The organism is Pseudochrobactrum sp. Wa41.01b-1 (genome assembly GCF_019464455.1).
Lineage (GTDB): Bacteria > Pseudomonadota > Alphaproteobacteria > Rhizobiales > Rhizobiaceae > Pseudochrobactrum > Pseudochrobactrum saccharolyticum.
Genome location: NZ_CP080493.1, coordinates 1,654,663 through 1,770,005, shown reverse-complemented (window position 1 = coordinate 1,770,005; position 115,343 = coordinate 1,654,663). Strand labels below are relative to the sequence as shown.

At 52.0% G+C, this 115,343-nt stretch carries 106 protein-coding genes, 1 other RNA gene, 2 pseudogenes and 1 riboswitch (2 of these 110 only partly in view); of the genes and pseudogenes, 70 read left to right on the top strand and 39 right to left on the bottom strand.

Translation table 11 applies throughout. From position 1 onward, the window contains the following. From K1X45_RS08290 to K1X45_RS08280, 3 genes are all read left to right on the top strand, one after another. Window positions 1–868, top strand: partial view of a F0F1 ATP synthase subunit gamma gene (locus tag K1X45_RS08290; RefSeq protein WP_022709895.1) — the 3' portion only. Its footprint begins 23 nt before the window's first position; only the last 868 of its 891 coding nucleotides appear in the window; its start codon lies off the left edge, out of view; it ends in the stop codon at window positions 866–868. 17 nt (window positions 869–885) lie between these two features. Beyond that, entirely contained in the window at window positions 886–2,367 is a 1,482-nt protein-coding gene (gene atpD / locus K1X45_RS08285; RefSeq protein ID WP_022709896.1) for a F0F1 ATP synthase subunit beta, read from the top strand. A gap of 176 nt (window positions 2,368–2,543) precedes the next feature. Further along, window positions 2,544–2,951: a F0F1 ATP synthase subunit epsilon gene (locus K1X45_RS08280; protein WP_022709897.1), complete on the top strand. Its 408-nt coding sequence runs from the start codon at window positions 2,544–2,546 to the stop codon at window positions 2,949–2,951. An 84-nt stretch (window positions 2,952–3,035) separates the two neighbouring features. On the opposite strand, the gene K1X45_RS08275 is transcribed toward K1X45_RS08280, so the two are convergent. The 4 genes from K1X45_RS08275 to K1X45_RS08260 all read right to left on the bottom strand — a co-directional run bounded on the left by K1X45_RS08275 (window position 3,036) and on the right by K1X45_RS08260 (window position 4,819). Next, window positions 3,036–3,182, bottom strand: a complete 147-nt coding sequence (locus tag K1X45_RS08275) for a hypothetical protein (RefSeq protein ID WP_170265303.1) — start codon at window positions 3,180–3,182, stop codon at window positions 3,036–3,038. A 77-nt stretch (window positions 3,183–3,259) separates the two neighbouring features. Then, the gene (locus K1X45_RS08270; RefSeq protein ID WP_116089090.1) at window positions 3,260–3,559 is read right to left on the bottom strand and encodes a YqjD family protein; all 300 of its coding nucleotides are present in this window, start codon (window positions 3,557–3,559) and stop codon (window positions 3,260–3,262) included. A 140-nt stretch (window positions 3,560–3,699) separates the two neighbouring features. Further along, a complete protein-coding gene (locus tag K1X45_RS08265) occupies window positions 3,700–4,074 on the bottom strand; it encodes a hypothetical protein (protein ID WP_220158542.1) in 375 nt (124 codons plus the stop codon). Window positions 4,075–4,156: 82 nt separating this feature from the next. Next, window positions 4,157–4,819 carry a GntR family transcriptional regulator gene (locus K1X45_RS08260; protein ID WP_220158541.1) on the bottom strand — a complete coding sequence of 221 codons (663 nt, stop codon included), beginning with the start codon at window positions 4,817–4,819 and terminating at the stop codon, window positions 4,157–4,159. Between the two features lie 293 nt (window positions 4,820–5,112). Between K1X45_RS08260 and K1X45_RS08255 the strand changes: the two genes are divergently transcribed. From K1X45_RS08255 to pyc, 11 genes are all read left to right on the top strand, one after another. Beyond that, entirely contained in the window at window positions 5,113–6,006 is an 894-nt protein-coding gene (locus K1X45_RS08255) for a dihydrodipicolinate synthase family protein (protein ID WP_220158540.1), read from the top strand. A gap of 118 nt (window positions 6,007–6,124) precedes the next feature. Further along, window positions 6,125–7,402, top strand: a complete 1,278-nt coding sequence (locus tag K1X45_RS08250; protein ID WP_220158539.1) for an FAD-binding oxidoreductase — start codon at window positions 6,125–6,127, stop codon at window positions 7,400–7,402. An 8-nt stretch (window positions 7,403–7,410) separates the two neighbouring features. Beyond that, on the top strand, window positions 7,411–8,412 hold the full coding sequence (locus tag K1X45_RS08245) for a 4-hydroxyproline epimerase (RefSeq protein ID WP_075657259.1): 1,002 nt from the start codon (window positions 7,411–7,413) through the stop codon (window positions 8,410–8,412). Between the two features lie 422 nt (window positions 8,413–8,834). After that, a complete protein-coding gene (locus K1X45_RS08240; RefSeq protein ID WP_022709905.1) occupies window positions 8,835–9,743 on the top strand; it encodes a branched-chain amino acid ABC transporter permease in 909 nt (302 codons plus the stop codon). A gap of 1 nt (window position 9,744) precedes the next feature. Continuing rightward, window positions 9,745–11,139, top strand: a complete 1,395-nt coding sequence (gene livM / locus K1X45_RS08235; RefSeq protein WP_022709906.1) for a high-affinity branched-chain amino acid ABC transporter permease LivM — start codon at window positions 9,745–9,747, stop codon at window positions 11,137–11,139. A 17-nt stretch (window positions 11,140–11,156) separates the two neighbouring features. Beyond that, window positions 11,157–12,434 (top strand): ATP-binding cassette domain-containing protein, encoded by a 1,278-nt coding sequence (locus K1X45_RS08230; protein WP_220158538.1) that lies wholly within the window; start codon window positions 11,157–11,159, stop codon window positions 12,432–12,434. Continuing rightward, window positions 12,434–13,165 (top strand): ABC transporter ATP-binding protein, encoded by a 732-nt coding sequence (locus K1X45_RS08225; protein WP_220160430.1) that lies wholly within the window; start codon window positions 12,434–12,436, stop codon window positions 13,163–13,165. The genes K1X45_RS08230 and K1X45_RS08225 overlap by 1 nt, the downstream gene beginning before the upstream one ends. A 167-nt stretch (window positions 13,166–13,332) precedes the next feature. Next, window positions 13,333–13,677 (top strand): DUF6867 family protein, encoded by a 345-nt coding sequence (locus K1X45_RS08220; protein WP_022709909.1) that lies wholly within the window; start codon window positions 13,333–13,335, stop codon window positions 13,675–13,677. 295 nt (window positions 13,678–13,972) lie between these two features. Then, a complete protein-coding gene (locus tag K1X45_RS08215) occupies window positions 13,973–15,085 on the top strand; it encodes a branched-chain amino acid ABC transporter substrate-binding protein (protein ID WP_121994222.1) in 1,113 nt (370 codons plus the stop codon). A 241-nt stretch (window positions 15,086–15,326) separates the two neighbouring features. Further along, a complete protein-coding gene (locus K1X45_RS08210) occupies window positions 15,327–16,445 on the top strand; it encodes a branched-chain amino acid ABC transporter substrate-binding protein (protein ID WP_028233389.1) in 1,119 nt (372 codons plus the stop codon). Window positions 16,446–16,786: 341 nt separating this feature from the next. Continuing rightward, window positions 16,787–20,245: a pyruvate carboxylase gene (pyc, locus tag K1X45_RS08205; RefSeq protein ID WP_220158537.1), complete on the top strand. Its 3,459-nt coding sequence runs from the start codon at window positions 16,787–16,789 to the stop codon at window positions 20,243–20,245. Between the two features lie 34 nt (window positions 20,246–20,279). On the opposite strand, the gene K1X45_RS08200 is transcribed toward pyc, so the two are convergent. Beyond that, window positions 20,280–20,879: a response regulator transcription factor gene (locus K1X45_RS08200; RefSeq protein ID WP_220158536.1), complete on the bottom strand. Its 600-nt coding sequence runs from the start codon at window positions 20,877–20,879 to the stop codon at window positions 20,280–20,282. Then, window positions 20,876–22,876: a PAS domain-containing sensor histidine kinase gene (locus K1X45_RS08195; protein WP_220158535.1), complete on the bottom strand. Its 2,001-nt coding sequence runs from the start codon at window positions 22,874–22,876 to the stop codon at window positions 20,876–20,878. Before K1X45_RS08195 ends, K1X45_RS08200 begins: the two co-directional genes overlap by 4 nt. A gap of 223 nt (window positions 22,877–23,099) precedes the next feature. Here K1X45_RS08195 and K1X45_RS08190 point away from each other — a divergent pair, with 223 nt between their 5' ends. The 5 genes from K1X45_RS08190 to ispG all read left to right on the top strand — a co-directional run bounded on the left by K1X45_RS08190 (window position 23,100) and on the right by ispG (window position 29,021). Further along, window positions 23,100–24,098: a TRAP transporter substrate-binding protein gene (locus tag K1X45_RS08190; protein WP_028233390.1), complete on the top strand. Its 999-nt coding sequence runs from the start codon at window positions 23,100–23,102 to the stop codon at window positions 24,096–24,098. Window positions 24,099–24,302: 204 nt separating this feature from the next. Then, on the top strand, window positions 24,303–24,917 hold the full coding sequence (locus K1X45_RS08185) for a TRAP transporter small permease (RefSeq protein ID WP_075657263.1): 615 nt from the start codon (window positions 24,303–24,305) through the stop codon (window positions 24,915–24,917). Continuing rightward, window positions 24,914–26,239 carry a TRAP transporter large permease gene (locus K1X45_RS08180; protein ID WP_022709917.1) on the top strand — a complete coding sequence of 442 codons (1,326 nt, stop codon included), beginning with the start codon at window positions 24,914–24,916 and terminating at the stop codon, window positions 26,237–26,239. Before K1X45_RS08185 ends, K1X45_RS08180 begins: the two co-directional genes overlap by 4 nt. 184 nt (window positions 26,240–26,423) lie before the next feature. Further along, entirely contained in the window at window positions 26,424–27,617 is a 1,194-nt protein-coding gene (locus tag K1X45_RS08175) for an MFS transporter (protein ID WP_370627004.1), read from the top strand. Between the two features lie 132 nt (window positions 27,618–27,749). Next, window positions 27,750–29,021 carry a flavodoxin-dependent (E)-4-hydroxy-3-methylbut-2-enyl-diphosphate synthase gene (gene ispG, locus K1X45_RS08170; RefSeq protein ID WP_220158534.1) on the top strand — a complete coding sequence of 424 codons (1,272 nt, stop codon included), beginning with the start codon at window positions 27,750–27,752 and terminating at the stop codon, window positions 29,019–29,021. A 59-nt stretch (window positions 29,022–29,080) separates the two neighbouring features. Here the strand turns inward: ispG and K1X45_RS08165 are convergent, their stop codons facing one another. Next, window positions 29,081–29,929, bottom strand: a complete 849-nt coding sequence (locus K1X45_RS08165) for a polyprenyl synthetase family protein (RefSeq protein WP_255560942.1) — start codon at window positions 29,927–29,929, stop codon at window positions 29,081–29,083. Between the two features lie 286 nt (window positions 29,930–30,215). On the opposite strand from K1X45_RS08165, the gene mtgA reads away from it, so the two are divergent. The 8 genes from mtgA to K1X45_RS08125 all read left to right on the top strand — a co-directional run bounded on the left by mtgA (window position 30,216) and on the right by K1X45_RS08125 (window position 40,301). Then, complete coding sequence (gene mtgA, locus K1X45_RS08160; protein ID WP_220158533.1) at window positions 30,216–30,983, top strand: monofunctional biosynthetic peptidoglycan transglycosylase; 768 nt, start codon at window positions 30,216–30,218, stop codon at window positions 30,981–30,983. A 259-nt stretch (window positions 30,984–31,242) separates the two neighbouring features. Continuing rightward, on the top strand, window positions 31,243–31,425 hold the full coding sequence (gene rpmF / locus K1X45_RS08155) for a 50S ribosomal protein L32 (protein WP_022709922.1): 183 nt from the start codon (window positions 31,243–31,245) through the stop codon (window positions 31,423–31,425). Window positions 31,426–31,727: 302 nt separating this feature from the next. Beyond that, window positions 31,728–32,912, top strand: coding sequence for an acetyl-CoA C-acetyltransferase (locus K1X45_RS08150; protein WP_220160330.1), 1,185 nt, complete (start codon window positions 31,728–31,730; stop codon window positions 32,910–32,912). A gap of 855 nt (window positions 32,913–33,767) precedes the next feature. Next, window positions 33,768–36,857, top strand: a complete 3,090-nt coding sequence (locus K1X45_RS08145) for a helicase-related protein (protein ID WP_220160329.1) — start codon at window positions 33,768–33,770, stop codon at window positions 36,855–36,857. A gap of 4 nt (window positions 36,858–36,861) precedes the next feature. Next, on the top strand, window positions 36,862–37,266 hold the full coding sequence (locus K1X45_RS08140; RefSeq protein ID WP_220160328.1) for an RNA-binding S4 domain-containing protein: 405 nt from the start codon (window positions 36,862–36,864) through the stop codon (window positions 37,264–37,266). Between the two features lie 476 nt (window positions 37,267–37,742). After that, on the top strand, window positions 37,743–38,081 hold the full coding sequence (fdxA, locus tag K1X45_RS08135) for a ferredoxin FdxA (RefSeq protein ID WP_022709929.1): 339 nt from the start codon (window positions 37,743–37,745) through the stop codon (window positions 38,079–38,081). 437 nt (window positions 38,082–38,518) lie between these two features. After that, complete coding sequence (locus K1X45_RS08130; RefSeq protein WP_028233395.1) at window positions 38,519–39,097, top strand: CarD family transcriptional regulator; 579 nt, start codon at window positions 38,519–38,521, stop codon at window positions 39,095–39,097. A 298-nt stretch (window positions 39,098–39,395) separates the two neighbouring features. Continuing rightward, window positions 39,396–40,301 (top strand): RNA polymerase factor sigma-32, encoded by a 906-nt coding sequence (locus K1X45_RS08125; RefSeq protein ID WP_151160273.1) that lies wholly within the window; start codon window positions 39,396–39,398, stop codon window positions 40,299–40,301. 69 nt (window positions 40,302–40,370) lie between these two features. Here K1X45_RS08125 and pyk read toward each other — a convergent pair whose 3' ends face one another. The 3 genes and pseudogenes from pyk to K1X45_RS08110 form a co-directional block, all read right to left on the bottom strand. Then, a complete protein-coding gene (pyk, locus tag K1X45_RS08120; RefSeq protein ID WP_213599152.1) occupies window positions 40,371–41,807 on the bottom strand; it encodes a pyruvate kinase in 1,437 nt (478 codons plus the stop codon). Then, window positions 41,804–42,196, bottom strand: a pseudogene (locus K1X45_RS08115) (DUF1036 domain-containing protein); the annotation flags it as partial. The pseudogene K1X45_RS08115 and the gene pyk, both read right to left, overlap by 4 nt. A 108-nt stretch (window positions 42,197–42,304) precedes the next feature. Continuing rightward, window positions 42,305–42,610 carry a hypothetical protein gene (locus K1X45_RS08110; protein WP_220160327.1) on the bottom strand — a complete coding sequence of 102 codons (306 nt, stop codon included), beginning with the start codon at window positions 42,608–42,610 and terminating at the stop codon, window positions 42,305–42,307. 292 nt (window positions 42,611–42,902) lie between these two features. Here K1X45_RS08110 and K1X45_RS08105 point away from each other — a divergent pair, with 292 nt between their 5' ends. The 3 genes from K1X45_RS08105 (at window position 42,903) to K1X45_RS08095 (ending at window position 44,596) form a co-directional block, all read left to right on the top strand. Further along, window positions 42,903–43,700: an N-formylglutamate amidohydrolase gene (locus tag K1X45_RS08105; RefSeq protein ID WP_220160326.1), complete on the top strand. Its 798-nt coding sequence runs from the start codon at window positions 42,903–42,905 to the stop codon at window positions 43,698–43,700. An 18-nt stretch (window positions 43,701–43,718) separates the two neighbouring features. Then, complete coding sequence (locus K1X45_RS08100) at window positions 43,719–44,024, top strand: DUF1244 domain-containing protein (protein ID WP_116089071.1); 306 nt, start codon at window positions 43,719–43,721, stop codon at window positions 44,022–44,024. 302 nt (window positions 44,025–44,326) lie between these two features. Continuing rightward, on the top strand, window positions 44,327–44,596 hold the full coding sequence (locus K1X45_RS08095; protein WP_033315879.1) for a DUF2312 domain-containing protein: 270 nt from the start codon (window positions 44,327–44,329) through the stop codon (window positions 44,594–44,596). Between the two features lie 62 nt (window positions 44,597–44,658). Here the strand turns inward: K1X45_RS08095 and K1X45_RS08090 are convergent, their stop codons facing one another. Continuing rightward, window positions 44,659–45,012 (bottom strand): DUF1428 domain-containing protein, encoded by a 354-nt coding sequence (locus K1X45_RS08090; RefSeq protein ID WP_075657275.1) that lies wholly within the window; start codon window positions 45,010–45,012, stop codon window positions 44,659–44,661. Window positions 45,013–45,084: 72 nt separating this feature from the next. Here K1X45_RS08090 and K1X45_RS08085 point away from each other — a divergent pair, with 72 nt between their 5' ends. Both K1X45_RS08085 and K1X45_RS08080 read left to right on the top strand, forming a co-directional pair. Beyond that, a complete protein-coding gene (locus K1X45_RS08085) occupies window positions 45,085–45,540 on the top strand; it encodes a MarR family winged helix-turn-helix transcriptional regulator (RefSeq protein ID WP_116089070.1) in 456 nt (151 codons plus the stop codon). 111 nt (window positions 45,541–45,651) lie between these two features. After that, window positions 45,652–46,599 carry an aldo/keto reductase gene (locus K1X45_RS08080; RefSeq protein ID WP_220160325.1) on the top strand — a complete coding sequence of 316 codons (948 nt, stop codon included), beginning with the start codon at window positions 45,652–45,654 and terminating at the stop codon, window positions 46,597–46,599. A 63-nt stretch (window positions 46,600–46,662) separates the two neighbouring features. On the opposite strand, the gene K1X45_RS08075 is transcribed toward K1X45_RS08080, so the two are convergent. The 3 genes from K1X45_RS08075 to K1X45_RS08065 all read right to left on the bottom strand — a co-directional run bounded on the left by K1X45_RS08075 (window position 46,663) and on the right by K1X45_RS08065 (window position 49,671). Beyond that, complete coding sequence (locus tag K1X45_RS08075; protein ID WP_220160324.1) at window positions 46,663–48,474, bottom strand: ABC-F family ATP-binding cassette domain-containing protein; 1,812 nt, start codon at window positions 48,472–48,474, stop codon at window positions 46,663–46,665. A gap of 160 nt (window positions 48,475–48,634) precedes the next feature. Continuing rightward, entirely contained in the window at window positions 48,635–48,919 is a 285-nt protein-coding gene (locus K1X45_RS08070) for a glycine zipper 2TM domain-containing protein (protein ID WP_075657278.1), read from the bottom strand. 110 nt (window positions 48,920–49,029) lie between these two features. Further along, entirely contained in the window at window positions 49,030–49,671 is a 642-nt protein-coding gene (locus K1X45_RS08065) for a thiamine diphosphokinase (RefSeq protein ID WP_220160323.1), read from the bottom strand. Between the two features lie 185 nt (window positions 49,672–49,856). Beyond that, window positions 49,857–49,966, top strand: a riboswitch (TPP riboswitch). A 67-nt stretch (window positions 49,967–50,033) separates the two neighbouring features. Between K1X45_RS08065 and thiB the strand changes: the two genes are divergently transcribed. The 4 genes from thiB to K1X45_RS08045 all read left to right on the top strand — a co-directional run bounded on the left by thiB (window position 50,034) and on the right by K1X45_RS08045 (window position 55,346). Beyond that, complete coding sequence (gene thiB, locus K1X45_RS08060; RefSeq protein ID WP_370627108.1) at window positions 50,034–51,035, top strand: thiamine ABC transporter substrate binding subunit; 1,002 nt, start codon at window positions 50,034–50,036, stop codon at window positions 51,033–51,035. A gap of 69 nt (window positions 51,036–51,104) precedes the next feature. Continuing rightward, the gene (gene thiP / locus K1X45_RS08055) at window positions 51,105–52,751 is read left to right on the top strand and encodes a thiamine/thiamine pyrophosphate ABC transporter permease (RefSeq protein WP_220160321.1); all 1,647 of its coding nucleotides are present in this window, start codon (window positions 51,105–51,107) and stop codon (window positions 52,749–52,751) included. Beyond that, window positions 52,748–53,482, top strand: a complete 735-nt coding sequence (locus K1X45_RS08050; protein WP_220160320.1) for an ATP-binding cassette domain-containing protein — start codon at window positions 52,748–52,750, stop codon at window positions 53,480–53,482. Before thiP ends, K1X45_RS08050 begins: the two co-directional genes overlap by 4 nt. Before the next feature lie 358 nt (window positions 53,483–53,840). Then, a complete protein-coding gene (locus tag K1X45_RS08045) occupies window positions 53,841–55,346 on the top strand; it encodes a M48 family metalloprotease (protein ID WP_051138948.1) in 1,506 nt (501 codons plus the stop codon). 97 nt (window positions 55,347–55,443) lie between these two features. Here the strand turns inward: K1X45_RS08045 and K1X45_RS08040 are convergent, their stop codons facing one another. The 5 genes from K1X45_RS08040 to K1X45_RS08020 all read right to left on the bottom strand — a co-directional run bounded on the left by K1X45_RS08040 (window position 55,444) and on the right by K1X45_RS08020 (window position 58,600). Continuing rightward, window positions 55,444–56,169 (bottom strand): hypothetical protein, encoded by a 726-nt coding sequence (locus K1X45_RS08040; protein ID WP_151160262.1) that lies wholly within the window; start codon window positions 56,167–56,169, stop codon window positions 55,444–55,446. Window positions 56,170–56,312: 143 nt separating this feature from the next. Continuing rightward, a complete protein-coding gene (gene ykgO / locus K1X45_RS08035; RefSeq protein WP_075657282.1) occupies window positions 56,313–56,438 on the bottom strand; it encodes a type B 50S ribosomal protein L36 in 126 nt (41 codons plus the stop codon). A gap of 242 nt (window positions 56,439–56,680) precedes the next feature. Then, complete coding sequence (locus tag K1X45_RS08030; RefSeq protein ID WP_151160261.1) at window positions 56,681–57,754, bottom strand: 5-(carboxyamino)imidazole ribonucleotide synthase; 1,074 nt, start codon at window positions 57,752–57,754, stop codon at window positions 56,681–56,683. 3 nt (window positions 57,755–57,757) lie between these two features. Beyond that, window positions 57,758–58,264, bottom strand: a complete 507-nt coding sequence (gene purE, locus K1X45_RS08025; RefSeq protein WP_075657284.1) for a 5-(carboxyamino)imidazole ribonucleotide mutase — start codon at window positions 58,262–58,264, stop codon at window positions 57,758–57,760. Window positions 58,265–58,396: 132 nt separating this feature from the next. Beyond that, on the bottom strand, window positions 58,397–58,600 hold the full coding sequence (locus K1X45_RS08020; RefSeq protein ID WP_033315775.1) for a YdcH family protein: 204 nt from the start codon (window positions 58,598–58,600) through the stop codon (window positions 58,397–58,399). A gap of 334 nt (window positions 58,601–58,934) precedes the next feature. On the opposite strand from K1X45_RS08020, the gene K1X45_RS08015 reads away from it, so the two are divergent. After that, window positions 58,935–59,117 carry a YdcH family protein gene (locus K1X45_RS08015; RefSeq protein WP_028233180.1) on the top strand — a complete coding sequence of 61 codons (183 nt, stop codon included), beginning with the start codon at window positions 58,935–58,937 and terminating at the stop codon, window positions 59,115–59,117. 96 nt (window positions 59,118–59,213) lie between these two features. Here K1X45_RS08015 and K1X45_RS08010 read toward each other — a convergent pair whose 3' ends face one another. After that, on the bottom strand, window positions 59,214–60,599 hold the full coding sequence (locus K1X45_RS08010) for an MFS transporter (RefSeq protein ID WP_255560916.1): 1,386 nt from the start codon (window positions 60,597–60,599) through the stop codon (window positions 59,214–59,216). Window positions 60,600–60,667: 68 nt separating this feature from the next. Between K1X45_RS08010 and K1X45_RS08005 the strand changes: the two genes are divergently transcribed. Beyond that, window positions 60,668–61,066 carry a helix-turn-helix domain-containing protein gene (locus K1X45_RS08005; protein WP_116089059.1) on the top strand — a complete coding sequence of 133 codons (399 nt, stop codon included), beginning with the start codon at window positions 60,668–60,670 and terminating at the stop codon, window positions 61,064–61,066. A 33-nt stretch (window positions 61,067–61,099) separates the two neighbouring features. On the opposite strand, the gene K1X45_RS08000 is transcribed toward K1X45_RS08005, so the two are convergent. Both K1X45_RS08000 and K1X45_RS07995 read right to left on the bottom strand, forming a co-directional pair. Next, window positions 61,100–62,386, bottom strand: a complete 1,287-nt coding sequence (locus tag K1X45_RS08000) for an MFS transporter (protein WP_220160319.1) — start codon at window positions 62,384–62,386, stop codon at window positions 61,100–61,102. A gap of 242 nt (window positions 62,387–62,628) precedes the next feature. Then, window positions 62,629–62,820 (bottom strand): DUF1192 domain-containing protein, encoded by a 192-nt coding sequence (locus K1X45_RS07995; RefSeq protein ID WP_028233183.1) that lies wholly within the window; start codon window positions 62,818–62,820, stop codon window positions 62,629–62,631. 394 nt (window positions 62,821–63,214) lie between these two features. Here K1X45_RS07995 and K1X45_RS07990 point away from each other — a divergent pair, with 394 nt between their 5' ends. Then, window positions 63,215–64,219, top strand: a complete 1,005-nt coding sequence (locus K1X45_RS07990; RefSeq protein ID WP_220160318.1) for an NAD(P)H-quinone oxidoreductase — start codon at window positions 63,215–63,217, stop codon at window positions 64,217–64,219. Between the two features lie 384 nt (window positions 64,220–64,603). Further along, a complete protein-coding gene (locus K1X45_RS07985) occupies window positions 64,604–65,290 on the top strand; it encodes a DUF1013 domain-containing protein (RefSeq protein ID WP_022709100.1) in 687 nt (228 codons plus the stop codon). Between the two features lie 71 nt (window positions 65,291–65,361). Here the strand turns inward: K1X45_RS07985 and K1X45_RS07980 are convergent, their stop codons facing one another. Further along, complete coding sequence (locus K1X45_RS07980; protein ID WP_220160317.1) at window positions 65,362–67,290, bottom strand: propionyl-CoA synthetase; 1,929 nt, start codon at window positions 67,288–67,290, stop codon at window positions 65,362–65,364. A 203-nt stretch (window positions 67,291–67,493) separates the two neighbouring features. On the opposite strand from K1X45_RS07980, the gene K1X45_RS07975 reads away from it, so the two are divergent. After that, the gene (locus K1X45_RS07975; RefSeq protein WP_022711757.1) at window positions 67,494–67,661 is read left to right on the top strand and encodes a hypothetical protein; all 168 of its coding nucleotides are present in this window, start codon (window positions 67,494–67,496) and stop codon (window positions 67,659–67,661) included. Between the two features lie 61 nt (window positions 67,662–67,722). Here the strand turns inward: K1X45_RS07975 and K1X45_RS07970 are convergent, their stop codons facing one another. After that, complete coding sequence (locus K1X45_RS07970; RefSeq protein ID WP_075657291.1) at window positions 67,723–68,748, bottom strand: class I fructose-bisphosphate aldolase; 1,026 nt, start codon at window positions 68,746–68,748, stop codon at window positions 67,723–67,725. 246 nt (window positions 68,749–68,994) lie between these two features. Here K1X45_RS07970 and K1X45_RS07965 point away from each other — a divergent pair, with 246 nt between their 5' ends. Beyond that, the gene (locus K1X45_RS07965) at window positions 68,995–70,197 is read left to right on the top strand and encodes a PQQ-dependent sugar dehydrogenase (RefSeq protein WP_370627096.1); all 1,203 of its coding nucleotides are present in this window, start codon (window positions 68,995–68,997) and stop codon (window positions 70,195–70,197) included. A 60-nt stretch (window positions 70,198–70,257) separates the two neighbouring features. Here the strand turns inward: K1X45_RS07965 and pgk are convergent, their stop codons facing one another. The 3 genes from pgk to tkt form a co-directional block, all read right to left on the bottom strand. Then, entirely contained in the window at window positions 70,258–71,451 is a 1,194-nt protein-coding gene (gene pgk, locus K1X45_RS07960) for a phosphoglycerate kinase (RefSeq protein WP_075657292.1), read from the bottom strand. 84 nt (window positions 71,452–71,535) lie between these two features. Further along, on the bottom strand, window positions 71,536–72,543 hold the full coding sequence (gap, locus tag K1X45_RS07955) for a type I glyceraldehyde-3-phosphate dehydrogenase (protein ID WP_075657293.1): 1,008 nt from the start codon (window positions 72,541–72,543) through the stop codon (window positions 71,536–71,538). 96 nt (window positions 72,544–72,639) lie between these two features. Further along, complete coding sequence (tkt, locus tag K1X45_RS07950) at window positions 72,640–74,625, bottom strand: transketolase (protein ID WP_220160316.1); 1,986 nt, start codon at window positions 74,623–74,625, stop codon at window positions 72,640–72,642. A gap of 416 nt (window positions 74,626–75,041) precedes the next feature. Between tkt and K1X45_RS07945 the strand changes: the two genes are divergently transcribed. The 6 genes from K1X45_RS07945 to K1X45_RS07920 all read left to right on the top strand — a co-directional run bounded on the left by K1X45_RS07945 (window position 75,042) and on the right by K1X45_RS07920 (window position 78,703). Next, window positions 75,042–75,314, top strand: coding sequence for a DUF4164 domain-containing protein (locus tag K1X45_RS07945; RefSeq protein WP_028233611.1), 273 nt, complete (start codon window positions 75,042–75,044; stop codon window positions 75,312–75,314). Window positions 75,315–75,399: 85 nt separating this feature from the next. Further along, window positions 75,400–75,765: a cell division protein ZapA gene (locus tag K1X45_RS07940; protein WP_116089052.1), complete on the top strand. Its 366-nt coding sequence runs from the start codon at window positions 75,400–75,402 to the stop codon at window positions 75,763–75,765. A gap of 100 nt (window positions 75,766–75,865) precedes the next feature. Further along, a non-coding RNA gene (gene ssrS / locus K1X45_RS07935) (6S RNA) lies at window positions 75,866–76,024 on the top strand. 90 nt (window positions 76,025–76,114) lie between these two features. Then, complete coding sequence (locus K1X45_RS07930; protein ID WP_075657295.1) at window positions 76,115–76,705, top strand: 5-formyltetrahydrofolate cyclo-ligase; 591 nt, start codon at window positions 76,115–76,117, stop codon at window positions 76,703–76,705. Between the two features lie 37 nt (window positions 76,706–76,742). Next, entirely contained in the window at window positions 76,743–77,567 is an 825-nt protein-coding gene (locus K1X45_RS07925; protein ID WP_075657296.1) for a TIGR00282 family metallophosphoesterase, read from the top strand. A gap of 389 nt (window positions 77,568–77,956) precedes the next feature. Continuing rightward, window positions 77,957–78,703, top strand: a complete 747-nt coding sequence (locus tag K1X45_RS07920; protein ID WP_075657297.1) for a TerC family protein — start codon at window positions 77,957–77,959, stop codon at window positions 78,701–78,703. 83 nt (window positions 78,704–78,786) lie between these two features. On the opposite strand, the gene K1X45_RS07915 is transcribed toward K1X45_RS07920, so the two are convergent. Beyond that, window positions 78,787–79,362: a biotin transporter BioY gene (locus K1X45_RS07915; protein ID WP_225685269.1), complete on the bottom strand. Its 576-nt coding sequence runs from the start codon at window positions 79,360–79,362 to the stop codon at window positions 78,787–78,789. Between the two features lie 342 nt (window positions 79,363–79,704). Beyond that, window positions 79,705–80,391: a GntR family transcriptional regulator gene (locus tag K1X45_RS07910; protein ID WP_075657299.1), complete on the bottom strand. Its 687-nt coding sequence runs from the start codon at window positions 80,389–80,391 to the stop codon at window positions 79,705–79,707. Between the two features lie 385 nt (window positions 80,392–80,776). Between K1X45_RS07910 and K1X45_RS07905 the strand changes: the two genes are divergently transcribed. Next, a complete protein-coding gene (locus tag K1X45_RS07905) occupies window positions 80,777–81,523 on the top strand; it encodes a YebC/PmpR family DNA-binding transcriptional regulator (protein WP_022710828.1) in 747 nt (248 codons plus the stop codon). 319 nt (window positions 81,524–81,842) lie between these two features. Continuing rightward, window positions 81,843–82,628 carry a glutamate racemase gene (locus K1X45_RS07900; RefSeq protein ID WP_075657300.1) on the top strand — a complete coding sequence of 262 codons (786 nt, stop codon included), beginning with the start codon at window positions 81,843–81,845 and terminating at the stop codon, window positions 82,626–82,628. Window positions 82,629–82,755: 127 nt separating this feature from the next. On the opposite strand, the gene rpmE is transcribed toward K1X45_RS07900, so the two are convergent. Beyond that, window positions 82,756–82,977, bottom strand: a complete 222-nt coding sequence (rpmE, locus tag K1X45_RS07895) for a 50S ribosomal protein L31 (protein WP_075657301.1) — start codon at window positions 82,975–82,977, stop codon at window positions 82,756–82,758. A 21-nt stretch (window positions 82,978–82,998) separates the two neighbouring features. Between rpmE and K1X45_RS07890 the strand changes: the two are divergent. Further along, window positions 82,999–84,966: pseudogene (locus tag K1X45_RS07890) on the top strand (ABC transporter transmembrane domain-containing protein). A gap of 95 nt (window positions 84,967–85,061) precedes the next feature. Here K1X45_RS07890 and K1X45_RS07885 read toward each other — a convergent pair. From K1X45_RS07885 to K1X45_RS07860, 6 genes are all read right to left on the bottom strand, one after another. After that, complete coding sequence (locus tag K1X45_RS07885) at window positions 85,062–86,093, bottom strand: peptidoglycan -binding protein (RefSeq protein ID WP_220160314.1); 1,032 nt, start codon at window positions 86,091–86,093, stop codon at window positions 85,062–85,064. A gap of 10 nt (window positions 86,094–86,103) precedes the next feature. Beyond that, window positions 86,104–87,114, bottom strand: a complete 1,011-nt coding sequence (locus K1X45_RS07880) for a MotA/TolQ/ExbB proton channel family protein (protein ID WP_370627095.1) — start codon at window positions 87,112–87,114, stop codon at window positions 86,104–86,106. 336 nt (window positions 87,115–87,450) lie between these two features. Continuing rightward, the gene (locus K1X45_RS07875; protein ID WP_220160313.1) at window positions 87,451–88,242 is read right to left on the bottom strand and encodes an inositol monophosphatase family protein; all 792 of its coding nucleotides are present in this window, start codon (window positions 88,240–88,242) and stop codon (window positions 87,451–87,453) included. A 445-nt stretch (window positions 88,243–88,687) separates the two neighbouring features. Beyond that, window positions 88,688–89,248 (bottom strand): elongation factor P, encoded by a 561-nt coding sequence (gene efp, locus K1X45_RS07870; RefSeq protein ID WP_022710520.1) that lies wholly within the window; start codon window positions 89,246–89,248, stop codon window positions 88,688–88,690. Window positions 89,249–89,583: 335 nt separating this feature from the next. Continuing rightward, entirely contained in the window at window positions 89,584–90,753 is a 1,170-nt protein-coding gene (locus tag K1X45_RS07865; RefSeq protein ID WP_255560909.1) for a tetratricopeptide repeat protein, read from the bottom strand. Between the two features lie 12 nt (window positions 90,754–90,765). Beyond that, window positions 90,766–91,431 (bottom strand): thiamine phosphate synthase, encoded by a 666-nt coding sequence (locus K1X45_RS07860; protein ID WP_220160312.1) that lies wholly within the window; start codon window positions 91,429–91,431, stop codon window positions 90,766–90,768. A gap of 394 nt (window positions 91,432–91,825) precedes the next feature. Here K1X45_RS07860 and K1X45_RS07855 point away from each other — a divergent pair, with 394 nt between their 5' ends. The 17 genes from K1X45_RS07855 (at window position 91,826) to K1X45_RS07775 (ending at window position 110,550) form a co-directional block, all read left to right on the top strand. Next, complete coding sequence (locus K1X45_RS07855; RefSeq protein ID WP_220160311.1) at window positions 91,826–93,046, top strand: OpgC family protein; 1,221 nt, start codon at window positions 91,826–91,828, stop codon at window positions 93,044–93,046. A 620-nt stretch (window positions 93,047–93,666) separates the two neighbouring features. Further along, complete coding sequence (locus K1X45_RS07850; RefSeq protein WP_028233530.1) at window positions 93,667–94,173, top strand: DUF1465 family protein; 507 nt, start codon at window positions 93,667–93,669, stop codon at window positions 94,171–94,173. A 252-nt stretch (window positions 94,174–94,425) separates the two neighbouring features. Continuing rightward, the gene (gene ruvC / locus K1X45_RS07845) at window positions 94,426–94,959 is read left to right on the top strand and encodes a crossover junction endodeoxyribonuclease RuvC (RefSeq protein ID WP_022710526.1); all 534 of its coding nucleotides are present in this window, start codon (window positions 94,426–94,428) and stop codon (window positions 94,957–94,959) included. Further along, window positions 94,956–95,573, top strand: a complete 618-nt coding sequence (gene ruvA, locus K1X45_RS07840; RefSeq protein ID WP_220160310.1) for a Holliday junction branch migration protein RuvA — start codon at window positions 94,956–94,958, stop codon at window positions 95,571–95,573. Before ruvC ends, ruvA begins: the two co-directional genes overlap by 4 nt. A gap of 37 nt (window positions 95,574–95,610) precedes the next feature. Then, entirely contained in the window at window positions 95,611–96,651 is a 1,041-nt protein-coding gene (gene ruvB / locus K1X45_RS07835) for a Holliday junction branch migration DNA helicase RuvB (protein ID WP_220160309.1), read from the top strand. Beyond that, a complete protein-coding gene (gene ybgC / locus K1X45_RS07830) occupies window positions 96,651–97,127 on the top strand; it encodes a tol-pal system-associated acyl-CoA thioesterase (protein ID WP_213599114.1) in 477 nt (158 codons plus the stop codon). Before ruvB ends, ybgC begins: the two co-directional genes overlap by 1 nt. 482 nt (window positions 97,128–97,609) lie before the next feature. Further along, complete coding sequence (tolQ, locus tag K1X45_RS07825) at window positions 97,610–98,320, top strand: protein TolQ (RefSeq protein ID WP_022710531.1); 711 nt, start codon at window positions 97,610–97,612, stop codon at window positions 98,318–98,320. Window positions 98,321–98,402: 82 nt separating this feature from the next. Further along, window positions 98,403–98,849: a protein TolR gene (gene tolR, locus K1X45_RS07820; protein WP_220160308.1), complete on the top strand. Its 447-nt coding sequence runs from the start codon at window positions 98,403–98,405 to the stop codon at window positions 98,847–98,849. Window positions 98,850–98,856: 7 nt separating this feature from the next. Next, window positions 98,857–99,936 carry a hypothetical protein gene (locus tag K1X45_RS07815; RefSeq protein WP_220160307.1) on the top strand — a complete coding sequence of 360 codons (1,080 nt, stop codon included), beginning with the start codon at window positions 98,857–98,859 and terminating at the stop codon, window positions 99,934–99,936. Window positions 99,937–100,062: 126 nt separating this feature from the next. After that, a complete protein-coding gene (gene tolB, locus K1X45_RS07810) occupies window positions 100,063–101,373 on the top strand; it encodes a Tol-Pal system beta propeller repeat protein TolB (RefSeq protein ID WP_022710534.1) in 1,311 nt (436 codons plus the stop codon). 336 nt (window positions 101,374–101,709) lie between these two features. Beyond that, a complete protein-coding gene (gene pal / locus K1X45_RS07805; RefSeq protein ID WP_022710535.1) occupies window positions 101,710–102,225 on the top strand; it encodes a peptidoglycan-associated lipoprotein Pal in 516 nt (171 codons plus the stop codon). Between the two features lie 231 nt (window positions 102,226–102,456). Next, window positions 102,457–103,431, top strand: coding sequence for a tol-pal system protein YbgF (ybgF, locus tag K1X45_RS07800; protein ID WP_220160306.1), 975 nt, complete (start codon window positions 102,457–102,459; stop codon window positions 103,429–103,431). 26 nt (window positions 103,432–103,457) lie between these two features. Next, on the top strand, window positions 103,458–104,912 hold the full coding sequence (gene tilS / locus K1X45_RS07795; protein WP_220160305.1) for a tRNA lysidine(34) synthetase TilS: 1,455 nt from the start codon (window positions 103,458–103,460) through the stop codon (window positions 104,910–104,912). A 152-nt stretch (window positions 104,913–105,064) separates the two neighbouring features. After that, entirely contained in the window at window positions 105,065–107,002 is a 1,938-nt protein-coding gene (gene ftsH / locus K1X45_RS07790) for an ATP-dependent zinc metalloprotease FtsH (protein ID WP_075657311.1), read from the top strand. Window positions 107,003–107,269: 267 nt separating this feature from the next. Next, window positions 107,270–108,616, top strand: a complete 1,347-nt coding sequence (gene glmM / locus K1X45_RS07785; protein WP_022710540.1) for a phosphoglucosamine mutase — start codon at window positions 107,270–107,272, stop codon at window positions 108,614–108,616. A gap of 251 nt (window positions 108,617–108,867) precedes the next feature. Then, entirely contained in the window at window positions 108,868–109,734 is an 867-nt protein-coding gene (locus K1X45_RS07780) for an outer membrane protein (RefSeq protein WP_370627107.1), read from the top strand. A 102-nt stretch (window positions 109,735–109,836) separates the two neighbouring features. Further along, on the top strand, window positions 109,837–110,550 hold the full coding sequence (locus K1X45_RS07775; RefSeq protein ID WP_220160304.1) for an outer membrane protein: 714 nt from the start codon (window positions 109,837–109,839) through the stop codon (window positions 110,548–110,550). Window positions 110,551–110,611: 61 nt separating this feature from the next. On the opposite strand, the gene K1X45_RS07770 is transcribed toward K1X45_RS07775, so the two are convergent. Genes K1X45_RS07770 through K1X45_RS07760 form a run of 3 tightly spaced genes read right to left on the bottom strand, consistent with a single transcriptional unit; the run spans window position 110,612 to window position 112,222 of the window. Then, the gene (locus K1X45_RS07770) at window positions 110,612–110,950 is read right to left on the bottom strand and encodes a DUF6616 family protein (RefSeq protein ID WP_220160303.1); all 339 of its coding nucleotides are present in this window, start codon (window positions 110,948–110,950) and stop codon (window positions 110,612–110,614) included. Window positions 110,951–110,973: 23 nt separating this feature from the next. Continuing rightward, complete coding sequence (locus K1X45_RS07765) at window positions 110,974–111,744, bottom strand: DNA alkylation repair protein (protein WP_220160302.1); 771 nt, start codon at window positions 111,742–111,744, stop codon at window positions 110,974–110,976. Further along, complete coding sequence (locus K1X45_RS07760) at window positions 111,725–112,222, bottom strand: MarR family winged helix-turn-helix transcriptional regulator (RefSeq protein WP_255560901.1); 498 nt, start codon at window positions 112,220–112,222, stop codon at window positions 111,725–111,727. Before K1X45_RS07760 ends, K1X45_RS07765 begins: the two co-directional genes overlap by 20 nt. Window positions 112,223–112,427: 205 nt before the next feature. Between K1X45_RS07760 and K1X45_RS07755 the strand changes: the two genes are divergently transcribed. Continuing rightward, window positions 112,428–113,594: a phosphoserine transaminase gene (locus tag K1X45_RS07755; protein ID WP_220160300.1), complete on the top strand. Its 1,167-nt coding sequence runs from the start codon at window positions 112,428–112,430 to the stop codon at window positions 113,592–113,594. A 214-nt stretch (window positions 113,595–113,808) separates the two neighbouring features. Further along, a protein-coding gene (serA, locus tag K1X45_RS07750; RefSeq protein ID WP_022710547.1) for a phosphoglycerate dehydrogenase crosses the window boundary here: on the top strand, window positions 113,809–115,343 show its 5' portion. It continues 67 nt past the right edge of the window; the window shows 1,535 of its 1,602 coding nt (coding positions 1–1,535); it begins with the start codon at window positions 113,809–113,811; its stop codon lies beyond the right edge, outside the window.

Below are 115,343 nucleotides of genomic sequence, written 5' to 3'. Positions count from 1 at the left end.
AAACCGTATCGCCTCGGTTAAGGCGACGCAGAAAATTACCAAGGCGATGCAAATGGTCGCCGCGGCTAAGCTGCGTCGTGCCCAGGAAGCAGCCGAAGCGGCACGGCCGTATTCTCAGCGGATGAGTGCAGTTCTGGCCAATATTGCCCAGAATGTAAGCGGTGATGATGCACCGAAACTGATGGCGGGTACCGGTAAAGACGATGTGCATCTGCTCATCGTCGCAACCGCGGAACGTGGTCTGTGCGGTGGTTTCAACTCGCAGATCGCACGTCTCGCCCGTGAACATGCCCGCCAGTTGCTGGCAAAGGGTAAGACAGTAAAAATCATTACTGTCGGCAAAAAAGGTGCGGACATTCTGCGTCGTGACTTTAGCGGTCAGATCATCGATCACGTTGATCTGCGCGAAGTTAAGCAGCTTGGTTTCGCCAATGCCGACCAGATCGGTCGCAAACTGATCGCGCTTTTCAACAAGGGCGAATTTGATGTTGCGACACTGTTCTACTCGCAGTTCAAGTCGGTGATTAATCAGGTTCCGACTGCTCAGCAGCTTATTCCGGCATCTGCCAATGGCGGAGCTGGTGATGCTGGGGAAGCGGTTTCTACTGGTGGTGCGATCTATGAATATGAGCCGGATGCGGCTGCTATTCTTGACGATCTTCTGCCGCGCAACATCTCTGTCCAGATTTTCAGCGCTCTGCTTGAAAATGTGGCCGGTGAAATGGGCGCAAAAATGAGCGCGATGGATAACGCAACGCGTAATGCGGGCGATATGATCAACAAGCTGTCGATCACATATAACCGTCAGCGTCAGGCTCAGATCACCACAGAACTGATTGAAATTATTGCGGGCGCGGAAGCGCTCTAATCGGAAGGTAAGGATCGATGGCTAAAGCAGCGACACCGAAAACTACCAAGACCACGGCAAAGGCTAAGTCCGGCGAGGCTGCATCTGGTGCAGTCGGCCGTATCAAGCAGGTCATCGGCGCTGTCGTCGACGTCCAGTTTGATGATCATCTGCCTCTGATCCTGAACGCGCTGGAAACCGACAATCTCGGTAACCGTCTCGTTCTGGAAGTTGCTCAGCATCTTGGCGAAAATACAGTACGTACCATTGCTATGGACTCGACCGAAGGTCTGGTTCGCGGTCAGGAAGTACGTGATACCGGCGATGCGATCCGCGTTCCGGTAGGGCCTGAAACACTCGGCCGTATCATGAACGTAATCGGTGAACCAGTTGATGAAGCTGGTCCGATTGTGACTGCTGCGACCCGCGGTATTCACCAGCCGGCTCCTGAATATATCGAACAGTCACCTGAATCCGAGATTCTGGTAACCGGTATTAAGGTTGTGGATCTTCTCGCCCCTTACGCTAAAGGTGGTAAGATTGGTCTGTTTGGCGGTGCGGGCGTTGGTAAAACCGTTCTCATCATGGAACTCATCAACAACGTGGCTAAAGCCCACGGTGGTTACTCGGTATTCGCCGGTGTTGGTGAGCGTACCCGTGAAGGTAACGACCTTTATCACGAAATGATCGAATCCGGCGTTAACAAGCTGGGTGGCGGCGAAGGCTCGAAAGCAGCTCTCGTTTACGGTCAGATGAACGAGCCGCCAGGTGCGCGTGCCCGTGTTGCTCTCTCCGGTCTGACGATCGCTGAAAGCTTCCGTGATGACGGTCAGGACGTGTTGTTCTTCGTGGATAACATTTTCCGCTTCACACAGGCTGGTTCGGAAGTGTCCGCGCTTCTCGGCCGTATTCCTTCCGCTGTGGGCTATCAGCCTACACTGGCAACGGATATGGGCGCGATGCAGGAACGCATCACCACCACAACCAAAGGCTCGATCACTTCGGTGCAGGCAATTTACGTTCCTGCCGATGACTTGACTGACCCTGCGCCTGCGACTTCCTTTGCGCACTTGGATGCGACAACGGTTCTTAACCGTTCGATCGCTGAAAAGGGTATTTATCCTGCTGTTGATCCGCTTGACTCAACATCCCGTATGCTTGACCCGATGATCGTTGGTGAAGAGCATTACGAGACTGCCCGTCAGGTTCAGTCAATTCTGCAGCGCTACAAGTCGCTTCAGGACATCATCGCCATCCTTGGTATGGACGAATTGTCTGAAGAAGATAAGCTGACAGTGACCCGTGCCCGTAAGATCGAGCGCTTCCTGTCCCAGCCGTTCTTCGTGGCTGAAATCTTCACCGGTTCGCCAGGTAAGCTGGTTGATCTTCAGGATACAATCAAAGGCTTTAAAGGCCTTTGCGCAGGCGATTACGATCACCTGCCTGAAGCAGCTTTCTACATGGTCGGTTCGATTGAAGAAGCGATTGAAAAAGCACAGAAGCTGGCACAGGCCGCTTAATGTGATTGGTCAGGCAGGCTTTGGTCTGCCTGACCGTTCTTACAACAGGTGTGTCTCTTCAGACCCTCTTGTAAAACAGTTAAAACTGACAGCGTTGTTTCAATACGCTGACCTATAGAATTCAACGCCGGAACACTGTTTCAGAGCAGCTTGTTCAGGAAATTTGAGTGAGAATCATGGCTGGAACCTTCAAATTCGAACTGGTATCACCGGAACGCCTGTTGCTCTCTGCTGAAGTGAGCGAAGTGGTCATTCCCGGTAGCGAAGGCTATCTGACAGTTCTGGCCGGTCATGCTCCTTTGATGACCACCATCATTCCCGGTAAAGTAACAGTCAAAACTGCTGACGGTAAGAGCGATGCTTATATCGTTTTCGGCGGCTTCACTGACATTACACCGGAAGGCTGCTCATTGCTGGCAGAATCCGCACTTCATATTGATGAAGTTAAGCGTGAAGATATTGCTGCCCGCATCGAACATGCACGTCAACTGATTGATGATGCTGCTTCACCGGAGCATCGCACTGCTGCAGAATTGTTCCTGCATCAACTGACAACTCTTGAAGGCGCTATTCTGCCTGCATAATGCAGGGCGTTTGCAGCCTTTTGATTATAAAAAAACCGCGATAAATTTATCGCGGTTTTTTTGTACCTAAATAGATTTAGAAAATCAGTTCTGTTCAATCGACACGCCTTGCTCACCGATTTTCAATTCGACACCTTTGGGTTTGGATTCCTGCTGATAGGTGTAAATCGAAAAACCGATAATGATTACGATGAGTGCTCCGAGCAGAATATATAATCCGTTTTTATTCATAAGACCTCAGATATGCAATGTTGTGCAGTGATCCCCGTATTACAGGGATCACTCCTGTCTTGCTGAAAATCATTCTCTTAACGGCGGGCTAACAGAGCCAGCACCAGACCGATCCCGGCGACAAGCGCTGCGGTTGCCAAAGGATTTTCTTTGGCTGTTTCGGTCACGACCTGTGCCTGATGTCTGACTTCTCTTGCTGCAACGCGGCCGCGTTTACGGAGAGTCTCATAGGTTTCAGATGCATTTTCGCGGGCATCATCGTAAAATGCAGAACCTTGCTCGGAGAGTTTCTTGGTAACCGAAGCCAGTTCGCTTTTCAGTTCCGCAATCTGGTCTTCAAATGTCTTTTCTGCATCATTACGCAATTTGGAAGCCATAGTGATCTCCTTGTTGATGGACACAAACCGGAGACGGGTATCTTCCGGTTCAGAAAGCTTTTCAAAGAGATAACGATGCAGCGCGAAATAAGTTCCTGAATTTAATAAATTGCCTGTCTTCCCAGCCGGATAGGAGGAACTTAGTCCTGCTGCAAGCGGGTGGAGCAGGGGTCAATCACCACCCCGCCCTCAAAGCTGTTGGTCAGCATCCCGCTGACTTCCACATGATCTCCGGCTTTCAATGCACTATTGTCATATTCAAGACAGATGACTTGTAGTCTCTGGTTCGGGCAAAGCTCTGTTACGGCAATCGGATTGGCTTCATGCACAGCTTTGACTTTTGCCTGCAGGGTAATTTCCGGCCATTGTTCGGATATTTTGTCCCATTTGGCTGCAAGGGTGCCAATGGTCTTGCAACTGGTCACAACCGGTCCCTGATAATCACTCTCAGCTGTTTGCGTAAAACCGGTACTGCTGAACAGGAATAGCAGGCAAGGTGCTGCTAATAATTTCAATGAAAAATGCGGATCAAAAACAAGCATATAGCCGATAAGCCTTTCGGAGATGAAACAGACTTATCGGCAGCAATTACGGCACTTATGGGGTGAGTGTACGCAGATAGGCGATGAGCTGTTTTGCGCTTTCAATGGCGGCTGTTTCATCGCGGGAGACAATTGCGTCAATCATCTGCGTATGGGCAGTTGAAGAATCCTGCAGGCTGTTGTCACGGCGCAGGCGGAACCAGAAGCGGCGGCTGTGGCTTTGCAGAGGCGCGGCCAGACGTGTGGCGTAGCTGTTGAGTGAGGCGCTGCCAAGAACTTCATCAAACGCTTTATCGGCGTCCAGAAATAACGGGATATCCTGTGTCGTGGCGGCTTGCTTCATCATGACCGCAGCTTCGCGCAGTTTCTCATGCTCATAAGCACCGGAATAACGCGCCGCATCGCGGCAAAGAATTTGCTCGACACCTTCGCGGGCATCCAGAACCTTGGTGAAATCCTTAGGGTCAAGGGCCGTAATCGCAATACCCGAGCGCGGCCGCACTTCCATCAGGCCTTCCCATGCCAACCGCTGAATAGCTTCGCGCACCGGTGTTCTGCCCATGCCGGTGAGCTCGATCAGGACACGTTCATTGGTAACACTTCCCGGTTGCAGCTGCAGTGTAACAATATGGCGTTCGAGCAGCCGGTAAGCCTGATCCGAGAGGCTGAGTGCGGTTACTGTCTGCTGGTCGTCGGAATAGTCTGACTGCCCTGACATAAAGGCTTTATCCTTGTTCTTGATAGCAGTTCTGCTGCCGGCAGAATTTGCGGCAAGCTGTGCTCTGCTTTTAGTTTTTGCGAAGCCGATATCGCTGAAGCGCAATATGCAGGATGTATAAATTTCAATGATATTTTTCTGAGAGATACTACAAGAAGCTGGTTTTCTCAATATGAGTGCCGGTCGTCCTGGCTGGGCGATTGTTTATAAGTCTGCATTATCCCGTGCAGAATTTAATTGACGCGCATTCTGAATTTAGATATATCAGAAATATATCAATTGGGAGAATGATTATGTGGTCAGGTATTTTTCCGGCAGTCACAACAAAATTTACTGAAAATGATGCTCTGGATCATAAAGAGATGGAGCGTTGCTTCGGTCTGCAGATTGATGCGGGCATTGACGGTTTTGTTGTCGGCGGCTCACTGGGTGAAGGCCCGATGCTGTTGGGAGAGGAAAAGCTGGAAGTTTTCAAAACCGCCCGTGCGGTTGCCGGAAAACGTCCGGTGCTGATGACCGTTTTCGAGGCCGGTACACGTGAAGGTGCTGCAGCTGCCAAAGCTGCTGCGAAAGCCGGTGCAGACGGACTGATGGTTGTGCCAAGCCCGATCTATTTCACCAATCCTCAGGAAACTGTCACCACGCTGAAAGCCATGGCTGCTGCCGGTGGTCTGCCGGTGATGATCTATTCCAACCGCATGGCCTATCGTGTGGATGTGACCGGTGAATGCCTTGAGGAACTGGCGAAGGACGATCTGTTCGTTGCGATCAAGGAATCCTCGGATGATATCCGTCGCACAATCGATATCGTCAATCAGTTCGGCGATCGTTTTGATCTTTTCACCGGTGTAGATAATCTGGCTTTTGAAGCACTGACAACCGGTGCAATCGGCTGGGTTGCCGGTGTTGTGACTTCGCTGCCGCGTGAAACGGTGGTTCTGTATCAGCTTATCAAACAGAAGCGTTATGATGAAGCGCTGCCGCTTTATCGCTGGATGCGTCCGCTGCTTGATCTCGATGTTTCAACCTATCTGGTGCAGAATCTCAAGCTGATTGAAGTTCATGCTATTCAGTCGAATGACCGTGTTCGTCTGCCGCGCCAGCCGCTGAGCGGAGAGCGCCGTGCACAGGTTGAAAAGATTGTAAAACAGGCTCTGGCGACACGGCCTGAACTGCCAAAAATCTGACAATCTGAACCCCGGTTAATTCAAAAATAATCGGGGTTTTTTCATAGCAAGAATGTATTTTACGGCGTAAGGTCTGCACCAGCTGAAATAACAATAAGTGTAGCAGGCAGGAGGGCACATGGCGTCGGTCAATAGCGTCAATGTGGATGGGAAGCAGAATAATTCTGAAATTATTATAATCGGGGCAGGTATTGTCGGTATCGCTGCAGCAGCTGTGCTGAGCGAGGCGGGGCATTCTGTGCTGGTTGTGGATCGCACCGGTATTTGTGAGGAGACAAGTTCCGGTAATGCGGCGGCACTGGCATTTTCTGAAGTCTTGCCACTCGCTTCCAAAGGTGTGATGAAAAAAGTGCCGGGCTGGCTGATGGATCCGCTGGGGCCCTTCGCTATTCGTCCGTCTTATTTGTTGAAATTGCTGCCATGGCTTTATCGCTTCTGGCGTGCCAGCAGCCCTTCGGCCTTGCGCAACAGTACCGTCGTGCAAGGGCAGATGATGCAGCTTGCCGAGCGCGAAATGCTGGCATTGGCGGAACGTGCCGGTGTGACGGACATGATCCATCATGAAGGCAATCTTGAGCTTTATGAAAGTGAAGCTGAACTGCAGGCGGCTATGCCGGGCTGGGAAGCCAAAAAACAGGCGGGCATTGATTATAGTGTGGTGCGCGGCGCTGAACTGGCAGCCTTGCAACCGGGATTATCACCGCGTTTTGTGGTTGGCTGTTTTGTTCCGAAATGGAAGAATGTCTCCGATCCGAAACTTTATGGTAAAGCTCTGTGGGCTTATGCAGAGAAACTCGGCAGTCGCTATCAGCAGGGTATTGTTACCAAAATCGCGCATATGCAGGGCGGAGCTGAAGTCACGCTGGCTGACGGCAGTAAGCTGCAGTGCAAAAAACTCATTGTTGCCGCAGGGGCTTGGTCACATCATCTGAGTGCCCAGCTGGGCGATGCGGTGCCGCTGGAAACAGAACGCGGATATAATACGACGCTGCCGGTCGGAGCTTATGACATCCGCCGTCAGCTGACATTCCCCGGTCATGCTTTTGTGATTACGCCGCTGACAACGGGCGTGCGCGTGGGCGGTGCGGTCGAACTCGGCGGGCTGACATTGCCGCCGAATTATGCGCGTTCAGAAGCTATGCTGAAAAAAGCAAAACAGTTCCTGCCGCAGATGAATATTGAGGGCGGACGGCAATGGATGGGCTATCGTCCTTCAACGCCGGATACGCTGCCGGTCATCGGTTATTCATCGGCTTCCAAAGATATTGTCTATGCTTTTGGCCATGGACATCTGGGGCTGACACAATCGGCGGCAACAGCACGGCTGGTAACGCAGCTGCTTAATCACGAAACAACCGCACTGCCTGTCAGTGCTTTCAGTCCGAAACGTTTTTGAGAAACATCATGGCAAAACATTCCTTCTTCTGTGTTGATGGTCATACCTGCGGCAATCCCGTCCGGCTTGTTGCCGGCGGGGGACCGAACCTGCATGGCTCAACCATGATGGAAAAGCGGGCGCATTTTCTGGCCGAATATGACTGGATCCGTACAGGGTTGATGTTTGAGCCGCGCGGTCATGACATGATGTCTGGCTCGATCCTGTATCCGCCGACACGGGAAGACTGCGATGTGGCAGTGTTGTTTATTGAAACATCGGGCTGCCTGCCGATGTGCGGACATGGCACGATCGGTACTGTAACCATGGCGATTGAGCAGGGGCTGATCACGCCGAAAGTACCGGGCAAAATCAATCTGGATACACCGGCCGGTAAAGTCGCGATCGAATATGAGCAGAACGGCCAGTATGTGGAGAGTGTGCGGCTGACAAATGTGCCGGCATTTCTCTATGCGGAAGGTCTGGAAGTGGAATGTCCTGATCTCGGCATGCTGAAAGTTGATGTCAGCTATGGCGGAAATTTCTATGCAATTGTTGAGGCGCAACAAAATTACACGGATCTTGCCGATTATTCGGTATTGGATCTGATCGGCTGGAGCCCGGTTTTACGTCAGCGACTCAATGAGTTGTATAAATTTCAGCATCCGGAACTGGCTGATATCAACCGTCTCAGCCATATTTTGTGGACAGGAAAACCGACGAAACCGGAAGCTCATGCACGAAATGCCGTGTTTTACGGGGAAAAAGCGATTGATCGTTCACCATGCGGCACCGGTACTTCGGCGCGTATGGCGCAATTGGCGGCACGCGGAGAGCTGAAGGCAGGCGATGATTTTGTTCACGAATCCGTGATTGGATCACTGTTCCACGGACGTGTGGAGGCAGAGGTGCAAGTTGCTGATAAGAAAGCGATAATTCCGTCAGTTGCCGGCTGGGCGCGCATGACCGGATATAACACGATTTTTATTGATGACCGCGACCCGTTCGCGCACGGATTTGTAGTTCGTTAAAGACGTCGCAAACGGAACATTGTTCAATCTTTGAAACAATGCAGAAGGGCGATTGACCGGCAATAAATTATGAGTAATCTTAAATTTCAGGAGCAGGGCAGGGGGAATATAATACTATATTACTAGTCGTTATTTCTATAGTTTCTGTGTATGCGAGCTATCCGGTTTGGTGCATGTTCAGCCAAAGGCAGGGGGAAACTTGTCTGACTACGCAGAAACTATCGGGGGAGAATTTTGCCTGAAATGCTGAAATGAATAATGCCGGTCTGTCCCTCGGGGCATGCGGCGGATCTATAAATGCTGGGCGGTACCAAGGCAGATTTTGCCTGCCGGATTGTGCAGTAGGAGTAAACGATCTGAAATATAAGGGAAGAGCCTGTTAAAGGTGACAATAATTCAGATCATAAAAGGGTGACTTTGCAATGGAATATTTTATCCAGCAAGTGATCAACGGGCTCACGCTCGGATCGATCTATGGATTGATCGCCATCGGCTATACCATGGTTTATGGTATTATCGGCATGATCAATTTTTCTCACGGTGATGTTTTTATGCTCGGCGCCTTTATGGCGCTTATTGTTTTTTTATTGCTGACAACATTTGTTGGTGCAGTACCTGTCGTACTTGCAATCCTGCTGATGATGATTGTCGCTATGATCCTGACCAGTATGTGGAGTTGGACCATTGAGCGGGTCGCCTACCGGCCATTGCGCGGGTCTTTCCGGCTTGCACCGCTGATTACAGCAATTGGTATGTCCATTGCGCTGTCCAACTTCGTGCAGGTCACACAGGGTCCGCGTAACAAGCCGATCCCTTCGCTGATTAATGACTCTTATTCATTATTCGGTACCAGTGTTATCATCTCGCTGAAACAGATCGTTATCATTGCAGTTACCATCGTTCTGCTCACAATCTTCTGGTATATTGTTAACCGTACATCCTTGGGGCGCGCCCAGCGTGCCTGCGAACAGGATCGTAAAATGGCATCACTGCTCGGTATCAATGTTGACCGCACGATTTCTCTGACCTTCGTTATGGGCGCCGCACTGGCCGCCGTGGCCGGTACGCTTTATCTCACATTCTACGGGGTTATCTCGTTTACAGACGGCTTTATTCCGGGTGTGAAAGCGTTCACCGCAGCGGTTCTCGGTGGCATCGGCTCGCTTCCGGGCGCTGTGATCGGTGGCTTGCTGATCGGTCTGATCGAGGCGCTCTGGTCTGCCTATTTCTCGATTGATTATAAAGATGTTGCTGCGTTCTCGATCCTTGCGATTGTGCTGATCTTTATGCCTTCCGGCATTCTCGGCCGTCCAGAAGTTGAAAAGGTGTAACATGACCAATGCTTTTCAAACTTCTCCGGCGGGTGCACCGAAGGCTGAACCGTCAGATTTTGCAGCCGGTATCCGCGAAGGTATCATTGCAGCCATTCTGGCATTCGGCCTGTTCGTACTGATCGTCGGTTTCAAAACCGAACAGAATATCAATAATGAGCTGGTGCTGGTTCAGCGCTGGGGGCTGTTGTTTACCCTTGTAGCTCTGGCAGGTATCGGCCGTTTTCTGCACCGTGCTTTTCTTGTGCCATATATGGCAAAGCGCGGGAAATCCGAAAAACAGGTTGTTGCCAGCGGTGATGTTTCGTTTTTCCGTAAGAATTTTTCGAAACTGGCAATTCTGTTCCTGTTTATCTATCCGGTGCTGATTGTTCTGACACTCGGTTTTCAGGGCTCCCTGAAATGGGTGGATAATTTCGGCGTACAGATCCTCATCTATATCATGCTGGCATGGGGGCTGAATATCGTTGTCGGTCTCGCCGGTCTGTTGGATCTGGGTTATGTGGCCTTCTATGCGGTTGGTGCTTATTCCTACGCATTGCTGTCCTCCTATTTCGGACTGTCTTTCTGGACGCTGCTGCCGGTTGCCGGTATTCTCGCAGCCTTCTGGGGCATTATTCTCGGCTTCCCTGTGCTACGTCTGCGGGGGGACTATCTTGCGATCGTGACGCTGGCTTTCGGTGAAATCATCAGACTTGTGCTAATAAACTGGACGGCGGTCACCAAAGGTACCTATGGTGTGTCGGGTATTGCCAAGGCCACTTTCTTCGGTATTCCGTTCAAAGCCGGTCCTGATGGTTTTGCTGCCACTTTCGGCCTGCAATTTTCCGCAGCCCATTATAAAATCTTCCTCTATTACGTCATTCTGCTGCTGGCGCTTTTGACCGCATGGGTCACAATCCGCCTGCGCCGTATGCCGATCGGCCGTGCATGGGAAGCACTGCGTGAGGACGAAATTGCCTGCCGTGCGCTGGGTATCAATACGACAACAACCAAGCTGACCGCCTTTGCAACCGGCGCGATGTTTGGCGGCTTTGCCGGTGCCTTCTTCGGCGCGCGTCAGGGCTTTGTCAGCCCGGAATCCTTCATCTTCCTCGAATCCGCGGTTATTCTTGCCATCGTGGTTCTTGGCGGTATGGGATCGCTGATTGGTATTGCGATTGCTGCAATCGTGATGATCGGCGGTACAGAAATCCTGCGCGAACTTTCATTCCTGAAAGCCGTTTTCGGCCAAAGCTTTACACCGGAACTCTATCGTATGCTGATTTTCGGTCTGGCTATGGTTGTGGTGATGGTCTGGAAACCGCGTGGTTTTGTCGGTCATCGTGAACCAAGCGCCTTCCTGAATGAGCGTAAGCTGGTGTCCGGTTCCTTTACCAAGGAAGGTCACGGTTGATGGCGGGGATAAATACTATGGCAAATTCTGAACTTGCTGAAAAAAGACAAAACGCCGATACCATTCTGAAAGTCGAGCATCTTTCCATGCGTTTCGGCGGTCTGGTGGCAATTAATGATCTGAGCTTTGAAGCCAAGCGCGGCGAGATCACTGCGGTGATCGGGCCGAATGGCGCGGGTAAAACCACTGTGTTTAACTGCCTCACCGGTTTCTACAAGCCGACCGGCGGAATGGTGACGATGCAGCATAAAAACGGCGATAAATTCCTGCTGGAACGGATGCCGGATTTTGTGATTACCAAAAAAGCTAAGGTTGCCCGTACTTTCCAGAATATCCGCCTGTTCACAGGTCTGACGGTTCTGGAAAATCTGCTGGTTGCCCAGCATAATCCGCTGATGGTGTCATCCGGCTTTACTTTTCTGGGGCTGCTCGGATTTCCCGGTTATAAAAAGGCAGCGAAAGACGCGGTCGAAAAAGCCCGTATTTGGCTTGAGAAGATCAATCTGATCCATCGTGCTGATGATCCGGCAGGTGATCTTCCTTATGGCGATCAACGCCGTCTGGAAATTGCCCGTGCTATGTGCACCGATCCGGAAATGCTGTGTCTTGATGAGCCGGCAGCCGGTCTGAACCCACGTGAATCTGCGGAGCTTAACAAGCTTTTGCTGGATATTCGTGCAGAGACAGGCACGTCCATTCTGCTGATCGAACATGATATGTCGGTGGTTATGGAAATTTCCGATCATGTGATCGTGCTTGAATATGGCACGAAAATCTCTGACGGCGCTCCGAGCTTTGTGCAGAATGACCCTAAAGTTATCGCCGCCTATCTTGGTGTTGATGATGATGAGGTAACTGATCTGATTGAAGGCTCCGGCGGTGAAGTCGGGGAAGTTGATCAGCTGGTCACGCAGCTTGCAGATGTTGATCCTGCGGATGAGGTTGCTGCACCGGAGCATCTGGCCGGTGGTCTGGATGCCCCGCGTGGCGGTATTGCCGATAATTTGACCCTGATTAAAGGGATCGGCAGTGTCAATGAGACCAAGCTCAATGCCCATGGCATCTATCATTTCGATCAGATTGCCGCGTGGACAGAAGCTGATATCAAACAGGCTGAGATGTATCTGAGCTTTGACGGCCGTATTGCCCGTGAAGACTGGGTAGGGCAGGCACGTCAGCTGGCCAGCGGCGGAAAAACGGAATTCTCATCCCGCGTGGAAGCCGGCAAAGTACCGTCCAGCCATGAGACATCCGAAGAGACAGATTCGACGAAGAAAACTGAGGGGGGTAAATGATGCAGGGTCAGAACCCGCTTCTGGTTATCGATAAGGTTGAAACCTATTACGGCAATATCTGCGCGCTGAAAGGTGTTGATGTCACGGTTAAATCCGGTGAAATCGTCACGCTGATCGGTGCAAACGGTGCCGGAAAATCAACTCTGATGATGACGATTTTCGGTACACCGCGTGCCCGCACCGGACGCATTCTTTTCGAGGGCAAAGATATTACTTCTATGCCGCCTCACGAGATTGCAAAACTGCGTATTGCGCAGTCTCCGGAAGGACGCCGTATTTTCCCGCGCATGAGCGTGATGGAAAATCTGCAAATGGGCGCCAGTCTCGATAATCAAAAATACTTTGATGAAGATGTGAAACTGATGTTTGATCTGTTTCCGCGTCTTAAAGAGCGTATCAATCAGCGCGGTGGTACTCTGTCGGGCGGTGAGCAGCAGATGCTGGCGATTGCCCGCGCATTGATGGCACGGCCAAAATTGCTGATGCTGGATGAGCCGTCACTTGGTCTGGCACCACTGATCGTCAAACAGATTTTTGAGGCGATTAAAGAGCTGAACCGCACCACCGGACTGACTGTGTTTCTGGTGGAGCAGAATGCTTTCGGTGCGCTGAAACTTGCCCATCGCGGTTATGTGATGGTCAATGGTGTGATTACTATGAGCGGCAGCGGGCAGGAGCTTCTGGCAAATCCGGAAGTCCGCGCAGCCTATCTGGAAGGCGGACGTCATTGATGGGAAAGCCGGACAAACAAATTGTCCGGCACTCTTCATAATGTTTAGCTTTAGGCGAATTAACGCAGTTTCTGACAAGCCGGGGCGCTAAAAATCAGCCTCACTTCCGGAAACTGCACCAGCCGGAAATTTCATTCAGAAATCCGGTGAATTGGGGAGAATTATTGATGCAAGGCATTCTCTATGAAGAGCCGTCATTCTGGCTGTTTTTGTTGATTACCTGCATTCTCGGCGGCTGGGCCGCATGGATGACAGGGCGGGCCTGCGCACAAACATGGCGCCCATATGCAATGTTTGTGCTCTATCTCCTGCCTTTGACAGCGATGGTTCGTTTTATTCATTTTGCAATGTTTGAAGGAACATTGCTGTCGCTGCATTACTATCTGGTCGATTTTGTTGTGTTGCTGGTGATTGGCACGCTTGGCTATCGTTTCACAAAGGTGAAGCAGATGGTGCGTCAATATAACTGGCTCTATGAACAGACTTCACCATTTTCCTATAAGTCGAAATAACAGGCGATTTAAAGGAACCAAGAAACAACATCCCTGAGCTGATTATTGAATTTGGGGGTGTTTGAAATTGCAATATTCCGCTTTGCGGGAACGAAGTGAGTATTGTGATACGCCGGTGTAACACTCCGGTATGAACTGCCCGGGAAACCGGTTTCTGCTTAATGATTGTAATAAAAATGACCGGCCGATCATCGGTATTGCACCGCAAAACTTTGATCTCCGTATTTAATAAAACAAGGAAACTGATCTGCGGCAGACGGTTTCCGGCATAATCATTGTAATGGGAGCAGTTAATATGAAAAAATCTTTATTCTACAGCGTAGCAGTGTCGGCTCTCGTGGCTTTCAGCGGCTCGGCTTTTGCGGATGTTCTGGTGGGTATCGGCGCACCGCTGACCGGACCGAACGCGGTTTACGGTCTCCAGATTCAAAAAGGAGCCGAGGCTGCAGCAGAGATCATCAATGCTGAAGGCGGTCTGAACGGAGAGAAAATCGTTTTCACCCTTGGTGATGACGTTTCCGATCCGAAACAGGGCATTTCGGTTGCCAACAAGTTTGCCGCTGACGGTGTTAAATTCGTTATCGGACACTTTAACTCCGGCGTAACAATTCCGGCTTCGGAAGTGTATCAGGAAAACGGCATTCTGGAGATTTCACCAGGTGCGACCAACCCTGTTTATACTGATCGCGGTATGTGGAACACATTCCGTACCTGCGGCCGTGATGACCAGCAGGGTATTGTTGCAGGTCAGTATATTGCTGAAAAGTTCAAAGACGCCAAAGTGGCTGTTGTTCACGACAAAACACCTTACGGACAGGGTCTGGCTGATGAAACCAAGAAAGCACTCAATGCAGCAGGTATGAAAGAAACCCTGTATGAAGGTGTGAATATTGGCGAGAAGGACTTCTCGGCACTGATCGCAAAAATGAAGCAGGAAGGCATTACCGTTATTTATTGGGGCGGTATGCACGCGGAAGCTGGTCTGATTATTCGTCAGCTCGGCGATCAGGGTCTGAAAGCGCAGTTCATTTCCGGTGACGGTATCGTCTCCAATGAGCTGGCTTCCATTGCCGGTAATGCGGTTGAAGGAACTCTGAATACTTTCGGTCCTGATCCGCGCAACAATCCGGCCAATGCTGATCTGGTGAAGAAGTTCCGCGATGCCGGTTTCGAGCCTGAAGCTTATACACTTTACTCCTATGCCGCGATGCAGTCGCTGGCCGGTGCAGCGAAAGCTGCAGGCAGCAATGATCCGGAAACAGTTGCGAAAGCACTGAAGTCCGGCACATTCAAGACTGTGCTCGGAGATATCTCTTTCGATGAGAAAGGCGATCCGAAGCTGCCGGGCTATGTCATGTATAAGTGGGAAAAAGGCGCTGACGGTAAGTTCACTTACATTCAGCAGTAAACCTGTCTTTGAAAATCAGCGGGGCCGGCTCAGTCCGGCCCCGTTCGATTGAAGGCTGTATTGCAGACAGCGGAGACAGTTTTTTGTTTCAGAACAGTTCCGTGTGAAACCGGTTTTCATAGAGGAGCTGTCGAAAGAAATTCTGCCGGATGTCTCATTCCGACAGAAAAATGCCGGTGTTCCGGCGACCTCAGAACCTGCTTTTTGTCAGTTTTTGAGCATATTCACGGGAGTAGGAAATATGAAGAAGTCTCTGTTCTGCGGTGTTGCACTATCTGCAATGCTGGCCTTTAGCGGTTCATCATGGGCCGATATTCTGGTCGGTGTTGGTGCACCTCTGACGGGCGGTGGTGCCGCATATGGCGCACAGATTAAAAACGGTGTGGAAGCAGCTGTTGAAGTTGTGAATGCAGAAGGCGGTCTGAACGGCGAAAAGATCGTTCTTGTTTATGGCGATGATGTTTCTGATCCCAAGCAGGGCATGTCCGTTGCCAATAAATTTGCTGCCGATGGTGTGCAATTTGTCATCGGTCACTTTAATTCGGGTGTAAGCATTCCGGCTTCGGAAGTTTATGCCGAAAACGGTATTCTTGCGATTGCACCGGGCACCACCAATCCGGTTTATACCGATCGTGGTCTCTGGAATACATTCCGTACCTGCCGCCGCGATGACAATCAGGGTATCGCTGCCGCCAAATATATCGTCGATAATTTCAAAGACGGTAAAATCGCAATTGTTCATGACAAAACCCCTTATGGTCAGGGACTTGCGGACGCCACCAAGAACGCGATGAATGAACTGGGTCTGAAAGAGACAGTTTATGAAGGCGTGAATGTCGGTGAAAAAGATTATTCCGCGCTGATCGCCAAGCTGAAGCGTGACGGCGTTACGGTTATTTACTGGGGTGGTCTGCATCCGGAAGCCGGTCTGATTATCCGTCAGATGGGCGATCAGGATCTGAAGGCGCAGTTCATTTCCGGTGACGGTATTGTTTCCAACGAACTGGCTTCGATTGCCGGTGATGCGGTTGCCGGTGTGCTGAATACTTTCGGCCCTGATCCGCGTGAAGATCCGGCCAATGCCGAGCTGATTAAAAAATTCCGCGATGCCGGATTTGAGCCGGAAGCCTATACTTTCTATTCCTATGCGGCAGTGCAGTCTCTGGCTGCGGCGGCAAAGGCTGCCGGTACCAATGATCCTATGACTGTTGCGACAGCCATGAAGGAAAAAGGTCCGTTCAAGACAGTTCTCGGCGAAATTTCCTATGATGAAAAGGGCGATCCGAATCTTTCGCCTTATGTCATGTTTGAATGGCGCAAAGGCGACGACGGAAAATATAATTACTTCCAGAAAAAATAATTCCTGAAATCAGGGAATTATTGCAGAATTAGAATAGTATTCTCTTTCTCGAAAAGAGGTCTAATACTTTGGAATAATTGGCTCAGCAATGCCCGGCACTTGTGTCGGGCATTGTTATTTTAAGACGTATTTTCGCTGTTCTTTCACAAAAAAAACGATCAGTATGCAGACGGAATTTTGCCGGTCACGGGAACGACCGGCATGTGTCAGAATAGAGCATAATTCCTTAAACTTGGATCAGTTTAAGGTGAAATTATGCTCTAATTTTAAAGTGTTAGAGCGACCTTTGTGTGCCAAGTCTGGCACACGGCGCTCTAGTTTTGCAGTGAGGGAGACCTGCTTTGCCTATCCATAAAATTCTTGTCGCAAACCGCTCTGAAATTGCTATCCGCGTATTCCGCGCTGCAAATGAGCTTGGCATGAAAACCGTGGCGATCTGGGCAGAGGAAGATAAACTTGCGTTGCATCGCTTCAAAGCGGATGAGAGTTATCAGGTCGGGCGCGGTCCGCATCTGCAGCGTGATCTGGGGCCGATTGAAAGTTATCTCTCAATCGAGGAAGTAATCCGCGTTGCCAAGCTCTCCGGTGCTGATGCCATTCATCCGGGCTATGGTTTGCTGTCGGAAAGTCCTGAATTTGCCGATGCCTGCGCTGAGAACGGCATTATTTTCATTGGTCCGAAAGGCGATACGATGCGCCGTCTCGGCAATAAAGTGGCGGCACGCAATCTGGCTGTTGAGGTCGGTGTGCCGGTGGTTCCTGCCAGCGATCCACTGCCGGAGGATATGGATGAGGTGCGCAAGATTGCCGACAGCATCGGCTATCCGCTGATGCTCAAAGCCTCATGGGGTGGTGGCGGGCGCGGTATGCGTGCCATTCGTGAGGTCAAAGATCTGGCGCGTGAGGTCACGGAAGCCAAGCGCGAGGCCAAAGCCGCTTTTGGTAAGGATGAAGTCTATCTCGAAAAACTCATTGAACATGCGCGCCATGTGGAAGTGCAAATCCTCGGCGATACCCATGGCAATGCTGTGCATCTGTTTGAACGTGATTGTTCCGTGCAGCGGCGTAATCAGAAAGTGGTGGAACGTGCACCGGCGCCTTACCTCAATGATGGGCAGCGTCAGGAACTGGCCGATTATGCGCTGAAAATTGCCCGTGCCACCAATTATATCGGGGCGGGTACGGTTGAGTTCCTGATGGATGTGACTTCCGGTAAGTTCTATTTCATCGAGGTCAATCCGCGCATTCAGGTGGAGCACACGGTGACGGAAGAAGTCACCGGCATTGATATTGTTAAGGCGCAAATCCGTATTCTGGAAGGCGCGACTATCGGCTCGCCGGAATCCGGTGTGCCGGAGCAGAGCAAGATTGTTCTGCGCGGTCATGCATTGCAATGCCGCATCACGACGGAAGATCCGGAGCAGAATTTTATTCCGGATTACGGGCGGATTACTGCATATCGCGGAGCGACCGGTTTCGGCATTCGTCTGGACGGCGGTACCGCCTATTCCGGCGCTTTCATCACCCGTTATTATGATCCGTTGCTGGAGAAAGTGACGGCATGGGCATCGACACCGGAAGAAGTGATCCTGCGTATGCATCGCGCGCTGCGGGAGTTTCGTATCCGTGGCGTATCGACCAATCTGACCTTTCTCGAAGCGATTATTACGCATCCGAAATTCCGCAGTAATGAATATACCACGCGGTTTATTGATACGACGCCGGAACTGTTCGAGCATGTGAAGCGGCAGGATCGTGCGACCAAACTTCTGACCTATATTGCCGATGTGACGGTCAATGGTCATCCGGAAACCAAAGGCCGTGCCTTGCCGGATATGAATGCGGCCGCTCCGAAAGTGCCTTATGTGCCGGATGGAGAAATTCAGAGCGGTACCCGCCAGAAACTGGCAGAGTTGGGTCCGCAGAAATTTGCGCAGTGGATGCGTGAGCAAAAGCGGGTGCTGGTAACCGATACGACCATGCGGGACGGGCATCAGTCGCTGCTGGCCACACGTATGCGTACCTATGATATTGCGCAGATTGCGGAAACCTATGCGCGTTTGTTGCCGAACCTGTTCTCACTGGAATGCTGGGGCGGCGCGACTTTCGATGTGGCAATGCGCTTTCTGACGGAAGATCCGTGGGAGCGGCTGAGCAAAGTGCGTGATGGCGCACCGAACCTGCTGCTGCAAATGCTGCTGCGCGGTGCCAATGGCGTGGGCTATAAGAGCTATCCCGATAATGTGGTGACGCAATTTGTACGTGAAGCGGCACGCGGCGGCATTGATCTGTTTCGCGTGTTTGACAGTCTCAACTGGGTTGAGAATATGCGCGTGTCGATGGATGCTGTGCTGGAAGAGGGCAAGCTCTGCGAGGCGGCGATCTGTTATACCAGCGATCTGATGAATGCGGCACGCCCGCAATATGATCTCAATTATTATCTGAAACTGGCGCGTGAGGTTGAGAAGGCCGGAGCGCATATCATAGCCATTAAAGACATGGCGGGGCTGCTGAAGCCACAATCGGCACGCAAACTCTTCACTGCCTTGCGGCAGGAAACTGATCTGCCGATCCATTTCCATACCCATGATACGTCCGGCATTGCAGCAGCAACGGTACTGGCGGCTGTGGAGAGCGGTGTGGATGTTGTAGATGCGGCGATGGATGCATTGTCGGGTAATACTTCGCAGCCATGCCTCGGCTCGATTGTCGAAGCACTCGCAGGCAGTGAGCGTGATCCGCAGCTTGATCCGGCTTCGATCCGCCGGATTTCCTTCTATTGGGAGGCGGCTCGCAATCAATATGCAGCGTTTGAGAGCGATCTGAAAGGCCCTGCCTCGGAAGTTTACCTGCATGAAATGCCGGGCGGGCAATTCACCAATCTGAAGGAGCAGGCGCGTTCATTGGGACTGGAGAGCCGCTGGCATGAGGTGGCGCAGGCCTATGCCGATGTGAACCTGATGTTCGGCGATATTGTTAAAGTTACGCCGTCTTCCAAAGTGGTCGGCGATATGGCGCTGATGATGGTCAGTCAGGAATTGACAACGACTGATGTGACCAATCCGGCCAAGGATATTGCCTTCCCGGATTCCGTGGTGTCGATGATGCGCGGCGATCTTGGCCAACCGCCAGCAGGATGGCCGAAGGATTTGCAGGCCAAAGTGCTGAAGGGTGAGAAGCCGTTTACAGAGCGGCCGGGTGCGTTGCTGCAACCGGCTGATCTGGAAGCAGAGCGCAAAGAGATTGAAACCAAGCTGGAGCGCAAAATCAGCGATCAGGAATTTGCGTCCTATCTGATGTATCCGAAAGTCTTCACCGATTTTGCCGGTGCGCAGACCCTTTACGGGCCGACAAGTGTACTGCCGACGCCGGTCTATTTTTACGGGCTGGCGCAGGAACAGGAAGTCTTTGTTGAGATCGAGCGCGGCAAGACACTGGTTATCCGCAATCAGGCTGTGGGAGATGTTGACGATCAGGGCATGGTCACTGTGTTCTTTGAGCTGAACGGTCAGCCGCGCCGTATCAAAGTGCCGGATCGCACACGCGGTGCTGCCAAAGGTGCCCGCCGTAAAGCCGAGCTGAACAATGAGACCCATATCGGTGCGCCGATGCCCGGTATTGTTTCGACAGTGGCGGTGGCCAGCGGACAGAGTGTGAAGGCCGGAGATGTCTTGCTGTCGATTGAGGCGATGAAGATGGAAACCGCCCTTCATGCCGAGCGGGACGGTGTGCTGGCAGAAGTGCTGGTACGCGCCGGTGATCAGATTGATGCCAAGGATCTGCTGATTATTTACGCATAAAATTCAGACCGGCAGAGTGTAGTTGCTCTGCCGGTTAATCCTGTTCGCTGAAACTAATCAGACGCGCCAGTTCCACGGCATTACGCGCGCCCATTTTCTCCATAATATGGGCGCGATGCACTTCAACAGTGCGGATGGTGATATCCAGCCTGTCGGCAATCTGCTTATTGAGCAGCCCCTCCAATATCATCGACAGGACTTCATTCTCGCGCGGGGAAAGCTGGGTGCGTTTGCGCCGCAATTCATCGCGCTGACGGTCGGAGGCGGCACGCTCTTTTGCTTTGTGCAGGGCAGCCAGAACCCTGTCGACCAGATTATTATCATTGAAGGGCTTTTCGAGAAAATCCGCAGCCCCCTGTTTCAGACATTCCACTGCGAGCGGAATATCACCATGTCCTGTCAGAAAAATCACTGGCTGACGGGCATGAAGCTTGATGAGCTTGTCGAAAACCTCAAGACCGGACATGCCGTCCATTCGCATATCCAGCAGAATACAGCCCTGAAGATCCGGCGACCAGTTTTGCAGAAAAGCCTCGCCGGACGGCCATGTGACAACGCCCACACCACGGGAGCGAAACAGCCATGACAGGCTGTCGCGAATGGCTTCATCATCATCAACAATATGAACGGTCATTGCGTGATTTCCTGCGTGCTTAGCGGTAAAGAAAGACAGAAGCTGGCACCTTGCCTGTCAGGTGTTGCCTGCAACCATAAGCGGCCTTTGTGCGATTCCAGAATGGAACGGCAGATCGGCAGCCCCATACCCATGCCTTCCGATTTTGAGGAGATAAAAGGCGTGAAAATCTCGTTTTCCATGCCTTCCGGAATACCGTGCCCGTGATCGGTGATGGTGATAATGGCTTCATTTTCATCACTCTCAAGGCTGATATGTAATTTCTGCCGGTTACGCGGCAGGCCTACGGCTGCCTCGCGGGCATTGCGGATCAGGTTCAGCAGGACCTGCTGGATCAGCACCGCATCAGCCCGCACGGCTACCGGCGCATCGGGCAGGCGCATGTCGATATGACCGCCACCCTTGATAATATCACTGCTGACAAAACTGGCAGCATCCTGCAAAATTTTGCGCAGGTCATGCTGCTCCGGCGTTACGGAGCGCTTGCGCACAAAATCATGCACACGGTGGACAATTGTACCGGCACGCTGTGCCTGATCGGAGAGTTTTTGCAGGGCTCCGGTCAGATCAACCGGCTGCACCGTGCCTGATTGCAGCAGATTGAGACTACCGGTGGCATAGCTGGTAATGGCGGCCAAAGGCTGGTTCAACTCATGTGCCAGTGTGGAGGCCATTTCTCCCATCGTAATCAGGCGGGCATTATGCTGAAGTTTTTCAGCTTCGGTCTGGCGGGCCTCTTCCAGTTTCTTTTTCTCGGTCACATCAACAAGCGAACCCATCCAGCCGATATGGGTGCCATCCGCATCAATCAGCGGGGCTTCATAGACCTGAATATCAATCAGCTTGCCATCAGGCCGGATGAAACGTGTTTCAAATTCACGCGGGGCAATGCCGGTACTGCGCATATCATTCTGGCGCTGGATGCCTTCCGACATGATTTCCGGTGCCCAATAGGGATGCGGCGGCATCATGCCGATCAGCTGCTTTTCTTCATAACCGACCATGCGGCAGAATTCCGGATTCACATAGATGATGCGTCCGTCGCGGTCGCGGGCACGCATGCCGATGGTCAGGGAATTTTCCATCGCCTGCCGGAATGCATATTCTGTGCGCAAAGCGTGTTCAGCTGCGGCTCTGCGCCGGTTCTGGCGATAGGCCATCCAGAGATTGATAATCACCAGAATGGTCAGGCCGATAATGGCGGCGGAAATGACAATCGGGCCTATAGCGGCACGGCTCTGATAGGGCGTGACAGTGATATAGGTGCCGGTCAGTGGCGGGTCGAAAGAAATCGTGTGACGCGCCTGATCATTGGTCGGCATGATGCTGGATTTTGAGATCAGGGGATCGCCGCCGGAATCTGTGAGCGAGACCTGATATTTTCCCGCAACCCACCAGGGCACATTGCGCGACAGCAATCTGTCCAGTGAGATGATGACCCAGATTGTACCTGCGGAACGGTTATTATTATAAACCGGCGCAACCATATCGACCACCCAGCCTTCACTCGTATGGCGGGGAGAAGAATAGACCGGTTTGCCGAAAAGGCGACTGTGTTCGGCCAGTGCCGGTTTATAGTCGGCGATAACATTGAGACCGGGCGGTGCGCTTTCCAGCAATTGGCCGTCCGGCATGAACCAGCTGATATCGATGAATTCCGAATGGATGGAAACCAGATGCTGAGCCTTGGTTCTGATCGTGTCTTTCTGCTGCGGATCGCGTTCGATATCTGCTCCGAGATCGCGTAATTCTGTCTCAAAGGTTTGCAGCTGAAAACGCAGATATTGCTCAACCCAAAGCGCATCAGTTGTAAGTTTTTTCTCTGTTTCTGACTGGTTATCACGCGAGGTCATCCAAATCAGCGCAACGATCAGGGTCACAATCAGCAGGATCGCGAGCAGGGGAATAGCCAGCGTATAATCACGCACAGATGCGCGGAAGCCGGAGAGACTCTGGCTGTTGTCTTGCGGATTTGCTGCTGTATGACGAAATTTCATGCGCTCGTCTGAATATCCTCACTATGCTTTATAAGCATAACCTCTTGTCTGCACGAAGTTATGCCTGTGGTAAACCACAATAGAAATACTGTGGTATTCCACAATAGAATTGAGGCTCTACTCCTTTTAAGGATTTTATCTGATTTTTACTCCGTTTGGAGTCCGTGCCGGTTTATCCGCCGGAATGTTTTACTGACAGATGCAGGCTTGGGAGGGCCTCTCAATGAAATTTCTTACAACTGCCGGTCTTGCTGCAATTCTCGCTTTTGGTGTGAGCACAACTGCGCTTGCGCAGGCAATTACCATTAAATTCAGCCATGTTGTGGCACCTGATACACCAAAGGGCAAAGCCGCCGAGAAGTTCAAGGAACTCGCTGAATCCTACACAGAAGGCAAAGTGAAGGTCGAGGTCTATCCGAACTCGCAGCTTTACAAGGATAAAGAAGAGTTGGAAGCCCTGCAGCTTGGCGCTGTGCAGATGCTGGCACCGTCTCTGGCAAAATTCGGCCCGCTCGGCGTGCGTGAATTTGAAGTTTTCGATCTGCCGTTCATTATGAAAGACTATAATGATCTGCGCAAAATCACCGATGGTCCGGTTGGCCGTGCGCTGCTCGACAAGCTGGATGCCAAGGGCATCAAAGGTCTGGCCTATTGGGATAACGGCTTCAAAGTGATGTCGGCAAACAGCCAGCTGCATGTGCCGGATGATTTCCTTGGTCTGAAAATGCGTATTCAGTCTTCCAAAATTCTGGAAGCACAGATGAAGGCGCTGGGTGCCGTGCCGCAGGTTCTGGCTTTCTCCGAAGTCTATCAGGCTTTGCAGACCGGCGTTGTGGACGGTACGGAAAACCCGCCGTCCAATATGTATACCCAGAAAATGCATGAAGTGCAGAAACATGCCACGGTCTCAAACCACGGCTATCTGGGCTATGCGGTGATCGTCAATAAGGCGTTCTGGGAAGGCCTGCCGGAAGATGTGCGCACCCAGCTTGATAAAGCCATGGCTGAATCAACTGCCTTTGCCAACGAAATCGCTCAGAAAGAAAATGACGATTCTCTGGCGGCAATGAAGGCGGCCGGTACGACCACATTCTACGAACTGACACCGGAAGAGCGTGAAGAATGGGTTGCAGCGCTCAAGCCTGTGCATACTGAAATGGCTGACCGCGTAGGCGCAGACCTGATTAAGCAGGTTTATGAAGCCGTCGGTATGAAAGAGTAATCCTCTCAAGCCCCGCTGCCGGAGTTTCTCCGATCGCAGCGGGCCTGCCTGCCCTGACGATGGTGCTTGGGGCAGGCACATTTTCCGAATTCTGTTTTCAATCACATTTGTGCGTATCGGCTGTTATCACGGCTGGTTTTTTGCGCTCATAATTAACAAGACGGAGCACCGAAAAGCGGTGCGCCCTCACATGAGGAGCATCCTATGGTGTTGCGTATCCTCGACCGCTTTGAAGAAATATTGCTGTCTTTTTTGATTGCAGCGGCCGTTGTGCTGATCTTTGTCGCGGTTGCTCACCGTTATTCTATCGGGCTAGTTGCCGATGTGCTGTCCTGGGCACGCGCCAATGATTATGCCGAATTGCAGGGCTATGCCCGCAGCTTTTATCGCTGGCTGGCATCAATCAATCTGACCTGGGCTCAGGAAGCCTGTATTTATCTGTTTGTATGGATGGCGAAATTCGGCGCGGCCTATGGCGTGCGTATTGGCATCCATGTCGGCGTTGATGTGCTGGTGGAGCGTATGTCACCGAAAAACCAGCGCCTGATGATTATTATCGCTTTTCTGGCCTGTATCCTGTTCACGGGTATCGTGGCGTGGATCGGCACGGATTTCGTCTGGCATATTTCCAAAACCGGCCAGATTTCCGCTGATCTCGAAATGCCGATGTGGATTGTTTATCTCGCCGTGCCGCTCGGTTCCGCGCTGATGTGTTTCCGCTTTATTCAGGCGCTGTGGCTCTATCTCACCACAGGCACTATCGCCCATCACGATCATGGTCATGTTGACGGGCTGGAAGATGCGGAGGCCGCACGATGACCGCTCTGATTATCTTCCTCATTCTGGCACTGTTGCTTGTGACAGGGATGCCGGTTTCCATTGCGCTGGGTCTGACGGTTTTCACCTTCCTTTTCGGGTTCACCTCGATCCCGATGGATTCAATTGCGCTGAAACTGTTCACCGGTATTGAAAAATTCGAGATCATGGCGATTCCGTTTTTCATCCTTGCCGGTAACTTCCTCACCCATGGCGGGGTAGCCAAGCGCATGATCCGCTTTGCCACCTCGATGGTCGGGCACTGGTATGGCGGTATGGGGCTGGCAGCAGTTGCCGCCTGTTCGCTGTTCGCCGCAATTTCCGGCTCTTCTCCGGCAACGGTGATGGCGGTTGGTTCCATCCTGATACCGGCAATGGTCAAGCAGGGTTATCCGCCGCAATTCGGTACCGGCGTTATCGCGACCTCCGGCGGGTTAGGCATTCTCATTCCGCCGTCGATTGTGATGGTGATGTATGCGGTGGCAACCTCCGGCATGGTGGTGACCGGCCCTGACGGTGCGCCTGTCATGTCGGCCTCAATCGGCACATTGTTTATGGCCGGTGTTGTACCGGGGCTGATGCTGGCGGCAATGCTTGGCAGCACAACCATCTGGCGCGCATGGAAAAACGGCTATCCGCGGATGCAGAAAGCCAGCTGGCGTGAGCGTTGGGAAGCCTTCCGCTCCTCCGTCTGGGGGCTGATGCTGATCGTCATCATCATGGGTGGTATTTATGGCGGTATTTTCACACCGACTGAAGCTGCTGCGGTTTCTGCCGTCTATGCATTCGTGATTGCAGTCTTTGTCTATAAGGACATTAAACTGCGCGATGTGCCGAAAGTGCTGCTGTCTTCGGCAGCGATGAGCGCGATGCTGCTCTATATCATTACCAATGCGGTGATGTTTGCCTTCATCCTGACCTCGGAACAAATTCCGCAGCAGATGAGTGCATGGATCGTTGAGCAGGGCTTTGGCATGATCGGCTTCCTGCTGATGGTCAATATCATTCTGTTGCTGATCGGCATGGTGATGGAGCCTTCTGCCGTGGTGCTGATTATGGCGCCGATCCTGTTCCCGATTGCCGTGAAGCTCGGTGTTGATCCGGTGCATTTCGGGGTGATGATGGTGGTGAATATGGAGATCGGTCTGTGTACACCGCCGGTGGGGCTCAATCTCTATGTGGCCTCATCCATATCGAAAATGGGGCTGACGGCGGTGACCAAGTCGACATTGCCGTGGATTATCACAACGTTGATCTTCCTCGGGCTGGTCACCTATGTGCCGCAGATCACACTCTGGCTACCGCATACACTGGGCATGAAATAAAGCGCTAAACAATCAGACAAAAGGCGGCTTCGGCCGCCTTTTTCTTTGGCTGCAACGGCTGACAGGCTTGTGACGGACAGGTGATTTCTTTTGTCATAAAAATCGACTAAACAGAGGCTCAAGAGCAACTCTCGCTTTTCGGGATATGCTTTAAATAATGTTCTGAACCTGATGGAGCGGTTTTGTGAGCGGAGATGCAGGGATCAGTACAGTGCAGCCTGCTGTTATAGACAGTGGTACGCGTTATTACCGCTGGGCAGTGGCGGGTGCGTTTTTTTCCAACGGCTTTGTCACCGGCAGCTGGGCTTTGCACATTCCGTTGATGATGAGCCGGTTGGGCGTTTCTGAAGGTGTCTTCGGATTGCTCATTTTGGTTTTCGGCCTTGGTGCTCTGGCGGCCATGGGACTGTGCGGTCCGTTGCTGGCGCGCTATGGCTCGGATCGCGTGACCAAAAGCTTTGCCGTCGGCGTGGCGTTCTGGCTGATTGTTGTTGCTCTTACCAATAATCTTTATCTGGCTGTGCCGGTACTGTTTATGCTGGGCGCGGTCTTCGGCGGTATGGATGTGGCGATGAATGCCAATGCCGTTGCGGTGGAGAAAACGCTCGGTCGCGCGCTGATGTCTTCTTCTCACGGTTTCTGGAGCCTTGGCGGTTTTGCAGGCAGCGCGCTTGGCAGCTTTTATCTGCACTATCAGGGCGCATTCAGCCATGCGGTTCTGGTGAGCGTGATTGCCGGTATCATTATGCTGATAACTTTGCCGCGGCTGGTCATGGATCGTCAGCAGCAGACCAGCGAGAAAATCCGCTTCCGTTTGCCTAATCAGCCGGTGATCTATCTGATCGGTATGATGGCGCTGTTTGCAATGGTGCCGGAAGGTGCGGTTCTGGACTGGGCAGCGGTCTATATTCAGCAGGCCTTTTCCGCAGATCTGACCACCGCCGGTTATGGCTATGCAGCTTTTTCCGCGACGATGGCGCTGGTTCGTTTTCTCGGGGACGGCGTGCGTAATCGCTTCGGTGCCGTGCGGACATTCCGCGTGTCGATCATTATTGCCGCAGCGGGCTTGTTTGTCAGCGGTTTTGCACCACATGCGTGGATAGCAATTCTGGCTTTTGCTGTTGCCGGACTTGGTGTGGCCAATATTGTACCGATTATTTTCTCGGCGGCAGGCAATCAGAGCGGCATCCATGCGGGCACGGCGTTAAGTCTTGTCACATTGATGGGCTATTCAGGCATTCTGGTTGCACCGTCACTGATCGGCTATATCGGCGGGCATATCGGTTTCGGCCCTGTCTATATGGTGCTGGCGCTGATGCTGGTGGTGGTGTTTATGCTTTCATCGCTCGCAAGTGCCGCAGATCAGAAAAGAGAATAGAAGTTTTGAACGACCTGCTGTAAGACTGTCACAATTGCGGTTCAAAAGCTGTTCCGTCACGGTTATGGAACAGCATTGAACCGAGATGTTTCCGTATCACTGTAAGATTGCCCACTTTAAGATTGTATAATTATGGCTTCTGATAATCTGCACTATTATGCCCATCCCTTTGCCCGCCGTACATCTGTCGGGGTCAATGTCGGCGGCGTGATTGTTGGCGGTGATGCGCCGGTGGTTGTGCAATCCATGACCAATACGGATACGGCGGATATTGACGGTACAGTTGCGCAGGTTGCAGCGCTGCATCATGCGGGTTCCGAACTGGTACGCATCACGGTTGACCGCGATGAATCTGCTGCCGCTGTGCCGAAAATCCGTGAACGTCTTGAGCGCCTCGGCCTCAATGTGCCGCTGATCGGTGATTTCCATTATATCGGCCATAAGCTGCTGTCAGACCATCCGGCCTGTGCGGAAGCGCTGGCGAAATATCGTATCAATCCGGGCAATGTCGGTTTCAAAGACAAAAAAGACAAGCAGTTTGCCGAAATTATTGAAATGGCAATCCGCTATGACAAGCCGGTACGTATCGGTGTAAACTGGGGTTCTCTGGATCAGGAATTGCTGACCACTCTGATGGATCGCAATCAGGCTGCCGGTGCGCCAATGACCGCGCAGGAAGTGATGCGCGAGGCGATTATCCAGTCTGCACTGATTTCTGCTGATCTGGCTGAGGAAATCGGCCTGCCGCGCGAGAAGATCATTCTTTCCGCCAAAGTCAGTCAGGTACAGGATCTGATTGCGGTTTATGCGGAACTGGCCAAACGCTGCGATCATGCGCTGCATCTGGGGCTGACCGAAGCCGGTATGGGCACCAAGGGCATTGTGGCGTCTTCCGCCGCGATGGGGATTCTGTTGCAGCAGGGCATCGGCGATACAATCCGTATCTCCCTGACACCGGAGCCGAATGGCGACCGTACCCGCGAAGTGCAGGTCTCGCAGGAATTGCTTCAGGTGATGGGTTTCCGTCAGTTTATCCCGATTGTTGCGGCGTGTCCGGGTTGCGGCCGCACCACCTCAACGGTGTTTCAGGAACTGGCGCAGACCATTCAGAATGATATCCGCACCAATATGCCGATCTGGCGTGAGAAATATCCGGGCGTTGAAGGCCTGTCTGTTGCGGTGATGGGCTGTATCGTTAACGGGCCGGGTGAATCCAAACATGCGGATATCGGTATTTCTCTGCCGGGAACCGGTGAGACACCATCCGCACCGGTTTTCGTAGATGGCAAGAAAGTCGCCACATTACGCGGTCCGGCAATCGCTGAAGATTTCCAGAAGATGGTGGCCGAATATATCGAAAACCGTTACGGGCTCGGTGCGAAAAAGCCGGAAGCCGCAGAATAAGAATAATAAAAAAGCTCTCATAAAATATGAGAGCTTTTTTATTGCGACTTTTATTGAATTTAGTTCTGACGCAGAGCGATAAAATGCGCGGCTTCTTTTAGAACCTGTGCTTTTTCACCGAAAGGTGCCAGTAGGTCTTCTGCCTGCGCGACCAGACCGGCCAGCTGTTTCTTTGTCCAATCAATGCCATGCAGTGAAACAAGAGTCGCTTTGCCTGCGGCGGCATCTTTGCCGGTGGCTTTACCCATAGTGGCTGCATCGGCGGTTACATCCAGCAGATCATCGGCAAGCTGGAAAGCCAGGCCAATGGCCGAGCCGAATTCGGCAAGGCGCTCACGCTCTTCCGTGCTTGCATTGCCGATAATGGCACCGGCTTCACAGGCGAAGCGGATCAGCGCGCCGGTTTTCATCGCTTGCAGGGTAATAATGTCTGCTTCATCAGGGCTGGCGGTTTCAGCCATCAGATCAAGTGCCTGACCGCCGACCATGCCGCCGACACCGGAGGCACGCGACAAAGCCAGCACCAGATCAAGACGGGTTTTCACCGGCAGTTCTGTGGCATCATCAGCGATGATGTCGAAAGCATAAGTGAGCAAACCGTCACCGGCGAGAATTGCTGCCGCTTCATCATAGGCTTTGTGAACTGTTGGCTGGCCGCGACGCATATCATCATCATCCATGGCCGGAAGATCATCATGAACCAGCGAGTAGCAATGGATACATTCCAGCGCTGCGGCAACGCGCAATGCAGCTTGGGGATCCGCATCATAGAGGCGGGCGGTTTCCGTGACCAGAAACGGGCGCAGGCGCTTGCCGCCATTCAGCGCACCATGACGGATTGCGGCCATGAGGCGTGGCGGACGGATAACCTCGCCGAGACGCGGGCGCTCATCCAGAAGTGAGACCATCAGTTGCTCAACGGAAGCGGCATGAAGTGCCAGCCGCTGTCCGAAACCGGAAATGTCATGATCGTTTTTCATGGACAAGGGCATGAACCATTCGCCTGTAATAATCAACTCCTGTCCGGTCGGCTCAATATGAAATTTCTGTATCAGAGGTGATGCAGAAAAGCCGCGAAATGTTTTTTACCAACAAAAAATGCCTGAAAACTGATATGTCTTGCAGCGCCGGCTTTTCAATCGGCTGAAATTATGCAGTAACGATATGGCAAGTAACGGAGACACTGCGGGCACAATGACAAAATTTGTCATGTATAAGGAGGACGGAGATAAAGGGGACGGTCATCATGAAACCGCAGCTCCGAAAACCGTCGCCAGCTTTGTGGCGGATCCGGTGAACGTGCGGCCGTGGTATTGGCTGAAGCGCATTTTGCTGTTGCTGGCTATTGCGCCTTTCGCTCTGCTTTTTCTCTACAAGCTGCCCTTTGTGCATCCGGTATCAACCCTGATGATCAAGGATCTGGTGACGCTGAAAGGCTATGAACGCCAGTGGGTGCCGCTGGAGGATATTGCTCCGGTACTGGTCAATTCGGTGATGATGTCTGAAGACGGGCAGTTTTGCAGCCATTATGGCATTGACTGGAATCAGCTGAAACTGGTGCTGGGCAGTGACGGTGAGCCAAGCCGCGGTGCCTCGACAATCCCGATGCAGACGGTGAAAAATCTGTTTCTCTGGAACGGGCGCTCTTATGTGCGCAAGGCACTGGAATTCCCGCTGGCGCAGGCCGCCTCATTGATTCTTTCCAAGCGCCGGATGATGGAGATTTATCTCAATATCGTGGAGTGGGGTGACGGGATTTATGGTGTTGAAGCTGCTGCCCAGCATTATTTCAAGCGTCCGGCATCCAAATTGACGGCGCGGCAGGCCGCTTATCTTGCAGTCACGCTGCCGAATCCGATTCTCCGCGATGCATCCAAGCCAAGCCGCGGTATGGTGCGGATTTCCCGTATTATTGAGCGAAGAGCCCAAAACAGCGGCGCTTATGTCGGTTGCGTGCAATAAAATCAGCAAAATTTGAGCAAAAGCGCGAAATCTTTTGTCCTTTGGCCGGGAATGATGCTATAGGGCAGCGACTGAAATACATTTCTGAGCAGGTTTTTAAGCCGGTAAATCGGGATTTGCATAAAAAAAATGCGAGTCCTGCTGGTCAAAAGACGTTTGAGCGTGTATAGGCAGCAAAACTTTCCGGAACAATGTCCGATGTGACAGCCTCGCTATGAGGCACCGGACATTCGATTGACTAATCACTGGAGCAGAATCAATGGCTGTACCTAAACGAAAAACTTCCCCTTCGAAGCGCGGCATGCGTCGTTCGGCTGATGCGCTGAAGGCTCCGACATATGTTGAAGACAAGAACTCCGGCGAACTGCGTCGCCCGCACCATATCGACCTGAAAAGCGGTATGTATCGCGGCCGTCAGGTTCTGGAGCCAAAGGAAGCGTAATTTCGCTTTTTCTTGGAGCTTTTAAAAAAGACCGGCTTTTCAGCCGGTCTTTTTTTGTCTGCAATTTGCTTGTCTATTCCGCCAGCGCATCACCTGTGCAGCGAGGACCGGTTGTTTCTAGCGTATTTTACGCAAAAGCACGGCAATCTGCCTGTAATGCAGCACGGGGTTATGCGAAAAATTCAAAACCTTGATCGCAATTAGTGCCAGCATCATTTGTAACTGACGCTATACTGAGGAAAAGCCCGTTCTGCGTATATGCGGAAAACAGGCACTATTGGGATGTGAGGAAGTTATCTGTCATGAGCAAAGAAACAACAGTCGTCATTGCCAGCGCTGCGCGTACTCCTGTCGGTTCATTCAACGGGGCTTTCGCCAATGTGCCTGCCCATGAGCTGGGTGCTACAGCAATTAAGGCTGCGCTGGAGCGCGCCGGTGTTGCTGCCGCTGATGTTGATGAAGTGATTTTCGGTCAGGTGCTGACAGCAGGGCAGGGGCAGAATCCGGTGCGTCAGGCTGCAATCGCTGCCGGTTGCCCGATTGAGACAACGGGTTTTGCCGTGAACCAGCTTTGCGGCTCCGGCCTGCGCTCTGTGGCGCTGGGCTTACAGCAGATTGCCAATGGTGATGCATCGGTGATTGTTGCCGGTGGTCAGGAATCCATGTCGATGGCTCCGCATTGCGCGCATCTGCGCTCCGGTACCAAAATGGGCGACATGACCATGATCGATACCATGATGAAAGATGGTCTGACGGACGCTTTCCACGGTTATCCTATGGGCGTAACAGCCGAGAATATTGCTGATCGCTGGCAGCTGACCCGTGAGGATCAGGACAATTTCGCTCTTGCTTCCCAGAACAAGGCTGAAGCTGCACAAGTCGCAGGTCGTTTTAAAGACGAGATCGTGCCTGTGGTTATCAAAACCCGTAAGGGCGAGGTGATTGTAAGCGAGGATGAGTATATCCGCCACGGCACCACGATTGAGGCTTTGCAGAAGCTGCGTCCGGCTTTTGCCAAAGAAGGTACAGTCACAGCCGGTAATGCTTCCGGTATTAATGATGGCGCAGCCGCAACAGTGCTGATGAGTGAAGCGGAAGCAGAGCGTCGCGGTATCAAACCATTGGCACGCATCACCTCTTGGGCAACAGCAGGTGTTGATCCGGCAGTGATGGGCACAGGACCTATTCCGGCCTCACGCAAAGCGCTGGAGAAAGCTGGCTGGACAGTGAAAGACCTTGATCTGGTTGAAGCCAATGAGGCTTTTGCGGCGCAGGCTTGCTGTGTGACCCGTGAACTGGGGCTTGATCCGGCTATCGTCAATGTGAATGGCGGTGCTATTGCTATCGGTCATCCGATCGGCGCTTCCGGTGCCCGTGTTCTGACTACGCTGCTTTATGAAATGCAGCGCCGTGATGCCAAGAAAGGTCTGGCGACCCTGTGTATCGGCGGTGGCATGGGTGTTGCGCTCTGTGTTGAGCGCGACTGAACGTATTTGCCGATAAGTTAACAAGGCGCATTGTTACGAAAATCGAAGCCCCGAAGGAAATTAACTTTTTCGGGGCTTTTTGCTGCTGTGAATATGCGTTTCACAAAGGTCTAATACTATATGTGGTGTGCATTGATCTTTTTGATGCTGTATTTTGTGAAAACGAAACGGGAACTTTCATATATCAGCGATTCGTCGCCGATTCGTTCAGGGTTTGGCCGAAAGCTTAATGAAAGCAGGTTGTTTCTCTGAAATGCGGGGCATTCCGGCAATGTATTTTTAATCTTTATTAATGCTGTGCGGGTTTTTAAATTGGTATTATGTGCGTGTTACCACATCGCTATGTGCGGAAGGTGGTAAAAGTTAATTTCTCCGCTTTTTATCGCGCCGTTCCTGTGTTGCTGAATCTGTATATTGTGCCTCTGTTTACAGAAAACACAGGATGTTGTTTTGAACAAAATAAGAACTCGTGAAAACCATTGATTCGTAGCCTCTTTGTTCTTCTCGTGTTCTTTTCATTAAAATACAGGGTTTTTGCGGGCATTTTAGTGGATTCTAACGCCTGAAATGTGCGTAAAATTCTGACAAGATCGGGTTTTTGTGAAGAGTTGACATGGTTTCCTGTCATTTTCTGAAGTTTTGATACAAAAGAAGTCATAAAGGTGCCGTTGTTACCCTTTTAGTCAGAGACAGATAATGCTACCTGCTTTGCTCAATCTGTACTGGCTGACGGCAGGCAGACAGAAAAAATGGGGTTTGCCGGATCGGGTTGGCTATATTGCAAAATATGGCACTGACCTGCGGGGCGGATTTCATGTGTAACGACTTCATGAGACGGGGAATAATCAATTCCGCATGAATGACCAGAAGAACTCATTGACGCCTCCGCCTGGGGCGGCGTCTCTGCATCAGGGAACAGCGCCGCTTATTGTGAGTGGGCGCGATGTAACCGCTGTGCTCGGGCCTACCAATACCGGTAAGACTCATCTGGCGCTGGAGCGTATGCTCGCCCATGAGAGCGGGATCATTGGTCTGCCGCTGCGCCTGCTGGCGCGTGAAGTCTATAATAAGCTGGTTACCAAAGTCGGCCCTGAAAAGGTGGCGCTGGTCACCGGCGAAGAAAAAATCATTCCGGCCGGTGCGAAATATTCCGTATGTACAGTTGAGGCTCTGCCGCGCCAGACCAATGCAGCTTTCGTTGCTATTGATGAAATACAGCTGGCTGCCGATCTGGAACGCGGCCATATTTTCACAGATCGTCTTTTACATTTGCGCGGCCGGCAGGAAACCCTGCTGCTGGGCGCGGCAACTATGCGGCCTATTCTCGAAAAGCTGCTGCGCGGTATCAATATTATTACCCGCCCGCGTTTGTCGCATCTGGCCTATGCGGGTTCGAAAAAGATTACCCGTCTGCCGCGCCGCAGTGCCATTGTCGCTTTCTCTGCCGATGAGGTCTATGCGATTGCCGAACTGATCCGCCGTCAGCGCGGTGGCGCAGCTGTTGTGATGGGCGCTTTGAGCCCGCGCACCCGCAATGCGCAAGTGGAACTTTATCAGTCCGGCGATGTGGATTTTCTGGTTGCGACCGATGCGATCGGCATGGGACTTAACCTTGATGTTGACCATGTGGCCTTTGCGCAAGCGCGTAAATTTGACGGATTTCAGTATCGCGATCTGAACCCCGGCGAGCTCGGGCAGATTGCCGGTCGTGCGGGTCGCCACCTGCGCGACGGTACATTCGGCGTCACCGGTCAGGTTGATCCGTTTGATAAAGATCTTGTCGAGCGGATAGAATCGCATAATTTCGACGCGGTTAAAGTGTTGCAATGGCGCACGGCTCAGTTTGATTTTTCATCTGTTCGCGCATTGAAGCACTCATTAGACCGTTCAGCGCCTTTGGAAGGGTTGACACGGGCGCTACCTGCGGTTGACATGCAGGCGCTTGAAAATCTGGCGCGTGATGAAGACATTATGCGGCTTGCGGATACACCCAAGCGTGTGGAAATTTTGTGGGATGCCTGTGCGCTTCCCGACTATAGAAGGATTGCGCCGGCACAACATGCCGATATTATTGCCGCAATCTATAAGGATATCATCCGCAAAGGTTTTGTGGATGAAGACTATATGAGCGAGCAGGTGCATCGGTCCGACAGGACTGACGGTGAGATCGACACTCTATCTCATCGTATTGCACAAATTCGCACATGGACTTTTGTGTCGCATCGGCCGGGCTGGCTGGCAGATCCGGCACATTGGCAAGAAAAGACGCGCGAAATTGAGGACAGATTGTCTGACGCGCTGCATGAACGGTTGACGAAACGCTTTGTAGACCGCAGGACAAGCGTGCTTATGAAGCGCCTGAGAGAGAATGCCATGCTAGAAGCAGAAATTAGCCCGACAGGGGATGTACTTGTCGAAGACCACAATGTCGGGCAGTTGGAAGGATTCCGATTTACCGCCGACGTCAAGGCCGAAGGGCCGGACGCAAAAGCGGTAAAGGGGGCTGCACAAAAAGCGCTGGCCGCTGAATATGACCGTCGTGCAGAGCGCTTCTCTGCTGCGGCCAATGGCGATTTTGCCCTTGGCTCGGATGGCATTCTGCGCTGGGTCGGCGCTCCGGTTGCAACTCTGGTTGCCGGTGACAGCGTGATGCGCCCGCGCAGCGTTCTGCTGGCTGACGAGCAGCTGACAGGTGCTTCCCGCGAGAAAGTACAGAGCCGTATTGACCGCTTTGTCGCTCATCATATTGAGACAGTTCTCAAGCCGTTGCACGATCTGACTGAGGCTGATGCCCTGACCGGCATGACCCGTGGTCTGGCTTTCCGTCTGGTTGAGAGCTTCGGCGTGATCCAGCGTCGCGACATTGCTGAGGAAATCCGTGGTCTCGATCAGGATTCCCGTGCAGCTCTGCGTCGTTTCGGCGTACGCTTCGGTGCCTATCATGTGTTTATCCCTGCCTTGCTGAAACCGGCACCTGCTGGTCTGATGACATTGCTCTGGGCGCTAAGCAATGACGGCCGTGAACGTGCCGGTTACGGTGATGTTGTTCATGTTCTGGCCGCAGGCCGTACCTCGGTTGTTGTTGATCCGGCTTTCGATCCGGTTTTCTACACACTGGCCGGTTACCGTGTTCTTGGCCGCCGCGCTGTGCGTTTCGATATTCTGGAACGTCTGGCTGATCTGATCCGTCCGGCTCTGGCCTGGCGTCCGGGTGCGGGTCTGCGCGCCGAAGGTGCCTATGATGGTGCCCGTTTCATGGTAACGCCGTCGATGATGTCTATTCTCGGTGCGACACCGGAAGACATGGAAGAAGTGCTGAAAAGCCTCGGCTATCGTCATGAAGCGATGGAAGCACCGGCTGTTGCTGCCAAACTTGCAGAACTGGATGCTTTTGCTGAAGCTGATGCTGCCAAGCAGACCGGCGAAGCTGTAACAGAAGCTGCCGCTGAAACTGAAGAACAGCCGGAAGCTGTGGCAGAAACCGTGAATACGGAAGAAGCTGAAGCACCGGTTGCAGAAGCGGCTGAGACTGCTGATGCTGTTGCAGAAGAACCAGTGAAAATGGTTCTGCTGTGGCGTCCGGGGCGTCACGACAACCGTGGCCGCGAGCAGGGCAAGGGACGTGAGCAGAACCGCAACCGTCCGCAGGGCAATCGTCGTGCACCTGCTAAAGACGGCGCACCGGCTGATGCAGCTAAAGACAATGCGGGTGATAATCAGAACCGTGAAGGTCGCAGCAAGCGGTTTGAAAAAGCCGCACGGGTTGACTTCCGTAACGGTGAGCAGAAATCCGGCCGTAATGAACATCATGGCAAGCCGCGTCATGGCAAACGGGATCATGCTCAGGATCAGAAACGCGTTGAACGCAATGAGCGCCCGGTGCAGATCGATCCTGATTCACCATTCGCCAAGCTGCTTGCTTTGAAAGAGCAGCTGAAGAAATAAGCGCATGAATACGGGTGCTTTAAAACAGCGCATTGATAAATGGTTGTTTTTCACCCGTGTCGTTAAATCACGCTCGCTTGCGGCAAAACTTGCTGCCGGCGGGCGTGTTCGTATTAACCGTGATAAAATAGATCAGGCATCTCACGGAATTAAAATCGGAGATGTGGTGACGGTTACGCTGGATCGCCGCATATTGATTTATAAAGTGCGCGAACTCGGAGAGCGTCGCGGCTCTTTTCCCGAAGCGCAATTGCTCTATGAAGATCTGACACCGCCAGCTGAAAAGACGGAAGAGCAGATGGCTGCGGTTGGTGAAAAACGGGATGCCGGTTCCGGCCGTCCGACAAAACGTGACCGCAGGGCAACGGAACGGCTGAAACAAGGTGGTTCCGGTTTTGATGACTTTTGAACTGATGTGAGTCGCATTCAGAGCATAATTCCGCAGGCTGACCGGTGTTTTCAGAAGCTGAACTATGCTTGAGATACTGAGTCGGGTCTGACCATTCTTTCAAATCTTCGTGTTGGCTTGTTTTCTGTCCGGAATGAAGAATGATGCGGCGGAAGGATTGTGCTTTGTTAAAAGCCAGCGGGGACGCAGTTTTTCAGAAATTACGGTGATACAGAATGTGGTTCTTTTTTGCGGCGGAGCGTCGCGGCTGAGGGAAAACCCTCTTGCAAGCTGCGGCTAAAGCCTTTACCTGACAGACAGGTTTTCTGCCGTATTTCATATAGCGCAGTTGCTGAAAAACGGCATTCTGGTTTCGCAGGCCGGATGGCAGGATCAGTCAGTTATCCTGACACTCTGCCGGATGTTATGCCAAATGATATGATTGTAATTTTGGCCGCAGATTATGTGTGGCAGTTCAAAGCTCTGGGAGTTCGACAATGACTTATGTCGTGACCGATAACTGCATTCGTTGCAAATATACGGATTGCGTGGAGGTCTGCCCTGTCGATTGTTTCTATGAAGGCGAGAATATGCTCGTCATCAATCCTGATGAGTGTATTGACTGCGGCGTGTGTGAGCCGGAATGTCCTGCTGAAGCGATCCGTCCGGATACAGAGCCGGGTCTTGATAAATGGATTGAGCTGAATTCTGAATATTCAGCGAAATGGCCAAACCTGACCGTCAAAAAAGATCAGATGCCTGAAGCCGCTGAAATGGATGGCGTCGCTAATAAGCTTGAACAGTTCTTCTCGGCAGAGCCTGGCGAAGGCGATTGATTCTCCGCTGATATGCCGGGATAACCACAGGATCAGCCCTGTCAATTAACGGTTTATTAACACAAATCGCCCGGTCGGGCGGCTTGTGACGGCATTTTGTTGATTCTGCCGGTTTTTTGTGTTACTGTCCACGATAATGTCGATGAGCAGGCGTCATTTCGTGGCGGCTACAGGTATTCACTGAAAGGCTGATATAAATTACAGGCTGAAATAGTGCCGGGGCAAGTTTGTTTTTAAATTTTGCTCCCACCGTTTATCCTGTGATTTTTTTTGCTTAAGTTTTGCCTCAGCATCCCTTTTACATTCTGTTTCGGCACTTGTTTTAATCAGCTGTTATGCCCGTTCCGTTTCCCGCGGGGCTGGTCGCAGGACTGATTGTATCACCGCGTGTAAACCGGCGCCCCAGGTGCCGGACACTACAGGGAGTATTGAAGCGTATGTCATCCCAGCAGAAGAAGGCCGCCGTCCGTCAGGGTTTTAAGACGGGTGAGTCGATTGTGTATCCGTCGCATGGTGTGGGACAGATCGTTGCAATCGAAGAGCAGGAAGTTGCAGGCATGAAGCTTGAGCTTTTTGTTATTGATTTCGATAAAGATAAGATGCGCCTTAAAGTGCCGGTGGCTAAAGCGGCTACTATTGGTATGCGTAAATTGTCAGAAGGTGATTTCGTAGAACGCGCCTTGAAAGTCTTGCAGGGTCGTGCCCGTATCAAGCGCACCATGTGGTCGCGCCGGGCTCAGGAATATGATGCAAAAATCAATTCTGGTGATCTGATTTCCATTGCAGAAGTTGTGCGTGATCTTTTCCGTGCAGAAAACCAGCCGGAACAGTCTTATTCTGAGCGTCAGCTTTATGAAGCAGCTCTGGATCGTATGGCGCGTGAAGTTGCAGCTGTAAACAAGCTGTCTGATACAGAATCTGTACGCCTCATTGAAGCTAATCTGGCTAAAGGACCGAAACGCGGTGCTAAGACTGATGAAGCTGAAGTTGAGGATGATGAAGCTGAAGCTGCATAATTTTACGCAACTCAGGCTGAAACATAGTCTTTTATAACAATAACGCCGTTCTGTTCACTCAGATCGGCGTTATTGTTTTATGTATACGCTGTCGCTACATACCAACGATTGCACAGCATGTATCTGCTCTGAAGCATGTGCTGGAGCACAAAAAATGTTTTTCAAGTTCTCTGTTCAAAAAAATCATAAAATTAGCAGAAGATGAAGGAACCGGCCTTCCATTGATGCGTTTAACTCCTAGCGGATAACGTGATCCTCATAAGCAGGTTGCGTTGATATTTTCGTTATGGAGATTGAAATGAAGCCTGTAGCGTCCTCCTCCACCGAAGTTACGAAACGTACCGTCTCTTTTGTATCCTCCAGAAATCTTATTCGCAGTGCTATGTCGGCGCCTTATCTTGAACGGGAGCAGGAACAGGAACTTGTTCAGCGCTGGAAAGAGCAGGGCGATCAGCATGCGCTGGATGAAATTACCTCATCCCATATGAGGCTGGTGATTTCCACCGCCGGACGGTTCCGCAAATTTGATCTGCCGATGGCTGATCTCATACAGGAAGGGACAGTGGGGCTTATGGAGGCTGCTTTCCGCTTTGAACCGGAGCGGGAGGTGCGTTTTTCCACCTATGCGATCTGGTGGATCAGAGCATCGATACAGGACTATATTCTGCGCAATTGGTCGATTGTTCGTGGTGGTACAAGTTCAACGCAGAAAGCTTTGTTTTTCAATCTGCGCCGTTTGCGTGCAAAACTGGTGCAAAGCAATGAAACCCTGTCGAAGCGCGAATTATATACCCGTATTTCCGATCAGCTCGGCGTGTCTGAAAAAGATGTGGAACTAATGGATTCCAGATTATCCGGCCCCGACAGTTCTTTAAGTATGACTGTTTCGCCGGATGACAGCAGCAGCGCGGAGAAGATTGATTTTCTGGTCGACGATCACCCGCTGCAGGATGAAATTGTTGAGAATATGATCGACAGTGAACGGCGTGTCAGCTGGCTGAAACAGGCATTATCCGTGTTGAATGACCGTGAATTGCGCATTATCCGCGAGCGTCGTTTGAAAGATGATGCCGTAACTCTGGAAATGCTGGGAGAGAAACTCGGCATTTCTAAAGAGCGTGTCCGCCAGATTGAAAACCGTGCTTTGGAAAAACTGCGGGCTGCGTTGCTTTCCCAGAATGGCATTGCAGCCTATCACGCCTGAGCACGACTAATGTGCCTATAAAAAAGCCCGCTTTAAAGCGGGCTTTCTCGTTTCAGGTTGAAGGTGTTGTCAGATGCCTGTCAGGCCGTCCATACCGATATAGGCAATGCGCAGCATATTGGTGTTGCCAGGAGTTCTGAGCGGCACACCGACAGTGATAATCACACGATCACCCGGTTTAGCGAATTCTTCCCGATGGGCAATATGGCAGGCACGATTGACCACGTCATCCAGATCGCGCGCATCTTCAGTCACCACGCAATGCAGCCCCCAGACGATCGACAGACGACGTGCAGTCTCAACGACAGGAGACAGGGCAATAATCGGCGTCAGCGGGCGCTCACGCGACGCTCTGAGGCCTGTGGTGCCCGATGAGGTGTAGCAAATGATCGCCGAAAGGTTCAGCGTGGTAGCAATCTGGCGGGCTGCCAGTGATACCGCATCCGCACCGGTGGCTTCCGGTTCGGAACGCTGATTATTAACGATCGACGGATAGTTCGGATCGCGTTCCACTTTTTCAGCAATCCGCGCCATAGTCGCAACCGCTTCCACCGGATAGTCACCGGCGGCAGATTCCGCAGACAGCATCACCGCATCGGCACCGTCAAACACAGCAGTGGCCACATCGGAGACTTCCGCACGGGTCGGCACCGGAGCTGTAATCATGGATTCCAGCATCTGGGTGGCAACCACAACCGGCTTACCGGCTTTGCGGCAGGCACGCACGATCTGTTTCTGAATGCCAGGAACGCTTTCCAGCGGCATTTCTACACCCAGATCACCACGGGCAACCATCAGCGCATCCGACAATTCGATGATTTCATCGAGACGGGTAACAGCCTGCGGTTTTTCAATCTTGGACATCAGAGCAACACGGCCACGCGCAATCTTACGCACTTCCGCCAGATCTTCCGGTCGCTGAATGAAGGACAGGGCTACCCAGTCAATATCTTCCAACAATACAGCATCAAGATCACGGCGATCTTTTTCTGTCAGCGCGCCGACCGGCAATGTCGTATCCGGCAGGCTTACGCCTTTGCGGTCAGAGATTTTGGTGCCGGAAACAACTTTGCAGCGGATGGATTTGCCGTCACTGGCTTCGGCCAGCAATGCCAGACGACCATCATCAATCAGCAGACGATCACCGGCCTGCACGGCTTGCAGAATTTCCGGATGCGGCAGGAAAACACGATTTTCATCGCCCAGTGTTTCATCGTCATCAAGCGTGAAAATCTGACCCGGTGTGAGTTCGACTTTGCCGTCTTTGAATTTGCCGACACGCAGTTTCGGGCCCTGCAAATCTGCGAGAATACCGATCGGGCGTCCGAGCTTGCGCTCTACATTGCGGATGCGGCGCACCAGCTCACGCATCAGATCGTGATCGGCATGGCTCATATTGATGCGGAAGACATCGGCACCGGCCGCGAATAATTTCTCAATAACCGCTTCATCCGAAGATGCGGGCCCAAGTGTTGCGAGGATCTTTACCTTACGCGCACGTCTCATTGGTGATTGGTTCCTGTCACTGTGGCATTGCCGGCCGGTGCATCATCAGTCAGCTGCACCATCCAGCTTGATTGTTCGCCCGTATCATATTCCTGAAAACCGGAGCGCTGATAACCGCGGGCAAAACAGTCATTCACGCCGTTAATTTTGAATTCGTTTTCAGCCACACACATATTGACCTTGCCGTCCCAGCGGCCGCCGCCTTCTGAATCCTCAGCATAAACATAGTAATAGCGGGAGGTCAGCGGGCCTTCGATCAGGGTCTTGCAGCTTGATCCGTTAATATGCCACCAGCCTTCCGTGATCCATCCGCTCTTGGCACGATAGCCGATTGCGACACCGACAAGATTTTGCGTCGAATTACAAACGCGAAAATCGGCACGGGCTTCAGGTGCGGAAAAGATAACAGAAATCAATGTGACCGAAACAAAAGCCAGACAATAGAACAAGGTAGAATGAAGACGCATCCGCCAGAACCTTTCAGCGCACGGTACTGCTTAAATATGACAGCAAGGTGTAACAGCCTGACCATTACCACCGGACTGCATCTTTTGTTCGGCTCGGTTTCGGGCAGAAACAAATGATACAGCACTGTAAACAACCGGGTTGCGGCACCGTATCTGCTTCACCATGAAAATGCGATGCCGTAAAGCCGCATAATTCACGCAAGTTGCAGGCAGACTCAAGAGCCTGAGGTCAGTTTTCCGCTGTAAATCAGAACTAATTGCAAAATAGCCTGCCTTGCCGGTCAAGCCGTTATCGGCAACCTTTGCAATCATCTCCGGCAGATAGTGACGGATCACAGTCTGAAAAATACCTCCTGTTTTGCGAATTCAGTGGTTTTCAGTTGTCGCAATTATAATCAAATCGATTTAATTGCTGTTTTGTCTATAGCCCACACTCCGACCGGATACTAGAGCGTGTTGCGTTTAATTATATCCGCTGCGTGTGCTCTATCTTTTTGTTTTTACGCCTATCCATTTGAGCCAGACATGCTCTGGCCTATCTTGCAAGATGGGGCGCCGGTCACAAATGGCTCGCAATTCCTTGCAATCCATTTATATGTTGTTCATCCAATCCATAGCCGGAAACAAGATGACAGGTTTTTCCCCTTTTGAGACCATTGACGGTGATTTTGCGCAAGGCCTGCTGCTGATTGCCGATCATGCCAGCCATGCAGTGCCTGAGGACTATGGTACGCTCGGGCTGGAACCGCGTGTTTTTGAGCGTCATATCGCTTATGATATCGGCGTTGAGATGCTGACCAGAGCATTGGCAGAAAAGCTGAACAGTCCGGCTGTGCTCGGCGGTTTTTCGCGGCTGCTGATTGATCCGAACCGCGGCGAGGATGATCCGACGCTGATTATGCAGCTGTCTGACGGTGCTGTTATTCCGGCAAATTATCCGATGCATGAAGAAGAGCGGGAAAACCGGCTGAACCGCTTTTACCGCCCTTATCACAATGCGGTTGATGCAGCCTGTAACAAGATGCTGCAAGCCGGTGGAAGCGCCCCTTTTGTCGTCTCTGTTCATTCCTATACGCCGGTCTGGAAAACCATACCGCGTCCGTGGCAGGTTGCATTGCTCTGGGATAATGATGACCGGGCGATAAAACCGCTTTTGTCGATGCTGCGTGAAGACGGCACATTATCTGTCGGCGATAATGAGCCCTATGACGGCGCTCTGCGGAATGACACATTGTTTCGCCATTGTACCGCTAAAGGCTATGCCAATGTGCTGATTGAAGTGCGGCAGGATCTGATCGCAACACCGGAAGGTGTGCAGATTTGGGCCGATCGCCTTGCGCCGATGCTGGCACATATCAATATGATGGATGGTATTCACGATATCCGCCATTATGGTTCACGCACCGGTTCCGTTGAACGGATTTGAGCTGCGAAAGGAAATTGCATGACAAATATTACAGATAATCAGCGTTTGGCCTATGAAGCGGCCGCTTTTCGCAAGCTGGTTGAGCATTTGCGCAACCGCACCGATGTTCAGAATATCGATATGATGAACCTGACCGGCTTTTGTCGCAACTGCCTGTCCAACTGGTTTCAGGAAGCGGCCAATGCTGATGGCAATGCGCTGACCAAAGACGAAGCACGCGCCGAGATCTACGGCATGCCTTATGATGAATGGCGGGAAAAATATCAGACACCGGCCAGTCAGGCGCAACAGGATGCTTTTTCTGCACGAAAACCAAGCCATTAATAAAGCTGCTTCAGAAAAAGTGGCCACCGCCTCCGCGGGGTAATCAGTCCACCGGACTGATTACTTTTCCCGCTGCGATCCGCCCGAAGCAGCGACAGATAAAAAACAGAGTGGGTTTTCACTCGAAAATTGAACCACTCTGTAGATTTTAACCAGTATCTTACCGCTTAGCGGCTAGTTTAGATTTCAAGATTCTTAAATCCATTGCTTGACCATGCGCTGCATGTGAGGCAACCAAGACCACCTGTTTTAAGGCCTGCGACTCGCCCAGCGTTTCATATGGTCTTGTCTATAATCGGAGAATGATATTGAGCGACGATATTACCGGCGACAACGCCCAGTCCATTGCAGTCGGCCAGCTGCGTGCATTTATTGAACGTATTGAACGTCTGGAAGAAGAAAAGAAAACCATCTCTGACGATATCAAAGAGGTTTTCGCTGAGCTGAAAGGCTCCGGCTTTGACTCCAAAGCTGTACGCACCATCATTCGCCTGCGTAAGAAAGAAGCGCATGAGCGTCAGGAAGAAGAAGCGATGATCCAGCTTTATATGGACGCGCTCGGCATGAGCTGATTTCAGCAGTGCTGAAACAAAAAGGGGGCTTTCGCCCCCTTTTTTATTGCTGAAAATCAGTCTCAAACATCAAGCAGTTTCTCAAAACCACCATAGATCATCCGCTTGCCGTCAAAAGGCATGGATTCACCCATCGCCTGCATGCGGGGATCTTCCATCATTTTTTTCCAGGTTGTATCGCGCACAGTTTTGTTCGGAAATTCAATCCAGCTGAACACAACAACTTCGCCGTCTTTGGCCTGTACGGAGCGGCGGAAATCCGTCAGCTTGCCATCCGGCACATCATCGCCCCAGCACTCAACAATGCGGGTGGCGCCAAATTCTTTAAAAATCACAGCCGCTTCAGCTGCATGTTTGCGGTAGTCTTCTTTGCGGTTTTCCGGCACAGAAGCGACAAAACCCTCGACATATCCCATTTTCATTCTCCTCCTTGTGGGCAACTTTATTCTTGCGTTGACTTAGTATGTTGATATCAACATAATTGTAAAATGTCAATGAATGTACCATTTTCGACCACACTGGAAGTCCGTGATACATGTCTGTGCCTGCACGCACAGCGCGCAGCCCGTGCTTTAGCCCGTTATTTTGACGATGCTTTGAGGCCCTTCGGACTGACAAACGGCCAGTTTTCTTTGCTGATGGCTTTAAACAGGCCTGAACCGCCATCCATCGCACCGGTTGCCCAATTGCTGGCGATGGATCGTACAACTTTAACGGCCGCACTCAAGCCGCTTCAGAAAAAAGCACTGATAGAAATTATACCAGATGCAGCGGATAGGCGCAGCCGATTATTACTGCTGACACCCAAAGGTTCAGCTCTGCTGGCAGAAGCCGTGCCTGTCTGGCGGCAGACCCATGCAGAACTGGAAAATAACCTTCTGAACGGTAACGGTGATTTTTTGCGCGCAATGCTGCTCAGCCTTGGGAATATCACTCCGGCATGAAACACAAAGCTGTGTTATCAGAATAGTTTGCCGCGCTTTTTCTTCCCCTCCGCATCTTTTTAGTCATAATCCGCTTTGATCGAATAATGCATATCCTGCGGAGGAACCGGAATGCGCTTGAAACAACTCGGACGGTCAGATTTACAGGTTTCACCTTTCTGCTTCGGCGGCAATGTGTTCGGCTGGACAGCCGATGAAACTACATCTTTTGCCTTACTCGACCGTCTGCTCGATGCTGACCTGACATTTATTGATACGGCCAATGTCTATTCCCGCTGGGTAGACGGGCATAAGGGCGGTGAGTCGGAAACCGTTATCGGTAACTGGCTTAAAAGCCGTGGCAGTCGTGACAAGATGATCATTGCCACCAAGGTCGGTGCCGATATGGGCGAAGGCTTTACCATGGCACCTGCTCATATCCGTGAATGTGTTGACGCTTCGCTCAAGCGCCTGCAAACAGATTATATTGATCTCTACCAGTCGCATTATGATGATCCGAATACGCCGTTTGAGGATGTGCTCGGTACATTTCAGGATCTGATCAAAGCCGGTAAAGTCCGTGCAATCGGCGCTTCCAATATTACCGGTGAGCGCTTGCAGAGCGCATTGGAAATCTCTGAGAAACATAATCTGCCGCGCTATAACTCATTGCAACCGTTGTATAATCTCTATGATCGCAAGGATTATGAAACCACGCTGGAGCCGGTGGTAAGCGCCAATCAGGTTGGCGTTATTCCTTATTATACGCTGGCGGCCGGTTTCCTCACGGGGAAATATCGCAGCGAGAAAGATCTCGGCATTAGCCCGCGTGGCAACAGGGTTGGCACCAGCTATCTCAATGAACGCGGGTTGAAGATTCTGGAAGAGATGGATCAGGTGGCGGAGCGCTATAGCGTGACAGTGGCGCAAATTGCGGTTGCATGGATGATGGCTCAGCCGTCAATCACAGCGCCGATTGCCAGCGCCACCAAGATTGAGCAGCTGGAAGAGCTGATTAAAGCGACTCAGCTGACGCTCGATCAGGACGCACTAGATGTTCTGAACAAGGCCAGCGCATAAAACAAAAAAGCCTGCCTGAAACATCATTCAGGCAGGCTTTTATCGAGCATTGCGAAGGAAAAATCAGCCTTCAATTTCCTCCCGCAGCATTTCCAGCTCAAGCCATTCTTCTTCATGGGCTTCATTTTCACTGCGTTTCTTTTCAATCTCAGCAGCGATCTTGGCAAACTGCGCAGGGTCTTTGGTATAGAGCGCCGGATCAGCCATTTTCGCCTCAAGTGCTGTAATTTCTGCACTCAGCTTTTCCATCTTCGCCGGCAGTGTTTCCAGCGCAAATTTCTGCTTATAGGACAGTTTGCGCTTTTCATCGCGTTTTGGTACGGGTGCAGCTTCCGCCTTGTCACCGCCTGCAGGCGGTGCAGATTTTACCTGACGACGTGCCAGCGCTGTTTCTTTACGCTGCGCCATCATATCCGCATAACCACCGGCATATTGCAGCCAGCGCCCGTCACCTTCCGGTGCAATCACTGATGTTACAGTGCGGTCGAGAAAGTCACGATCATGGCTCACCAGAATAACGGTGCCTGCAAAACCGGATACCAGTTCCTGCAACAGATCCAGCGTTTCCATATCCAGATCGTTGGTCGGCTCATCGAGGATCAGCAGGTTGGCCGGACGCGACAAAACGCGCGCCAGCATCAGACGTGCGCGCTCACCGCCGGATAATTCACGGATCGGTGTGCGTGCCTGTTCCGGCTGAAACAGAAAGTCTTTCATATAGGAGACTACATGGCGCTGCTCGCCATTCACTACCAGCGATTCACCGCGCCCGTCGGTCAGATAATGAGACAGGGTTTCATCGGGATTGAGCTCACGTTTCTGATCCAGCTCGGCAAAGTCCAGATTAACACCGAGACGGATTGTGCCGGAATCGGGTTCAAGTTTACCGGTCAGCATCGACAGTAATGTGGTTTTGCCTGCACCATTTGGCCCGACAAGGCCGATACGGTCACCGCGATTGACGCGGATGGAGAAATCCTTGACCAGCACGCGCTCATCATAGGCTTTGCTGATCTTATCTGCTTCAATCACCAGCTTGCCGGATTCTTTCACATCGCTGGCCTGCAGCGTTGCCACGCCTTGCGCATGACGATGGGTGCGGAATTCATGGCGCATTGTGTGCAGCTCGCCAAGGCGGCGCATATTGCGCTTGCGGCGGGCAGTCACGCCATAACGCAACCAATGTTCTTCCCGGACGATCTGACGGCCGAGTTTCTGATGATCGCGCTCTTCCTCTTCCAGAACCTTATCGCGCCATTCTTCAAAATGCGCGAAGCCCTGTTCAATACGACGTGTCACACCGCGATCCAGCCAGATCGTGGCGCGGCTGACATTTTCCAGAAAACGACGGTCATGGGAAATCAGCACAATCGCCGAGCGGATTTGGCGTAATTCCTGTTCCAGCCATTCAATCGTTGCGAGATCGAGATGGTTGGTCGGTTCATCCAGCAGCAACACATCCGGCTGCGGGGCAATGACCCGTGCCAGCGCTGCACGACGTGCTTCACCGCCGGAAAGCTGCTCCGGTGTTTCATCGCCGGTCAGTCCCAGATTTTCCAGAAGATAGGCCACGCGATACGGATCATCAGTCGGGCCGAGACCTGCTTCCACATAATCACGCACATTGGCAAAACCATCCATATCCGGTGCCTGCGCCAGATAACGAATGGTTGCGGAAGGGTGGCGGAAAACTTCGCCGCCGGTCGGTTCAACCATGCCGGCTGCAATTTTCAACAGTGTGGATTTGCCGGAGCCGTTACGCCCGACCAGCGCAATCCGCTCTCCTTCGCTGATCGACAGGCCTGCATCCTCCAGCAGCGGTGTGCCGCCAAAAGTCAGGCTGATCTGGTCAAGTCGGAGAAGAGGAGGAGCCATGGATAATTACGCTTTAAAAAGAGAGGCCGAAGATTGTTACTGCTCATTACTGCATATTGCTGCAAACAGGAACCCTCGCGGCAAATTTCCTGAGCTTGATACGAGGGCATAAAAAAACAGGCCGGAGACCGGCCTGTTTTTAAATTCAATTTTGTAACTATTAGTTACAAGGTGCTTCGTAAACGCGGCCGTAATTGTCGCGGTAGCGGCAATACTGAACACCGTTACGGGTCTGTGCTGCACCGAGCAGGGTACCGGCAACCGCACCGATTGCAGCACCGGTCAGGGCGCCACGGCCGTTACCGCCAATTGCGCCACCGGCAAGCGCGCCGAGTGCTGCGCCGCCCACACCGTAACCGGCGGTGCGCTGTTCGCCTGTTGTACAGGCAACAGTCGAAAACGCGAGCACTGCTGTTACTGCGATCATAGAAAGACGTGATTTCATCTAAAGTTACTCCCGTTGAGGCTACTCACTTGCCATAATCTCCTGCATTTTATAGCAAAAAGAAGACGGCAACTATCAAAACAATTTACAGGTTTTTACGTTCAGTCACATCAGATTGAATCAATGGCAGGCGATGCGACTAAAATTGCCGCGCCTCCACCTAACGTCACTGTTAAGTTTTCTTTTACCCTATTTGAAAGCGTTAAAGAAGAGCCAAACGGTACAGTCACATTATCCAGCGGCCATTCGGCGCCGGAAATTGATAATCTGGTTAATGTCTCAAAGCCCAGAATACTGAATAATGTTTCTTCCGGCAGGTCAAAACCGGTTTTCCCGTAGATCAGCGGTGTTGCTTCCTCGTGGCCGCTGGAGAGAAATATTTTACGTCCTGTATGTGCCTGCGCTACTGCCATGCTGAGATGCAGAAATGTGTGATCTGTGCGTTCGCCACCGAAAGCACCGGCCAAAATCACTTCTGTTGCGCCGCGCTCATAGGCTTCATGCAATGCCAGCTCGCCATCGGTCATATTCTTTGCAACGGGAAAGACCTGCCGCTCAATGCTCTCATATTGTGCGGCCAGTGCCGTATCGGTGGAATCAAAGTCGCCGAGCCATAATTCCGGCACCACGCCAAGGCCGGCCGCATGGCGCATACCGCTGTCTGCTGCCAAGACGCGTGCACCGGCAATCTGCTTTTTCAGCCGCGAAGTGACGGTCAGATCACCGCCGAGAAGAATGAGAAATTTTGACATGGTGCTGCATATCACGCTGTTTCACAGACCGGAAGTCTGGAGCGTGTCGCGTTTAATCATACCCACTGCGTTCGCTCCAGATTTTTTAATTGTCGCATGTTCGCAGTAGCTCAAATCAAGCCATTTGAGACCGACATGCTCTAACAATCCTCTTGCTCCACGATGCTGTTTTATCCTATTGTCCGCTCGCTCTAACGGGGTGCCTTCGGTTTCGGAGGCTGAGAGGCCGGTCTCCGGCTAACCCGCTGAACCTGATCCGGTTTGTACCGGCGGAGGGATTAGATGCTGTCCGGCTTCCGGCGCTCAATCCTTGGATCAATTCATAACCAGAGGAGAGCCCGCGCGGCTGTTATCTCATGCTTATCAGAAATCTACTTTTCACAACCGGTCTTCTGTCCGTTTTGAGCTTCGGCGCAAGTGCAACACAGGCTCAGGATCTGACCATCTATACCTATGACAGTTTTACATCTGACTGGGGTCCGGGTCCGAAGGTTAAAGAGAATTTTGAAAAATCCTGCGGCTGCACTGTCAATTTTGTAGCCGTTGCCGATGGTGTGGCTTTGCTCAACCGCCTGAAGCTCGAAGGCAAATCCACCAAGGCCGATATTGTTCTGGGGCTTGATACCAATCTTATCAATGATGCCAAAGCCTCCGGCCTGTTCGCCCCGCACGGATTGAGCGATGTGAAAAGCAATGTGCCTGATAATTTTCAGGACGAAGTTTTCCTGCCTTATGATTACAGCTATTTCGCTGTGATTTATGACAGTGAGAAGATGAAAAATCCGCCGAAATCCATGGCAGAACTGATTGACGGCGATGTTTCGCAGAAAATTATTCTGATGGATCCGCGCACATCCACACCGGGTCTGGGCATGATGCTCTGGGTGAAAGATCTCTATGGCGACAAGGCTGGGGAACAGTGGCAGAAGCTCAACAAACGTGTGCTGACAGTTACGCCAGGCTGGTCTGAAGGTTATGGACTGTTCACTAAAGGCGAGGCGCCGATGGTGCTGTCCTATACGACTTCTGCCGCCTATCACATGATCTCGGATAAAACCGAGCGCTATAAAGCGGTGACTTTTGAAGAAGGTAATTATCTTCAGATTGAACTGGCCGGTCAGACAATAAACGGTGCTAAAAACCCGCGCGCTGCAGAGTTTCTGAAATTCATGACCACAGACGGTTTTCAGGATGTTATCCCGCAGACCAACTGGATGTATCCTGCCTATGACACATCTGCGCCGCTCGATGCGGCTTTCGATAATCTGCCAAAACCGGATAAGAGCTTGCTGATTGCTTCTGAAACCGTTGCGCAAAACCGCAAAGCATGGGTTGATGAGTGGCTGAAAGCCATGAGCCGCTGAGGCCAATTGTTTCTGAGCTCAACAAGACTGCTTCCGCCGCATCGTGCGGCGGGGCATTTACGGAGAATTATGCAGGCCTTCCGTTTTAAAACTGTCTCAGGCTTTATCGCGCTGATGCTGCTGCTGGTGCTGACCGGCGGCGCTTTGCTGTCGCTTGGCATTCAGGGGCTGCAATCCGATAGCGATGCACTTGCCGCTTTTGACAGTTACTTGTGGAATATTACGCGTTTTACGCTGCTGCAGGCGCTGTTGTCAGTTCTGCTTTCAGTGCTGTTTGCACTGCCGGTTGCCCGTGCGCTCCATGCCAATACCGCATTTCGTGGTCGCAAATTGCTGCTGCGCTTTTTCGCGGTGCCTTTGACATTGCCGTCTTTAGTCGCCGTCTTCGGCATTACCAGTATTTACGGGCGCAATGGTTTCATCGCGCAGGGCAGTACGGCTTTAGGTCTGCCGCTGATACCGGATATTTACGGTCTGACCGGTATTTTGCTGGCTCATGTGTTTTTTAATATGCCGCTTGCTGTACGTCTGCTGCTGGCCAGTCTCGAATCCATTCCGCAAGATTACTGGAAACTCTCGGCGCAATTGGGCATGGGCAGTTTTGCGCGTTTCCGGCTGATCGAATGGCCGGTGATTGCCCGAAACCTGAGCGGCATTGCAGGGCTGATCTTCATGCTCTGCGCCAGTTCCTTCACCATCGTGCTGACCTTAGGCGGAGGCCCCCGCGCAACCACGCTGGAAGTCGCTATTTATCAGGCCTTGCATTTCGACTTTGATCTGGCGCGTGCTGTTGCCCTCACGCTTACCCAGCTGCTGCTGACTATTGGCGTGTTGTGCCTGCTGCGTCTGACCGGCAAACCGACAGAAGAGGGGCTGTCGCTGGTCACGACTAACAGGGATTATATTCACCACGGCAGATGGTCTAAAATCTCATCAGGTATTATTATTCTCATTGCCACCTTGTTCATTGCTTTGCCGGTTTTAGGCATGGTTCTGTCCGGTCTGGGTTCTGATCTGTGGCGTTTGCTGAATGAAACCGTGGTACAGCAGGCCATTATCACCTCGCTTTTGCTGGCTTTTGGCGCAGCCGCTCTTTGCGTGATGCTATCGCTCACGCTGGTCACTGCACGTGAATATAGTGCCACACAAAATCTTAAATCCCCAAAGCGGCTGCGCAGCTTTTTCACCACCGCTCTCGACAGCGGTTCCAGTCTGGTGCTGATTATTCCGCCGATTGTGATCGGTGCGGGCTGGTTCATATTGCTGCGCCAGTTCACCGATGTGTTCACGCTCGCGCCTTTCATGGTCATTGCGGTGAATGGTGTCATGGCCATGCCTTTTGCGGTGCGCTTGCTGCGCCCTGCATGGGACAGCGCAGCAGCACAGAATAACCGGCTCTGCACGTCGCTCGGTATCAGCGGGCTCAACCGTCTGCGTCTGATCGACTGGCCGGTCATCCGCCGCCCGCTTATCCTGAGCTTTATCTTTGCCATGGCGCTTTCTATGGGAGACCTAGGCACGATTGCTCTTTTCGGCAGCGATGCGGTGCAGACCTTGCCTTATCTTCTGTTGCAGCGCATGGGCAGCTATCGTACCAGTGACGCGGCAGGCCTTGCGCTGATCCTTGCCGCTATTTGTTTTGCACTGATGCTTATCACTGATAAAACCGGCAACCGGATCAATTCAGGCAAATCTACTGAGCGGAATGCCTCATGACACGACATAATGCTGCAATCACCCTTGATAATGTTCGTTTCTCCTATGGAGCGACAGACATGCTGTTCAACCTGCATTTAAAGGCCGGTGAAACCGGTGTGATTGTGGGGCCGAGCGGTTCCGGTAAATCGACACTGCTCAATCTGGTTGCCGGATTTGAAGCACCGCTATCCGGCCGTATTCTGATCGGTGACGAGGAAATCAGCAGCGAAGCCCCCGCCGGACGGCCGGTTACGATGGTGTTTCAGGAGAATAATCTGTTCGCGCATCTTGATGTGCGCGCCAATGTCAGCCTTGGCCGGTCACCTTCGCTCAAACTGAATGAGGCGGATCATCTTGCGGTGCAGAATGCCATTGACCGTGTGGAGCTGACCGGCAAAGAAAACCGCAAACCGGAAGCGCTTTCCGGTGGCGAGAGGCAGCGTGTTGCGATTGCCCGCGCATTGGTGCGTGACAAGCCTGTTTTGCTGCTGGACGAGGCTTTTGCTTCTCTCGGCCCCGCCTTGCGACAGCAAATGCTGGATCTGATCCGTGAATTGCAACAGGAAACCGGTATTACCATTCTGATGGTGACGCATACGCCGGAAGATGCACTGCGTTTCGATTCAACGTTGTTTTTTCTCAAAGACGGGCAAATCAGAGAGCAGGGTGATGCAGCCATGATGCTCTCGCCCTCCGGCCCTCAGCCCGTGCGTGACTATATGGGCACGTCAGAGCATAAAACATCCTGATTACAATATGATAATCAGATTATCATAGCGAATGACGTGATATTGACACAAAGCATGCGCAGTTAAATGCTCGACTTGAGCCGCCGCCTATGCGGCTGTTCAAGCAATCCGGTGCGGATGCATTACGATCATTTAATGCGACCGGCTCTGGTTAAACAGAGAACCAGCCTATATCTACTAATGATGCAATAGCTGACAATTTGTGAAATACCGCAAAAATCATTTCACTTCTATTCAGAAGAGCATTGTTTATATTGCGGGCAATTCGCTTGCAGACGAGCAGACAGAATCGCTGAACAGGCCGTGCAACCGGCACCGCCAAATCAGCTTTGAAGTAAACGGGGACACGACACTGGATATGCTTTTAAGGGCAGCACGGTTTTCCGCAGCGGAAAAGCCCTCTATTTCTCCAGTTTTCAAACGATCAGCCGCTATTGGTCTGGTCGCGCTTTTATCTGCCTGCCGTACTGTAGATTTCAGTGATCCCGATGTGATTGGCCCGTCGTCCAATCCGGTTACGGTTGCCAATGTCAGCAAGAATGACAAGCTGGCACAGCTTGGCGCGCAGCAGCATCCGCGTATTCTCGCCACCTATGGCGGGGAATATAAAGATGCCAAGCTTGAGCGCATGGTTGCAAAGATCGTCGGCAATCTCACAACGGTTTCTGACAATCCTGACCAGACATACCGCATTACAATTCTCAACAGCCCGAATATCAATGCTTTTGCGCTGCCCGGCGGTTATCTCTATGTGACCCGCGGCTTGCTGGCGCTTGCTAATGATTCATCCGAAGTGGCTGCTGTAATCGCCCACGAAATGGGGCATGTCACGGCCAATCACGGTATTCTGCGACAGGCAAAAGAAGCGGAATCGGTACTTGCCAAACGCGTTGCCTCCGAGGTGTTGCATGATGATGCGGCCGGTCGTGAGGCGGCAATCCGCAGCAAGCTGCGCCTTGCCCAGTTCTCGCGCAATCAGGAATTACAGGCTGATGCAATCGGCATTAAAATGATCGGCGCTGCGGGTTATGATCCGTTTGCCTCGGCGCGTTTTCTGCAGTCGATGGAAGCCTATACGGGGTTCCGCTCTGTCTCCGGTGCGACCGATGCCAGCCTAGACTTTCTGGCCAGCCATCCGGCTACACCACAGCGCGTTGATCTGGCTATCGGCCATGCACGCCGCATCGGTGCGCCGGGTGTCGGCACCACTGACCGCCCTTCATTCCTGAACGGTATTGACGGCCTGCTCTATGGTGACACGCCGCAGGAAGGTTTTGTGCGTGAGCGCACCTTTATTCACCCGAAACTCGGTGTGACTTTCAGTGTTCCGCAGGGCTTTACGATTGATAATTCAGCCAGTGCCGTTATGGCCAGCGGTCCGGGTGAACTGGCTATCCGTTTTGACGGTGCAGCACTGCCACAGGGCGGTGATCTTGCAGCCTATCTGCGCAGCGGATGGGTGACAGGCCTTGATGAGCAGTCTGTGCAGACAACCACAATCAATGGTCTGCCTGCAGCCACTGCGCGTGCCAGTGCCGATAAATGGCAGTTTGAAATTGTTGTCATCGCTTCCGGCCAGAAAGTTTATCGCTTCCTCATCGCCGCACCGAAAAACAGCAATGCTTTGAGTGCCACAACACAGGCGACCACACAAAGCTTCCGCGTGCTGACACCAGCCGAGCAGGCTGCAGCGAAGCCTCTGCGCATCCGTGTGATCAGTGTGAAAGCCGGAGATACGCTCGGTTCATTGGCCAACCGGATGCAGGGGACAGATCGCAAGCTTGATCTCTTCCGCCTTCTGAATGCGCTGCCGAGCGGCGGTACGGTTTCTGCGGGCGACCGTGTGAAAATCATCAGTGAATAAGCTAAAAGCCCCGTAAGGGGCTTTTAGAGCGCCGTGTGCCAGACTTGGCACTACACAGGGTCGCTCTAACACTTTAAATTATGCTCTAATTGCGGGTTCAGAGGGCGGTATCGCTGTCGGCTTCCGTGAGCTTCAGCATTTCATCCTGCGCTTCTTTCATCATCGGATAAACACTCAAAGCCTGTTCATAAAGCCGGAGAGCACCTTTGCGGTTTCCGGTTTCGCGCAGCAAAGTTGCATAATTGATGAGAACATCAAAATTGCGCGGTTCTAAAATCATCGCCTGTCTGATGTCATTGAGGGCAGGAGCCAGCTCGTTGCGGCGCAGATGCAAGCGGGCGCGCAATTGCCAGACCGTTGCATTGTCAGGGCGCTGTGCCATCACCTCATCAATATAATCCTGTGCTTCCGCATCGCGTGATTGATTGAGGGCTGTTTCTGCCCAGCGCAGCATCAGATCCAGACTGTCGCTGCCGGTGCGCACAAAGCTCTGGCGCAGGCGGCTGGCTATGGCATGGGACTTCTCCGGCGTGGATGCCTTGCGCAAATCCGTGAACAGCTGCTCCTGTTCTTTCCGGCGGGTTTCTGTGAGCGGCCCTGCCATTTCCACATCGGGATTTTTCGGTTTTTCTTTGGGTTTTGCCGCCGTGTTGTTGATTGGTGCCGGTTTCGGAGCTTCAGGTATGGTTACAGCAGGCGGCATGGGCTGCGGCTCTGTTTTGCCGGTAGCACTGATATCTTCTGCCGCAGCAAAGCCCGCAGCGCCCGTGATCATCAGGGCTGATATCAGAGAAACGGTGAGGGAGCTGCGTGTCTTGGTCATAGTGCTATCATAAAGCAGAAACCGGCTGATTAAAGGCATAAAAACAGCGCCGGTAAATTAATACCGGCGCTGTTAAAATTCTCTACAACTTACTGCACTGGGATCGTCGTTAAACTTTCCCGCTCAGCTCATTAACCCCAAGATTAACCTTGGCGGGCTTTAAAGCGAGGAGCAGTTTTGTTGATGATGTATACGCGGCCCTTACGACGAACCAGCTGGCAGTCACGATGACGGCCTTTGAGCGCTTTAAGCGAATTCTTGATCTTCATGTTACTCACCAATGTGTTTGGCCCGAATTGGGCATATTCCTGGAACGTGTCTCATTTCATTAGAAACGCTGCGCTCGTTCCAGCTCTTTGTTTCTATACATGCCTTGTTCCCAAAACCGTTTCCCGTATTTGGGAGCATGTTTCAGAGCGAGCCAAAGAGCACGTTTGAATGGTTGAGGTGAAATAGTCAATGAATGGGTCAATTGTCAACCATTGATGCGCACGGAACCCGCAAAACGGTGTTATTTTCCGTTTTTAATGCGTGTGACATGCCCCATTTTGCGTCCCTCACGTGCTTCGGCCTTGCCATAGAGATGCAGTACCGCATCCGATTCTGCCAGAATCGCCGGAACTTTGAGTACATCATCACCGATCAGGTTTTCCATAACGCAGTCACTGTGACGTCGCGGATCACCGAGCGGCAGGCCAGCCACGGCACGGATATGCTGCTCAAACTGCGAAACAGCACAGGCCGCTTCTGTCCAGTGACCGGAATTATGCACGCGCGGTGCAAATTCATTGGCAACGACAGAACCGTCCGGCAGAACGAAAAATTCAAAGCCGAGCACACCAACATAATCCAGCGCATGAAGCAGCTTCTGTGCGGCCTCGGTGCAGGCGGCTGCGGTTTCAGAGCTGATTGATGCCGGTATGGTTGAGGTATCGAGAATGCCGTTCTTGTGAATATTTTCTGCAATGTCATAAAGGCGGACATTGCCTGCCTTGTCGCGTGCGGCGATGACAGAAACTTCACGGGTAAATTCCACAAAGCCCTCAAGAATTGCCGGAGCATTTTTAATGGCAGCAATGGCTTCAGCCGCAGCGTCATTATCGAGGCTGTTCAGGCGCACCTGACCTTTGCCGTCATAGCCGAAACGGCGGGTTTTCAGAATGCCGCGCTCGTTCAGCGCGCCAAGCGCTGCGACCAGATCCTGCACATCGTCAACCACACGCCATGGTGCGGTGGCAATGCCGCTCTCATTGAGAAACTGTTTCTCGGCAACGCGGTCCTGCGAGATTTCCAGAGCCAGCGGTGGCGGGGAGACAATGTTTTTTGTTGCCAGAAACTGTGCGGCTTCTACCGGCACATTTTCAAACTCATAGGTGATAACATCGCAGGCTTCAGCCAGTTCCAGCAAGGCGGCGCGATCATCATAGGCAGCCACGATCTGACGATTGGCGACCTGTGCGGCAGGGCAATCCGCCTGCGGTTCCAGAATAATGGTTTTGAAGCTCAGGCGCGCTGCCGCCATGGCCAGCATACGGCCAAGCTGACCGCCGCCGATAATCCCGATTGTTGATCCTGCTTGCAGCATGGCTCAGTCCTCATCTTTCGGGGCGGCAGCCACGGCATCGGTCTGGGCTTTGCGATAGGCATCCAGACGGTCTGCCAGCGGCTTGTCATGCAGTGCGAGAACCGCAGCGGCAAGCAGTGCAGCATTGGTGGCACCGGCATTGCCGATGGCTACTGTGCCGACAGGAATACCCGCAGGCATCTGGACGATGGAAAGCAGCGAGTCCTGACCCGACAGTGCTTTGGACTGTACCGGAACACCAAAGACCGGCAGTGGTGTCATGGATGCAACCATCCCCGGCAAATGGGCGGCACCGCCTGCACCGGCGATAATCACATGAAAGCCCTGATCGCGTGCCGTTTTGGCAAATTCAACCATGCGATCCGGTGTGCGGTGCGCAGAAATAATACGGGCATCATAAGCAACCCCCAGCGTATCCAGTGCCTGCGCTGCATTGCGCATGGTTGGCCAGTCGGACTGGCTGCCCATAATGATGGCGACTTTCGGGGAAGTTGGTGTGTTATCTGCCATGAAATGTCCTGTCAGGTGCTGGATTTAAAAAATAAAAAATCGGTCAGGCTTCGTAAAAGTCTGCCGGTCTTTTATCTGCGGTGAGAATATGAAGTGATCGGATCAGGTTCAGGCCCGAATTCATGCCCAAGTTCAGGCAATAATATCCGGAATGATTTTATCTTCCAGCTTGCTCAGCTGATCTTTGATCGCGAGTTTTTTCTTTTTCATGCGCTGAATGCTGAGCTGATTACAGCCGGTTTGCATCATCGCATTAATGGCAAGATCAAAATCCGTGTGTTCCTGGCGCAACCGTGCAACGGAGAGGCGAATTTCGGCTTGTTCCTGATCGGCCATGGCATATTCCATCTGATCTTGTCTTCACAGCGAGAACAGAACCGCAGACATCTGCATTTGTCGCGCACCAATATGGGTTGCGATTTTCACAGAAGCACCGCAGGTCAGTATAATCCGCCCTTTTTCAGCTTTGCCGTAGCACAAATTTGGCAAAGTTGAAATGTGCCAAATATGAATTCGACATTAATCAAATCTCATGCAAGACTGTCATTGTTTTGTCATAGTCTGGTTCGAGGCTGGGAACTGTCACAAGCAAGTTCCTGCAGACCGAACGGGTCTTGGAGCCTGATCTGCTGACAAAATGAGAGTGACGCGTAAATATAAAGGAGAAGCAATAATGGCACTTGAATCCCATCTTGCCTCACTGGAAAAGAAGCATGATGCACTGGAAAAGGAAATTTCCGACGCCGCAGCATTGCCAGCTACTGATACGCTGACGATCGCCGATCTTAAACGCAAAAAGCTGTATCTGAAGGAACAGATAGAAAAGCTTAGGACACAAGTCACCCGACATTAATTACGCTAAACTGTAAAGCACAGTTTCAGACAGAACCGCCGGATGGGCAGGCTCTGAAAGATGAGGTGCAGGCCGGATATCAGGCCCGCACCGGATTTATTTTCTTGTGCTGATGAGCGTGATTATCAACGAAAGCAGTGCAAGTCCTGCTGCCGTCAGCAAGGTGACAGTAAAGGCAAATCCGACGGATTTTGCAGCTGCATGAACAAGCTCTTCCTGTCCCAGTGCGGTAACAAATATTGTGGCCATGACAGATGCGCCGGTCATCAGTCCCAGATTGCGCGACAGGCCCAGCAATCCGGACAAGATACCGCGCTGGTTTTCGGGTGCTGCAAGCATGATGGCTGTATTATTGGCGGCCAGAAACAGCTGAAAACACGGTGTCAGCATTATCAGCGATAAAATATATCCTGCAGTTCCGAACCTGACGGGCAGTAAGGCCATGCAGATGAGTGCAATGCTCATGACAGCCAGTCCGTAAGCCAGCGCGCGTCTTATACCAAACCGGTCTGTAATGCGTCCGGCAGGGATACCGGCCAGCGCCGCAACAACAGGGCCGACAGCGATAACCAGTCCCGTTGTCGCTTCCCCCAGCAGCAGGCCGAATGACAAGAAGAATGGCCCGATCACCAGCATTGTCATCATCACTGAGCTGATGAGCAGATTGGTTATCAGCGAGGCGCTGATAACAGGATTGCGCAAGAGTGACAGAGGCACCAGCGGCGAAGAAGACCGGCTTTCAATACCCACAAAAATTATCAGGGCAACCAGAACCGCCGGAATGGTGACAACCATATCCCAGTTCAGTCCGTTTTTATTTCCGGTCGTAATCACTGCATAGAGAAACAGCACAATAGCCAGTAAGGCCGCGCCTGACAGATCCAGCGAGCGGCTGGTTTTATGATTTGGCGGTGATGCCGGTATCACCTTGATAGCAGGAACCAGTAAGATAAAACCGGATATTGCCAGCAGGATAAAGGCGGAACGCCAGCCAAAGACAGCAATCAGGATGCCTCCGAGTGCAGGGCCAAGCGCGGTTCCGATTGCTGACATGGAACCGAGAAGCCCCATGGCGGTGCCTGTCTGTTCACCGGAAACCATGCCTCTTATGATTGAGACCGGTAATGCCATGAGAATGGCACCGCCTATGCCCTGTATCGCTCTGGCTGCGATGAGCATTGTGAGATTTGGTGCTGCAGCGCAAAGCAGCGAACTGATTGTAAAGATTATCAGTCCGGTCAGCAAGATAAAACGATGGCCGAACAGATCGGCACAACGCCCCGCCAGCACAATTACTATTGTGACGGACAACAGATAAATCAGCACAATCCACTGAACCGCAGACACAGGAGCATCCAGTGTTCTGCTGAGCGCCGGTAATGCGACAGCGGTGATGCTCACGGCCATGGAGGCCAGCAGCATGGAACCTGAAAGAGCAAGGATTGCAAGGCGAGGAGAAGTATCAGAGAGGGCGAAACGCACAGCTGTTCCTCTTGTGGCTTGTTTGAGTCGCTGTTACATTGCCACTTCAAGTCAACTTGAGGTCAAGTATGAAACTTCTTGATATAGGTGTGCTGGCGGAGAAGAGCGGAGTGTCACCTTCCGCACTCCGTTATTATGAGGAGATCGGTCTGATCGAATCCTTCAGCCGCCATGGTTTGCGCCGTCAATATGCACCGGAAGTGCTGCAGCAACTGGCTTTGATTTCGCTGGGGAAGATAGCAGGCTTTCCGCTGTCCGAGATGAAAGGCATGTTCGGAAAAGACGGTTCGGCTGATCTGCCGCGGCAGGCGCTGCATCAGCGGGCAGACCAGCTGGATTTGCAGGTCCGCCAGCTGACAACACTCAGCAAAGCCTTGCGGCATGTAGCTGAATGCCCTGCAGAAACCCATACGGAATGTCCGAAATTCCGCAGGCTGATGCAGGCAGCACTTCATGCGCGTAAATAGCTATATCGGGTAAAAGGGCTAACTGTCCGTGTGTCAGTTCTCTGATTTCGCCGGTTCCGGTACAGGGGCGGATTTCTCTTCCTGTGCAGCCTCAGAGCGCGGATCAAGCAGCACACTTTCCTGTGTGGCAGGGCGTTCCGCAGCCATGCTCTGGAACTGTTCTTTTTCTGATGGCAAAGGCGAGGCGCGTTTACGCGAGCGCAGAATAGCATAACCGGCAATGGCAATATGCGAGACCGCCGTCACCAGAAACAGGCCGGAAGGCCATAAATTATTCATCGCTTCCGCAGCAATCAGCGGCCCGAGCATGGTGCCGAAACCATAAAGCAGTAGCAGACCGCCGGAAACCTTGACGAAAGTCTCAGGTGTTGCGTGGTCATTGGCGTGGGCAACGGCAACCGGATAAATCGCATAAGCAAGCGAACCGTATAATGCGGTCATGACCAGAATGAGTGTGCCGTTGGTTGGTGCGATTGCAAAAATCAGAAAACCGATAAGAGCGGCAGAACCGGCCACGCTGGCCATGACATAGCGGCGGTCGATACGGTCGGAAAAGCGTCCGACAGGGATTTGCATTAATGCACCGGCAGCAATGGTGAAGCTGACCATCAGTGCGATTGTGGTTTTATCAATACCGCTGAGCGAGCCGAAAACCGCACCGAGTGTACCCCATGCACCATTGGCAATGCCGATTAGGATCACGCTGACAAAGGCAACCGGTGAATTGGCATAAAGCTTTTTCAGATCAAGCTGCACTTCGGTCAGCGGGCGCGGCGAAGATGCTTTGGAAGCTGCGGTTGGCAGCAGCGCAAGGCAGAAGAAGATCGCGGCAATCATGAACAGCGAACTGCCTTCGACATCGCCGGTAATCACCAGCATCTGGCCGGTCATGACGGCACCGTAGTTGACCATCATATAGAGGCCGAAAATTTTACCGCGTGTTTCATTGGTGGCTTTTTCATTCAGCCAGCTTTCAATGACCATGAAAATACCGGCCATCGCAAAACCGGTAATGGCGCGCAGAACCACCCAGATTGAAGCGTCAACCATCAGGCCGGTCAGCAAAACCACAATTGCCGCAGTGGATGCGAAAAAGCCGAAAGCCCGCACATGTCCGGCACGGCGCACCAGGCGCGGTGCAAAAATACAGCCAGCAACGAAACCGCCTGCCCATGTTGTACCGATCAGACCCAGAGCCGTGACCGAGAAGCCTTCCACATTTCCGCGCAGTGGCAATAAAAGACCGTGCAGACCTGAACCGATCAGCAGAAAAGCGGTGCCGCAAAGCAGTGCGAAAATCTGGACATAGGAACGGAACACGCAGAATCCTTTATTCTATTGCAGGCTATTTTACAGTTTTCTGATCTTGAAACCTGTTCGTCCGAAACTGCAAGGTGAAATTGCCGCTTCGGACAGATTGAGTGTAACCATGCTGACCTATCACTTGAAAGAGTGCAAGGCTTTGTATTGATGAGATATTGTGTCAGGTAAAATAAAAAGAACCTCCGCCTGTTTGAGAGCAGAGGTTCTGAAACTATGGTGTATCCGGAAATAGCAAAGGCTTACAGGCGAAACAGTGCCTCAGCAGCCGCACGGCTGCGATTCCTGTCATTGCGATCAGTTTCCAACCGACGGATCTCCGCTTTAAGCAAGGCAATGCGATTGTCGATTTCAGCCGCTGAAAGCAGGGTCACATCCTCACCGATATGGTGATTATAGGTTGTTGTCTCCTGCGCATTATCATCAAAGAACATGGCGTTTTCCTCACTTCCTGCTGCAGCCTGTCCACGGCAGCTTTCAATATGGTTCGCAATATTCGTGACCTGTCAGCCTTTAAATGCAGGGCGGGCAGGCCACATAAGTTTTCAGCATCTCATAAACCTGCATCATTAGCGATATGATTTTTATAGATTGCATTTTTTCTACATAATATGGCTAGTGGATTGAATTTGCCGTTTGAGCTCCCGTCGACACAAATGTTGTTTCAAACGGCAAATTCGAAAAATCCACTAGCATTATTTAGTTGCTAGTGGTCTTTTTGATTGCGACATTTGCTCTGCGCCTGTCATGAACGGGCGCAAATGCCGTAATCTGACCACTAGATCAGGGAAAGCGCTTTGGGCGGATCAGAGAATTTAAGGAGCGGATATGACAACGGAACTTGCTTCCCAGATGATGGCAATTGCGATTGAACAGGCCGGTGCGCCATCGGTACTGAAATCGGTCAGGCGTGCCGTGCCGCATCCGGGTAAAGGCGAAATTCTGATCCGTGTGAAAGCTGCCGGAGTGAACCGTCCTGATGTGCTGCAACGACAGGGGCATTATCCGCCGCCAGCCGGTGCTTCAGATTTGCCGGGGCTGGAAGTGGCCGGTGATGTGGTGGCTATTGGCACAGATGTGCAGCGTTATAAGGTCGGCGATGCGGTGACTGCCCTTTTGGCAGGCGGCGGTTATGCTGAATATGCCGTGGTTTGTGAAGGTAATGCACTGCCGCTGCCTTCCGGTTATGGTTATGTGGAAGCGGCGGCTCTGCCGGAAACACTTTTTACCGTCTGGCACAATGTGGTGCAGCGCGGGCAGTTGCAGGCCGGCGAGACATTGCTGATTCACGGCGGCAGTTCCGGTATCGGCACAACGGCAATTCAGCTTGGTAAAGCGCTGGGTGCCAAAGTGATTGTGACGGCCGGCTCTGCGGAAAAATGCTCCGCCTGTCTGAAGATTGGAGCGGATGTTGCGATTAATTACCGCGAGCAGGATTTTGTCGAGCAGGTTAAAGCTACAACCAATAATAAGGGTGCAGATGTTATTCTTGATATGGTTGGCGGTGATTATGTTGACCGTAATTATGACGCCGCGGCGATTGAGGGGCGCATTGTGCAGATCGCTTTTCTTGGTGGTGCCAAGGCGAAAGCCAATTTTGCCAAGCTGATGACCAAGCGTCTGACCCATACCGGTTCGACCCTGCGTGCGCGTGATGTGGCTTTCAAAGCGCAGATTGCAGCGGAACTGGAATCAAAAGTCTGGCCGTTGCTGGCAAGCCGCACTATTTCTCCGGTGATGGATATGATCTACCCGCTGAAAGATGCCTGGCGCGCCCATGAGCGCATGGAAGAGGGCAATCATATCGGCAAAATTGTCCTCGACGTCGGTTGATATTTCGCCTCTGGCGGCCTGAAAATGGCGTTTTTCTGTGAGTCCGGTGCTCATGTACTGGAGCGGTTCCGGTTTAAAAGGAATCGTTGGAACCGCTCTGTTTTTTGTTTTGTCGCATTGTCCTACGCAAAACCGCTATGCACTTTTGCTGGAAATGCTCAATGCTACACTCCGCTCCGGTTCTCAAAAAACACCATTTTCGGCACGTCATAACCGAAATCTCCCTGCAAACAGGGGGAGTGAGTTACAAATGCGCTGAATTCCTGTGCAGGGTTTTCTTGCTCATTGTGTAAAATTTGGTTATAGAGGGAACGAATTCCCGGAAATTGTGGTTTACCCCACGTCCCGCGCTACCGGAGCGGGCGAACGAGAGGATTATATCTTATGGCCACTCAGCTTCTTATGCCTAAGGCAACAGCCGTATGGCTTGTCGATAATACTGCTCTGTCTTTTGACCAGATTGCAACTTTCTGCAAACTGCATGTGCTTGAAGTGAAAGCGATTGCGGATGGTGAAGCTGCACAGGGTATCAAAGGTCTTGATCCGGTCATCACCGGCCAGCTTTCCCGTGAAGAAATCGCACGGGCTGAAAAAGACATTAATTACCGTCTGAAACTGTCCGAACCAAAAGTGCGTGTACCGGAAGCCAAACGTAAAGGCCCGCGTTATACGCCTTTGTCCAAGCGTCAGGATCGTCCGAATGCGATTCTCTGGCTGGTGCGTAACCATCCGGAACTGAAAGATGCCCAGATTTCCCGTCTGATCGGCACCACCAAATCCACCATCGAACAGATTCGTGACCGCACTCACTGGAACTCGGCTAACCTTCAGCCGATGGATCCGGTAACACTGGGTCTCTGCTCGCAGATTGATCTGGATATCGAAGTTGACCGCGCAGCGCGCAATCGTCCGATTGAGCCGGAATCCGGTGATACATTGCTGCCGGCATCGGCAACAGAAAATCTGGATTACAGCCGCAATGACGAATCGGATGAGCTGGATGCGGATAAAGTCTTCGCCAAGCTTTCTTCGATGAAGAGCGCACCGGAAGACGAAGAAGACGATCTGTAAGATCAGCTTGTGCTATAGTTTTGAAAAGCCGCCGGATCATCTCCGGCGGCTTTTTTTGTATCTGATAATTGTCAGGCCGCAGGTTTTGTTGCTTCGGAGCAGGTGCCGATGCCACGTTGATGAAGGCAGTCACGGATATCATCCAGTGTCTGCGGATCTTCAATCGTTGCAGGCATTTTCCATGGCTCGTGATCGGCGATTTTCTGCATGGTGGAGCGCAGAATTTTGCCGGAGCGGGTTTTGGGTAATTTATTGACTGTCAGAACTGTGCGCAGCGCGGCAACAGGCCCGATCTGATCGCGTACCCGTTCCACACATTCTGCTTCAATCTCACTATGGGCTTGCGTCACACCGGCCTTGAGCACGATGAAGCCGCAAGGGATTTGTCCTTTGAGCTTATCGGCAATGCCGATCACCGCACATTCTGCGACCTGTGGGTGACCGGCAATCACCTCTTCCATCGAGCCGGTAGACAGGCGATGTCCCGCAACATTGATGATGTCATCAGTGCGGCTCATGATGAAAATATAGCCGTCTTCATCCATGTAACCGGCATCAGCGGATTTATAATAGCCTTTGAATTCATCAAGATAGGCTTCATAGAAGCGCTGGTCGGCCTGCCATAAAGTCGGCAGACAGCCGGGCGGCATCGGCAGTTTGATGACAATATTGCCGAGCTCGCCGGTTTTCGACGGATGGCCTGCATCATCCAGTACCTGCACATCGTAACCGGGCATTGGCACGCAAGTTGAGCCGTGTTTGACCGGCAATATGCCAAGGCCGCGCGGATTACCGGCAATCGGCCAGCCGGTTTCGGTTTGCCACCAATGATCGATCACAGGGCGGTTGAGCATCTGCTCTGCCCATTCCAGCGTATTCGGGTCTGCACGCTCTCCGGCAAGATACAGTGCTTCAAGGCTGGAGAGATCATATTGATGCAGCAGCTTGCCTTCAGGGTCTTCTCGCTTAATCGCGCGAAGAGCGGTTGGTGCAGTGAACAGCACTTTCACCTTGTGCTCAGCAACCACCCGCCAGAATGTACCGGCATCGGGCGTGCCGACCGGTTTGCCTTCAAACAGCACTGTTGTGGCGCCGATCAGCAGCGGGGCATAGACAATATAGGAATGGCCGACCACCCAGCCGATATCCGATGCTGTCCAGAAAATATCACCTGCATGAATGCCATAAAGTGCGCCCATCGACCATGCGAGCGCAACCATATAGCCGCCATTATCGCGCACAACGCCCTTGGGTTTGCCTGTGGTACCGGAAGTGTAGAGAATATAAAGCGGATCGGTGGCGGCAACCGGAGTACAAGGCACATCACGTCCTGCTGTCTGCTCACAAAGCTCTGTAAAATCGTGATCGCGGCCTGTGATGAGCTCGCAGCGATATTGTTCGCGCTGATGGATCAGACAATGCTTTACCTGATGTTTGGCTGTGGTGATCGCTTTGTCGAGCAGCGGTTTGTAGCTGACTGTCTTATTGGCTTCCAGCCCGCAGGAACTGGCGATAATCAGGGCAGGGGTGGCGTCATCAATACGTGCTGCCAGCTCATCGGCTGAGAAACCGCCAAAGACTACAGAATGAATTGCACCAAGGCGGGCACAGGCCATCATGGCAAATAATGCCTGCGGCACCATCGGCATATAAATCAGTACCCGATCGCCTTTTTGAATGCCGAAATCCCGCATCACGGCACTGAGCCGCATCACCTGTTCCAGAGTCTCGCTATAGGTGAAACGAGCCTTCTGGCCGCTGACAGGACTGTCATAGAGAATAGCGGGAACATCACCACGACCGGCCTCGATATGACGGTCGAGCATGTTGTAGCAGGTGTTGCATGCAGCGCCTGCAAACCATCGTCCGTAAGGGCCTTGTGCAGGATCAAAGATTTTTGTCGCTGGTTTATACCAGTCAATGAGTGCAGATGCCTTGCCCCAGAAAGTTTGGGGATCATTTTTCCATGCCTGATAAATTTCGGGATAAGCCGAAGTCATGTATTCCTCCCATTGCAATGCAAGCTGTGCTTGCACCTCTCAGGCGCAGAATAACTTTCACCGGATCTTTGTGCGGTTTTGAAAAATATAAACTACGCCATTCTCCTCAGCTGATATTAATCCACACTGTTAAAGTGACGTCCATTCGACTAAAGAGGGGGCAAGATACAAGTCAGGCCGCAATAATATTCAGAGGATGCGCAATGGCAAAGATTGCACCGGTTTTATTGCTGATCCTGATGGGATTGCATTTGCTTAAGCCATTGGGACTGCCGGGGTTGAAGCGGCGCAGTGATTTCTGGAAAATCGCCGTTGCGGCCATTGCGGTGATGATGATTACAGTCTTGCTGCAGGCTCATACCGGTTATTAAAGGTCAGATATAAAAAAGCCCGCGTTAAACGCGGGCTTTTTCAATGCATCAGTAATACTGATTAAGCATTCTTTTCCTGTGCTTCAGTCCATGCGCCGGTCGCGGCAAGGCCGTTCATACGGGCGCGATGGGTGAAGGCAGCCTGTGCTGCAGGAACGTTTTCGTCTTTACCGCCCCATGCCTTGATGGCAGCAGCCTGCAGAGCGCGACCATAGGAGAAGGTCAGGTTCCAAGGCATATCATAACCGGCATTCATTGCGGAGAGATGTGCAGTTGCTTCAACATCCGACTGGCCGCCGGAGAGGAATGCAATGCCCGGAACTGCGGAAGGAACATTGGCTTTCAGTACGCGAACGGTGAGTTCAGCAACCTGTTCCACAGAAGCCTTACGAGCGTTCTTGCCGTCGATAACCATGTTTGGCTTGAGGATCATACCTTCAAGCTTAACGCGGGCATCATAGAGTTCGTTGAAAACGGTTTTCAGAACCAGATCGGTCACTTCATAGCAACGCTCAATCGAATGGTCGCCCGGTACGCCGTCCATCAGGATTTCCGGCTCAACGATCGGCACGATACCGGCTTCTTGACACAGAGCTGCATAGCGAGCCAGTGCCTGTGCATTCTGACGCACTGCGCCCCATGTCGGCAGCTTGTCGGAAATTGCGATAACACCGCGCCATTTGGCAAAACGTGCGCCGAGTTCGTAATATTCGTTCAGGCGTTCACGCAGGCCATCAAGACCTTCGGTGATGGTTTCGTCAGCAAAACCGGCCAGAGACTTGGCACCGGCATCAACCTTGATACCTGGGATAGAGCCGGCTGCTTTGATGAGGTCTGCAAGACGAGTGCCGTCACGGGCGCTCTGACGCAGGGTTTCATCATAGAGAATAACGCCGGAAATGTAGTTCTTCATCGCATCATCTGCGCGGAACAGCATTTCGCGGTAATCGCGGCGCGCATCTTCTGTCGAAGTCAGATTGATGCTGTCAAAGCGCTTCTTGATAGTACCGGAGCTTTCATCGGCGGCAAGAATGCCTTTGCCTTTTGCTACCATGGCAACTGCAATATCTTCGAGACGTTCGCTCATAAAAAACTCCGTGTTAAGAAGGGCGTTGGAAATTGGTACCCTGCCGATAGCAGATGTGCCGGATAAAACAAATACTGTGCCAAGCACTTGAACCGATTGAATTAATTTTAACCGATTAAGTTCGGACAAGTTTTCTTAAAACTGGTTAAAATTACCGGATAAGTTTATCTGCACAACAGACTTGTCAACAGCCGCCGGATTGCGTTTGATACAGCCAGTCATAATCAACCGGTCAAGGGGGAGAGCGTGCTGAACGGACGCGTCAAGATTACAGGTCTGAAACATGCAGGCATTCGTTATTTTCTGGCCTCTGCAATAGCTGCCAGCCTGTTCAGTCCGCCGGTTTTTGCATCCCAATCTGTTAATGCCGGTGGCCGCGCAGCAGTTGCTGAAAATCCGTTTAAAGTGCAGGAAATTGCCGAATTTAATACGCCGTGGGCGATTGCTTTTTTACCGGATCAGCGTCTGCTGGTAACGGAAAAAGCCGGACATATTTTTCTGACGGATCGGACCGGTAAAAAGACCGAAGTCAGCAATGTGCCTGCCGTGTCTTTTGAAGGTCAGAACGGCCTGCTGGATATTGCTGTTTCACCGGATTTTGCCTCTGACCGGCTGGTCTATTTCACCTATGCTGAGCCGGAACGCAGCGGGAAAGATATTGTCAGCTCGCTGGTGCTGGCACGGGCAAAATTGAGCGAAAAGGATGGCAAAGCTTCGCTCGATGATCTGACTGTGATGTGGCGGCAGCTGCCGAAAAGCAAATGGGGGCAACCGGGCGGCATTATCGCTTTCTCACCGGACGGAAAATATCTGTATTTAAGCTCCGGTGACCGGATGAATCCGAAAACCGCGCAAGACCCGAAACTGGCTCTGGGTAAAGTGCTGCGCTTTAACCGCGACGGTTCTGTGCCGCAGGATAATCCGCGTGCCGATCTGGCAGGGCAGGATGAGGATAATGCACGGGCGCTGACATGGACAACCGGCCATCGCAATCCTTACGGACTGGCTTTTGCTCCCGATGGCAAATTATGGCTGCATGAAATGGGCCCCAAAGGCGGGGACGAGCTGAACCTGATTAAACAGGGCTTGAATTACGGCTGGCCGGTGGTGTCGAATGGCACGCAATATAGTGGTGAGCCGATCCCGCATCATGAGACAAGACCGGAATTTGAACCGCCGGTTGTTTATTGGACACCGGTGATTGCCCCTGCCGGACTGGTATTTTACGAGGGAAGTTTGTTCAAAAACTGGAAAGGCTCTGCTCTGATCGGCGGCCTTGCTTCCATGGCTTTGATACGGGTTGAGTTCAAAGAGGATGGCAGTGCCGATGAAGCGGAACGCTATGATATGGAAAACCGTATCCGCGATGTGGCGATTGCCAAAGACGGTTCCGTCTATGTGATCGAAGATGATATTCCGGGGCGGTTACTACGCCTGACACCGAAATGATCAGATATTAAAAAAAAGCCCGCTGAAACTCAGCGGGCTTTTTTGATTTTCTGATATGTCTTATTTTGCTTTCAGCACGTCTACACCCGGAAGCGGTTTGCCTTCCATCCATTCAAGGAAAGCGCCGCCTGCAGTGGAGACATAGGAGAAGTCATCGCTGACTTTGGCGTGGTTCAGCGCTGCAACAGTATCACCGCCGCCGGCAACGGAAACCAGCTTGCCCTGTTTGGTGCGTTCTGCTGCATGTTTGGCTGCGGATACGGTTGCCGCATCAAAAGGATGCAGTTCAAAAGCACCGAGCGGGCCGTTCCAGACCAGAGTGGAGGCATCGCTGATTGCCGCATTGATGCGGTCAACCGAGAGCGGGCCCACATCCAGCATCATGCCGTCATGCGGGATGGCATCCACACCATAATTCTGGTGCGGGGCATCCGCTGCAAAATGCCATGCAACCACAGCATCAACCGGCAGGATAATCGCGCAATTGGCGCTATCCGCTTTTGCCATGATCGCACGGGCTGTATCGGCCAGATCATGTTCGCAGAGCGATTTACCGACATTGTGGCCTTGTGCTGCAAGGAAAGTATTGGCCATACCGCCGCCGATCACCAGAGCATCAACCTTTTCAACGAGGTTGGAAAGCAGGTCGATCTTGGTGGAGACTTTGGCGCCGCCGACAATCGCGATTACCGGACGGGCTGGCTGGCCGAGGCCTTTTTCCAGTGCAGTCAGCTCGGCTTCCATGGTCAGACCGGCAAAAGCAGGCAGAACATGCGCCAGACCTTCGGTCGAGGCATGGGCGCGGTGCGCAGCCGAGAAAGCATCATTGACATAGATATCGCCATTGGCAGCGAGCGCCTTGACGAAATCGGCATCGTTCTTTTCTTCGCCCTTATGAAAACGGGTGTTTTCAAGGAGCAGAACATCGCCGTCTTTCATGGCGTTAACGGCTGCAGCAGCTGCATCACCGATACAGTCTTTGGCGAAAGCGACATGGTGCTTAACGGCATGTGCCAAAGCAGGCACGATCTGTTCCAGCGAGAATTCAGCTTTGACTTCGCCTTTCGGGCGACCGAAATGCGCAAGCAGAATGACTTTGGCGCCACGTTCACGCAAAGCATTGATGGTCGGGATAATGCGGTCGATACGGGTGGTGTCCGAGACTTTGCCGTCCTGCATCGGTACGTTCAGGTCTACGCGGACAAGCACGCGTTTTGAAGCAACATCTGCGTCTTTAAGAGTGCGGAAATTCATAAGAGGTCTCCGGTTTTGCGGAATAAAAAAGCCGCGCGTCCAGTGAGGTCACGCGGCTTCGGCATATTTGGTCCGAGCAGAAGCTTAGATCAGCTTGCCAAGCGCAACCGCAGTATCGCTCATGCGGTTTGAGAAGCCCCATTCATTGTCGTACCAGGTCAGGATACGCACCATAGTGCCGTCCATAACTTTGGTCTGATCCATATGGAATACAGATGAATGCGGGTTGTGGTTGAAGTCGATGGAAACCAGCGGCTCATCAGTAAAGCCGAGAATGCCTTTGAGGCGGCCATTGGCAGCTTCGCGGATTGCATTGTTGATTTCTTCAACAGTTGTGGAGCGCTTTGCTTCAAATGTCAGGTCAACAACGGAAACATTTGGGGTTGGTACGCGGATTGCAACGCCGTCGAGCTTGCCTTTGAGTTCCGGCAGAACCAGACCAACAGCTTTAGCCGCACCGGTTGAAGTCGGGATCATCGACAGGGCAGCAGCGCGGGCACGATACAGATCCTTATGCATGGTATCCAGCGTCGGCTGGTCACCGGTATAGGAGTGGATCGTGGTCATGAAGCCTTTTTCAATGCCGATTGCGTCATTGAGAACCTGAGCCACCGGTGCAAGGCAGTTGGTGGTGCAGGAAGCGTTGGAAATGACCAGATGATCTTTGCTCAGCTTGTCATGGTTGACACCGTAAACAACGGTCAGGTCAGCATTGTCCGCAGGCGCGGAAACGATAACGCGCTTTGCACCGGCTTCCAGATGAGCAGCAGCTTTATCGCGGGTTGCGAAAATACCGGTGCATTCCAGAGCAATGTCCACGCCTTCAGCTGCCCATGGCAGTTCAGCAGGATTGCGCACAGCATGAACTTTCATCGCGCCGCGGCCAACATTGATGGTGTCGCCTTTGACAGTCACTTCTGCCGGAAAACGGCCGTGAACGCTGTCATAGCGCAGCAGATGCGCATTGGTTTCAACCGGACCCAGATCGTTGATTGCTACAACTTCGATATCGGTACGACCCGATTCGATGATGGCGCGCAGGACGTTACGGCCGATACGACCAAAACCGTTAATAGCGACGCGAACTGCCATATTATGACTCCCGAAACTGTTCGATGTTTTTCAGTCTGCTTTTGCAGGCTGAGAGAGAAAAAGGAGTAATCAGGTCACCTGATTACTCCTGATAAATTAGCCCAGCTTGGCTTCTGCTGCGGCAACCACAGCTTCTGCAGTGATGCCGAAATGCTTGTAGAGATCATTGATCGGGCCGGAAGCGCCGAAGCCCTTCATGCCGATGAATGTGCCGTTCTCGCCGATGAAGCGTTCCCAGCCCATGGAAATTGCAGCTTCAACCGCAATACGAACCGGTGCAGTACCAATCAGTGCTTTCTGGTAGGCTGCTGTCTGGTTTTCAAACAGCTCAAAGCAAGGAACGGAAACCACGCGGGTTGGAATGCCTTTGGCTTCCAGCTGTGTGCGGGCATTGAGCGCGATTTCAACTTCCGAACCGGTGGCGAAGATGGTGACTTTTGCATCATCCGAAGCCGTTGCCAGTTCATAGGCACCATAGGCGCAGAGATTGTCATCATCGTGCTGGGTGCGCACGGTCGGCAGGTTCTGACGGGTCAGAGCCAGTGTTGACGGTGTTTTTGTTGAGTTCAGCGCAATCTGCCAGCATTCTGCAGTTTCAACCGCATCAGCCGGACGGAATACGAAATGGTTCGGAATAGCGCGCAATGCAGCCAGATGTTCAACCGGCTGGTGTGTCGGGCCGTCTTCACCAAGACCGATGGAGTCATGGGTCATGACATAAGCAACGCGGATGCCCATCAGTGAGGACAGGCGCATAGCCGGACGCGCATAGTCGGAGAAGCAGAGGAAGGTGCCGGAATAAGGGATAACACCGCCATGCAGCGCCATACCGTTCATTGCAGCGGACATGCCAAGCTCACGGATACCGTAATGGACGAAACGGCCATGGTAATTATCCGGTGTAATCGGCTTGGTCTGCGAGGTCAGCGTGTTGTTAGAGCCGGTGAGGTCTGCGGAGCCGCCGATGGTTTCCGGTACAACGCCGTTGATAACTTCCAGAGCCATTTCCGAAGATTTACGGGTGGCAACCTTCGGCTTATCTTCCGAGAGCTTTTTCTTATAATCGATGATTGCCTGATCGAAGGCGCTTGGCAGATCGCCGCGCATACGACGTTCAAATTCTGCACGAACCGATGCGTCAACGGCAGCGAAGCGCTTTTCCCATTCGATACGCTTCTTCGCGGAGTTCAGACCGGCCAGACGCCATGCATCAAGCACATCCTGCGGGACAACAAATGGCTCATATTCCCAGCCGAGTGCCTTGCGGGTGGCTGCAATTTCTTCTGCGCCGAGCGGCGAACCGTGAACCTTGCTGGTGCCAGCCTTGTGCGGCGAACCAAAACCGATGGTGGTTTTGCAGGCGATCATGGTCGGCTTGTCAGATGCTTTGGCGAATTCAATAGCCTTGGCAATTGCATCCTGATCATGACCGTCAACTTTCAGCGTGTTCCAGCCGGAAGCTTCAAAGCGGGCACACTGATTGGTGGAATCGGACAGGGAGATCGGACCGTCGATGGAGATGTTATTGTCATCCCAGAGAACGATCAGACGGTTCAGCTTGAGGTGACCGGCCAGCGAAATCGCTTCCTGGCTGATACCTTCCATCAGACAGCCGTCACCAACCAGAACATAAGTGTGGTGGTTGACAAGTGCATCACCGAATTCTGCATTCAGAATACGTTCTGCCAGTGCCATACCAACGCCGTTGGCAATACCCTGACCGAGCGGGCCGGTTGTGGTTTCAATACCGGCAGCATGGCCGAATTCCGGATGGCCTGCGGTGCGGTGACCGAGCTGACGGAAATTTTTGATTTCGTCGAGCGTGATGTCTTCATAGCCGGTCAGATACATCAGGGAGTAAAGCAGCATCGAACCGTGACCTGCGGACAGGACAAAACGGTCACGGTCAGGCCATGTGGTGTTCTGCGGATCATGGGACATGAAACGGGTGTAAAGCGTGGTCGCAATATCAGCTGCGCCCATCGGCAGGCCCGGATGGCCCGAATTGGCTTTTTCTACTGCGTCCACAGACAGGAAGCGGATTGCGTTGGCCATCTGGTTCTGTTTATCGGAATTACTCATGGTTTCGGCTGTCTTTCCTGTGGTGCCTGCAGAATGTGTAAAGAGCTGTTAGCCTCAGACATCGGCAGATTTGTGAGCATTAGGACATAACTTGCAGTAAAAAGATAAAAAGAGCTCTGCTGCAAGGGTTGGCGACACATAACATTTGCATGAAGAGAGTCAACAAAGCGCTGGCATTCTGCACGTATAACAGGGGATTTCAGGCCTGCATGCGACACAGTGTGCGCGCTTAAAACGGTTGAAGTTACAACTGTGCTTGTCAAACCCCGTTGTAAATATGGTGTATGAGTTAACGCCTTTGTGTGACATTTGTTGCTTCACAGCATTGTGCTTATTAAAGTGATGGCAAATCTGCCGCTTCCGGCATGACGATTCGGCCTTATTTTGAAAAGCCGTTATCGGCAAAGGGAAAGAATATGGCTTCAGAAATTACGCTCAGACAGGCGATTGAACAACTGGAAAAAGCAATGACTACTCTTGAGCAGGCTGTTGAATTACGGCTTGAAAAAGAGGGGGACTTTGTGGAAGCGGAAGAAGAAGTACAGCGCATGAATGCTGACCGCTCCAAACTGGCACAGGAACTTGATTTGTCTGAGGCTCGTGCCGAGCGGCTGGAGACGGCCAATCGTGAAGTCTCGCGGCGACTGGTAACGGCTATGGAAACAATCCGCACGGTTCTCGATCGTTGAGGCTCTTGCCGGACAAAATTTAGCAGCTATTTATGTTCTATAGCTTGCACGGCAAAATAATAAAAAACGGCAGAACGGAGGTCCCATGGCTACAGTAACAGTGACAATCGATGGCAAAGCCTATCGTATGGCCTGTGACGAGGGGCAGGAAGAGCATCTCTCCGGTCTGGCTGATCGTTTTGACCAATATGTTATGCATCTCAAAGGCTCTTTCGGTGAAATCGGCGATCTGCGCCTGACCGTTATGGCCGGTATCATGGTGATGGACGAGCTGGCCGAATTGCAAAAACGCTTGCAGGGGCTGGAAAATGAAGCGGAAACGCTGCGTCGCTCCCGTGATGATGCTTTGTCCCGTGCCGATAAAAGCGACAGCGCTTTGACACAGGCAGTGGCACGTGCTGCCCATCAGATTGAAGGTCTGGCTAAAAAAATTGCACCACGCGGCAATTGATCGGGCAGTTCTGATTTATTGTGATGAGTTGAATAAAAAAATCTGTATCCGCGAGAATGCCCTCTGGTACAGGGGCATCAGAATCCCTATAATAAATACAGGCGTACTGCTCTTCACGACAGAAGGTTTAACATCCCCGGGGCCTTATTGATCTCTAAGGGAACTGTCCCTGAGGAGGCTCGAGGGCTTCTTCATATGGTGCCCACCTACGTTGTAGGTTCCCGGGATCAATCGCTTCATCGGTCGCTGTGGTTCGCCGCTCTTTCCTTTTTCATATTTGCCTTTTTTCGCGTCTTTCTGTTTTAATCGGAAAGAGGCGTTTAGGTGAGTGAAGTAAAGGAAAAAGAGCATGGCGGATGGTGATCTGAAAATGCAGAAGGCCGATTTGCGAAAATCCGTTCTGCAGGCGCGCAATGCTCTCCCTGAAATTTTCCGTAACACTGCTTCTGAGACCATTGTTCAGAACTTTCTGAATGGCATAACGCTGCCTGAGAAGGCCTGTGTCTCCGGCTTCTGGCCGATCCGCTCGGAAATTGATCCGCGACCATTAATGCGGGTGCTTGAAGCGCGCGGCATGACACTTTGTGTGCCGGCGATTTTGGATAAGCAAACTATTGAATTCCGCACCTTGTCATTTGGCGATACGCTGGTTGAGACGGGCTTTGGTACAATGGGGCCACCGGCCGATGCGCCGGTTGTTGATCCCGATATTATGCTGATTCCGCTGGCGGCATTTGACCGTGCAGGCAACCGGATCGGCTATGGTGCGGGCTATTATGACCGTGCAATTGCAGCTTTACACCATAAAAATAAGCATCCGCTGCTGATAGGTGTTGCGTTTGATGCCCAACGGGTAGATCACATAGCCCATGAGCCGCATGATGTGGCATTGAATTATATTCTGACTGAAACCGGACTTATTGCGGCATCGCCAGTGTGATATTTGCGGAAAATCCAAAAGCAGGTTTGAAGGATCTATGCGTTTTCTTTTCTTGGGTGATATGGTTGGCCGCTCTGGTCGCACAGCAGTTTTTGAAAAATTACCGGGTCTGATTTCTGATCTGAAACTGGATTTTGTCGTCGTTAACGGTGAAAATGCTGCCGGTGGTTTCGGGGTAACGGAAGAAATCTTTCATGAGACCATCCGTGCCGGTGCCGATGTTATGACCACCGGCAATCATGTCTGGGATCAGCGCGAGGCTCTGGATTTCTCCCGCCGCGAAGATCGTTTTTTGCGCCCTGCGAATTTTCCGAAGGGTACTGCGGGTAAAGGTTCCGGTCTCTATATTGCTAAGAACGGTGCGCGCGTGCTGGTCGCCAATATTATGGGGCGCGTTTTCATGCATCCTGATCTGGATGATCCGTTTAAGGCCGGTGAGGAAATTCTCGGAGCCTGCCCGCTTGGTGAACAGGCAGATGCGGTGATCTTTGATTTCCACGCGGAAGCCACCAGTGAAAAGCAGTGTTTCGGTCATTTTGTTGATGGTCGCGCCAGTCTGGTTGTGGGAACGCATACCCATGTACCGACCGCTGACTGCCAGATTCTGACCAATGGGACGGCCTATATGTCTGATGCCGGTATGTGCGGTGATTATGATTCATCGCTGGGCATGGACAAAGAAGAGCCGCTCAACCGTTTTCTCTCCAAAGTGCCGAAGGGGCGCTTTGAGGCTGCCAGCGGCCCTGCAACCATCAGCGGTATCGGGGTTGAAATCTCAGATCGTACAGGTCTGGCAGAAAAGGCGGCGCCATTGCGCATCGGACCTCGGCTTGAAGAAACCATTCCGTCTTTCTGGCGCTGAAGTATCATTTTACTGAATAAAATTATAAGACCCGCATATTTTACGGATATGCGGGTTTTTTGTTTGGCTGAACATGCGAAATATTTCAGACAGAAATAAAATGTTGGGCTTCTGTTTTATTGAAAAACAGGCATTCTTTTCCCATGTGCCTGTCTCGTGATTTCATGAGATTGTAAAATATCTGTGCGTGTTCAAGTCTTTATTGCCTGTATAGGCGGTTTATAACCGGAACATGGACTGAGTTTTGAACTGTTTTGTCATAAGTAAAATGACGCAGCTCACCTGTCTCTTTGGCTTTGCGCACTATCTGATGCAGAGCCGCATGGTATTTGCCGGATATGCTTACATTACAGATCTATCAATAATTCTTCGACGCAAAGGGCGCCTGAATGGAATTTTTCGCTGAGTATTTTGGTTTTTTGAACAGCCCTGCGGGATGGGCTGCCTTGGTCACATTGCTGGTCATGGAAATTGTTCTCGGCATTGATAATCTGATCTTTATCTCGATCCTCACCAATAAGCTGCCGCTGCATCAGCAGGCAAAAGCCCGAAAAATCGGTATTGGTGCTGCGCTGATCCTGCGTCTCGGACTGCTTTTCACAATTTCCATCATCGTACAGATGAAGGATCCGGTGATTGAGCTGTTCGGTAATCAGTTCTCATGGCGCGATATTATTCTGATTGCCGGTGGTCTGTTCCTTGTCTGGAAAGCGACCAAGGAAATTCATCACACGGTTGATCCTCATGACGGTGCCAAAGCCGGTGCAGGTAAAGTTGTGACATTGAGCATGGGTGCTGCAATTACACAGATCCTCCTGCTTGATCTGGTCTTCTCGGTCGACAGTATCATCACAGCGGTTGGTATGACCGATGAGATCGTGATCATGGTGATTGCTGTTGTCGGTGCTGTAACAGTGATGCTGCTGGCTGCTGACCCGCTGTCGCACTTTATCGGTAAGAACCCGACAATCGTTATGCTGGCGCTGGGCTTCCTGCTGATGATCGGTATGACCCTGATTGCTGATGGCTTCGGTTATCATGTGCCGAAAGGCTATATCTATGCTGCGATGGGCTTCTCGGCGCTGGTCGAAATCCTCAATATGCTGGCACGTCGCCGCAATAAGCCTGCTGAGTAAATCAGTATAAAATCCGCATATGAAAAAGCCCCGTTGCAGTGATCTGCAACGGGGCTTTTATTTTTACCGAAGCTCAAAAGCGATTAAGCGTCTTTACGGAAAGAAGCTTTCAGGATCGAAGCGCCGAGAGCGGATTTGATCAGTGCGCCGATCAGGAATGGTGTAACACCAACCAGTACAGCTTTTTCAACGCCGACTGACAGGCTCAGCCATGCTGCGCCGAGAACCAGAGCCAGAATATTGGCTGTCAGGAAAGCGGCGAAAGCTTTTGGCAGGCTGCTGCCGTTCCAGCCGCGTTCGGCCAGATAGCCGGTGAGGGCTGCGATAACAGGGAATGCAAACAGGTAACCGGCTGTCGGGCCTGCAAAAGCGGCCAGGGTGCCGTTGCCACCGGCAAGAACAGGCATGCCCATTGCTGCTTCACCGAGCCATGCAAGCACGGTCAGTGCGCCAAGACGCCAGCCATAAAGTGCGCCGATCAGCGGAACAACCAGTGTCTGCAGGGTGATTGGCACCGGCAGCATAGGCACTGTGATCTGGGAGGTCAGTGCGAGAATCATGGTGCCGGAAATGACGGCAAATAATTTCATGGCCGCGCTGCGATTGTCGAGATTGAGCGGGCTGAAAGCCGGTTTGCGAACTGCATGTGCGAGAGACATGAAAAGCTCCTTATAGCATGATGTGTATTCAAATGATCTTATTTGACGGGCACGATCATGCAATAAACAAAAACTGAGAGCGGGTGCAGCGGGTAAAATGATATGCGACACACTCTGGTGAAAATTATAGATAGTTTGCAATGCGCATCTATCGTAAAAATCATTAGGTCAATTTGCGCGACTTGGCCAGACAGAATTGTCGTAAAATTGTTTATAGACGGGTCGTAAACAGAGCGGATTGCAGTAAGCCGGGCAAGGGCAGGTTTTAAAACTGCCCGCATCTGCTCTGAGACTTATGAATTGATATATTTTATAGATAATTTATGCGGAATTGGTTTTACTTTAACCGACAATCGCAAAGGCATCGCGCACTTTGCCTGACGGGCTGGTCACCGGCTTGCGGCCAATCCACTGCACATGGCGGGTGAGAATATTCGCGGCCTGCTCCACATCGCCGTCCCGCAGGGCTGCAAGAATAGCCAGATGGTCGTGATCGGTACGGGCTTCCCATTCTGCGCGCCATGAGACGAACAGAAAGCGTGCGCTGGCATCATGCAGATCATCAATCGTCGCCAGCAGACGCGGCATGGCGCAAGGTGTAATCAGCAGACGGTGAAATTTGCGGTTGGCCGCTTCCCATGAGCGCACATCACTGGAATTATCACCGGCATGGGTGGCTTCTTCCGCCTCATCCAGAATGGCGCGGGTCAGATGCGGTGCAGCATGGCGCAAGGCCAGCACTTCCAGTGCGGCGCGCATTTCCGCAACTTCGCGGATTTCTGCAAGCGAGAAAGAGGCAACGCGCACACCACGGCGCGGCTCGGACACTGCAAGTCCCTGCGCTTCAAGACGGCGAAAGGCCTCGCGCACCGGCACATGGCTGGTGCCGAATTCATCAGCAATATGATCCTGACGCAGTTTTGCCCCCGGTTCCAGTTCACCGGCGATGATACGCTGCGACAGAATCTTGCTGATCTGTGCGGCTATCGTGTCGTTTTTCTGTCGCGGTGCGGCTGGCTGTTCGGTCACGTCAATCTATATCCGGTTTAACGGGCAGTTTCAGAGCTTGCCCGTGGATAGAGCATTCTGGGATTCAAATAAAGGTACGGGCAAATAAAGGTTTGAGAATGAGTATAATGCCAGAGATGCGGCATAATATATTCACGTTATTGATAAGGCGCATATCAGAGCGTGTCCAGTTGCAGGGCTCGGAACCGGTGTAAAAAACTATCATCTGCAATGAAAAGACGATATTATCGCAGCCTGCAAAGAAGTGCGGTGTGGTGTGGCTGGACGTGGCGCACCATTTTCCTTATAAAGCGCACATTCCGCAGGGATGAATGCGGATGCCTCGCTCTTGCTGCGCCGCATATTCAATCCCGTGCCCAAATTTTAGAACCTGAACAGGGGTGCTATGGCCGGCCATTCACAGTTTAAAAATATTATGCACCGCAAAGGCAGACAGGATGCCATGCGGTCGAAAATGTTCTCCAAGCTTGCACGCGAAATTACCGTTGCAGCCAAGCAGGGTCTGCCTGATCCGTCGATGAATGCGCGTCTGCGTCTGGCAATTCAGAACGCTAAAGCGCAGTCCATGCCAAAGGACAATATCGAACGCGCGATCAAAAAAGCTGCCGGTGCCGATTCCGAGAACTATGATGAAGTACGCTACGAAGGCTACGGCCCGGGTGGTGTGGCCGTTATCGTTGAGGCGCTGACAGACAACCGCAACCGTACCGCATCCAATGTGCGTGCTGCTTTCACCAAATCCGGCGGTGCGCTGGGTGAAACCGGCTCCGTGGGCTTCATGTTCTCCCGTGTTGGCGAGATCGTCTATAAGCCTACTGCCGGTGACGCTGACACCGTTATGGAAGCAGGGATTGAAGCCGGTGCTGAAGACGTGCAGTCTGATGAAGAAGGCCACGTCATTATCTGTGCTTTTGAAGATCTCGGCGAAGTTTCCAAAGCGCTTGAAGCGGCACTTGGCGAAGCTGAGTCCATCAAGGCAGTTTGGAAGCCACAGACTTCGGCTCCGGTTGACGAAGAAAAGGCACAGTCCGTTCTGCGTCTGATTTCGACATTGGAAGACGATGATGATGTGCAGAACGTCTACGCCAATTTTGAAGTCAGCGAAGAAGTGCTGGCCAAGCTGAGCGTATAATTTAGCATCCTTGCTCAATATTAAAACCTCCGGCAGCTGACGTTGCCGGAGGTTTTGCTTTTTGTGCCATATAATCGTCCTGTTGACCTTGGCAGGTAAAATCGGGACACTAAATTGATAGAGCATATCTGAGACGGGCCGGAGCATTTCACAGCCAAGTTGAATAACTTGGCACTCTTGATTTTATCAGGTTGAATAGTTTGATGGCAATGAAATGCGACGACTCTAAGAATCGAGAGCGATTGCTGTGATTCAATCCGCGCGTAAATCGTTCTGGAGGCGGACACCGTTCCGCAATACGGAAACGGGAGAATGATCTATGCACAGACCGATTGCTGTTTTTGATGCAGGTATCGGCAGCTATGCTGTCGTTGCGGAAATCCGTAACCGCTTGCCGCATCAGGATATTATTTATTTTGCTGACCGTGCCAGTTTTCCCTATGGCGGCAAAAGCCGCGCTGAACTGATTCAGGTGATGCGCCGCACGATTGATTATCTCTCAAGCTTCAATCCTTGTGCGATTGTGATCGCTTCCAATGCACCGTCGATCATGGTGCTGGAGGAGCTCAGTCAGGATATTCATCTGCCGCTTTTCGGTGTCTATCCGCCTTTGCGGGAGGCATGGGGCTTATCCCATAGCGGACAAGTCGGGATCATGGGTGTTCAGTCGCTGGTGGAAAGTCCGATGATCGGTGAATTCGTGGCTGAACACAGCGCCTATAGTGATCGTGTGGCGTTGATTAATGCCTCGCCGATGGTGGAGCTGGTAGAATCAGGTGCGTTCCTGTTTGCACCGGAGAAAACACAGGCAGCGGTTGATGCATTTCTGGCGCAGGTTTTTGCCAAATATCCGGAGATTGATGTGCTGACCCTTTCCAGTACACATCTGCCATGGTTGCGCCGGTTTTTTGAAAATGCCCGTCCGCAGTGCCATTTTCTCGATCCTGCCAAAGATATGGTTTCAAGGATCGGGCAAGGCACAAAAGGGCAGGGGAAAATCCGCGCATTGGTGACGGAAGATGAGCGCTATGATCTGGCGACATTCCGCAAGATGCTCAGCGCGATTGGCGTGGATATTCCGCTGGAGCCGGTGCGGCCATATTAAAACCTGGTGCATTTCCAGCAAAAGTGGGAACCGGTTTTGCGTAAGGCAAATGCACAAAACAAAGAGACAGGTCATAAAAAAAGCTCCGCATTGCGGAGCTTTTTTATTCTTGTCAAGAAATCGAGGATTAGATACCCAGATTGCCGAAGCGGTTCTTGAACTTGGTAACGCGGCCACCGCGATCCATCAGCTGCTGGTTGCCGCCGGTCCATGCCGGATGGCTCAAAGGATCGATATCGAGGTTCATCGTATCGCCTTCTTTACCCCAGGTGGAGCGTGTTGAATATTCGGTACCATCAGTCATAACAACTTTGATGGTGTGGTAATCCGGATGAATGTCTGCTTTCATAGTCAGCTTCCTGAAAGGTTTATGGCATTTAGCCACGCCCCGGCCATCACCGGAACTGCGGCAGATACGCCCACTTGTCTCATTGAAGCTGCAGACAATACGGCTACGGCTTCCAAAAGGGTTGGGGAGCCTATACATCAGGCAGCAGCTAATAACAAGGGCGCAATATAGCAAGCAAGCAGAATGACAGCGACGAATTTACAAAACAAAGCGGTTTCTGAGGCCGAGAGCGGTAAAAAGCCACGCCGGTCCTTAAAGCCGTTGGCGCGAATCTTTCCTTACGTCCGTCAATATCCCCGCTCTGTTGCCGGTGCGCTGGTTGCATTGGTCACTGCCGCAATGGCGACCTTGGTTCTGCCTGTGGCTGTGCGCAGCCTGCTGGATAACGGGTTGATATCGGCTTCGAGCAGTCTGGTTGATACGTCTTTTGCTGCTCTAATTGTTCTGGCTGCGGTGCTGGCTGTGGCCTCTGCTGCGCGCTATTATTTCGTGATTACGCTGGGGGAGCGCATCGTTGCTGATCTGCGGCGCGATGTTTTTGCCCATATTACCCGCCTTTCACCTGCTTTTTTTGATGAAGTGCAGTCCGGAGAGATCGTTTCCCGCCTGACAGCCGATACAACACAAGTGAAATCTGCGGTCGGCGCCACGGCTTCTATCGCCTTGCGCAATCTGATTCTGGTGATCGGTGCGGTGGTGATGATGGTGGTCACCAGTCCTAAATTGTCGGCGCTTGTGCTGGCGGCTATTCCGCTCATCGTATTGCCGCTAGTGGCCTTTGGCCGCTCTGTCCGCCGCCGGTCACGCCGTGCGCAGGATGAGCTGGCGCTGGCGACTGCCTATGCGGGAGAAAAAATTGCCGCAGTGCGCACCGTACAGGCTTTTACCCATGAAGCACCGGCAATTGCACATTATACCGGCGCTGTTGATCATGCTTATGATGCGGCACAGCAATCGATTCTCTCCCGCTCAATCCTGACTGCTTTTGCAATCTTCATCATCTTCGCCAGCGTTGTGGCCGTGCTTTGGTTCGGCTCCCATGATGTGATGAACGGCCGGATGTCTGCGGGCACATTGGGGCAGTTTCTGATCTATGCAGTGGTAGCGGCAGGTTCACTCGGTGCTTTGTCGGAGGTTTGGGCGGAGCTGGCACAGGCTGCCGGTGCGGCGGAGCGGCTGGTGGAATTGCTGAATGAAGAATCAGCTGTCGCTTCACCGGCGAAACCGGTCAGACTTATTCGTGCTGAAGGCCGCGTTGAATTTTCCCATGTGGAATTTGCTTATCCGACACGACCGGATGCACAAGCCCTTCACGATGTGAGCTTTGTGATTGAACCGGGCAAGACTGTTGCGATCGTCGGTGCTTCCGGTGCCGGTAAATCGACACTGATCGCCTTGCTGCTGCGTTATTATGATCCGCTACAGGGTAAAATCCTGCTGGATGGTAAGGATCTGCGGCAATTGTCGCTGGATGATCTGCGCGGTAATATTGCGTTGGTGCCGCAGGATGTGACGATTTTTGCTGCCAGTATTCGTGAAAATATCGCTTTCGGACGACCGGATGCCAGTGATGCGGAAATTGAAGCTGCAGCAAAGGCTGCGCAGGCGCATGAATTTATCATGGCACTTGAAGGTGGCTATGATGCGCCTGTCGGTGAACGCGGTGTAATGCTTTCCGGTGGTCAGCGTCAGCGCATTGCCATTGCCCGCGCTTTGCTGCGGGATGCGCCGGTGCTGTTGCTCGATGAAGCGACTTCGGCATTGGATGCGCAGAGTGAGATGCTGGTGCAGAAGGCGCTGGAACATCTGATGCAGGGACGCACGACACTGGTAATTGCGCATCGCTTGGCGACGGTGCTGAAAGCGGATCATATTCTGGTTATGGATCAGGGGCGCATTGTTGAACAGGGCACCCATGCAAGCCTGAGCCAGTCCGGCGGGATTTATGCCCGTTTAGCCAGCCTGCAATTTCAGCAGGCGGTAAATTAACAAAGCCTGCAATTTCAGCAGGCGGTAAACTAACAAAGTCTGCAATTCCGGCAAACTGTGAAATGAAAAAGCCCGCGATTATCGCGGGCTTTTTATTATCTCTCAGTGAGTTTCAGCTCGATACGCCGGTTGCGGCTGCGGGCATCGGAACTGTCATCCGCCTCCAGTGGCTGATATTCGCCAAAGCCTGCGGCAACCAGCCGGTTCGCCGGTACACCATTGGCAATCAGGAATTTGACCACAGCCGTTGCACGCGCTGAGGATAGTTCCCAATTGTCGCGATAACGACCCGTGCCGGAGAGCGGCACATTATCCGTATGGCCGTCCACACGCAGCACCCAGTTGATATCGTCCGGTATTTCCTTATTCAGCTCTACCACCGCATCGGCCAGCTTTTTCATTTCGATCAGGCCTTGCGGATTGATATCTGCTGAGCCGGTCGGGAACAGCACTTCTGACTGGAAGACGAAGCGGTCGCCGACAATGCGGATATTTTCACGATCGGAGAGAATCTCGCGTAAGCGTCCGAAGAAGTCGGAACGGTAGCGGTTGAGTTCCTGCACCCGCTGGGCAAGTGCCACATTCAGCCTTTTCCCGAGATCAGCGATCTTGGTATTGGATTCGCGGTCACGGGCTTCGGATGCATTGAGTGCGTCTTCCAGTGCGCCGATCTGGCGGCGCAGGGCTGCAATCTGCTGATTAAGCAATTCAACCTGCGACAAGGCTCGGGCGCTGACTTGTTTTTCCGCATCCAGCGTAGCAGACAATTCACCGGCACGCTGCTCTGCAGCTGCACCGGAGCCACCACCGGAAGCGAGCAGGCTTTGCAGGCGGGATTTTTCATTTTCCGCAGCGGTAAGTGATGCCTGAAGGCCGGCCAGCGTATCTTCCAGATCCTGCCCCTTGCCGCGTTCCAGCGACAAAAGCTCGGTCAGTTCGCTGATCTGGCTGTTGAGCCGGTTCAGCACAGAATCCTTGTTATTGACCTCTTGTGAGAGCAGAAACTGCATCAGCACAAAGACGGACAGCAGGAACATGATCGCCAGCAGCAATGTGGACAGCGCGTCCACAAAGCCCGGCCAATAATCAACATGGCGCTCACTGCGACGGTTACGGGATAAGGCCATCGGTTCCGCCTTATTGTTCGCGCTTGGTAGCGGAGAGGATGGTGTTCAGTTTCTCAACAGCCTGACGCAGAGCTTTCTGCTCTTCGGCCTGCCGTTCAACCCAGTCACTCATGCTTTGCTGGTCATGGCGCATGGTTTTCACCAATGCCTGCACACCGTCTGCCAGATTAGCCAGAGCAGCGGTTGTGCGCTGGCTGGTGCCGTTGCCGTCCTGCATTGTTTGCAGGCGGTCGGAGAACAGGCGGATTTCTTCCAGTGTTGTATTGCCGTTTTCCGCATCAACGCGCAGGTCGGAATTCAGATCGGTGACCGAGGACAGCCAGTTTTCCAGTTCCGTATAGAAACGGTTCTGGGCGCGACCGGATTGCAGATCGAGAAAGCCGAGAATCAGCGAACCGGACAGACCGAACAGGGAAGACGAGAAAGCCGTCCCCATGCCGCTGAGCGGTGCCTGCAATCCGCTCTTGAGCGAATCCAGCACCGTGCCGGTATCATTGGACTTCGGATCAAGCGACTGAATGGTCTGACCGATGGAACCGATAGTTTCCAGCAAACCCCAGAATGTACCGAGCAGGCCGAGAAATACCAGCAACCCGATCAGATAGCGGGAAATATCGCGGCTTTCATCAAGGCGTGTGGCAATGGAATCAAGAATAGAGCGCATGGATGTGGCGGATAGTGCCATGGACTGGCGACGGCCGATCATCGCCCGCATCGGTGCCAGCAGCACCGGATCCGTCGCGCCGTCATCACCGTTGCGGAAGGAATTGACCCAGCGGATTTCCGGCACAAGGCGCAGAACCTGAATGAAAGCCAGTATGATACCAACCAGCAATACACCGAGAATCAGGCCGTTGAGGCCGGGATTAGTGACAAAGAAGGTCTGGATCTGCCGTGCCAGAACGAGAGCCAGAAAAGCGACAAGAGCGAGGAATATAATCATAATCATCATGACCTGCCGCGGGCTGGAAAGCCGGTTCGGGTCGTATTCTGTTCCCATGCTGATATCCCGCTGCGCCATAATATTCTCTCGCCTGAGCCTGATGTGTTTTGCTTCAGATGCTGTTCTGCATTGTCTGAAACCGCTTTGTGATACAGGACGCTACTGCAAAATTTTCAAAACTGAAACTTTTATTCCTGTCATATTTCCGACTGTGGCAAGCTATAGCATGTCGCGGAAAAGTGGACACCGGTTTTCCGATAACGACATGCGTAAAAATAAGGCGATAGAGCGAGCGCTATGATCCAATCTGGACGTAAATCGCTCTAGAGCGGTGAAAACGGGAACAGAGTATAAAAAAATCCCCCGCGCATCAGAGATGAGCGGGGGATTGGTAATCTCAACCTGATCGTTTTATCAGACCGGCTTTTTGATTGTCCGCAGCAGCTGGCCGTGAATGAGCTCATTACCGGCTACGATGTTTTTCTGCTCATACATGTCCTGCTGGCCGTTTTTGTCGGAGATAAAGCCACCGGCTTCACGTACCATCAGAATACCCGCTGCCATATCCCAAGGGGACAGCGGCTCATCCCAGTAGCCGTCAACGCGACCGGCAGCGACATAAGCGAGTTCCAGAGAAGCGGCGCCAAACGCACGCATACCGGCGGCTTCGCCCATAACATTGCGCAGTTCAATCAGGTAATGACCATGCTTGCCGCGACCCAGATGCGGCATACCATGGGTAATAATAGCATCGGAAAGCTTGGAGCGGGCTGCAACGCGCAGGCGACGGTCGTTGAGGAATGCACCGCCACCACGCTCAGAGGTATAAAGTTCGTCGGTTGCCGGATTGTAGATCACACCGGCAACAACCTGTCCCTGACGCTCAAGAGCGATGGAAACGGCAAAGGTCGGAATACCGTGCAGGAAGTTGGTGGTGCCGTCGAGAGGATCAACGATCCAGCGGTGCTGGCTGTCAGCACCTTCAACCGCGCCGCGTTCTTCCATCAGAAAGCTATAATCAGGACGCGCACGGCGCAGTTCGCTGAAAATAATATCTTCGGCTTTTTTATCGGCCTGACTTACATAATCGCCCGGGCCTTTGAGCGAAACCTGCAGATTCTGTACTTCACCAAAATCACGCGCCAGTGAGCGTCCGGCCTTGATTGCGGCCTGAACCATAACGTTGAGAATTGCTGAGCGCGCCATATTTTTCGTCCTGTCAGTGCATAAGTCCGGTGCTGGCTGAAGTCTGCATCGCCGGCCGGTACAATTTATGCGTTCGTGTCAAAGAGAAAACCGCTAAGCCTCACCAAAGACGAGGGGCAGTTTTCATGTGTGGAAACCGGCTGGCACAGACGTTAAATGTGAGCAGCGTCTGTTCGCCGGATAATCTTTTATATGCATAAAGATCATGCATAAATAATATCTGAGCTAAAAGCGAGAGACTGTTTAGAGCATAGTCCGGCACGGCCGGATCAGATCGACGCAGCCCAATAATATGAGCACGCGCACATTCTCCGAAAAGTGCTTTCGTTTTCTGGATCTATTCACAAATGTCAATGTGCTTAACAGCTTTTTCATCCGCAAAGCATGCCTTGCGGATGAAACAATATTTAAATCCTGAAGAGTACAGGTGGTATTTTGAGCCGGATCAGGCGCGGGATACGTAGGTCAGTTCGTTGGTGTCAACGATAACGCGTTCGCCGGATTCAATGAAAGGCGGCACGAGAATACGGATGCCGTTTTCCAGAATTGCAGGCTTGTAGGAAGAAGCCGCTGTCTGGCCTTTAACAACCGGATCAGCTTCGGTGATTGCCAGTGTAACCTGATCCGGCAGACGAATGCCGATCGGGCGTTCTTCGTGCATTTCAACGGTGACCATCATGCCGTCCTGCAGGAATGCAGCGCGCTCACCAACAAAGTCTTTGTTCAGTTCGAGCTGTTCGTAGCTTTCGGTATCCATGAAAATCAGAGCTTCACCCTGTTCATAGAGGAAAGAGAAGTCTTTCTGCTCAAGACGGATGCGTTCAACAGTTTCAGCGGAACGGAAACGTTCATTCAGCTTGGTGCCGTCGATAAGGTTTTTCAGTTCAACCTGATTATAGGCGCCGCCTTTACCTGGTTTAACCGCGTTGCATTTAACTGCTGCCCACAGGCCGCCATTGTGCTCAATGACATTGCCGGGACGGATTTCGTTACCGTTGATCTTCATATTCGTTCAATCCGGAATTAGTGTGAAATTTTCTCTGATTTACCCTTTGAAATTCTGCGTCGCTTCGCGCAAAACCGGTGGCGGTTTGGCAAAAAATGCCGCAGGCGGTATCAGAGGGCTCTCAAGCCATATCAATCGGGGTTTTCAAGACCATAAATCTGCAATTTTAGCAAGTCTGATACGATGCTTTGCCGGACTTCGGGCTGTACCAGAGCATAATTTCTTAAACTTGAATCAGTTTAAGCGAAAATTATGCTCTCATTTAAAGTGTTAAAGCGCTGTGCGCCTGATCGGGCACACAGCGCTCTATGTTAATAAAAATGCAATTTTACCGGTCAGCGCAGATTGTTTGCACGGGCGATGGCCTGCTGAATCTCTTCATCTGTCAGCCCGTCCATGAAAGAATCGAGGTCTTTGGCATTGAGTTTTGAGCGCCGCGCCAGAATATACCATGCCGCAGCCTCAACCGAATTGCCGTCTGTGCCGATGCCGTCACGATAAAGCCGTGCCACACGCGCCATGGCTGCAATATTGCCGCCCCGCGCTGCTGTCAGCATCCAACGGAAACCGGCATCATAATTGCGCTCGCCACCACGCCCTTCGACCAGCCATGTACCCAGATCAAGCTGTGCCGTGTCATAATTTTTGCGGGCGGCACGCAATAAATATTCCCGTGCCTGCGCATCATCGCGCTTGATTGTTGCGGTGCCATTGGCAAGCAGCTGACTGACAGCATATTCACCATCGGCCAGTCCGGCATCTGCCGCTTTCTGGAACCATGGTGCGGCTTCATCCAGCCCTTTGGCTCCGGGACGGCGCATCATCAGCATTTGCGCATAATTGAATTGCGCCATGGCATTGCCTGCTTCGGCCGCTTTTTGCATCAGCTCTTCAGCTTTTTTCGCGTCCTTGGTGACGTAGATGCCCTGAAGCAGCATGGCGGCGTAGCGGAACTGGGCTTCATGTTCGCCTTTTTCTGCGGCTAAGCCATACCAGTGCGCTGCTTGTTTCTGATCGGATTTGACGCCAAGGCCACGGGCATAGATTTCCGCCACCAGCGTTTGCGCCGCCGGATCACCGGCTTTGGCGCGCTCCATACCAAGATTGAAGGCTGTCAGATAAAGACCGCGTTGAAATGCACCAAAGGCCGGATCGGCAATTTTGTCCCCGAACCGGTTCTCGTTAAAAGCGGGCATGGCATCGGTTGTTGCCGGTTGCTGAAGCATATCAGACTTTTCAGTCTGATTTTTCGACCATGATCCGGCAAGTTCCGGAATAGTGAAGCCGGTTGAAACCGCCGGTACATCCATAGATGCACCGGTCGGATCTGCCGGTTTATTCGTCTCTGTTTTGTCCGCTTTGGGCTTGTCCGCTTCCGGCACTGTTTTCTCAGGTACCGGTTTTGCGGCCTCTGCAGCCATGACAGTGGTTGCCGGCATAACCGTCGCTGCGGCAACCAACCAGAAAGCACAGGTGCTGTTGAACAAAACGGATTTTTTCAGCATGGTCTAACTCTGTTACTCTTCAGTCTCAGCCGCGCTCATCTCATCGAGCTGGCGGTTTGCATCGGCAATAACCTGTGCAGGATCTTCTGCGGAAAACACAGCCGTACCCAACGCGATAAATTCCGCATGTGTGGCAAAACAAGCCGCGAGATCATCCAGTTTTGCACCGGCCTGCAAAATAGCCGGAATCTCGACCATTGCCGCCCACCATTCAGCCAGTGAAAGATTGCGCGGATGGGCTTCCGGTTTGGTATCTGCACCGATTTTGCCGAAGAACATATAATCCGGCTGCAATTCACCGACTTCCAGTGCTGTGTGACGCTCTTTCACATTGCCGGTGCCGACGATCATTTTCGGCGTATAGCGCTCAACAGCATCTGCAATATCGGCCAGAGAGCCTTCAATATGCACGCCGTCTGCGCCGACACGACCGGCAGTGCGGGTGTCGTTCAGAATAATGGCTGCGGCGCCTGCTGCCTGAATTTTGCCAACGGCCAGTGTTGCAAAAGCCTGAAAGGATGCCTCGTCGGTTTTCCCGTTGTCGAGAATGACGCTGGCAATGTCGCCTGCAGTCAGGGCTTTATCCAGCGTGGCAAGCAGCGTATCTGCCGTATGCTCTTCCGAAGAAGGAGAAGGGACAACCAGCACCAGACGCGGACGGTTTGCAGGAAATTTCATCAGATAAAGCCTCATTGAGCGGGCGCCAATAGCCCATAAAAATGGCAAAGTTCGGGAATTGCACAGTGTAAAATATGCAATATACCGGTCATTATCTTCTGTTTAGAGCATATTTGCCAAAAGATAACGCGGTTTTTAAAGACAGGTGCAAAAACATCGGAGCACGGTCCTTTTTCCCCGAATTTTCCCCTGTGTGTGACGCTAACAACTTATTGTTATTGCCGTTTTGTTTAGTTCTGGAAAATAATGTGATGGGGGTAAGCGGTGGCTTAGCCGCTTTCGTGTCCCATTTGAGTCGTATTGTTGTATGCAGACAAAAACTGTCTGCAGGACATGTTTTCGCTTCTTGAGAGATGAAAACATTCAGGCAAGTCAGGCAAAAGGCAGGCTGGCAATGACAATACATAATGCAGGACAGATGGTGAAAATGCGCGATACGCGTCTTGATGTTTTCAGGGCGCTGGCATTGCTGACGATTTTCATCAACCATGTTCCGGGCACAATTTATGAGAAATTCACGCATCGCGAATTTGGTTTTTCCGATTCTGCGGAAGCTTTTGTGCTGATTTCCGGTCTGGCTGTTGCGCTTGCCTATAGTTCCAAATTTGTTGAAGGCAATCGCCTGTTGCTGTCATTGAAAATGGCACGCCGGTCGATGACGCTTTATATGGCGCAGATGATGACAACGCTCATCACACTGGCGATTTTCGGTTTTACGGCCATTTATATGAAGCGGCCGGAAATGCTGGAAATGATCAATATCAAGACTGTGATGGAACAGCCTGCGCAGGCTTTTGTCGGTCTGGCCACGCTTGGCCATCAGCTCGGCTATAATAATATTCTGTCGCTCTATCTGGTACTGATGCTGTTTGCGCCGGTCATGCTTTATCTGTCGCGGATCAGCATTTCGCTGATGCTGACGATTTCCGGTTCGATCTGGTTTCTGTCCGGCTATTATCATATTGCGCCGGTGAATTATCCGACACAGGGCGTTTGGTTCCTGAACCCGCTGTCGTGGCAGTTTCTGTTTGCCATTGGTATTGGTGCGATGACCTATGTGAAGCAGGGCGGCCGCTTTGATCAGAACCGTCCGCTAATGATTGCGGCGATCGGTTATCTGGTTTTCTCCTTACTGTGGCTGCGTGTGCCGCATCCGAACTGGGATATTTCCTTCGGCCTGCCTGCGGTGCTGACCGGTTTTGACAAGACCTATCTCTCGGCATCCCGTTTGTTGCATGTGCTGGCGCTTGCCTATGTGATTGCCGGTATTCCTGCGCTGTCGGAAAAAGCCCGTCTTGATATGAACCATCCGCTGGCCTTGCTGGGTAAACATTCGCTACCGGTTTTTGTTGCTGGTACTATTCTGGCGATGGTTGGTCAGGCGCTGCGTCATGTTTATCCGGTGAGTCTGTCCTTTGACACCTTGCTGATTGCGGGCGGTATTATGGCTCAGTTTGCGCTGGTCTATTATCTGGAATGGCTGCCGCGCATCGGCTGGAAAGGCAAAGCAGTTTCGAAAAGCCCTGTGCCTGAAATTGCAAGATCTGCACGGGCGGCAGAGAGCCGGAAACCAGCTCCTATAGCCGTGAAGCCGCGTTCGGTTCCTGCTTCCTGAAAGTGATAGAAACCGCATTAACCAAATATTAAAGTTAACAAAAGAATATAAGGCTATCCGGTTTTGCCGGATTCTTACCGAGTGGACTTGGTCCCTCTGTATGACGCCTCCCTGTTAAACTTCTGAGAGCCGCTTTTGCGGCTCTTTTTTTATTTCCGGACCTGCTTTGTTTATCCGCAGTTGAGAGCCGCTTTGTGGATAAAGCACTTCTGCGAAAATCTGCCGACTGGTGTTGCTATTACCTCAAAATACGGGCGATTCTGCTTAACTATCTGAACAAGCTGACTTTATTCACTTGGATAGCATTATTTGCTCTGGCAAGCACAAAATCACAATTCATCTTTCTTTAACCATATTATTGCGCGAGCGTGTATGAGCGTGCATTTTGCTTGGATAGGCCATAGCCAAACGGTTTTTTACGATCACGCTTTGTGATGCAAACGAGTGAAGTGCAGCCTGACACGAGGGGATTCGCCTGTTTGGCCGGTTATAAACCGGAGAAAATACGGTGCCTTACGTGGTCGGAATGCTTGTCAAAAATTACAATTGCGGTTCAGTGAACTGCAGTTGCCAGTGAGCAGAACAAGATGATGGAACAGACACATCGCAGCGAAAACAGAGTGCCGGACAATATGATCCGTCTGTCGGAGCGTATGGTGTTTTCAGACAGTTTCAAACCGCTTTACAGTGAAGGTATGGCGCTGGTGGAAGAAGCCGCCGCTTATCTTGACGGTGAGGGGAAAGACGCTGCGCGTTCTCTGTCTCACAAGGCTGCAACACTTTATGCCGCTGAATCCATGCGTCTGACCTCGCGTCTGATGCATATTGCCTCCTGGCTTTTGCTGCTGCGTGCCAGCCGTTCCGGCGATATGCCGCGCGAAATGGTGGCAAAAGAGAAGGCAAAGGTCAGTCTGGAAACCCATTCTGCCGGTGAAAAAACCGCAGGCTGGAAAGAACTGCCGCAGGCTTTCCGCGATATGATTGCGCATTCGCTGCATCTTCAGGATCGTGTGCGTTGCATGGATGGTGACAGCTATCATCAGCCGATCCGTGAACTGGTTGAGTGCAAGGGTAATCCGGTTTCGGATCAGATCATTCTGCTGCGTACAGCATTTGGCAGTAATTGATCTGCCGGCGCATGTCGCGGAAAAGTGGGAACCGGTACGACATGCGTAAAACAAAAAGACAGAGCGAGCGCAGTGGCTATGATTAAATGCACACGCTCTGGTTTCATTTAATTGTCGCATATTCGCGGACGCTAAATGAATCCATTTGAGCCAGACATGCTTTCGCATCTTCTCCCGTCGTAAAATTGCGATGTTTCCATTTTGTTCACATTTTGATTGTTGAATGCACCTTACACAAGGTAAGGTCAGCATATGAAACAGGCGATTCGCATTATTGGTATTGATCCGGGCTTGCGCCGCACCGGCTGGGGCGTGATTGAGTCCATGGGTAATTCCCTGCATTTTATTGCAGCGGGAACTGTCACCTCAGATGACAAAATGGATCTCGCCTCGCGTTTATGCCAGTTGCATGAAGGATTGAGCGCTGTTCTGCATCAGATGATGCCGGATGAAGCGGCTGTTGAACATACATTCGTCAATAAAGATGCAGGCGCTACGCTGAAGCTGGGGCAGGCGCGCGGTATTGCGCTGCTGGTGCCTGCACAGGCGGGATTGCGTGTGGCTGAATATGCGCCGAATGCGGTGAAAAAATCCGTTATCGGTGTCGGCCACGGTGAAAAACAACAAATTCATATGATGGTCAAAGTGCTGATGCCACGTGCGAGCTTTGATACCAGCGATGCGGCGGATGCGCTGGCGATTGCCATTTGTCATGCCCATAACCGGCACAGCCTGTATAATCTGGCAGAACTGAAGAAAAGCGGGAGGATTGCAGCCATATCATGATCGGGAAACTGAAAGGTGTTGTCGATGAAATTGCTGACGATCATGTCATTCTTGATGTGCATGGAGTCGGCTATGTGGCTTTCTGTTCTGCGCGCACGCTGGGCAATCTGCCTTCCGCGGGTGAAGCGGCCATTCTGCTGATTGAGACCTATGTGCGTGAAGATGTGCTGCGGCTTTACGGTTTCGGCACGGCATTGGAGCGTGAGTGGTTCCGGCTGTTGCAGAATGTACAGGGCGTTGGTGCCAAAGTGGCACTGGCAGTGCTGGGCACATTAACACCGTCTGAACTCGCCAATGCCATTGCATTGCGTGATATTGCTATGGTGTCCCGTGCGCCGGGTGTCGGCAAAAAAGTAGCCGAACGCATCGTAACCGAGCTGAAGAATAAAGCGCCTGCATTTGCCGGTGATGCTGTGGCCAATATCGGACTGAAGCAGGAAATCGGTGCGGGTGTTGCCTCCACTGCGGTGAGTGATGCGGTTTCCGCGCTGAGCAATCTAGGCTATTCACGCGATCAGGCTGCCAATGCGGTGGCCAGTGCCTTGCGCGAGGTGGGAGAAGATGCAGATTCTGCCAAGCTGATCCGGCTTGGATTGAAAGAACTGGCGCGATAAGAGCGTTGCCTGAGAAAATGAAATGCGGGTGTAACTGATGAGTGATGAAGATCGTCTGATTTCTGCGCAAAAGCGCGGGGAGGATACGGACACGGCTTTGCGCCCGCAAAGCCTTGATGATTTTGTCGGTCAGGCGGCAGCACGCGCTAATCTGAAAATTTTTATCGAGGCAGCCAAAACCCGAGGTGAGGCGCTGGATCATGTGTTGTTTGTCGGCCCTCCGGGCTTGGGCAAAACCACATTGGCGCAGATTATGTCCAAGGAACTCGGCGTTAATTTCCGTTCCACCTCAGGGCCGGTGATTGCCAAAGCCGGTGATCTGGCTGCATTGCTCACCAATCTTGAAGACCGCGATGTGCTGTTTATCGACGAAATTCATCGCCTCAGCCCTGCGGTGGAAGAAATTCTCTATCCGGCGATGGAAGATTATCAGCTCGATCTGATTATCGGCGAGGGGCCTGCGGCACGCTCCGTCAAGATTGATCTGGCGAAATTCACGCTGGTGGCGGCGACAACCCGTCTCGGTCTTCTGACCACGCCTTTGCGCGACCGTTTCGGTATTCCGGTACGGTTGAATTTCTATACGGTTGATGAGCTGGAATATATTGTGCGCCGCGGTGCACGGCTGATGCAGCTGAATATTTCCGATGATGGTGCACGCGAGATTGCGCGGCGTGCACGCGGAACACCGCGCATTGCAGGACGTTTGCTGCGCCGTGTCCGTGACTTTGCGCTGGTAGCAAAAGCAGACATTGTGGATGCGAAAATCGCCGATGAGGCGCTGATCCGTCTGGAAGTGGATAATATTGGTCTTGATCAGCTGGATCGCCGTTATCTTAATATGATTGCACGCAATTTTGGCGGCGGACCTGTGGGAATTGAGACGATTGCCGCCGGTCTGTCTGAACCCCGCGATGCGATTGAAGATATTATTGAACCCTATCTGATCCAGCAGGGCTTTTTGCAGCGTACACCGCGCGGTCGTGTGCTGACAGCACTTGCATGGCAGCATCTTGGGCTGATGGCACCGACTGATCTGGCTGCACGGCAGATCACCCTGTTTGAGGACGAAGCCTGATGCCGGATGTAGCAGTTCCAGACGATTTAAGCGCGGCTGAATCTGAAGTGATTAATGGCACGCTGACACCGGAAGGTCACCGGTTGCTGGCAAGGGTCTATTATGCCGATACAGATTTTTCCGGCGTGGTTTATCATGCCCGTTATCTGGAGTTTCTGGAGCGTGGCCGCACTGATTTTCTGCGCCTGAAAGGTGTGCATCATACGCAATTGGAAGAAGGGCAGCTTGGCGAGCCGATTGTCTGGATCGTGCGGCGCATGGAGATTGATTTCCGTTTGCCAGCCCGCATTGATGATATGCTGGTGATTGAGACTTGCGTGACTGAAGCTTCCGGTGCGCGGGTGACAATGCGCCAGCGCATTCAGCGCAAAAATGGCGAGCTTTTGATTGAAGCGCAGGTCGAAGCGGCATTGATTAATAAGCAGGGTCGTCCGAAACGGATGCCCAAAGAGTGGAAAGCGCTGTTTACGGCTTAATTTTCGGCAGAGACTTTAATCATCCAACCCGAATAGTCTGGCAGGTGTAATCCTGCGTCATTTCAAAAATCGGGTGTGATCGCGCAGGCAGTGCTGAATATGCACAGCCTCAAAACCGGCGGCGGAAAATCAGGCGCAGCACGTAAAATTGCCCGCAATCGCGCGAATCCTAACTTATCTTTAACCATAATAGTTCATCTTTAGTCCAAGACGGAGAGGTGAGGGCATGAATCTGCCTGTCGCCTTCCTTTCACCAAAATTAACCGTAAAAAGCAAAACAGCCGGTCATGCACAAGATTGTGTCCGGCACTATGCAGATACGGCGCAAAGCAATTCGGCGGGCCGTGCAGGCAAACAATGCATCCGGACCGCTTAAGGTAACAACAGATCGAAACGGTTGCGCAAGAAAACTGCGCGGTGAACCGTTTTGCTTTTGCCGCCCGGTGATGAGCCGGGCGTTTGGATTCGAGGACAGGTGACAAATGGAAACGCTACCCATTGCAGCACATACAGCTGATGTCAGTCTCTGGGGACTGTTCATGCAGGCCAACTGGGTTGTGAAACTGGTCATGCTGGGCTTGCTGGCTGCCTCAATCTGGACATGGGCGATTATCGTCGACAAGACACTGGCCTATCGCCGTGCAACAAGTGCGATTGAGCGTTTTGAGCAGGTTTTCTGGTCTGGCCAGTCTCTGGAAGAATTATACCGCAATCTCGGTGAGCGCCGTACCACCGGCATGAGCGCCATTTTCATGGCAGCGATGCGCGAGTGGAAAAAGTCTTTCGAAAAAGGCGCCCGTTCCCCGATTGCGTTGCAGATGCGTATTGAAAAAGCGATGGATGTGGCCTTGGCGCGTGAAAACGATAAGCTGGAATCACGCCTCGGTTTTCTGGCCACCATTGGTACATCCGCACCATTTATCGGTCTGTTCGGTACCGTTGTCGGTATTATGACCTCGTTTATGGCGATTGCCGCTTCCAAAAATACCAGCCTTGCCGTTGTGGCGCCGGGTATTGCGGAAGCATTGCTTGCAACGGCGATTGGTCTTCTGGCCGCTATCCCTGCGGTTATTGCCTATAACAAGCTGACCGCAGACTCGGCAAAAATCACCGCACGTATGGAAGGTTTTGCCGATGAGTTTTCGGCCATACTGTCGCGACAAATTGATGAGAAGCTGACGCCGCGCGGATAAATTATCCGGTTTGTGTGCGTCAGCCGTTTTAAATTCAGGCCGGATTTTAGGTCATTAAGATTGAGGCCGGAAGGTTCAGAATATGGGTATGTCACTAGGAAGTCAGGGCGGAGGCGGTCGTCGCAGACGCGGCGGCAAGAAGGCTCCGATGAGCGAAATCAACATCACGCCTTTCGTGGACGTGATGCTGGTGCTGCTGATTATCTTCATGGTGTCCGCACCGCTGCTCACCTCCGGTGTGCCGATTGATCTGCCGGATACGCAGGCCAAGGCGCTGAATGCCGACACCCAGCCGATTACCGTGTCCGTGAATGACAAGGGACAGGTTTATCTGCAGGAAACCGAGATCGACATTGCAGAAGTGGTGCCGAAACTCGAAGCTATTGCCAAAACCGGCTATGAAGAGCGCGTTTTTGTGCGCGGCGATAAAAATGCCGATTACGGTACTGTGATGAAAGTGATGTCACGTATTTCCGCTGCCGGTTTCAAGAATATCGGTCTGGTGACCCTCCAGGAGCAGGATAGCTGACGCCATCATGAAGGCAGGTCTGACTTCCTCAACACTCATCCATGTGGTCATTATCGGCTGGGGACTGTTCTCGTTCTCTTCGCCGAAGCCTTTTGACATGACTGATACTGAATCCTTCCCTGTCGATATTGTGCCGATTGAAGATATTTCACAGGTACAGCAGGGCGATAAAAAAGCGCCGAAAGCGGAAAAAGCAGCACCAAAACCAACGACTAAGCCGAAAACGGTTGAGCAGGCGGAAAATGCCGGCGACAGTGAGCTTGATCTGAAAACACCGCCGATGCCGAATGAAAAGCCGAAGCCGGTTGAAACGGCTGAAGCGGCTAAGCCTGCGGAAAAACCGGCTGAAAAGCCGGAGCCTGTACAGGAAAACAAGCCGGAGCCAAAACCGGAGCCGGTGAAACCACCTGAACCGGTGAAGCCGCCGGAGCCAAAGGTTGAGCCGAAGCCGGAACCAAAGGCTGAGTTGAAGCCGGATCCCGTTGCGGAAGCAATTGCGCAGCAGCCGGAACAGGCTGAAGAAGTCAAATTGCCGGATCGTGTTCCGGCGCCGGAAGCCAAACCGAAACCGCAACCAACGGAAACGGCCAAGGCTGAGGATAAGAAAAAAGACGAGAAGAAACCGGAAAAGCCAAGCACAACCGCGCAGAATACGTCGAAAGATAAAGATGCGAAGGCTGACGAGGTTGCCGTTCTTTTGAACCGTGAGAAATCTGCAGGTGGCGGAGCTAAACGCTCTACCGACAAGGAAGCCTTTGGTGCCAAGAAAACGACCGGCGGAGCCAAACTCAGCCAGACGGAAATGGATGCTCTGAAAGGTCAGATCAGCGACAAATGGAGTATCCCTTCGGGTGTGGCCGATGCCGCTGATTTGCGTATTACCGTTAAGATGCAGCTGAACGAAGACGGCTCGATTAATGGCTCGCCGGAAGTCACTTATACAGGCGGCGATTCTATCGTTGGCCGTGCGGCAGCAGACAGTGCGCGGCGTGCGGTGATGCGTGCAGCGCCTTACAATCTGCCACGGGATAAATATGAAACCTGGGCGACGGTCATCGTGAATTTTGACCCGAGCGAAATGTTCTAAACGGAATACGGACCGGCGCTGCGTAGCGCCGGTTTCAGGGGCTTTCTGTGAAGCTCTTCAATACCAAAGCATGTGAGACGTCTCACAGAACCAAATATGATCAGGACAAACGAGGTCCACGCCATCATGAAAACACTGTTTAAAACCTTATTTTCAGTTCTCGCTGTCGCTGCGGCAGTGAGCACGGCTGCGGTGCTGCCTGCACGCGCCGTTGTGGAAGTAAATATTAACAAGGGTAATGTTGACCCGCTGCCGATTGCTCTGACCGACTTCTTGTCCGGTGATGCGCTGGGTGCGGAAATTACCTCTATCATCGCTGCGGATCTTGAGCGTTCCGGCCTTTTTGCGCCGATCGACAAAAAAGCATTCATTGAAAAAATCAGCAATCCGGATGTGGCACCGCGTTTTGAAGACTGGAAAGTCATCAATGCGCAGGCACTGGTTACCGGCCGCGTGACCAAGCAGCCGGATGGCCGTTTGAAAGCTGAGTTCCGCCTGTGGGATACTTTTGCCGGACAGCAGCTTGCAGGCCAGCAGTTTTTCACAACACCGGAAAATAAGCGCCGCGTTGCTCATATTATTGCCGATGCGATTTATGAGCGCCTGACCGGTGAAAAAGGCTATTTCGATACTCGTATCGTGTTTGTTGATGAGTCCGGCAGTGCGCAGAAACGCGTCAAGCGTCTGGCTATCATGGATCAGGACGGCGCGAATGTACGTTATCTGTCGAACGGTAAAGATCTGGTGCTGACACCGCGCTTCTCACCAAGCCGTCAGGAAATCACTTATATGTCTTTTGCCGGTGACCGTCCGCGCGTTTATCTGCTGCAGCTGGAAACAGGACAGCAGGAACTGGTCGGTAATTTCCCGGGTATGACGATTGCGCCACGCTTTTCTCCTGATGGTCAGAAAGTGGTGATGAGCCTGCTGCAGGATGACGGTAGCGCCAATATTTACACGATGGATCTGCGTTCGCGCACAACCACCCGTCTGACCAGCAGTCAGGCCATTGATACCTCGGCATCCTATTCGCCGGATGGTTCCAAGATCGTGTTTGAATCCGATCGTGGCGGTCGCCAGCAGATTTACGTCATGGGTGCCGACGGCTCCAACCCGCAGCGTGTATCTTTCGGTAACGGCAGCTATTCGACACCGGTATGGTCCCCGCGCGGCGATCTGATTGCTTTCACCAAGCAGTCCGGCGGTCAGTTCTCCATCGGTGTGATGAAAACCGATGGTTCGGGCGAGCGTCTTTTGACAAGCGGCTTCCATAATGAAGGTCCGACATGGGCGCCAAACGGCCGTGTTCTGATGTTCTTCCGTGAAAGTGGCGGTACATCCCGTCTGTACACGATTGATCTGACAGGCCGTAATGAACGTCAGATTCAGACGCCGAATGCGGCTTCTGATCCGGCATGGTCGCCGTTGCTGAATTAAGATTCAACTAAGCTCTGTGTGCTGAATAGGACACAGAGCTTATTTTTGAGGGCTGATGCTTTAGTCAAATCAGGCTTTTGTGATAACAAGCCGTGTTTTTGCCGCATTGCTTTCTAGGTTGCCGATAAATGGTTCGCTTTGAAATCAGGGAAGAACCACTTGAAACTGTCTCTGTGAATGAGCCGAAAAACGGATTTTTGACGGAGAAATCTTGAGTTTTTATGCTGATTAAGTAACAATTAACCATGTTATTTGAACGGTTTTTAACCTCAGTATGATTAATCATCTGGTTAGTCATACATCATGTAAACGCATTATTCTTAAGGAGTACGGGCCATGCGCCGTTCCCAGTCGATTGCCCGCAGCCCGTTTGCTGTTGCCCTTTTCCTGTCGCTTGCCGTTGCCGGTTGCGCCAACAAGAAAAACCTGCCGAACAATGCAGGTGATCTTGGTCTGAACGGTATGGGTGCCAATGGTGCTGTTGCCGGTTCCGCACAGGACTTCACCGTGAATGTCGGTGACCGCGTGTTCTTCGATCTCGATAGCTCCGTGATCCGCGCTGACGCACAGCAGACATTGTCCCGTCAGGCTCAGTGGCTGGCCCGCTATCCGAACTATTCGATCACTGTTGAAGGTCACTCGGATGAACGCGGTACACGCGAGTACAACCTGGCACTTGGCCAGCGTCGTGCAGCTGCTGCCCGTGATTATCTGGCTTCCCGCGGCGTGCCGGTTAACCGTATGCGCACCGTTTCCTACGGTAAGGAACGTCCGGTTGCAGTTTGCGACAATATTTCCTGCTGGTCGCAGAACCGTCGTGCAGTAACCGTTCTGAACGGTGCCGGCAGCTAATCTGCAGCTAAAAAGTCATTTTTCGCTGCTCGTAACAATTGCGCGATAAAAAAGACACAGACTTATGGGAAAAGCGGCCTCAGGGTCGCTTTTTTCAGTTTGAACATAAAAGCCAAAATTTGGCCGCACTCAATTGCACCATTTCAACTGAGATTATAAAGATTGAACCGGTCCATCTGAGAATGTGATGATGACCCTTGGAACAGAATTCGGGCGCATGAGGTATTGCGAATGAAGAAAGCGATGAAAAGACTGGCTCTGGCTGTCAGTTTGGTGCCGCTGCTGGCTATGGCAACGGGCGGAACAACAGCCTTTGCTCAGGCCAGTGATCAGCGGGTAATTCAGTTGCAGGAGCAGGTTCGTGACCTGACCGGCAAGCTTGAAGAAATGAACTTCCAGATTTTGCAGATGCAGGAGCAGATGCGTAAAATTCAGGAAGATAATGAATTCCGCTTTGAAGAGCTGGAAAAAAAGAAAAAGGCCGACGCCGGTTCTGATGAATCCACACAAACAGCAGCGGCAGATTCTGCCGCTGTAACCTCTGACCGCGCTTCAGCAGATAAGGAACCGCGCCAGACGGCTTCGGCGAATGCGGATAATGACAATGCCGCACAGGATTCATCTGATTTCCAGCCTGCACAGGATGCCAATACAGATAATTCCGCCGCTTCCGTTGCTACTGGTCAGCAAACGCCGGTTACAGTCACATCGCAGGCTCCGCGTGCGCTCGGCTCTATCCGCTTTGATTCCAGTGGCAATGTAATCGGCGGCAGTCTGGATGATACAGCGCAGCAGCAGGTAGTTTCCCTGCCGCAGACCGATAATCCCAATGAACTCTATAATGCCGCCTATCAGTTTATTCTTGCCGGTGATTACCGCTCGGCAGAAGTGGCATTTCGTGCGCATATCGACCGCTATCCGGCCGATCCTATGACATCGGATGCCCGTTACTGGTTGGGTGAAGCGCTGTACGGACAGGATCGTTTTGCGGAATCAGCTACGGTTTTCATCGACAATCAGCGGGATTTTCCTGATTCCAAACGCGGTGCGGAGAATATGCTGAAGCTCGGTATGGCTATGGCCAAGCTTAATGACCGTGAAGTGGCCTGTGCGACGCTGGCAAAAATCAGCAGTCGTTTCCCTTCAGCCGCTCCGGCAGTGCTGAAACGTGCGGATGAAGAGCGTAAACTGAACCGCTGCTCATAAAATATGGCACAGGGGGCTGACGCCGGATGCAGGGCACGGATGTGAATGCTGCGAAGACGGCAATTTCAGACGGTGGCACCGCTACGTTCATGCCGGATTTTCTGCCGCGAATTTTTGCAGGCTTTGATAATGCGCTGGCGGTGCAGCATCCGTCGGTGATGATTGTTGCGGTTTCAGGCGGCAGCGATTCTTTGGCACTGTTACTGCTGACCAGACTTTATTTACAAGAAAAATTACCGGAATGCCGCTTGGTAGCGGTGACTGTCGATCACAAACTACGCGCGGAATCTGCTGATGAAGCGGCGGGTGTTGCTGAGTTTTGTCAGAGTATCGGCATTGTGCATCAGATTTTGTGCTGGACCGGCGAAAAGCCTGCCAGTGGTCTTGCTTCTGCTGCCCGTTCTGCACGCTATGATCTGCTGGTACAGGCTGCACGCCACCATCAGGCTGATGTTATTCTGACAGGACATACGGCTGACGATCAGGTCGAGACATATCTGATGCGTCGGCAAAGAGAAGGCTTGGGAACTGGTCTTGCCGGTGCTGAGCGCGGGCTTGCCGCTATGGCTGTGCAAACTCTGCTGCAAACGAAGGTTCTGCTGTGCCGCCCGCTGCTGGATATCTGGCGGGATGAGCTGAGAGGTTTTTTATCAGCACATAATATCCGTTGGGTGGATGATCCGAGCAATGAGAATCCGGCCTATGAGCGCCCGCGGGTGAGACAGGTTGCGAAAATGCTGGATAAGCCAGCTTTGTTGCAGGCCATTGATGCCGCAGCAGTGCAAAGACGTGCAGATAATCACCGCGTGGCTGATTTGTTGAAACAGGAAAACAGCCAGATCAGGCTGCTTGCCGGTGACAGTTTGTTTTTACCTGCCGGATGGGGTGCATCAGATCGGGATATTATCCCGCTGACACTGGGTTATTTGCTGGCTGCTATCGGCGGGCAGGCTTTTTTACCGGCACTGCGGGATTGTGCTGAGCTTACCAACTGGCTTGATAAACCTTCAGTACCGGCCAAACAAAGGAAAACCCTGCATCGCTGTGTGATTGAAAAATCCCGTCATGGAACCATTATCCGCCGTGAGCGACGTAATTTGCCCGTAATTCCATTGCAGAGGGAAGAAGAAGCCTTGTGGGACGGGCGTTATCATATCCGCAATGAGGGAACAGAACCGCTTGTCATTGCTGCGCTGAGTGAAAAGCAGTTGTCTGCTTATTTGCAACAGCACAAGATAGGAACAGGAGAGGGGAAACAGGGGCATTTTGACCGCAACAGTTTGCTCGCTGCACCGGCTGTCTTTTGTAACGGGGTGGTGACTGGTTTTCCTGCATTGTCCGGTCTGGTTCCGCAAAGTTCTGAAGTTCGGATAAAACGCACTCTTGCCTGTTTTGACAGGGTGCTTTCCGGCCATGATTTTGAGGTCGCACAGGTTGTAAAAGGGCTTTTAACCATGCCTTTCAACCATAATTACAGGTAAATTCTGCAAAGAATGCAGAAGAATCACTTATGAAGCTGTACACCGCCTTGGCAAGGCCGTGCATCGAACCTATGTTAGGTTTGAATATTTTTCCGGAAAGCGCCAAAACGGCAGATGAACCGGAAAGACGTTGGTAATCGATTGGACCCGAGATGAATCCAAATTATCGCAACTTCGCCCTCTGGGCGATCATTGCTCTCCTGCTGGTTGCATTATTCAACCTGTTTCAGAGTCCGGCGCAACGCGCGTCGTCTCGTGAGATTCCTTATTCGCAATTTATTGAAGATGTATCGGGCGGACGGGTTAAATCCGTCACCATTACCGGCCCGCGTATCGTCGGTTCCTATGCTGATAATAATGCGACATTCCAGACCTATTCCCCTTCGGATGCCAGCCTGATCGGCCGCCTTGAAGAGAAAAATGTTGCGATTACCGCAAAGCCTGAAAGCGATGGCTCGGGATCGCTGTTCGGTATTCTTCTGTCATGGCTGCCTATGATCCTGATCCTCGGCGTGTGGATTTTCTTCATGCGTCAGATGCAGGGCGGTTCACGCGGCGCGATGGGCTTCGGTAAATCCAAGGCAAAACTTCTGACTGAGGCGCATGGCCGTGTGACCTTTCAGGATGTTGCCGGTGTTGACGAAGCCAAAGAAGATCTGGAAGAAATCGTTGAGTTTCTGCGTGATCCGCAGAAATTCCAGCGTCTCGGCGGTAAAATTCCGCGCGGTGTGCTGCTCGTAGGCCCTCCGGGAACCGGTAAAACTTTGCTGGCGCGCTCTGTTGCCGGTGAAGCCAATGTGCCGTTCTTTACAATTTCCGGTTCTGACTTTGTTGAAATGTTTGTTGGTGTCGGTGCAAGCCGTGTCCGCGATATGTTTGAACAGGCAAAAAAGAACTCTCCTTGCATTATCTTCATCGACGAAATCGATGCCGTCGGTCGTCACCGTGGTGCGGGCTTAGGCGGTGGTAATGATGAACGCGAACAGACGCTGAACCAATTGCTGGTTGAGATGGATGGTTTCGAAGCCAATGAGAATATTATTCTGATTGCTGCAACCAACCGTCCTGACGTGCTTGATCCTGCGCTTCTCCGTCCGGGTCGTTTCGACCGTCAGGTTGTTGTGCCTAATCCGGATGTGAGCGGCCGTGAACAGATCCTTAAAGTGCATGTGCGTAATGTACCGCTGGCACCGAATGTCGATCTGAAAGTTCTTGCCCGCGGTACACCTGGTTTCTCCGGTGCGGATCTGATGAACCTCGTCAATGAAGCTGCACTGATGACTGCACGCCGTAACAAGCGTCTGGTGACTATGCAGGAATTTGAAGACGCCAAAGACAAGATCATGATGGGTGCGGAACGCCGTTCTTCGGCGATGACGCAGGCAGAAAAAGAACTGACCGCCTATCATGAATCCGGTCACGCGATTGTGGCGATGAATGTGCCTGTGGCTGATCCGGTCCATAAAGCAACCATCATTCCGCGCGGTCGTGCGCTGGGTATGGTGATGCAGCTGCCGGAAGGCGACAAATATTCCATGAGCTATAAGTGGATGGTGTCGCGCCTTGCAATCATGATGGGTGGCCGTATTGCCGAAGAGCTGAAATTCGGTAAGGAAAACATCACATCCGGTGCGTCATCCGATATTGAACAGGCAACCAAGCTTGCCCGTGCTATGGTGACCCGCTGGGGCTTTTCTGAAAAGCTCGGCTATGTTGCCTATGGCGAAAATCAGGAAGAGGTCTTCCTCGGTCATTCCGTATCGCGTACGCAGAATGTTTCTGAAGCAACAGCCCAGCTGATTGATGCGGAAGTTCGTGAGCTGATTGACAATGCCTATGTTGAAGCGCGCCGTATTCTGACAGAAAAGCATGATGCATGGGTGGCCATTGCTGAAGGCCTGCTGGAATATGAAACCCTGAGCGGTGAAGAGATCAAACAGCTGATCGCCGGTCAGAAACCGAACCGCGATACAGGTGATGACTCATCCTCATCGCGCGGATCGGGCGTTCCTAAAGCCGGTGCATCACGCAAGAAGCCGGATGCTGAGCCGGAGGCCGGACAGGATATGAAGCCTGAACCACAGGCATAAGACTTGTACCGGTAACGACTGTGTTAAATAAGAACCGGGCTTTTAAAGCCCGGTTTTTTTATTTCGTTGATCTGAACTGGCACGCTGTGTCATTCGGAGGCAGCAATTTAAATATCCTGAGCGGATCTGTTTACCAGATGATCAGTTTCATGGTCTGGATATTTGACAAGAGATATAAAATCGCTGCATTGCTAGTTTTAAGAGAAGCCTGTTTTCTGTTCTTTAGAATAAGGCAGGTATGGCACTGCGCAAAGAAAAGGCTTGAATATGTCCCGTAAATATTTTGGTACTGACGGCATTCGCGGTAAGGCTAATTCTTTTCCGATGACGCCGGATATCGCTATGCGGGTCGGTATGGCTGTAGGCTTGTCATTCCGCGATGGCGGACAGGGGCAGCGTGTGGTGATCGGCAAGGATACCCGTCGTTCGGGCTATATGCTGGAAAATGCGCTTGTTGCCGGTTTTACCTCCATGGGCATGGAAGTGTTTCTTCTGGGGCCGATCCCGACACCGGCTGTTGCCATGCTGTGCCGTTCATTGCGTGCAGATATCGGTGTGATGATCTCCGCCTCGCACAATCCTTATTATGATAATGGCATCAAGCTGTTTGGCCCTGACGGTTATAAACTGTCAGACGCGCTGGAATTGCAGATCGAAAAGCTGATTGATGATGACATGAGCGCGCATATGAGCAGCCATGGCGAAGTTGGTCGGGCGAAACGCGTTGACGGCGATATTTACCGTTATATTGAGTTTGCCAAGCGTACCATGCCGCGTCATTTGTCGCTGAATGGTCTGCGTATTGTGGTCGATTGCGCTAATGGTGCAGCTTATAAAGTGGCACCGGCTGCTTTGTGGGAACTCGGTGCTGAAGTTATCACCATTAATAATACACCGAATGGTACGAATATTAATGAGGATTGTGGTTCCACCCATCCGGAAGGTCTGATCCGTAAAGTTCATGAAACCCGCGCCGATGTTGGTATTGCCCTTGATGGTGATGCGGATCGTGTGCTGATGGTTGATGAAAACGGCACCATCATTGACGGCGATCAGCTGATGGCTGTGATTGCGGAAAGCTGGTCAAAGAGCGGACGTCTCGTTGGCGGCGGTATTGTTGCGACCATTATGTCCAATCTTGGTCTGGAGCGTTTCCTCGGCGATCAGGGGCTGACACTGGCGCGCACCAAAGTCGGTGACCGTTACGTTGTTGAACATATGCGTGAGAACGGTTTCAATGTCGGTGGCGAACAGTCGGGTCATATTGTGCTGTCTGAATTTGGTACGACCGGCGATGGTTTGATCTCTGCGCTGCAAATTCTTGCTGTTATGCAGGAGCAGGGACGTCCGCTGAGCGAAGTTTGCCGTAAATTTCAGCCCGTGCCGCAGATTCTTAAAAATATCCGCGTTGCCGGCGGAAAATTGCTTGAGAATAAAACAGTTATTCAGGCGATCGAAGAAGGCAAAAATGCTCTTGGCAGCACTGGCCGTGTTGTGATCCGTCCTTCAGGGACTGAACCTCTGATCCGCGTAATGGCTGAGGGTGACGACCATAAACTGGTTGAAACTGTCGTCGATGATATTATCACATCGATCAGAACAGCAGCAAAATAACGGGCCGGTTTACGAATTTGTGCCTGTCTTCATCTGCGGTAATCTGTATCGCTCATGTATAAAACTGAATATTTTCAACGCAAAGAGGGGCATTTTTTGCTCCTCTTTTTTATATGGTTACATGCGTAATTATTAATAAATATCGTGAATAAACAAGGTTAAGTAGCATTTAACCTTTCCGAATTATGGTGTGTCTGAGAATAGTCGTCCCGGTGCTACATGGCCGTGGAAATGCGATAGGACACGCTATGATGAACTTAAAGAATTTGCTTATCGCCGGTGTTGCAGGGCTGACAATGGCGGGCTCTGTTTCCTCGGTCTTTGCGGCGGATATCGTAGATATCCCTGAACCAATCATTCCTGAAGTGGTGGTTCCGCCTGCGCCTGTCGGCGGCTGGTATCTGCGTGGCGACATCGGTTATGCCGGCGCGAAATTCAAAGGTGCCAACTATGCGACGATTGACAAGGGATGTGGCAGCACCTGCTCGGGAACCAGCTTTGGTGAAAATTCACTGGATGGTAAGCTGAAAGGCTCATTCCTGCTCGGCGGTGGTGTCGGTTATCAGGTGACGGATTATTTCCGTACAGATCTGACCGTCGATTATCTGACCCGCGCGAAGTTCAGCGGTTCAACGAGCGGCGTTTGCACAGCCAATAATGCTTATGCCGATTGCGTGTCTAACGACACAGCAAAAATGTCGGCGCTGTCCATTCTGGCCAATGCCTATATTGATCTGGGTAATTTCAACGGTTTCACACCTTATGTCGGTGCCGGTATCGGTGGTACGCGCATCAAATGGGGTGATCTGACCAATACGATTGATCCTGGCTTTGATCAGTCTGGCTCGACGGTTCATTACGGTTCTGCAAGCTGGCGCTTTACCTGGGCTTTGATGGCCGGTCTCTCCTATGATCTGACACAGAGCCTGAAGCTGGATGCCGGTTATCGCTTCCGCCGCATTGAAGGTGGCGAAATGTTCGGTGCAACAAAAGATATCGGCCGTGGCTTTGATCGCAGCTTTGATATTCACGATGTTCGCGTTGGTCTGCGTTACCAGTTCGGCGGTTACAGCCGTCCGGTCGCTTACAATGATGTGACAACACCGGTTTATAAGTAAGTGAATTTGTGCTGCGCCCTAAAAGGCGCAGCACAGTCCGCACAGATTTCCATTTAGTATTTCAGTCTCATGTGAGGCGGAAAACAGAATTACAGGATGCAGATGATGAAAAAATCTTCATTCACATCATTGCATAAAGCAGTGATTGCAGTTTTCGCACTATCCGCTGCAAACGGAGTGGCGCAGGCCGCCGATCTCGATCAGATTCTTTATGCGACACCTGTCGAGCAGGACGTTTACAAGCCGGTGGAAATCGGATCGGGCTGGTATCTGCGCGGTGATATCGCTTATGTGCCGTCAGTGAATGCAAAAGCTCGTCTTAAAGGTGACGACGAATTGTTGCGTGGAAAAGTAAAGGCCACAGCCGCTTATAGTGGTGGCGTCGGCTATCAGTTCACCGATAATATTCGTGGCGATATTACAGCCGGTTATCGTAAGCTGAAGGTTGGCGGAGAACCGATTGAAGCGGATATCTGGGAAGCTATGGCCAATGCCTATTATGATATTGGCAATTTCTCCGGTGTGACGCCTTATATCGGTGCCGGTCTTGGCATGGCCAATATGGATTATAAAGTTGGTTATAAAGACGCAGATACGGGTAAGAATTTAATTGATGGTCGAAATACGACACGTCTGCAATGGGCATTGATGGCCGGTGCAGCGATTGATGTGACCGAGAATATTAAATTTGATCTTGGTTATCGGTATGCCCGTATTTCATCTGGAGATGCAGCGAACGAAGGTGGGAACACCTATGCGGATAAAGGTTTGGAATCGCATCAGATTCGCGCAGGTCTGCGTATGACAACCTGGTGAGCAGGTTAAAATCTCTGCTAATATTGAAATGCCGCGTTTCCATAAACGCGGCATTTTTTGTTTAGCAGGCGGCGAGCTGTGCCAGATGTGTGTTCATATCGGTTGCTTCACCTGCTGCATTGATGGTGTCAAAATAATCATGCCAGCCGGTTGCATGAATGGCTTCCAGCAAAGCTGTAACGGCCGCTTTATCTGTGAATTTCCAGATGGCGAAAAACTGCTGCTGTGCCGGATGGAGTTGAGACGGATCGGTCTGGCCAAAGGCTAGTGGCTCAATGCCAAATTCAGACAGGCTACCCATGCCTGAGCCGATTGTGGCGAAGAACGCCTGACGTTGCGCGGGTGGCAGGGCAAGCCATGCCGCTTTAGGGCTGTATAATTCTGCAAGATAATGGGTCATATCAGTCTCATTTACGGGGAGGATTATTTGTTGAGTGTCCGCAAAGCGCGTTTGCAGATGCGGGCAGTAGAAGGTGAGGTGCTTTCCTGCAGCCAGCGCTCACAAAGGCTGCGCACCCAATCCGGTGTGGTTTTGGAGGCATCATTGAGCCAGTTGGCGACAGAATCCTGCACATAAATTTCCGGATCACTGCGGAGCGCTTCAAGGATAGGTAGTACCAGTTCCGGCTGTGTTTTCAGCAGGTTAAAATGGGCGCACCATACGCCGCGCGGGCGGACAGCCTCGCAGGCATAGCGCCGGATTTTATAGGACGGGTCATTCGTCCATGGCTGCAATAGGCTGAAGCTCTGTTCCGGTTGCGCGATAAGATCATTGCGTAGTGCCAGCCATGCCCATTCGCGCACGCCAAAATGATGATCATCGGCAAGAGGGCGGATCAGTTCCAGCTTCTCTTGCAGGGAAAGCTGCTGTTTCTGGGCGATGAAATAACATGCCCAGCCACGGATTGTGTCTGATTGATGTATATTCAGATCATTCAGGCTGATTTCACCGTGGTTGTGAAGTAATTGTGCTGCCAGTGCCATGCGGGCGGTGATACCAGCCGTAGTACCGCTGAGTTGTTGATGTATTTCTGCCGGAATATCCGGAAAAACAGCCTGCATCAAAAGGGCGAAATCAATGGCCAGACATTCAGTCAGCACAGTGGTTTCAGCTGTACCGTTATTCAGTTCGGCCAATCGTTCCGGTGTGATGTCGCTCATGCGGCGGACAGATTTAACGGGTGCTTTGGTCATGGTCTGCTGGCTCCTGTGCCGCTGTCCAGATTTTACCCAGTAAAGTACTGAGCATTTGTTTCTCTTGTTCATTCAGCGGCGCCATCAGAGAGGCAATCCATTGTGAATGATCGCTCACCAGCGATGTTGCGGTCTGTTTTCCTTTGTCCGCCAGAGTCACGATAATAGAGCGGCGGTCTGTCTGGCTGTGATTGCGAATGAGAAAACCATCGCGTTCCAGCCCGTCGAGCAGGCCGGTTAAAGTGGCGCGGGTGATTCCGGCACGCTCTGCCAAAAGATGGGGTGCCAGTCCTTTAGGTTCCTGTTGCAGCAGAAACAAAATCACAAAACGGCTCTCGGAGAGCTGGTAAGGGGCGAGACGTTGCGCGCAGCTCTGGTCGATCATTTTTGCTGCGCTCAGCAGTTCAAAACACAGGCGCATATTTTGATAATGGCTGTTTTCCGGTGTTTCCGCACCCAAAAGGGCGTGATGTTTCATTTCTAAAATATCCATACGGCAACATATAGTATGGCGCCTAACTAAATGTCAAGATTGATGCGGATGATGTAATTTTGTCGCAGATGATAAATTCTGTGACGGTTTCGTTTCTGACCCACTTGCGCGTGACGTGGCTTTTATATAGCTTAGTCAGTGGGCCACTTCTCCCCAACGGGAAGCGTGCTATCTGAAAGGGTAGATACAGATGACGACTTTTCCAAAGCCAGACATCCGTCCGGCTAATGCACAATTTTCTTCAGGTCCTTGCACCAAGCGTCCAGGCTGGACATTGGAAGCGCTTACAGATGCACCGCTCGGACGGTCGCACCGCGCTAAACTCGGCAAGACAAAGCTCAAAGCAGCGATTGACCTGACCCGTGAAATTCTTCAGATTCCAGCAGATTACCGCATCGGCATTGTACCGGCATCGGATACCGGTGCGATGGAAATGGCTTTGTGGTCACTGCTTGGTGAGCGCGGCGTTGATATGGTCGCGTGGGAAAGCTTCGGTGCCGGTTGGGTCACCGATGTTGTAAAGCAGCTTCAGCTCAAAGATGTCCGCACATTTGATGCGCCTTATGGTGAAATCGTTGATTTCGCTAAAGTGGATTTCGACCGTGATGTGGTTTTCACATGGAACGGCACCACTTCCGGCGTTCGTGTGCCGAATGCAAATTTCATTCCGTCAGACCGTAAAGGTCTGACCATTTGTGATGCCACCTCTTCGGCATTTGCGCAGGATATGGATTACAGCAAGCTCGATGTCGTTACTTTCTCATGGCAGAAAGTGCTCGGCGGTGAGGGCGCGCATGGTATGCTGATCCTTTCCCCGCGCGCAGTAGAGCGCCTTGAAAGCTATAAGCCTCAATGGCCGCTGCCGAAAATCTTCCGCATGACCAAAGGCGGCAAGCTGATTGAAGGTATCTTCACCGGCGAAACCATCAACACACCTTCGATGCTCTGCGTTGAAGATTATCTGGACGCGCTGCAATGGGCGCAGTCGATCGGTGGTCTTCAGGGTCTGATGGCGCGTGCGAATAAGAATTTTGCCGTGCTCAATGATTTTGTTGAAAAGAGCGACTGGCTTGCCAATCTGGCTATTGTGCCGGAAACGCGCTCCAATACCTCTGTTTGCCTGTCGATCAAAGATGCGCAGGTTGCAGCACTGCCGGCAGATGCTCAGGCTGCTTTTGCCAAAGCGATTGTGGCTCTGCTGGAAAAAGAAGGCGTTGCCTTTGATATCGGTGCCTATCGTGATGCACCGTCGGGGCTGCGTATCTGGACCGGTGCAACGGTTGAAACATCAGACCTGCAGGCATTGCTGCCTTGGCTTGACTGGGCATTTCAGACGCAAAAAGCGCAGCTTTCCTAAGATCATTCATACGGCCGCAAGGCTATGAGCATTGTTAGAGCGTGATGTCTTTAGCTGAATAGTTATCCCGCTCTAATCTTTTGATTGCGCATGATCTTATACGAAAACCGGTTTCCACTTTTCGGGATCATGCTGAGTACCCGCTGCAACTGTGTTGGGACGGTTGCGGCACACCACCCTTATTTTCTGCTATCACACAATTACGGAGGCCGTTATGGCACCTCGCGTTCTCGTTTCGGATAAATTGTCACCAACCGCAGTGCAGATCTTCAAAGATCGCGGCGTTGAAGTGGATTATTTGCCGGATCTCGGAAAAGACAAAGAAAAACTGCTCGAAGTTATCGGCCAATATGATGGTCTGGCGATCCGTTCCGCTACCAAAGTGACCGATAAGCTGATTGCAGCAGCAAAAAACCTTAAAGTGGTTGGCCGCGCTGGTATCGGTGTGGATAATGTGGATATTCCTGCTGCCTCGCGCCGCGGTATCATCGTGATGAATACGCCTTTTGGTAATTCGATCACCACTGCGGAACATGCGATTGCGCTGATGTTTGCTGTTGCCCGCCAGTTGCCGGAAGCTGACCAGTCAACCCGCGCCGGTAAGTGGGAAAAGAACCGCTTCATGGGTGTGGAAATTACCGGCAAGACGCTCGGTGTCATCGGTTGCGGTAATATCGGTTCGATTGTTGCAACCCGCGCCATTGGCCTCAAAATGCATGTGGTGGCTTTCGATCCGTTCCTCTCGGAAGGCCGTGCGGAGGAACTGGGCGTTGAGAAGGTCGAGCTGGACGATCTGCTGGCACGCGCTGATTTCATCAGCCTGCATACGCCGATGACCGATAAGACCCGCAATATCATTAATGCGGAAAACATCGCCAAGATGAAAGACGGCGTGCGCATTATCAATTGTGCCCGTGGTGGTCTGATTGTTGAAGCTGATCTGGTTGCGGCCCTGAAATCGGGCAAAGTCGCCGGTGCCGGTATTGACGTGTTTGAAGTAGAACCGGCAACAGAGTCCGAATTGTTTAATTTGCCGAATGTGGTCTGTACCCCGCATCTTGGTGCTTCGACCTCGGAAGCGCAGGAAAATGTGGCGCTGCAGGTTGCCGAGCAGATGGCCGACTATCTGATCAAGGGTGCTGTCACCAATGCGATCAACATGCCGTCGATCACTGCGGAAGAAGCACCGCGCCTCAAGCCGTTTGTAAAACTGGCTGAAGTTCTGGGTGCCTTTATTGGTCAGGTGACGGATGAGCCTATTCAGGAAGTGGAAATCCTGTTTGACGGTTCCACCGCAGCCATGAATACCCGTGCTTTGATGAGTGCGGCGCTGGCCGGTCTGATCCGCCCGCAGGTCTCCGATGTCAACATGGTATCGGCACCGGTGATGGTGAAAGAACGCGGTATTATCGTATCAGAAGTGAAGCGCGATAAATCCGGCGTGTTCGACGGTTACATCAAGATCACTGTGCGCACGACAACACGCACCCGCTCGATTGCCGGCACCTGCTTCTCCGATGGCAAGCCGCGCTTTATCCAGATCAAAGGTATCAATCTGGATGCGGAAGTTGGTCAGCATATGCTTTATACCACCAATAATGACACGCCGGGCATGATCGGCTGGCTGGGTACAGTTTGCGGTAATCACGGCGTGAATATTGCAAACTTCTCGCTTGGTCGTGAGCGCATGGGCGGCGATGCGATTGCGCTTCTCTATCTGGATGAGCGTATTCCAGATGCGGTTCTTGA

Coding starts and splice junctions, on each gene's coding strand:
- K1X45_RS08250 (WP_220158539.1), top strand. CDS start 6,125: ATGGCGTCGGTCAATAGCGTCAATGTGGATGGGAAGCAGAATAATTCT.
- K1X45_RS07940 (WP_116089052.1), top strand. CDS start 75,400: ATGGCTACAGTAACAGTGACAATCGATGGCAAAGCCTATCGTATGGCC.
- K1X45_RS08215 (WP_121994222.1), top strand. CDS start 13,973: ATGAAAAAATCTTTATTCTACAGCGTAGCAGTGTCGGCTCTCGTGGCT.
- K1X45_RS08095 (WP_033315879.1), top strand. CDS start 44,327: ATGATATTGAGCGACGATATTACCGGCGACAACGCCCAGTCCATTGCA.
- fdxA (WP_022709929.1), top strand. CDS start 37,743: ATGACTTATGTCGTGACCGATAACTGCATTCGTTGCAAATATACGGAT.
- K1X45_RS08100 (WP_116089071.1), top strand. CDS start 43,719: ATGACAAATATTACAGATAATCAGCGTTTGGCCTATGAAGCGGCCGCT.
- K1X45_RS08145 (WP_220160329.1), top strand. CDS start 33,768: ATGAATGACCAGAAGAACTCATTGACGCCTCCGCCTGGGGCGGCGTCT.
- ispG (WP_220158534.1), top strand. CDS start 27,750: ATGGCTTCTGATAATCTGCACTATTATGCCCATCCCTTTGCCCGCCGT.
- K1X45_RS07920 (WP_075657297.1), top strand. CDS start 77,957: ATGGAATTTTTCGCTGAGTATTTTGGTTTTTTGAACAGCCCTGCGGGA.
- ykgO (WP_075657282.1), bottom strand. CDS start 56,438: ATGAAGATCAAGAATTCGCTTAAAGCGCTCAAAGGCCGTCATCGTGAC.
- K1X45_RS07925 (WP_075657296.1), top strand. CDS start 76,743: ATGCGTTTTCTTTTCTTGGGTGATATGGTTGGCCGCTCTGGTCGCACA.
- K1X45_RS07885 (WP_220160314.1), bottom strand. CDS start 86,093: ATGGCCTTATCCCGTAACCGTCGCAGTGAGCGCCATGTTGATTATTGG.
- K1X45_RS07760 (WP_255560901.1), bottom strand. CDS start 112,222: ATGAAACATCACGCCCTTTTGGGTGCGGAAACACCGGAAAACAGCCAT.
- K1X45_RS08125 (WP_151160273.1), top strand. CDS start 39,396: ATGAAGCCTGTAGCGTCCTCCTCCACCGAAGTTACGAAACGTACCGTC.
- K1X45_RS07995 (WP_028233183.1), bottom strand. CDS start 62,820: ATGTTCTTTGATGATAATGCGCAGGAGACAACAACCTATAATCACCAT.
- tolR (WP_220160308.1), top strand. CDS start 98,403: ATGGGTATGTCACTAGGAAGTCAGGGCGGAGGCGGTCGTCGCAGACGC.
- K1X45_RS08105 (WP_220160326.1), top strand. CDS start 42,903: ATGACAGGTTTTTCCCCTTTTGAGACCATTGACGGTGATTTTGCGCAA.
- K1X45_RS08185 (WP_075657263.1), top strand. CDS start 24,303: ATGGTGTTGCGTATCCTCGACCGCTTTGAAGAAATATTGCTGTCTTTT.
- purE (WP_075657284.1), bottom strand. CDS start 58,264: ATGGCAGATAACACACCAACTTCCCCGAAAGTCGCCATCATTATGGGC.
- K1X45_RS07915 (WP_225685269.1), bottom strand. CDS start 79,362: ATGTCTCTCGCACATGCAGTTCGCAAACCGGCTTTCAGCCCGCTCAAT.
- K1X45_RS08225 (WP_220160430.1), top strand. CDS start 12,434: ATGCAGGGTCAGAACCCGCTTCTGGTTATCGATAAGGTTGAAACCTAT.
- K1X45_RS08280 (WP_022709897.1), top strand. CDS start 2,544: ATGGCTGGAACCTTCAAATTCGAACTGGTATCACCGGAACGCCTGTTG.
- K1X45_RS08090 (WP_075657275.1), bottom strand. CDS start 45,012: ATGGGATATGTCGAGGGTTTTGTCGCTTCTGTGCCGGAAAACCGCAAA.
- gap (WP_075657293.1), bottom strand. CDS start 72,543: ATGGCAGTTCGCGTCGCTATTAACGGTTTTGGTCGTATCGGCCGTAAC.
- K1X45_RS08150 (WP_220160330.1), top strand. CDS start 31,728: ATGAGCAAAGAAACAACAGTCGTCATTGCCAGCGCTGCGCGTACTCCT.
- ruvB (WP_220160309.1), top strand. CDS start 95,611: ATGAGTGATGAAGATCGTCTGATTTCTGCGCAAAAGCGCGGGGAGGAT.
- livM (WP_022709906.1), top strand. CDS start 9,745: ATGACCAATGCTTTTCAAACTTCTCCGGCGGGTGCACCGAAGGCTGAA.
- K1X45_RS08230 (WP_220158538.1), top strand. CDS start 11,157: ATGGCAAATTCTGAACTTGCTGAAAAAAGACAAAACGCCGATACCATT.
- ftsH (WP_075657311.1), top strand. CDS start 105,065: ATGAATCCAAATTATCGCAACTTCGCCCTCTGGGCGATCATTGCTCTC.
- K1X45_RS07880 (WP_370627095.1), bottom strand. CDS start 87,114: ATGGCGCAGCGGGATATCAGCATGGGAACAGAATACGACCCGAACCGG.
- K1X45_RS08260 (WP_220158541.1), bottom strand. CDS start 4,819: ATGTCAGGGCAGTCAGACTATTCCGACGACCAGCAGACAGTAACCGCA.
- K1X45_RS08130 (WP_028233395.1), top strand. CDS start 38,519: ATGTCATCCCAGCAGAAGAAGGCCGCCGTCCGTCAGGGTTTTAAGACG.
- K1X45_RS08040 (WP_151160262.1), bottom strand. CDS start 56,169: ATGACCAAGACACGCAGCTCCCTCACCGTTTCTCTGATATCAGCCCTG.
- K1X45_RS08195 (WP_220158535.1), bottom strand. CDS start 22,876: ATGAAATTTCGTCATACAGCAGCAAATCCGCAAGACAACAGCCAGAGT.
- K1X45_RS07900 (WP_075657300.1), top strand. CDS start 81,843: ATGCACAGACCGATTGCTGTTTTTGATGCAGGTATCGGCAGCTATGCT.
- K1X45_RS07945 (WP_028233611.1), top strand. CDS start 75,042: ATGGCTTCAGAAATTACGCTCAGACAGGCGATTGAACAACTGGAAAAA.
- K1X45_RS08020 (WP_033315775.1), bottom strand. CDS start 58,600: ATGGCCGATCAGGAACAAGCCGAAATTCGCCTCTCCGTTGCACGGTTG.
- K1X45_RS07905 (WP_022710828.1), top strand. CDS start 80,777: ATGGCCGGCCATTCACAGTTTAAAAATATTATGCACCGCAAAGGCAGA.
- K1X45_RS08070 (WP_075657278.1), bottom strand. CDS start 48,919: ATGAAATCACGTCTTTCTATGATCGCAGTAACAGCAGTGCTCGCGTTT.
- K1X45_RS07975 (WP_022711757.1), top strand. CDS start 67,494: ATGGCAAAGATTGCACCGGTTTTATTGCTGATCCTGATGGGATTGCAT.
- K1X45_RS08050 (WP_220160320.1), top strand. CDS start 52,748: ATGACACGACATAATGCTGCAATCACCCTTGATAATGTTCGTTTCTCC.
- K1X45_RS08200 (WP_220158536.1), bottom strand. CDS start 20,879: ATGACCGTTCATATTGTTGATGATGATGAAGCCATTCGCGACAGCCTG.
- K1X45_RS08210 (WP_028233389.1), top strand. CDS start 15,327: ATGAAGAAGTCTCTGTTCTGCGGTGTTGCACTATCTGCAATGCTGGCC.
- tkt (WP_220160316.1), bottom strand. CDS start 74,625: ATGAGTAATTCCGATAAACAGAACCAGATGGCCAACGCAATCCGCTTC.
- K1X45_RS08245 (WP_075657259.1), top strand. CDS start 7,411: ATGGCAAAACATTCCTTCTTCTGTGTTGATGGTCATACCTGCGGCAAT.
- tolQ (WP_022710531.1), top strand. CDS start 97,610: ATGGAAACGCTACCCATTGCAGCACATACAGCTGATGTCAGTCTCTGG.
- K1X45_RS07755 (WP_220160300.1), top strand. CDS start 112,428: ATGACGACTTTTCCAAAGCCAGACATCCGTCCGGCTAATGCACAATTT.
- ybgF (WP_220160306.1), top strand. CDS start 102,457: ATGAAGAAAGCGATGAAAAGACTGGCTCTGGCTGTCAGTTTGGTGCCG.
- K1X45_RS07765 (WP_220160302.1), bottom strand. CDS start 111,744: ATGACCAAAGCACCCGTTAAATCTGTCCGCCGCATGAGCGACATCACA.
- K1X45_RS08140 (WP_220160328.1), top strand. CDS start 36,862: ATGAATACGGGTGCTTTAAAACAGCGCATTGATAAATGGTTGTTTTTC.
- K1X45_RS08075 (WP_220160324.1), bottom strand. CDS start 48,474: ATGGCTCCTCCTCTTCTCCGACTTGACCAGATCAGCCTGACTTTTGGC.
- K1X45_RS07770 (WP_220160303.1), bottom strand. CDS start 110,950: ATGACCCATTATCTTGCAGAATTATACAGCCCTAAAGCGGCATGGCTT.
- rpmF (WP_022709922.1), top strand. CDS start 31,243: ATGGCTGTACCTAAACGAAAAACTTCCCCTTCGAAGCGCGGCATGCGT.
- mtgA (WP_220158533.1), top strand. CDS start 30,216: ATGACAAAATTTGTCATGTATAAGGAGGACGGAGATAAAGGGGACGGT.
- K1X45_RS07985 (WP_022709100.1), top strand. CDS start 64,604: ATGGCCACTCAGCTTCTTATGCCTAAGGCAACAGCCGTATGGCTTGTC.
- pal (WP_022710535.1), top strand. CDS start 101,710: ATGCGCCGTTCCCAGTCGATTGCCCGCAGCCCGTTTGCTGTTGCCCTT.
- K1X45_RS08240 (WP_022709905.1), top strand. CDS start 8,835: ATGGAATATTTTATCCAGCAAGTGATCAACGGGCTCACGCTCGGATCG.
- K1X45_RS07875 (WP_220160313.1), bottom strand. CDS start 88,242: ATGGCGCGCTCAGCAATTCTCAACGTTATGGTTCAGGCCGCAATCAAG.
- K1X45_RS08065 (WP_220160323.1), bottom strand. CDS start 49,671: ATGTCAAAATTTCTCATTCTTCTCGGCGGTGATCTGACCGTCACTTCG.
- K1X45_RS08220 (WP_022709909.1), top strand. CDS start 13,333: ATGCAAGGCATTCTCTATGAAGAGCCGTCATTCTGGCTGTTTTTGTTG.
- K1X45_RS08080 (WP_220160325.1), top strand. CDS start 45,652: ATGCGCTTGAAACAACTCGGACGGTCAGATTTACAGGTTTCACCTTTC.
- K1X45_RS07815 (WP_220160307.1), top strand. CDS start 98,857: ATGAAGGCAGGTCTGACTTCCTCAACACTCATCCATGTGGTCATTATC.
- tilS (WP_220160305.1), top strand. CDS start 103,458: ATGCAGGGCACGGATGTGAATGCTGCGAAGACGGCAATTTCAGACGGT.
- K1X45_RS08190 (WP_028233390.1), top strand. CDS start 23,100: ATGAAATTTCTTACAACTGCCGGTCTTGCTGCAATTCTCGCTTTTGGT.
- tolB (WP_022710534.1), top strand. CDS start 100,063: ATGAAAACACTGTTTAAAACCTTATTTTCAGTTCTCGCTGTCGCTGCG.
- pgk (WP_075657292.1), bottom strand. CDS start 71,451: ATGAATTTCCGCACTCTTAAAGACGCAGATGTTGCTTCAAAACGCGTG.
- K1X45_RS07990 (WP_220160318.1), top strand. CDS start 63,215: ATGACAACGGAACTTGCTTCCCAGATGATGGCAATTGCGATTGAACAG.
- K1X45_RS08180 (WP_022709917.1), top strand. CDS start 24,914: ATGACCGCTCTGATTATCTTCCTCATTCTGGCACTGTTGCTTGTGACA.
- K1X45_RS07855 (WP_220160311.1), top strand. CDS start 91,826: ATGACAATACATAATGCAGGACAGATGGTGAAAATGCGCGATACGCGT.
- K1X45_RS08030 (WP_151160261.1), bottom strand. CDS start 57,754: ATGCTGCAAGCAGGATCAACAATCGGGATTATCGGCGGCGGTCAGCTT.
- K1X45_RS08165 (WP_255560942.1), bottom strand. CDS start 29,929: ATGGTCTCACTTCTGGATGAGCGCCCGCGTCTCGGCGAGGTTATCCGT.
- K1X45_RS08255 (WP_220158540.1), top strand. CDS start 5,113: ATGTGGTCAGGTATTTTTCCGGCAGTCACAACAAAATTTACTGAAAAT.
- atpD (WP_022709896.1), top strand. CDS start 886: ATGGCTAAAGCAGCGACACCGAAAACTACCAAGACCACGGCAAAGGCT.
- K1X45_RS08005 (WP_116089059.1), top strand. CDS start 60,668: ATGAAACTTCTTGATATAGGTGTGCTGGCGGAGAAGAGCGGAGTGTCA.
- K1X45_RS07970 (WP_075657291.1), bottom strand. CDS start 68,748: ATGAGCGAACGTCTCGAAGATATTGCAGTTGCCATGGTAGCAAAAGGC.
- K1X45_RS07780 (WP_370627107.1), top strand. CDS start 108,868: ATGAACTTAAAGAATTTGCTTATCGCCGGTGTTGCAGGGCTGACAATG.
- K1X45_RS08275 (WP_170265303.1), bottom strand. CDS start 3,182: ATGAATAAAAACGGATTATATATTCTGCTCGGAGCACTCATCGTAATC.
- K1X45_RS07930 (WP_075657295.1), top strand. CDS start 76,115: ATGGCGGATGGTGATCTGAAAATGCAGAAGGCCGATTTGCGAAAATCC.
- efp (WP_022710520.1), bottom strand. CDS start 89,248: ATGAAGATCAACGGTAACGAAATCCGTCCCGGCAATGTCATTGAGCAC.
- K1X45_RS07980 (WP_220160317.1), bottom strand. CDS start 67,290: ATGACTTCGGCTTATCCCGAAATTTATCAGGCATGGAAAAATGATCCC.
- rpmE (WP_075657301.1), bottom strand. CDS start 82,977: ATGAAAGCAGACATTCATCCGGATTACCACACCATCAAAGTTGTTATG.
- ruvC (WP_022710526.1), top strand. CDS start 94,426: ATGAAACAGGCGATTCGCATTATTGGTATTGATCCGGGCTTGCGCCGC.
- K1X45_RS07865 (WP_255560909.1), bottom strand. CDS start 90,753: ATGCTGAAAAAATCCGTTTTGTTCAACAGCACCTGTGCTTTCTGGTTG.
- ruvA (WP_220160310.1), top strand. CDS start 94,956: ATGATCGGGAAACTGAAAGGTGTTGTCGATGAAATTGCTGACGATCAT.
- K1X45_RS07860 (WP_220160312.1), bottom strand. CDS start 91,431: ATGAAATTTCCTGCAAACCGTCCGCGTCTGGTGCTGGTTGTCCCTTCT.
- ybgC (WP_213599114.1), top strand. CDS start 96,651: ATGCCGGATGTAGCAGTTCCAGACGATTTAAGCGCGGCTGAATCTGAA.
- pyk (WP_213599152.1), bottom strand. CDS start 41,807: ATGAGACGTGCGCGTAAGGTAAAGATCCTCGCAACACTTGGGCCCGCA.
- K1X45_RS08270 (WP_116089090.1), bottom strand. CDS start 3,559: ATGGCTTCCAAATTGCGTAATGATGCAGAAAAGACATTTGAAGACCAG.
- thiP (WP_220160321.1), top strand. CDS start 51,105: ATGCAGGCCTTCCGTTTTAAAACTGTCTCAGGCTTTATCGCGCTGATG.
- K1X45_RS07775 (WP_220160304.1), top strand. CDS start 109,837: ATGATGAAAAAATCTTCATTCACATCATTGCATAAAGCAGTGATTGCA.
- K1X45_RS08085 (WP_116089070.1), top strand. CDS start 45,085: ATGTCAATGAATGTACCATTTTCGACCACACTGGAAGTCCGTGATACA.
- glmM (WP_022710540.1), top strand. CDS start 107,270: ATGTCCCGTAAATATTTTGGTACTGACGGCATTCGCGGTAAGGCTAAT.
- K1X45_RS08045 (WP_051138948.1), top strand. CDS start 53,841: ATGCTTTTAAGGGCAGCACGGTTTTCCGCAGCGGAAAAGCCCTCTATT.